Source organism: Paenibacillus arenilitoris (assembly GCF_014705655.1).
In the GTDB taxonomy this organism is placed as follows: Bacteria; Bacillota; Bacilli; order Paenibacillales; family Paenibacillaceae; genus Pristimantibacillus; species Pristimantibacillus arenilitoris.
On record NZ_JACXIY010000034.1, the window covers coordinates 1 to 88436 of the forward strand.

Consider the following 88436-nt stretch of genomic DNA (forward strand, 5'->3'; position numbering starts at 1 on the left):
GCTAGCTACGAGGCGGCTTGGCCCCTACCCCGACCGGACTTTCACCGGCTAGTTGTACCCAGCTTTGCTAGGCGCGCACGGACCCAGATGCCGTTATTTCACGCCAAACGGCCCTCCGCAAAATCGTAACGGACCGTAGCGACCTTATTCCATCAAATCGGAGCGTGAAATAGGCTAATTCGTGCCAATAGCGTCTCTAGTGTCCGTTAGAGCCGTAATTAAGCCCGATTCACGGAAATAAGAGCATCTCGGTCCGTTAAATGGCGCTGAAGCCGGTTACCGGATTTATGAGCAACCCGGTTCGCTCGAGCCGGGTTGCCGTTCGGTCGAGCGGCTTCATCGGCCAACAACCAAAACGTAGCCGTCTTCCCCCGAACAGAGCTGCTCCAACAACAAACTCCCCTCGCGGCGGACAGGTCGAACCTGTGACTGTCGCCGCGAGGGGAGTTTTTTACTCCATATCCCTTCAACCCTTACCCTTCAACCTTCAACCTTCACGCGTCTGCCGCTCTCGAACGATTGCACGGCCGCTTCCGCGATCAGCAGCGCCCGGTAGCCGGCATGCGCATGGATGGGCGGCTGCCGCTTCTCTCGCAGAGCCGCAAGCAGGGCATCGACGTGCTTATCGAACGTACGGTGGAAATCCCGTTCCTCGTCGTTGAAGTAGCCCGCTTCCCAGCTTTCCCCGATTTCGCTGCCGGACGCGTGGAAGGTGTACCGCTTCACCGTATCGTGAATGACGGAACGGCCTTTGGTGCCGTCGAGCTCGACGCGATGCGTGTCCGGGTAGGCGTAAGAGGAATCATAAGTGCCGATCAGGCTGCCTACCGCGCCGCTCGCGAACCGCAGGGCGATCGACAGCGTCCGGTAGCCGCCCCCCGTTTTGTCCGTCATCTCCGCCATGACCGATTCGATCGGCCCGCACAGGTGTTCCAGCATATCGAATCCGTGGCATTGCGTCTCGATCAGGTTCGCGTGCGGATGACCGGCCCCGCCTTCGCCGCCGAACCGCCAGGAGGCGAACGTCAGATCGCCGAGCCGGCCGGCCTGAATCGCTTCATGGGCGAGCTGCACCGGCTTGGCGTAGCGATGATTGAAATTGATGGCGAAGAAGACGTTCCGTTTCGCCGCTTCGTTCATCAGCGCGTTGGCCTCCCGAAGGTCGAAGACGAGCGGCTTCTCCACCAGCAGGGGAACCCCCGCCCGAATGACCTGAAGGGTCGCTTCGAAATGCCCTTGATTCGGCAGGCACAGGCTGACCAAATCCGGCGCTTCCTTCGTCAGCATCTCCTCGATGCTCACGTAAGCCCTCGCGCCGTACTCCGCGGCCCTCTCCCGCGTCTTCTCCGGATTTCTTCCGACGAGCGCGCAGAAGTCGACGTCCGGCCTCGTCGCGAAAATGCGCGCATGCTGCTGTCCCCAGCTTCCCGCGCTATTGAAGCCTGCCGACAGTCCGCGGCGATTCGCCGAACCGCCGGCTCCGACGAGCGCGAGTTTCACTTTGCCCGGCTCGCTCATTGCTCGATGATCACCTTGCCCGTATCGCCCTTGAAGAACAGCTCATACGCCTCCTGAATGCCGTCCGGGCCATAGCGGTGCGTAATGATTTGGCTGAGGTACGGCAAATGCCGCTTGATGAGGCGGTGATTAAGCTCCAGCTCGTCGTATTGAAAATATTCGCTGCCGAGCACTGCGCGTTCCGTCGCGATCAGGTCGCCCGACACCTGCAGATTCAGCTCCTGTCCATGGCCGACGCAGACGAGCACGCCCCGTTGGTTCAAGGCGTCCAGCGCGCTCTGGCGTCCCGCCGTCTTGCCGCTCGTATCGATGGCGATGTCGACGCCGGTAAGGCCGGCCTGCCGGATAGCCTCCTTCACGTTGCCGCCCGCGAGCTGGACGGGAATCGCTCCCATCTTCTCGGCGAGGTCGAGACGGTATTGCACGTAATCCATAACGAAGACCGGCGTCTCTTCGCCGAGCAGCAGCTTCGCCATCGCCAGCACGCCGAGTCCGATCGGACCCGCCCCCGCGACGAGAACCGAGCCGATGTCGCCGTGCACGAGCTGCGCCCGCTTGATCGCGTGCCCGCCCGTCCCCATAATATCGAGGAGCATCGTCGCTTCCGTAAGCGGAATGGACGGATCGACCGCGAAGAACACGTTCTCGTTCACGACCATGTACGGGCCGTAGCCGCCGTCGTGCGAGAAGCCGTAATCCGCCCGTTTGCCGAGGCACTGGTTCGTGAAGCCCAGCTTGCAGCTGCGGCATTCGCCGCAGAAATCCATCAAGAATACGACGCCCGGCGTTCCGACGGCCGTCTTCGCTCCCGGCCCCGCCGCCGCGACGATTCCGGAAGCTTCATGCCCCGGCGTCGTCTTCGTTCCGTCATAAAATTGGCTCCGATCGGAACCGCATAACGCGTTCGCCTTCACTTCCAATAACAATTGGCCCGGGCCCGGCCGAGGCACCGGCTTCTCCCCGTACTCGATCTTCCCCTGTCCCGCGAACAGCGGCACCGTCATCGTTTGCGGCACCTGTTTCACTGTCGTCATTCGTTTCCTTCCTCCCCATGCTTACGTTATGCGACAACATTAATGGTAACATTATCGTTAATGTTAAGGTATCATTATCCTTCGACGGCTGTCAACTCATTTTTGAAGATCCGGCCCTAGGCGTGACTGCGCGTGCTTTCCCGCAAAATAAGCCGGGTTTCGACCGTTTCGTGATACCGGTTCCCGCTCTTCGGATTATTGATTTTGTTCAGCAAAATATCGAGCGCCCTGCGCGACATCTTGCTCTTGGAATTGCTGATCGACGACAAGGAGAACGGAAAGAAGTTCCGCGACTGAATGTTGTCGAAGCCGATGACGGCATAATCTTCCGGCACCCGGTGTCCCATCTTCCGCAGCATGTAGATCGCTTCCCACGCGAACACGTCGTTGAACGCAAAAATAGCGGTGAAGCCGGCGTCCTCCGCCGCAAGGTCCTTCACCGTCTTCCTTGCGTCTCCCGTCAATACCCCGTTCTCCGTAATGAGCTTGCTTACGACCGGGATGCCGCGCTCCTTCAAGGCGTGCTTGTACCCCGCGAGCCGCTCCCTGGCGCTTGAGATGCGCGACGGACCGTTCAGCAGCAGAATCTTCTCGTGGCCGTTCTCGAGCAGATGGCGCGTCGCCAGATAGCCCCCGTTAAAATCGTCGCTGATCACATAATCGAAATCCGTCTCGCCCTCGAAGCGCCGGCCGAGCAGGACGAATGGAACCCCGTTCCGCTGAATGAAACGGATGTTATCCGGGCTGTGCTGCGCCGGGCAAATAATGATGCCGTCGACGTTTTTGCCGATCGCGGTGTAGATGGCCCGCTCCTCCAGCTCGTTGTCTTCTTCCGTATTCAGCACGATAATCGTATAGTTATGCTTCCTTGCGGCCTTCTCGATATCTTTGACCATAATGGCGAAGTGAGGGTTCGCGACGTCGCCGACGATGACGGCGATCGTTCGCGTCAGCCCCGACCGGAGGGAGCCGGCCAAGGAATTGCCGACATAGCCCATTTCCTTCGCGACGCCTTGAATCATCTTCCGCGTCGCTTCGGCGATGTCCTCTTTGTCCTTGAGCGCTCTCGATACCGTATTGACCGACAGCCCGGTCGCTTGCGCGATGTCTTTTAGCGTAATTTTCTTTCCGTCCATTTCCACTCTTCTCCTCGACCAAGATCGATGCCATTTGCTGACAATATCGTTAATGCTGGAAGCATATCATGTTACTTTCCCTCCGTCAATCATGGCCAAACGGCGTGACTCAGCCCCATGCCACCGCACGGCGCAGCGCCTCGGCCACGCCGACGACCGCGTGCGCCGCCACCCTCCTCACCGCTTCGTCGGCGTCCTCCATCGCGAAGCTGTGAGGCGTTGCCCGGAACATCGCGAGGTCGTTATAGGAATCGCCGATGCAGGCCGTCTCCCCGCTTCCGATGCCGAGACGGCTCATTAACGAGCGCAAGGCGGCCCCTTTATGAACGCCCGCCGGCATCACGTCGACCCCGTCCGGATCGGAGAACGAAGCCGTCACGCTCTCCCCGTAGGCGTCCGCCAAATCCCGCAGCAGCCGCTCGAGCCTTCCGACTTCGCCGTATACCGAAAATTTCGTCGCGCGAAACTTCCCGTCGCAGACCGAGTCGCGCAAGCCCCCGTCCTCGATCGGCGGCGTTAGAAACCGCCGGCCGACCCGCTCGGCCGGCTCGTTCATATCCAGGACGAAGTTTCCGTCCGCGGCGCAGACGACCGGCACCAGGCCGGGCGCGTGGACGAAATCGAACAACGACGACGCCAGCGCGCGATCGAAGCGATACGCGTGCAGCAGCTCCCCCGCATCGCTGTATACGGACGCGCCATTTTGGCATATTGCGTAACAGGGCCTCCCAAGCCGCTCCATGACAAGCTTAATTTCGTCATACATTCGTCCGGAGGCGAGACACACGGTCATCCCGCCGTCGATGGCCTGCCTGACGGCCTCGACGTCCCTCGCCTCGATTTCCTTCCGCCTGTTCATCAGCGTGCCGTCGATATCGCTCGCAAACAAACGTATCATAGCCGCATTCCTCCCCTCGCCCTTACCCTTTGACGCCGGACATCACGATACCTTCCACGAAATATTTCTGCCCGAGGAAGAAGACGACAATGGCCGGTAGAACGACCATTGTCGTAGCCGCCATCATTAAGTGCCACTGCGCGTTGTACATCCCCTTGAACAGCTGCAAGCCGAGCGCCAGCGTAAACTTCGCTTCGTCGTTCAAATAAATAAGCGGTCCGAGGAAGTCGTTCCAGCCGTTCAGGAAGGAGAACAGGCCGACGACGATCAAAGCCGGCTTCGCGAGCGGGAACATGATATGGGTGAAGATCCGAATGTAGCCGGCCCCGTCCACCAGCGCCGCTTCGTCGAGATCCTTCGGGATCGTCAGCAGAAACTGCCGGATCAGGAAGACGTTGAACGCCCCGCCGCCGAACCATGCCGGCACGGTCAGCGGCACGATCGTATTGACCGCGCCGAGCGACGACCATCCGAGGAAGACGGGAATGAGCGTGACCGCTCCCGGCAGCATCATGCTGGTCAAGATGATCATGAAGACGACGTTTCGGCCCGGCCACCGAAGCCTGGCGAACGCATAGGCGCACACCGCGCTCGTCAGCACGACGCCTGTGACCTCCAGCACGACGATGAGCGACGTATTCAGAAAGTAGCGCCCGAACGGGAGAACGGTCAGCGCTTCCGAATAGTTGCCGAATTGGAACGGCGAAGGAATCCAGACCGGCGGGGTTTCGTAAATTTGCGACATTTGCATGAGCGAGCTTCGGATCAGCCAGAGGAAGGGGAAGAGGCAGAAGCACGATAGCACGATCAATAAAGCGTACAAAGCAAGCTTCGTTTTTTTCGAGCGGATCATCGTTTCCCCTCCTCGTTCTCGTTGAACACCCACAGGTTCGACGATTTGAACACCAGCAGCGTCATCGCCAAAATAATGACGAACAGCACCCAGGCGATGGCCGACGCGCTTCCCATTCTGAAGTTGTCGAACGCTTCCCGGTATAAATAATAGGAATAGAAGAGCGTGGCGTTATTCGGTCCGCCCTGGGTCATAATGTACGCCTGGCCGAAAATTTGAAACCCGCCGATGAGACCCATGACCGTGTTGAAGAAAATGGTCGGCGTCATGAGCGGAATCGTAACGTACAGCAGCCTGTGCCGGGCCTTGCCCCCGTCCACCTCCACCGCTTCGTACAAGTGCCGCGGAACCCCCTGCAGACCGGCGAGGAAAATGACCGTCGTGCCGCCGATCGTCCACAGGCTCATCAAGACGAGGGAAGGAACGGCCATCCGCTCCGAATAAATCCATTGCGACGTCGGAAGCCCGAGCATCTCCAGAATCTGATTGAACAAGCCGATGTCCGGGTTGAGCAGCCACAAGAACAGCACGGACGAGGCCACGACCGGCACGATCGTCGGAAGATAGAAGATCGTCCGGAAGATCGATCTCCCTTGGATGTTCTGATTGAGCAGCAGCGCCATGAGGAACGAACACACGATCTGCAGAGGCACGCCGAGCAGCACGTAATACGCCGTTACCCCGAGCGATTTATAAAAAAAAGGATCCGTCCCGTCGAACAAATTGCGGTAATTGGCAAGTCCGACGAAATTCATTCGGCTGATCACGTTATAATCGGTAAAGCTGAAAATAAAGCTTGCGATCATCGGCCCCAATACAAAGATCAGGAAGCCGAGGATAACGGGCGAGGCGAGCAGATAGCCGTACAGCGCCTCTTTCTTTCTCCTGTTCTTGAACGACGATGCCGGATTGCCCGCCCGGGCTGCAGCTTCGGTCAAGGACGCCACCTTCTTTCTTCATCGCGTTGGAGCGGCCAATCGGAACGATTAACCGCTCCCGAGTCTACCTACCTGTTATACACGCCTTTCAGGACGGCCTCGACCTTCGGCTTGACGTCGCCGAGCGCCTGCTCCGCCGTCTGCTTGCCTTGCCAGATCAGATCGAACGCCGGCTGCAGCACCGAATTGATTTCCGGCACGTTTCTCACGTAATAGACCGTATTTTGGAAGCCGTTGTTGAAGCCGTTGTTCAGGATCGCGTCGACGTATCCCTCGGGATGCGCCGAATTGCCCTGCGCCCACTTCGCGATCAGCTCCGGATCCTCGTACCACTTCTTCAGAACGGGCATCCACAAGCCGCTCGACTGAAGCTCCAGCGTATTCTCGGGATTCATCATCCATTTAAGCAGCAGCCACGCCTCCTGCGGGTGCTTCGTATCCTTGAAGATGACGATCGGCTCGCCCAGATTCATCGTCTTCATCTGCTTCATGACCGGGAGCACCCCGATGCCGAAGTCGAGCCCCGACGCGCCGAGATCGACGAGCGTCCACTGGCCGTCCATCGAGATCGCGAACTTCTTGCTTTGCAGCCCGGTCGCGCCGCCGGGGAAGGAGGCGGACTGGGTCGGCGTCGGCGCCACGTGGTATTTGTAGATCAGATCCTGCCAACGCTGAATCGCCTCGACCGCCTCCGGCTCCGAGAGCATGAACTGCGTGCCGTCCTCGTTTACGAACTTCCCGCCGTTGCTCTCGACGGCGTTCATGTAAGCCCAAGTCGGCAGACTGATGCCGAACTGCTTGATCTTCCCGGGATCGAAAGCCGGATCGAGCGCGTTGCGGCCGCCGCTGTCAATCGTCAGCCTTTGCGCGACTTCGACGAACTCTTCCCAGGACAGCGCCTCCTCCGCCTTGGTCGGAAGCGGCTCGACGCCCAGCTCCTCGAACATGGCCTTGTTGTAGAAAAGCCCGAACACCTCGAGCGCGCCGTTAATGCCCGCAAGCTTGCCCTCGTCCCACCAATATTGGGTGTTCTCCAAAACGTCCGTCAGCTGGATTTCCGAATCGTTATCGAAGAAGTCCTTTATATTGTATAACCTTCCTTCCTCGGCCCACTTCATCGTATCCTCCCCGTACAGGAGCCCGATGTCGGGCGTCTCGCCGCTTACGGCCATCGTTTGGAGCTTCGTCGTATACTCCTCCGGGATATGCTGCGCCTTGACCGTGATCCAAGGATATTTCTTCATAAATCCTTTAATGGCCGCTTCCTGCACCTTCTTCTCGTTCGGGCTGCCCCAGAAGGTGTATTTGATCGTGACCGGCTCCTGCTTGCCGCTGCCCGCCTCGCTTGCGTTATCCGGCGCGTTCGCGCCCGACCGGCCGTTATTCGCGCCGTTGCCGCTGCATGCGGCGACGACGAGGGCGATGACCGCCAGCATCAAATAAGCTTTTATCGTCTTCATCCCGATTAGCCCCTTTCCTATCTCTTTTATCGATAACATTAACGTTAATGCCAAAGCGATAATGAAAAGTGCTTCCAAGGTAGACAGCACTTTTCACGATATGAGCGTATTCATTCGGTCCCTTAGTTCGAGCCGTCCGGGCCTGCGGGAACTTTGCGGTAGAGGCGGTTCTCCCATCCTTCGAGCCCGCTCGGCTTCTCGTATTGCAGCCAAATGTTCATCGCGCCTCGCGACCGGTTGTTCCAGTACGGATACGGAATGGCGAGAAGCTCGTCGTTATCCGCGTCCTGCGTGCGGACGATGACGGCGCCGTCGAAGAAGTCCTTCACGAACTCCGTCTCGAACGCGGGCCGCTCCGGCAGCTGCCGCTTCAGACCCTTGCCTTTGTTCAGCGACTCCCGGGTATACTGCGCCATGCCGCGCTTGATCGCGTACCGCTCGTTATCCATCGACTCGAGGCAGTAAAGCATCGGTCCCCGCTTGATGGCGACCTTATTCGCATGGGTCGTCACGTTCGGATGGGCTTCGATCAGATCGACGGGCATATCCAGCTCGAGCCGGATGACGTCGCCCGGCGTCCACTGTCTCTCGAGGACGGCATACCCATTGTCGACGCGGTATTCCGCCGCTTCGCCATTCACGCGGATGACGTGCTTCCCGCACCATCCCGGAATGCGCAGCCTCACCTGGAAACGGGCCTCCCGCTCCGGACTGACCGATAGGTCGACCGAGCCGTCCCACGGATACGCGGTCCGCTGCGCCAGCTTGACGCCCATGCCCCCGATCTCCATGCCGGCTTCGCCTTCGATATACAGATTGACGAACGCCCCGCCTTCGTCGCATGCGTAGATGAACGCGGACAGCTCCGGCAGCATCTTCACGATCATCGGCGGGCAGCAAGGGCAGCTGTGCCATTCCCAGCGGTTATGGCCGCCGTTGCTGACGAGCGGATTTTCATAAAAATATTTGTGCCCGTTCATCGAGCGTCCGGCCAGCAAAATGTTATAGACGATATTCTCGAGCGCATCGATATACCGGCCCTCGCCCGTCGCCAAAAACAGGTTCCAGCTAAAATACCCCATCCCCACGGCGGCGCATGTTTCCAGATAGCCGTTGTCCGGCAGTTCGTAGTCGCGCCCGAATTTTTCTTCCTCGTGCACGGCGCCTACCCCTCCGCTAATATGCGATTTCCGGTACGCGATATTGTCCCACAGCTTCTTGGCCGTCTCCAAATAATTCTCCTGCCCGGTCGCCAGATGGAGCGCGGTCAGCCCCGTGTACAGCAGCGTCGCGCGGACGGCGTGGCCCACGGCTTCATCCTGCTCCAAGACCGGTTTGTGATCCTGCGCGTATTCGCCCCAGGCAGGCCGATCCTCGAAGCGGCCGCGATTGCCGATCCAGAACGTGACCAGCTCCAAATAGGCTTGCGCTTCGAAAGGGACGTTCATGGCGCCTGCGAGCTCCGGCTCGTCGACGGCGAGCTGATGCAGCTTCAGCAGCGCCTCTTCCGGCAGCGAATGCGCGGGCACGATGTTCCGCTTCGGCGGAGGACCCATCAGTTCGCTCATATGGTTCGCGAACCTTACGGCGACTACGAGCAGCGTCGTTTTGCCCGTCGCTTTGTAGTGATGGACGCCGGCTTCCACCAGGCAGCCCGCATTATAGACGTCGTGCTGCCAGCGCAGATTGCCCCCGTTATCGCCCCACCGCTGATTCGGCCGGTCGAGCAGCGTGTAGGTGTTTATGTAGCCGTCGCCTACGGCTCTCTGCGCCCGGGCTACTTTCTCGATGATGGCGTCGACCCGCCGGTCGAGCGCTTCGTCGCGGCGAACGGCCAGAATGTCCGATATGCCCCGGATCGTCTCGTAGATCAGGCCGTCGAACCAAGGCTCCCCGGAATGGTAGCCGCCCTTTCCCTCGCTCACGAAATCGAAATTCCGCAGCGCCCCGTCGCTTTCAAACTTGTTCAGCACGTCATGCGCCGTTACGTTCCGAAGCACTTCCAGCTTCGGCGACCAAAATCCGTCGGTTATCGTCGCCGCGCCTACGGGCAGATTCCGAATCCGCTGGTGCTTGAACGTCGTCGTCGAATTCCCGCCCTTGACCGCACCGCTGTTTAGCACGTTAAACACTCCTTTGCCGAATCGTTAAGACGATTAAGAAACCGCTTTCCATAATACCTAATCATAATGACCGATCCTCCCCTTTGTCTCGTTTAACGTAATATTAATGATAACATTAACGTTAATGTAAAAATACCACCGGACAGGCCGTCATGTCAACCGTAAGTTTGAAAGCGTTCAAAAAAAGCCGGACGAACGCAAGGATTCGCTCCCGCGCCCGCCCGGCTTCCTGTTAAGCCGTCGCTGCCGAACGGCAATCAACTGCTGCATGCGCCATCCTTATGTTTTGGCTCAACCGACATGATGCAGCTTATCCGGGTTTCGAATGATGTACACGTTCCGGATCCGGTCTCCCTCTGCATGCAGCATGGCCACCGTATGAACGCCTTCCTTCGAACGGAGCATAACGCCTGGCTGCCCGTTGATCGAGCCAAGCTCGATCAGGGGGATTCCTTCTACAATAGAAGCAGTGCGAAGCGAGCCGAGCAGGAGGTTCGCCACGCGCTCCGGCATGATGATCGGATTGATGGCGGCGGACACTTTGCCTCCCCCGTCGGCGACGAGCACGACGTCTTGATCGAGCATGGACAAGATCCGGTTCAAATCGCCTTGTTTGAGCGCCTCGACGAAGGCGCGCGCCCACTCGCGGTCGTCGCCTTCCGGGCGAACGGCCTCCTCGGACGCGATCCCCATCTTCGATCTCGCGCGGCTGAGCAGCTTCCGGCAGTTCACTTCGCTTTTGTCGATAAGATCGGCGATTTCCTTAAAATCGAAGCCCAGCGCCTCGCGAAGGACGAATACCGTCCGTTCCGCCGGGGATAGCCGCTCAAGGAGCACCAGCGTCGCGTAAGACAAGAGATCGTCCCGAACGACCGCCTCCATCCCGTCATCCTCCGAGCTTAAATACGGCTCCGGCAGCCATTCTCCTACGTACTGCTCCCGCTTCCTGCGTGCCGACTTATACAAATCCTTGCAGCGATTGGCGACCATTTTGCATAAATAGGCCTTCGGCTGGGCCAGCTTCTCGGGCGGAACGTCATACGCCTTCAAAAAAACGTCCTGCACGACATCCTCCGCATCGGATACCGATCCGGTCAGTTGGTAAGCGAGATTAAACAACAGTCCTCTATATTGGTCGTACAATTGTTGCATCGGTATCATTCCTTCCCATTTGTTGTCTTGATCGCTTAAGCATATACGCATTCCATATCTAGACAAGATAAAGCGCCGGGATGTGACAGCTTTATCGATTTGAAGTAAACCGCACCACATTCAGAGTATGAATTGTCACCTGCTGACAAAAAATACATGGAAACTGATTTTTGTGGAGTGGTTTTCATGAATAACTTTAGAAGCAAATATAGAAATCGTTATTATCTTGCCAATGTGACTCCGTTCGGTACAATCCAGCTTCACCAGCGGAATCCGCTTATCATTGCGCTATGGTCCGTAGCGTTTCCTGGATTCGGCCACTTCCTGATACACAAATTTTTCACTGGCTTTGCCTTGTTTTTTTGGGAATTTTATATCAACCAATTAACGCACCTTAATACAGCCATCATGTATTCTTTTAACGGCAATATAACCGAAGCAAAGGCTGTATTAAATGAAAAGTATATATACCTCTATATACCGGTTTATTTATTTGCAATTTGGGACAGTTACCGAACTGCAGTCGATGAAAATAAGCTTTATCTGCTCGCGAAGAGGGAACACGCCCACTACCCGAATTTCTCGGTGAGCCCCTTCGAGATGAACTATTTGGACAAGAAAAAGCCATGGATCGCTCTGGTTTGGGCGATGACCGTCCCAAGTCTCGGACAACTTTATATCCATCGGATCATTTCAGCCATTTTGACGCTGTTAATGACCATGCTTATTGTCATTTATTCGAATATGATCGAAAGCCTCCATTACTTTTTGCTGGGAAATCTCTCTAAAGCGAAAGAAGTTATCGGAGCCCAGTGGTTCCTTTACTTTCCATCGATTTACTTCTTTGGCATGTACGATTCCTACGCAAATGCCGTAGAGCTAACCAAGCTGTTTGACTTGGAACAAACGGAATATTTGAAAAGAAATTATCAATCGCCAAATTTTGTATTGCATAAAGGAGAAAAAATGTAATGGGCGTTCAGTTCTTCTCTACCTTTCAGCATTCGCATTACGTCGAGCTTGCCATAAGCAAATTGAAAGAAAACGATGTCGCCGACATTTACGCTGTTCCGCTCGACAATCGTACGTTGGATATGAAGCTGATCGATACGATGCACGGTACAGACGGAACCTCGTTAGTCGATATTGGGCTTGTACTGGCCATGATGGGCGGGACGATTGGGGTAGCAAGAGGATTTGTTCTCCAATGGGGTCCGGTTTTTTGGGGGCTAATCGGAGCGGCTGGCGGTTTTGCTATCGGTTTTGTATTCGATTTTATCAAGAATCTTATTAAACGAAAAAAGATCAGAACGGCGAAGACCAAACACGGTGAAGTTATATTAATTGTGCAGTGTACAAATGAGCAGTCCCCGTTCGTGGAGCAAACGCTATGGAGTAACTTGGCACTGGGAGTTGCCAAAACACGAATGCAAACCGCCCGATTCGAGGCAGCTGCCGGCGATCCAATTAATCTTCCGCCGCGGGGGTGACACCGCCTCCCCACATTTATCCCCGTCTTATTCATGAAGTTAATAGGCATGCTTCTGCCCTTTCGCTTTAATGTCAATCTTCAGTCTAGACCATTGTCGGGGCTCCGTCACCTGCCGAGGTCTATTCCGAATCGCCGCGTTCTCCGATACAATATAGCCATATTTGTCGGAGGAGCGATCGGCCATGACTTACGAACGGAACGTGCTCATTGAAATCGCCGCCTGGGAGCGGAAGCTGTTCAAGCCGCCCGGATGGCTGGAGAGAACATCGAAGACGATCGGTGCGCGAATTAACAACCTGATTCCGCCCAAGGTGCATGACGTCATCACGGCAACCATCAAATCGATCGTGCGTACGGCGCTGCTCGGCGCGGAATATACGCCCCAGAGACCCGTGCAGCGGAATCTCCAGCCGGAACTCGACGATCAAGAGGCGAAGCGGCTGTTGTCCTTATACCAAAAAATCGCGACTGCCGAAGGGGCGGGCACCGGAGCGGGCGGCATTATGCTTAACCTCGTGGACTTCCCCGCGCTAATCGCGATCAAGATGAAATTTCTGTTTGAACTGGCTCATGTTTACGGATATGACACGAAGCAGTTTTCCGAGCGGGTTTTCGTGCTCAAGGTATTTCAATTGGCGTTCTCCGGGCCCGAACAACGCGCCAAGCTGCTCGGCTTGATTAAGCGTTGGGATGCCGAAAAGGAGCTGTGGTCCGACGAGTATTCCAAAAACATGGATTGGGAGACGTTCCAGAAGGAATACCGCGACGCCATCGACTTTCGGAAATTGCTGCAGATGGTGCCGGGGATTGGAGCGGTGGCTGGCGCTTGGGCGAATTACACCATTCTCGAGGAGCTTGGCGAAGCCGCAATGAACGCTTATCGGCTGCGAAGATTGAACGGGGGCGAATGAATCCGGGGGTCAATCGCCTCCGCCTCCGCTGCCTCCGCCGTCGCAGCCGCCATCGGAGTTTCCGGAGTCGGCATAGGCGACCGAAGATCCGCCGTCTCCCCCGCTTCTGTGGCGCATAGGGCCGGACTTCGGGGCCGTCTTCGCGGAAATGACGCCCCACCCGATCATAATAAAGATGAGAATAACAAACAGGGCAAGCAGCATTCGCATCCACTCCTTTTTGGTTGTAAGGTAAGCGTAACATGCAATTGTTACGTTAACGTAAATTCAGCGCCATAATTGCGTAAATTTTCAGACAATTTTAAAAAAGGCAACCAACCGTTCATTGAACTGCACCCCATTTGTTAGACACGACTAACAATGGATGAGCAGTTCATCATCCGGTCGGCTGCCTTTTCGTATTGGTTCAGGATTCGTTCGCCGCTAGCGATCAGGAGCCTAACGGGATCGGGACAAGCTTCCACTGTACGTTGGCGTTCGTATACGAGCTGCTGGTCAATCGGACGAGCCAGTCCTCTTCCGTCTTCGAATGCAGACGATAACCGTTCGCTTTGTTGTCGATGAACTGCCACGTTCCGTTGTCCCGTAAACGATTAGTCGCGGCCCGCCATAAGCTCGTATTCCGCGCATGCCTGGAGGAAGGCGCCAAGTCCCTTCTGGTCGTTCGTTATAATCGGCTCGCTGATGTAATAAGCGTACGTGCCGTCGCGGCGGGACGAGCCGCCGAGCCCGGCCACTTGGCATGTTTTGTTCAGATTGACCCAGCCTTCCTTCGTCTCCAGCACGAATTCCTCGATCAGACCGTTGTACGCGCGCGCCAGCGTCTCCCGCCATTCGGCGGGCAACACGCCGAGCCGGATGCCTTTGGCTATCGCATACGCGATCATGCTGGAGGCGGAAGCCTCCAAATAATTGCCTTTGCGTCCTCCGGCGTCGACGACTTGATGCCAGACGCCCGACGCCGCATCCTGATAGCTCCTTAACGCCGTTAACGTATCGGTCAAGATACGCGCCAGCTCCGGATAATCCCGATGGTCCGCCGGGAACAGCTCCAGCACGTCGGCCAGCGCCATGACGAACCAGCCGAGCGATCGTCCCCAGAAATTCGGCGACCGGCCGGTCTTGCGATCGCACCATGGCTGCGCCCGCTTCTCGTCCCAGGCATGGTACAGCAAGCCGGTCTTAGGATCCTTCGTATGGCGCTCGCACACGATGAACTGCCGGGCAACGTCCTCCAGCCCGCCATCCGGCTCGTAGGAGAGCAAATATTCCAAATAGAAAGGAGCGCCCATGTACAGGCCGTCCAGCCAGATTTGATAAGGATAGATCTGCTTATGCCAGAACGCTCCCTCCGACGTTCTCGGATGCCGCTTCAGCTGCTCCCTCAGCAGGCCGGCCGCTTTGCGGTATTTGTCCTCGCCCGTCTTCTTGTGAAGGGCGAACAGCAGCTTGCCGCTGTTCAGATGGTCGATATTGAATTCGTCCTGCCGGTATCCGCGGATGGAGCCGTCCTCTTGAACGAACGGGGCCACATTCTCCTCGATGTACCGGAAATACTTCTCGTCCCCCGTCGCCTTCCACAAGCGCTCGAACCCCTTCAGAATGACGCCGTAATCGTAGGACCATCTGCCGTTGTAGCCATGGTCTTCGTACAGCCTGGGCGTTCTCTCCATGATGGAGAGGGCCGTCCTTGCCGCCCACTGCGATTGCTCCAAATGGTATCGCCTCCGTAGATGATGCGCCTTGCGGCCGGTGTAATCTTATTAGCTTCCGAATGCCGCTTTGTAAGCCGCTTCGTATTCGGAGATGATCTGGTCGCCGCCGGACTTTCTCCATTTCGCGACGGCCTCGTTGAAGTCGTCAAGCGTCTCTTCGCCCAGCATGTATTTGTAAGTGGCGTCCGTCACGATCTTCAGCAGCTCCGAGCCTTGCGCCGAGTTCGTCGGCGATTCGAGGGAGTACATCGGATTCAGCTTGGCGTATTTCGTATTTTCTTCAATCAGCTTGGCGGCTTCCGCCCGGAGCGGATCGTTATCGTGAATTTCGTAGCCGAGCTCGCTCGGACGCGAGCTGGAGAACGGCTGCACTTCCTGCTGCCACAGCTCGGTATTCGTGATCGTAACCGCTTTGTTCCCGTCGATCGTATAATGAACGTCTTGAATGCCGTAAGTCATGAGGGCGTACACTTCATCGGACATCAGATCGTTCACGAACTTCAGCACTTGGCGCAGCTCGTTCTCGTCCTTCACTTCCGATTTCGGGAACGAGAGCAGGCCTCCGACGCCGTTCGAGGTGGACCAGATGGCGCGTTCGCTTTCGCTGCCGGTCAAGGTGATGTTGTTGAGCATGATGAGCTCCATGTTATCCTGAACGCCTTTTGCCAGATTGAGCAGGTTTTTGCTGTCGAACAGAGCCCCTACGTAAATGCCGGCTTTGCCTTGGGCGAAGTTCTGCTGCTGATCCGTCTTCGCCGTCACGGCAAAGTCCTGGTTAATGTAACCGCCGTCGTACAGGCCCTTCATGTAATCCATCGTCTTCACGTAGCCTTCGCTCTCGAACTCGGGCAGCACTTTGCCGTCTTCGCTTACGCTCCACACGCTTGGCGTGCCATGGTAGGAGCTCAGCGTCTTGAACGCGCCGAACACGAGATCGCTGCGGTCCATGAAGCCGGTCGTGTCTTTGACCCCATTGCCATCCGGGTCATTCTCCGTAAACGCTTTCGCCACTTCGAACAGCTCGGCGGTCGTCTTCGGCGGCTGCAAGCCCAGCTTGTCGAGCCAATCCTTGCGGACGATGACGCCGTTGCGCGCCACTTGCTTCTGCAGCGGTATGCCGTACAGCTTTCCTTCGATGGAGGCCGATGTGCGGAAGCCCTCCGAAATTTTCGCCAAATTCGGGAACTCGTCCAAATACGGGCTTATTTCCCAGAAGACGCCGGCCTTGAGGGCGTTGCGGACCGATGAATTTTCCATGAGCGTAATCGTCACGATGTCGGCAAGCGAATCGGAGGCCAGAGCCGTGTTCAGCCTCTCTTCCTTGGAAGCGTCCGGAATCCAGGAAAATTCGATCTCCGCTCCCGTATACTCTTCGATTTTGTTCAGAACCGTATCCGTCGGCGGCGTTGCCGTATGCAGGACGTTCAGCCAGCTGATCGTCGGCTTCTCCTGCGGCGCGGCCGACTCGCCCGGATTTGGCGATGCGTTCGAGCCTTGTTCCGAATTCGGGTTCGATCCGCCGCTGCACGCGGCGAGCAGCATCCCGCAGCATGCCATCGTCGCGGCGAGAGTTGTCCAGCTTCTTTTCATTTGCCATTTCCCCTTTGCTTTTTTTATAGGTTGTCCATCTATCTTCCAGCTTCGCCTGAGCGGAAGCAAGAATTCCCGTCGGCGCTTTGGGCGGTTAACGCCATTAATAGACGCCGTCCTCCCCGAATTTTTTGGCGAGCCTGTTCGTGAGCATGACGAGGATCAAGCCGACGAGCCCCTTGAACATTCCGACCGTGGTGCTGAAGCTGAGCTGGCCGTTCTTCAGGCCCGCCGTGTAAATGTACGTGTCGAAAATCTCGCCGACCTCGCGGTTCAAGGAGTTCAGCAGCAGGTACATATGCTCGAAGCCGAGCTCCAGCGTGTTGCCGATTTTGAGGATCAGCAGCGTAATGATGACCGGCCGGATCGCCGGCAGCGTCACATGCCATATTTTGCGCAGCCGGCTTGCGCCGTCCATCTCCGCCGCTTCGTATAGCTGCGGATCGACGACGGTGATGGCCGCCAGGTAGATGATCGTCGACCATCCGGCTTCCTTCCAGATGATCTGGAGAATGTACATCGGCCGCAGCCATTCGGATGATTGCAGGAAGCTGATCTTCCCTCCCCCGAAAGCCGCGATGATTTCGTTCAAGACCCCGCCGTCCACGGTAAGGAACACGTACGAGATGGAGACGATGATGACCCAGGACATAAAGTGCGGGATATAGATCATCGTCTGGATCGCGTTCCGAAACAGCCTGTGCCGGACTTCGTTCAGCATAAGCGCGAGAAGGATCGGAATCGGGAATACGAACAGCAGCTCGAGCCCGAACAAGATGAGCGTATTGCCGAGCAGCATGCCGAACGTCGGCTCCGTGAACAGCCGGACGAAATGCTTGAATCCGACCCATGGGCTGTCCGCGATGCCGAGGTACGGCTGGTAATCCTGAAACGAAATGATGAGGCCGCCCATCGGCAAGTACTTGAAAATAACGAAATAAACGAATCCGGGTATGATCATTAAATATAGCAGCTTGTTCCGCCCTATGCCCTTCAGATGCCGCATCCATTGTTTTTTTGTCCCCGGGCCCGCATGAATCGGAACCGCTGCCGCGTCTGCTTGCTTCACCCTTCAACCTCCTTGATCGCATTTCGTTTGTCTGGACTTAAGCATATCGGCATTTCGTCCATTACGTATATAATCATTAGCTATCGTCGGTCCGGGAACGCTTGATTGATCGGCGGTTTCCGCCGACTCGCCGTTGTTCATGAGCATCATTCACGTTCAGGCTCATACTGGCTTCCGGACCGGATTCGAGGGCGCGGCAGCCCGTTTGCGGGACAGTAGATGATGATTATATACGGAATGGAAACCGCTTGATATGGTGGGACATATACGATCAATGAGGAGGATCACACGTCATGACCCGTACATCGCGCAACAAGGAGTCGCTGGGCGGCAGAACGTTTAACGCTGTCAATTATTCGCTGCTTTCGATTTTCGCGCTCGCCTGTCTATTGCCCTTCGTCAATATTATCGCGAGCTCCTTCGCCTCCACGAAGGAGGTCGTCTCGAAGAAGTTCATTCTGTTCCCGACGACGTTTTCGCTTGATGCCTATACGTTTATCTTTTCGACGCCGACCATCTTCAGAGGTCTGTCCGTGTCGATCGGCACGACGTTCGCCGGCACCGCCGTCAGCATGATTCTGACCGCCTTGATGGCTTACGGCTTGTCGCGGAAATATTTGCTCGGCAGAGGCTTCATTAATTTCATCATCGTCTTCTCGATGCTGTTCAGCGGCGGCATGATCCCGACCTTCCTGGTCGTCAAGGCCGTCGGCTTGATCGATTCCTACTGGTCCTTGATCATTCCGGGCGCGATCAGCGCATTCAACCTGATCATTATGCGGAACTTCTTCCAGGCGCTTCCGGACAGTCTGGAGGAATCGGCGAAGATCGACGGCGCGAACGACCTGCGCATATTGTGGAAGATCATGCTTCCGCTCGCGCTTCCTTCCATCGCCACGCTGTCGCTGTTCTATGCCGTCACGTACTGGAACACGTATACGTCCGCCATCCTTTATTTGACGGACTCCCTGAAGTGGCCGCTCCAAGTGCTGCTGCGCCAGATCGTCATCGTCTCGAGCGGCATGCAGGGAGACACCGCGTCGGTCGACGTCGTGCCTCCGGCGATGACCATCAAGATGGCCGTTATCATGGTCGCGACCGCGCCGATGCTCGCCGCCTATCCCTTCGTGCAGAGGCACTTCACGAAAGGCGCTTTGCTCGGCGCGGTCAAGGGGTAACGGACCGGTCGCGCGGGCAGGCCGAACCGCTGCGGCAAAAAGAAGAAGTTCCGGATGCCCGCCCGAAGGGGGGCGGTCCGGAACTTCTTTTCGCTTTCACTGCTCCGTTTTCATTTTGCGGTAGGCGCCGGGCGTCACATGCTCCTTCTTGCGGAAGGAGCGGATAAAGTTCTGCGGGTTCTGATAACGCAGCCGCTCCGCGATATCCTTGATCGTCATCTCCGTATCCACCAGCCACTTCTTGGCGATCTCCAACCGGTAGTTCATTAAATATTCGCTGAAGGTCGTGCCGTACTCCTTCTTGAAGATGCTGCTCAAGTAGTTCGGGCTGTAATGCAGCCGGTCGCTGATCGTCTCAAGCGATAGGTCCAGATCGTATTCGGAACGGATGATGGCCGCAATCTTGTCCGCAATGGTGCGGAATTGCTGGCTCGTCTTGTCCCGCATGCTTCGAACCATGGGCTGTATCACTTCCATGACCAGAATCCGTTCGATTTCCTCCGGATTTCGGGTTTCCAGCAGCCGGTGATACAGATTGGCGTTGCTTTGCGAGAGCAGCACGTCGCCGCCGATCAACTGCTCCAGCTGAATCAGGTTGTTCACGAACCGGACCAGCGCCACTTCCAGGTCCGCCGGATGCCGGCTGTGCTTCACCATCTCCGCGAGCAGCGGATACAAATAGCGGGACACCTGCCGCTCGTCCCCGAGCCGGATGGCGTCGAACAGCTGCGTCTCCAGCTCGGACGGGTAATGGAACTTCACGGGGCCGGGCAGCATCGTCGATACGTCCTCGTAGAAAATAATCGATTCCTTGCCCAAATTCAGCCTTTGATGAAGCGCGACGAGGCTCGTTTCGCAAGCTTCCCTGCTCTCCATCAAATTGCGGTAAGGATTGCTGATGCCCAGGCTGACGGAAAATCGGAAGTAGTCGCGGGTCGTCTTGATGATGGATTTCCCGTCGTGCAAAATTTGCTTGCGCAGCTCCTGCTCCGTTTCTTTCCCGAACAGCAGAACGGTCGCCTGCGTACGTTCATTCAGCACGACGGGCAGCATTCTGGCGGACGCGGGCAACAGATCCTGCACCGTTCTGCTAACGGTCAGCAGCAGCACGTCCTTGTCCGAGCGGTATTTCTCGTCATAGCTGTCCAACTGGATCAGCATCGTCACGAAACGCGTGTCCGGCCCGACCGGATAGCCGAATCGTTCCACTCCGCGTTCCGCCTCCTCCGGGGTTAGCCGGTTATGCAGCAGGTTCAGTACGTACTGCGTCTCGAGCTGCGGCTTCTCGAGCTCGATCAGCTGCTCCAGCTGCTCCTTCTCCGTGACGATGGAATCGATCGACCGGATAATCCAGTCCACCTCGTCGCGTACCGCAGCGCCGGCGACTTGAGGCAGGCTTTTTTGGATTTTGCGGAACGGCCTGGCCAAATAAAGCGACAAATAATAAGCGACAATGACCATAAGAAGCAGCATGACGATCCCCATGACGACCAGACCGACCAGCGTCGGCTTGAGCGCCTGGCTTACCTTCGACTTGTCCAGCAGCGTCACGTACGTCCAGTTGTTGTAGGACGACTTGGCGTACAGAACGGTCAAACCGCCCGAGATCGACATCTCGCCCGTTGCGGGCAGCCCCGGAACGCCGGCCTGTTCGCTGACCTGCCTGATCTGCTCTTCGGCGAGCACGCCCTTGCCGTCCTCCGCGGCATACAGCAGCTCGCCCTGCTTGCTGATCACGTAAACGGACGTATCCGGCTTGGCCTGCAGCATGTTGTTCAGCGTGTGCATCGGAATGTCGGAGAACGCGATCGCGGTCTTGTTCTTGGAATGGACGGGCAGCGTATGCACGAACCGGATGCCTTCCTCCGTCCGAACCCAGAACAGGCTCCGGCTCAGGTCGTCGACGTACGCCTCTTGCAGCTCGTCCCGTTCACCCTCGGTCAGGCGGGACAAGGAGCCGTTCGAGATCTTCCAGTTCCGCTCCAGACTGATCAGGGAGTATTGCACGCCTTCCATCCCCAAGGTGGCGATGTAGCCAAGCTGCGAATTGAGCTCCCGGTACGTCGCGAATTCCTTCTCGGTCATCGGGCTGGCGATGACATCGCTGAACGATTTGGTCGTGCTGTACGTGCTGAACGCGTATTCGATCGTCTGAATTTTTTGCTCCAGCGTATTCCGGATTTGCAAAATAAGGTTTTGCTGGCTTTCGGCGGCGCTATCGACCACGGATCGTATCGTCGAAAGGTAAATATAGCTGCCAAAACCGATGACCAGTCCCATGCTCAGGACCAGAATCGGAATAAACATGTTGTAAAATGTCTTACTCTTCTTCATCGATTGGCTCCCATGCTCGTTCGGATATCCCTATGCGCGATTCCGGTTTTCTCACACATTATAGCGTTTTCACAAAAAAACTGCATCTCCTAAAGTGCATCGGAATTGGCTTTGGTTTAGAGCCTAAAGCCTATAGCCGGTTCATAAAATCCGCCAGCGCATGGGAAATCCATTTTTTCGGATGCATCACGAGCTGAAGTTCCAGCCCGTTCGAGCGCCGGATCGGTTACAGTTACCTTATCGCTACCTTTTTCGGAGGTGCCCGCATGTTGAAGGTGTCCAGAGAAAATAAAGTTTTAGACTGAAAATTATATTGATTCAACTAGAAGGAGACGACGATAACCGAGGCAGATCAAAAATGTAATTGCGAATTGGTTTTGAATCGTATAAAATGTAGATAACGAAGATCTACAATAGATATATTAATGGGGAGGAGATGAGAACCTTGCAGTTCTCCAAAAGTACAGATTATGCCCTACACGCCTTAGTTCATCTGGGACAATCGGAGCGTTGCAACAACATCGGGATTAAGGAATTATCCGGGACACTTGATGTTTCTGAAAGCTATTTATCTAAAATCATGTCCAAGCTGAGGCAAGATGGAATCGTACGTGCTGTGCCGGGGGTGAACGGTGGTTATGAACTTGCTCGGCCGGCCGATCAGATTACTTTTTTAGATGTGATTCAAGTAATTGAAGGAAGACAGCAGTTATTCGAATGCTCGAATTCGAGATCGCGGCAACATCGGTTGTTAGCGGAAGAAGGGGCTGCACAACAACATCAGGGAAGAAACGAATGTTTGATTGAGAAAGTTATGTATGGTGCTGAAAAGCATCTGCACCAATACTTACGGGACCATACGATTCAGTCGGTATTGGATGAGGCGTTCAAACGTTGTAGTCACAAGTGAACAAGAAGTGTTGAACTTCTTGTGTTTTAATTATGGATATTGTAGGTCTGTGTAAGTTGCGGAACTACTCATTTTTTTGTTTTAATTATGGATATTATAGATACATGGAGGTTTTAATTAAAATGGAAAAAGAACCTATTGATGTGGCAATTATTGGCGGCGGGCCAGCTGGGTTAAACGCCTCTCTAGTGCTTGGCAGAGCAAGAAAAAAAGTGGCGGTAATTGATGCAGGCCGCCCGCGTAACGCTGTGACACGAGAGGTCCATGGGTTTCTTACCCGTGATGGGATCAGTCCCAGTGAGTTTCGGCGAATTGCGATGGAGGAGATCAGCGCCACTGAGCGCGAGGAGCTCCGACGTAATCAAGTTCCTCTTTTGGATTCGCCGATCCGGCGCATCGATTCTAGCGAGGGGATCGTTCGGCAAGTGGTTCTCGAAGACGGAACGATCGTTCCTTGCACAGGGATCTTTTTCAAACCGAATCTGGTTATAGGATCGGACCTGCCACAAACGATCGGGTGCGAGATCACTGAATGGGGAGGGGTCGTTGTCGATGAATTCGGCAAAACGAATATTCCGGGCGTATATAGTGCGGGAGATGCAGCATCGCAAATGCATCAGACTATAGCGGCAGCATCGAGGGGTGCACTTGTCGCTGCGGTCATCACCGGTAATTTAAATGCAGAGGCTTGGGGGAAAAAGGCATGATCGAATTAAATAAAATTAAGCGCGGCCCAATCATGTTCGCTCTGATAATCGGCATGTTTGTCGCCGGTTTGAATGAGACATTAATGGGCAATGCCCTTCCCGAATTTATGAAATCGTTTGGCGTGTCTGCTGCAACAGGTCAGTGGCTTTCTACCGCATATATGCTCGTTGTTGGCGTGCTTGTTCCAGTAACGGCAATCATGCAGCAATGGTTCACAACCCGGCAAATATTTCTGTCGGCGATGAGTTTGTTCCTCGTCGGTACGGTTTCCTCGGCGGTAGCGCCCGAATTCGGCGTGCTGCTAGTCGGGCGTATTATTCAAGCCATGGGAACCGGCATGCTGATGCCGCTTGTAATGAACGTTATTATGACCATTTATCCGCCGGAAAAGCGCGGAGGTGCAATGGGGATGTTTGGGCTCGTCGTCATGTTTGCCCCAGCAATTGGCCCCACTATATCGGGATTAATCATTGACGGACTATCATGGCGCTGGCTGTTTTACCTTGTTATACCGTTTGCGCTGCTCTCCATTATTATAGGAGCTGTTGTCTTGAAGAACGTGTCAGAAGTCACCAAACCAAGAGTGGATCTCCTATCCATCGTGATGTCAACGATCGGCTTCGGCGGAATCGTTTATGGGTTCAGTAATGCTGGAGAACACGGTTGGTCGGAACCAGTTGTCGTCTGGACGATCGCTGCCGGCAGTGTTTCATTGCTACTGTTCGTCTGGAGACAGTTATTGTTAAAGGAACCTGTGATGGATTTACGTGCTTTCCGGTATCCAACATTTGCGCTTATTGTGGTGCTTATGTTTGTGCTAATGATGACATTTTTCTCGTCGGCGATCATGCTTCCGATATTTATGCAAGGCGTGCTCATGATAACGGCATTCAAGTCGGGCCTGATTCTGCTTCCTGGAGGGTTTGTGAACGGGCTCATGGCTCCGATCTCAGGCATGCTGTTTGACAAGTTTGGGCCTCGCATAACGATCATTCCAGGACTGGCCATTGTTGTCATCTCATTGTGGCAATTCACCCGATTCGATGAAGCGACGAGCACGGGTTTCATCGCCGCCGTTCACATCGCACTGATGATTGGTTCCGCGCTAGTCATGATGCCCGCACAGACAGCGGGGCTTAACCAACTGCCAAACCATCTACACCCGCACGGTACAGCGATTTTGAATACACTACAGCAGGTGTCCGGCGCAATCGGCACTGCTCTATACATCAGTATTATGTCGGGCGGACAGAAGCATTACTTGAGCGGAGTGAACGATCCGCAGGCTCCGGCAGAAATTGCTAACGGACTCGCAACGGGCATCAACAATGCGTTCATATTCGGCGGCGTCATCGCCATCGTTGCGCTTGTACTCAGTCTCTTTCTCCGTAAAGGGAAGTCGCCGGAGCTTAAACAGGCGGCAGAACAAGAGGAGTCCATAAATTACAAGGAAAAGTGAGGAATAATCATGAATGACTTTTTCAATGCTTCCATTTGGGAAGATGCATGGAAAAATGATTCTGATACCGTGGTAAACAAGATGAGAAGAGCTGGAATTGATCCTGCCAGATCTTTTGACCATAAAGCCAAAACCTTTAACGAACAATCGTTTAACGAAGAGGGTAGAAAACGAACCCAACGAATCATGAACTGGCTGGAAGGACAAGGAGTTCAATTCGAAAATAATAGCATTTTGGATATTGGCGCCGCATCGGGCGTATTCTCAGTACCTTTTGCAGAGCAAGGGGCTCAAGTAACCGCCGTAGAGACTTCTCCTCCGCAAATAGAATTACTCGAAAAGAACATCTCTAAATTCGCCGAAGACCAGGTGAAGATCATTTCTGAAAAGTTTGAAGATATTGATGTTAAAACAAAAGGCTGGAATCAGGCCTTTGATCTCGTCTTTGTATCGATGTGTCCAGTCATTCATGATTGGCAGAGCGTGGAGAAGGTTCTTCAGTGCGCTCGGAAGTTCTGTTATATCAGTATGCCGATAAATCCTGCGGAGCACAGCCTTGTGAGCGAAGTTTGGCCTCTCATCACGGGTCAGACCTTCCATACGAAACCTATGGAAATGGGATATTTACTTCATTTGTTGTATCTAAAAGGTTATGCTTATGAGTCGCTAATCACGTGGGAAACGAAAACAACAGAGGTCACCAGAGAAGCGGCATTGCAGGAAACAATGACTTGGCTTCGCCATCATCATCTTCCTACAGATGAACATGAGCAGAATCGGAAAATCATAAATGAATATTTAGAGCAAGCCTATTCGTCCGGCAAAGTAGTCATCCGGAAGGGAGGACGTTTTGGCAAGGTACTGATTCGATTACAGGACAGAACATGTATATGGGAGAAATTTGATTTCGGTAAATCGAGTTGGGAGTCCAGAAAAATAGAGATCCCTTTCCGGTCAAGCCATTAAGTCCAGTAAACGGAGATATACCAAGGCTGGGTAAAATATCATGACCACGACTTGGAGCTGGCCGTGCCGCCAGCGGGTTGATCGCTACGCGAGATCGCGCACCAGAAGTGCAGCTGTTTCGCTGCCAGGGCACAAGCGCGGTTCCGGCCGTTCTTGCCGGACGAGTCGCTGGATGTCGCATCTTACGACCGCTAAATCACGAACTTATTGGATCATGACATTCAGGGGGGATCATCAACGGAACGACGGGAGAAGCTCCGACGGTCTCGTGGGTGCCATCGCAAGAGGGCATTATCGAACATTTCAGGCGTGCCGCGCAAACGGGATTGCCCGTGATCGCGTATAAAGTTTCCTCCCGCACGGGCGTGCGCTTAAGCGCGAACGCGGCAGCGGCAATCCTCGCGCTGGACGGGGTTCTGGGAATGAAGGACAGTTCCGGCGGGACCGAGCTGTTCTCGGCGCTGACGCGACTTCGCGTATCGAAGCCCATCCTATGCGGGGAAGACGCGAGCTTTCTCGCGATGCTGCATCTGGGGGCCGCGGGAGGCCTATTAGCATCGGCCAACCTCAGGACGGAGACGATCCTGGAGACGTATCGGCAATTCCGAGACGGCAAGACGGTCCAGGCGGAGAACTCCTTCCATTCGCTGGCTCCTCTAATCGAGCGGTTGTTCCGGGAGTCGAACCCCGCTCCCCTCAAATGGCTGCTCTCGCATCAAGGTACTTTGGCGTCGGAGACACTTCGCCTGCCGCTGATGCCCATATCCGGCGAACTGGGACAGCAACTCGTGAAGGAGCTTTAGCTATCGTGCCGATCACGGGTGTTTACAGGGAATCGCAGCACCGTTTTCAGCTTTGACGGCTCGGTCTTACGGGGATCCGACAAATAAATTTCCCGATGAATTTTGCTGGACCGGATAAATCCCTGTTCCGTACAAAACGCTTCCATCCGGGCAAAGCTTTCCGGTTCTTCGTCGAAGCTTCCAATATGCATCATTTGACAATTCAATCCGTCTTCGACATGCTCAAACCGGATCTTCTCAAGAAACGGATTTGCCCTTTTCCTTTTTGTCTGTTCCAAAAATCGTTCGAAATGTTGCTCGGTTAGAAAATCGGGTTGGCGGATCATAATGGTGTATTTAAAATTGCTTTTGTCCGTCGCGGGCTTTGACCGGTCGAGCAAGTCCCATTCGCCCTCGAGCGGAAAAACCGTATATTCATAGTATCCATCCGGCACATTTTCGCTTTTGTAAGACATTTTCACCGCATAACTCATACTGTACAAAGCTTCCGTCGCCATGGCGAACTCCTCGCCGTTCGGGTCCCCGGAACCGCCGACCGTAAAAAACGGCATCCTCGGCACTTCCACGATTTCCGGCGACGTTTTCGGCCTGTAGAGTTCCTTGTAATCTTTTTTATAATCCACCTTTTTGCCCAAAGCCGACCTCTCCTTTTCACCTATTACCGCTTTAAAAAACATCGAGCGTAGCTTTATCCTAACCGCATCACACTGACACCGTTATGTCAGTGGCATTTGATTTTATTCGGCGCGCGACCTGAAGAACGGCGCCCCAGTGGCGGCGAACCGACTTTTCCGGACGGCGATTGAGACGAATTCGGATTTCGTTGAATAGCTTGTCTCGCTTCCATCCCTCCATAAGGATATGCCCGGAGAAGGTTTCGAGGAGTTTAACGTACGCCTCCGCATCATAAATGCGCTCCCAATCGAAATACCGCAGGTGAACAACCTCAAACAGACCGCTTCTCTCCATCTCATCCCTCTGCTCGCTAAGCTCCCCCGGCCGCGGCCAATCGTTGTCGTCTACCGATTTCCCTTCGCCGAGCTCATAATAAACGGTTTGAATTTCGCGGAAGAAGGGATCTCCCCCGTCCGGAAAAACGTGATCCGCGTTCCAAAATGCCAGGTATCCGCCGGGACGAAGGAGCTGCCATGCCTTCCTGTACCGAACTTCGGGATCCATCCATTTCCAGGCGGTTGCGGCGTATACCAGATCAAACCCGTTCTCCGTCTCCGGCTGCCAGTCCTCGAAGTTCCCATTGATGACGTCAACGTCCATGCCGGCCAGGTTTTGACGGGCGACTGCAGCGAGTTCGGCGCCAAGTTCTATGCACGTGATTTTGAATCCGCGCTTGGCTAGCGGAAGAGTAGCCTTTCCCGTAGCGCAACCCACTTCCAACAAACGATCGCCCGGATTCAAATTTGCTGCATGGATCAAATCGTCGAATAATGAATCCGGGTAATCCGGACGCGCCTGCTGATAAATACTCGCGGCTTGTTCAAATGACTCGCGCAACTTCATGGCATCGTTCTTCACACTCATAATACCTCCTGATCGGTGTTTGCCTTTAAGTATGCACTAACGTTGGCAAGAAATCATCTTCATCACACGATGAACCGAACTGCCGATGAGCGATGCAAAGAAACCTTAAAGCACTTGCCGGATTCCTTGCTTTCCGGATTGAAGGATTCGGATGCCGCGAGTTGAACTTTAGCATTTGCACGAATGTTGTACGATAAAAGGGTAACGGAGTTAATAAGCCCTTTCTACGAGGAGGATGATCACTTGTCAGCAGAAAGCTTCGAAACCGCGATCCCCATTTTACCGAGCAGATCCATTGACGAACAGCTGGATTTCTACCAAGCGTTAGGCTTCGAAGTGACTTATCGTCAAGCTAAGCCGAACCTGTACGCTTGCGTCCGCCATCGGATCGTGGAGCTGCATTTCTTCGTCCTTAAGCAGCTGGACCCGGCGAATTCTTATAGCATGTGCTACGTCCATGTTCCCGACGTGGATGCCGTGTACAAGGAATTCAGCGAGAACTTAAAGAAAAAGTACCGTAAAGTCCTAACCAAAGGACTTCCCCGAATTTCTAAACCGAGCGACCTGATGGAGGACCGCAGATTCAACCTGATCGACCCTGCCGGCAACCGCCTGCTGATCGGAACGAAACATACCGCCATAAAGCTTATCGTAGAGGAAACCTCCAAATTCGCAAGCGCGTTTGAGACCTCATACCGGTTGATGTACGCCAAAGACGAGCCTGCCGATGCAGCCAAAGTGCTGGATCATGTCCTTCCGAAAGCGGAAGAGGCATCGGCAACGCTTCGCTATAGAGCTTACGTACTCCGAGCCGATATCGCCGTCTCTATGGAGGAATGGGCGATTGCGGGTACTTATGTTCAGGAAGCGAATCGGATGACGTTATCCGATACGGAACTCGGCGAGGTGGCGGAGCAATTCGAGAAAGTTAAGGAGCTTAGAGACGCGATCGAAAGGAAGGAGCGATCGTAAATAACATTTCTATGGCGGACAACGCTTTAAAGGCTAATCCTCCGTAAGGGATGACCTTTCCGACAGGCTGCGCATCAGCACGGCTGGCCAAGCAAAAAGGCTGCGGTTGTGCAGCCTTTGCGCCATCGATGAGGCGGCCGGAAGAAACACCTGCTTATGTGCAGGTATTTCAAGGACATGAGCCCCTATCGAGCTTGCCAAACGAAAAAAAGATGTACTACCGCAGGCATTAGCCTCGCAGCACGCATGGAGAGACTAAATTCCTGCACATTTGCAGGCATCGGTATGAACCGCGCTGCCCGAGGGCCGAACATGCGGCGGCTCCCTCATGAACCGCGCTGCCCGAGGCAGTTCATGCGGCGGCTCCGGCATGAGACGCACTGCCGAAGGGCAGCTCACACGGCGGCTTCGGCACGAGACGCTAATCGAGCGAACCTTCCAACTTTCGAAATGGGCGCTTCAGCCCAAATGGCGGTCCCCCAGCGTCAGCGTTCCGAAGCTGGCGCTGCGGTGAAAATCGGGCACGGCGGACTGTACCTCCGCCCAGCTCAAATAATGAGGGGCCGGCGTCCGGTCGCCGCATTTGTAGAAATTGCCTCTCATCGCCGCGCCCGGAACGGCGCGAAAGTCCGGGAACGAGCGTCTTATGAACGCAAACGGAATACGCAGGTCAAGCTTCCAATAGATCCGGCCGCTTGCCGGATCCCGCAAGCCGACTTCGGCACGTATGCCGATCGGGGCGTCAGCGATTTTTTGGCGGTTCTCGCGCGGTTCGCCGACCTCCAGCAGCAGCGTCCCGGCCGCATTCAGCTCAAAGTTGAAGTAACGCGAATCCTTGTCCGGAATCGGCTGGACGAAAAACTCGACGCAGCTGTCCTCGTACACCGGAGCCCCGTCCTCCTTATGCCGGACGACCGGCGATTCCTCGAATACCCGGAATTGCACGTACAGCGCTTCTTCGTCATAAACGCCGCGCACCTCGGTCTCGGGAGGCCGATCAAGCAGCAGCCATTGCCGATTATTCACCGCAACCGGCGGCAGCCGCAGCCACTCCTCGTTTGAAAGCTCCGCAGCCGCCGCGTCATAAGGAAACTCATGATGTTTGTTCATATGGAGAACCGTTACGGTACGGCAACCCATTCGCCGCGCCGGTCCGCCGATTCCCGCTCCGCCGTCACGATCTCGATGCTCTCCTTCGTGCTGGCCGGCGTCGCCGTATCGAGCGGCAAGCCTTGAACGAGCGCTTCCGCAAAATATTTCAGCTGATAATAATAGCCGTGATCCGCCGGCAGCTCGGCCGTGAAGCCTTGGCCTTCATTCGGATGAACGCTCACGACGCCGTCCTCAAACTGGATATTGCCGTGCTCGAAATTGACTTTGTACCCCATCTCGAAGCCGAAATCGCCGTTCAGCGTCCAATCCACGTGAGAGGACACAATTTTGTCGTCCGCAAAGCGGTAATGCGTCGAGACGATATCGTAGCCGCTTCCCGGTATGACGTTCCGGCCGTAGCAGGATACCGCCTCCGGCTTGCCGAACAGCCAGTTGACGACGTCGGTATCGTGCACATGCATATCCAGCAGCGCGCCGCCGCCCTTCTCGTTTTGCAGCACCCAAGGCCCCCAGGAAGGCGTCCCTCCGCCGCGGTAGAAATGAGCGCTCGTGACGCTACCGAATTTGCCGCCCGCAACCAGCTCCCGCAAATAGACGTATGCCGGCCAGAAGCGCAGACATTGCCCGATCATCAGCTGCTTGCCGCTTGCTTCCGCCGCGGCGATCATCGCGTCGCATTCCTCGGCGTTCATCGCCATCGGCTTCTCGCAGAGGACGTGAACGCCGCTGTTCAAGCATTGAACGGCTACGTCGCGGTGCAGGAAGGTCGGCAGCGTAATATCGACGGCATCAAGCCGCTCGCCCTCCAGCATCGCTTGCACCGACGTATATTTGCGGAACCGCCCGTAATCGATCTCGTTGCCCGAGGACGTGTCGATATTGCCGCCGCCGCCTCCTCCGTTCAGCTTGGCCTCGTCGACGTCGCAAAGCGCAACGACGCGAATCGGCGCGCCTTCCCTCTCGAGACGAAGATAATTCTCCAAATGCGTCTTGCCCATGAAGCCAAGCCCGATCAGTCCGATATTCAGCATCAGCGTTCCGTCCTCCCCAATATGGCATCCATCGCCGCCGAAGTGTTGTACACGATTTGTTTCGTATGATAGGTGTAGGGCGGTATCATCTCCGCCGTCACGTAATCGTTGTAACCGATGGCTTCCAGCGCCCGCATAACCGCCGGGTAATCGACGTCTCCCGCGAGCAGGTCGACGAAGCCGTGAAGCCCTCCCGCCTGTCTGCGGTAATCCTTGAAATGAACCTTCTTGATGCGCTTGTTCAAAATGGAAATCCAATGCTCGGGGTAGCCCGCGTAGACGACATTGCCTACATCGAAGTAGGAGCCGACATAGTCGGAGCCGACCGCATCGATGAACCCGCGCATTTCCAGCGGCGACAGCAGAAACTTATTCCACACGTTCTCGATGCCGACCGACACGCTCACCGCTTCCGCTTCCTTCGCCAGCTTCGAGAAGAACGCGAGCGCATTGTCGTATGCCCGGTCATAAGGCACGACCTGCGCATCCGGAATGAAATCGACGCCGACCGCGCCAGGCACGATCAATACGGAATCGACTCCGAGCGCGGCGGCGTGCTCCAGCTGCTTCCTCGCAATATCGAACGCTTTGCCGCTCACCTGCGGGTTCTCGCTCGTCGGCGGGTAGTCCCAGTACAGGCCGCTGGCCAGGCTGGACAGCTCGATGCCGGTATCGTCCGCGAAGCGGCGAACGGCGCGAACTTCCTCGGCCGTGCTCGCAAGGCTCAGCGGTCCGGTTTCGTTCAGCGACAGCTCGATGCCGTCAAAGCCCGCATCCTTGGCCAGTACAATGCTTTCCTCCAGGCTCATGCCTGCCGGGAAAGACCAGATATTGATTCCTTTTTTCACGACGGTCAGCCTCCTTAGCTCGTTATAAAGCTAATTATAGCGACCGTCCCGAGGCTCGCCTTTAGCAAATCGGCCGGACCTTTTGCACAGCTCGAAAAGGATTTATAATGAATGCAAACGAGAAGAAGACGGGGAGAGAGCCGCCCATGGAATTCGCACGCCATACGTTAAAAGAAACGCTTGCGGTGCGCAATCTGATTTCGTTCCATTACTTTGAATTTGCCAAAGGATATGTATTCGAAGGCGAGCAGCATGACTTTTGGGAGTTATTGTACGTGGACAAGGGGTCCGTCGAGGTCAGGGCGGACGACCGCACGCATCAGCTCGAGCAAGGCATGATCATATTCCATAAACCCGGCGAGTTTCATACGGTCGAGGTCGGCCAGCGGCATAAGCCGCCGAACTTATTCGTGCTGTCGTTCGAGTGCGCTTCTCCGTGCATGGCCAGGCTCGAGAACGTTATCGCGCGGCTGGGCACGAATGAACGGAATCTGCTGTCGCTGCTGCTTCAGGAAGGCTTCCACTCCTTCGAGCCTCCCTACGACAATTCGCAAACCCACGAGCTCGTCCGCCGCGACGGCGCTCCGTTCGCCAGCGAGCAGGCGATGCGCAATTACTTGGAGATGCTGCTGATCCGGCTGATCCGGCAGCGGGACGATGCCGATCGCCAAGCCGCGCGCAAGCCCGCCTCGTTCCAAACCGAGAAGGCGGAGCAGCAGACGGCCGAGCGGATTATCGCGTTCATGCGCGAGCACCTGTCCGAGCAGCTTACGCTCGACAGGCTGTGCAAAGAGCTGCATCTCGGGAAAAGCCGACTGAAGGAAATTTTTCAAGCGCAGGCCGGCATCGGGGCGATGGACTATTTCAAGCAGCTGAAGATCGAGGAAGCGAAGACGCTTATTCGCGAGCAGCAGTACAACTTCACGGAAATTGCGGCCATGCTCGGTTACGGCAGCATTCATTATTTCTCGCGCGATTTCAAGAAAGCGACCGGAATGCCGCCGTCGGATTACGCGCGTACCGCCAAAGCCCGCGTCCGGGTGGATCCGGTGTAAAGTCGACTTACGATCTCTTGAATTTTAGCAAACGCATGCTGTTCAGGATCACGATTAACGCGGCGCCCGTATCGCTTATGACGGCGATCCATAGCGTGAGCAGCTCGGGAAAGATGAGAATCAGCGCCGCCGCCTTAATGATCAGGGAAAACCAAATATTTTGTTTAATGATACGCATCGCTTTGCGGCTGAGCTTAACCATATGGGGCAGCTTTGCCAAATTGTCCGCCATGAGCACGATGTCCGCCGTTTCCATCGCCGTATCCGTGCCGGCCCCGCCCATGGCGATGCCGAGATTGGCCGTTGCGAGGGCGGGCGCATCGTTGATGCCGTCTCCGACCATGGCAACGTTATGCCCTTCCGCCTGAAGCTCCTTGATTGCGGCCACTTTCTGCTCGGGCAGGAGATCGGCAAAATAACGGGTGACCCCGGTCTGTGACGCGACCTTTCTCGCCGTGCCTTCGTTATCGCCCGTCAGCATCACCGCTTGATCGATGCCGCCGCGTTTAAGCCCCTCCAAGGCTTGAACCGAAGATTCGCGAACGCGGTCCGCAACGGCGATTACGCCAAGAATCCGTTCCGCGGTACCGACGATGACGATCGTATTCCCTTCTTGCTGAAGGGTCCGAATCTGCGATTCGAGCTCTCCAAGCGAGGAATGGAGCCCCTGGAACAGCTTGGGATTGCCGGCGAAATACGGCTGTCCGCCAATTTCGGCCGTTACCCCTTTGCCCACCAGATTTCGGAAGGATTCGCCCGACGAACGGGGAATATTTCGGTCCTTGGCGTATTCGACCACGGCTTTCGCAATCGGATGAGTGGAATGCTCCTCTAGCGTATAGGCGATGGACAACAGTTCGTCCTGGCTCGCCTCCGTCGCAATGACCTGCGACACCTTCGGCTTGCCTTCGGTTAGCGTGCCGGTTTTATCAAAGGCAATCGCCGATATTCGTCCCGCCGCCTCGAGAAAGGCGCCGCCTTTGATCAATACGCCATTTTTCGCGGCATTGCCGATAGCGGACACGATGGCCACCGGCGTGGAAATGACCAGGGCGCAAGGACAAGCGATGACCAGCAATTCCAAGCCCTTATACAGCCATTCCCCCCATGTTCCAAATCCAAAGAGCGGCGGAAAGACCATGACGGCTATCGCAAAAAGAAATACGACCGGCGTATAGATACGGGCGAATTTATCGACGAACGCCTCTGTCGGCGCTTTTTGCTCCTGCGCTTCTTCAACAAGATGGATAATCTTCGCGATCGTCGTGTCCTCGACCAGCTTCGTGACCGTGATTTCCAACGATCCATGCTCATTGATCGTGCCTGCATATACGGAATCGCCGGCATACTTATCGACCGGAATGGACTCCCCGGTAATCGGCGCTTGGTTCACGCTTGATTCTCCGGCGATTACGGTCCCGTCCAGAGGAATTTTGTCGCCGGGTTTAACGACGATGACGTCACCGACGACAATGTCTTGGGCCGGCTTCCTGACAAGCTGCGAGCCGCGTTGGACATAAGCTTCCGGAGGTGCCAGATCAAGCAGGCTTCGGATGGAATGCCGAGTTTTTTCAATCGAGCGCGCTTGAAGAATATTGCCTAAGGCAAACAGCCACACAACGGTCGCGCCTTCCAACCATTCGCCGATTGCCGCGGCGCCGATAACGGCTGCCGTCATCAGCACGTTCATGTCGAGCGAACGGCTCTTCACGGCATAGAAGGCGCTTCTGGCCGGCTTGTAGCCGCCGATTACGATCGAAACGGAATAGAGGAAATTGAGCAATATCGGGGAAACTCCCGTGTAGGAGCCGAGAAAACCGCACAGAAGAAGAACGCCCGATAAAACAACGGCATTCGTGCCGGACTTGTTCTTTTTCTCGACAGCGCTCCTTCCGCCCGATGCCAAGGACGCTTTATAACCGGCTTTGGATACCTCGCGAATGATTTCTTCTACGGAATTGTCGTGCTCGATGGTCATTCTACCCGAGGCAAAATGTACGCTGACCTGATTGACGGCCGGCAGCGTCTTTAAATGATTTTCGATCGTTAACGCGCAGGAGCCGCAATCCATCCCTTCGACCGTATACGTGCGGGCGTTTTTATTCTGCCGAACCTGTTCCAGCCCGCGGCTCGAGTCCGGTTCGGTTTGGGGCGGATTGCCGATTTCGGTCGAGCAGCAGACATCTTTGGCCGGCGACGGAGCGGCGGTAACTTGCATGAGCTCAATGCTTCTCTTGAACTTGAGCTCCTTAGCGGCCTTCGGTTCCCGCTCGGAAGCGCACGCCTGATCGGAACAGCAAGAATCCTCTTTCTCCTTGCTCATCTTACTTATCCCCCTTAGCTTTTGGCTCAGCAATCCAGCTCATCATTCATGTCGCACGCGGATACCTCTTCCGCGACCTGAGCGAATACGGCCTCCATGACGTCAAGCAGCTGGTCGATCCGTTCATTTCTCAAGCTGTAGTAAATATACTTGCCCTCTTGACGGCTTACGATTATTCCGCAGCCTTTGAGGCACGCCAGATGCTGGGAGATGTTCGACTGATTTCCGTTCAGCTCCGCTACGATTTGCGATACCGTCTTTTCGGACCGCCTGATGCTTTCGAGGATTTGGAGCCTTGTTTTGTCGCCGAATCCGCGAATGAATTTGGCTTTTACTTCTACGCTTGATTTTTCCATTAGGCTGTCCTCCGCCATCGCATTAGTCGTTTCTAATATGTATTATATTAGCACCGCCTAATATGTGTGTCAACAATTCCCGCAATCGAAACAGCGGCCCGTCATTGACTAAAAACTTGAGTCGCAGACTGCCGCTGTTGCTTGAACGATCATAACCGTATTATTGCGGCTGCGAATCGGACAGATGGAGCAGCTCCGGTACGGTGACGAACGAATAGCCTTGCTCGCTGAGCTCGGGGATGATTTGTTTCAACGCTTCAATCGTATTGGACAACTCATGGTCCTTCCCGCCGGAGGAGTGCTGCAGGATGATGCCTCCGGGCCATATTTGCTCGCGTACCAGCTCCAAAATATCCGGCGCCGACAGCCCCGACCAGTCCATCGTATCGACCGACCAATTGACGATCGCGAGCTTCATCTCATACACCAGCTCCTCCTTCTCCTCATCCAATGCCCCGTAAGGGGGACGAAAGAGCGAAGGGCGGACGCCGGCTATCTCCTCCAGCTTCTGTTGCGTATCGTTGATTTGTTTCCGGGCTTCTTCCATTGTGATGTCGTTGAATCGGGGATGCGACCATGAATGATTGCCGATCGCATGGCCTTCGTCCACAATCCGCCGCACCACCTCGGGGTGGGCGGCGGCTTGCGAGCCGAGCATAAAAAACGTGGCTTTAATTTTGTTTTCCTTCAAAATATCGAGTATTCGGGGCGTCACGACGTCATCGGGTCCGTCGTCGAAGGTCAGCGCCGTTCGTTTGCCGTCAGAGGCCTGTCCGTTATAGTAAATTTTGTTTTCAATAGCCGGTTCCTCGGCCTTGCCCGTCTCCTGCGAATTGCCGCCTGCCGGCTCCTCCGCGATTTCAAAGTAACGCTTCAGTCCGTCGACAACGGCTTGCGCCGCGGTCGCTTGTCCCTCGAGGCTTAGCATATCCGCCTCCTGCTCGGCGTTCGTCAAATAACCGATTTCAATGAGCGCGGACGGCATTTCGGTCAAGGAAAGCACTTTGAGCTGCTGCTTCTTCACCCCCCGGTCGCGAAATCCCGTCGCCTCCACAACGTGCCGCTGCATCGTTTCGGCGAGCAGCACGCTGTTCTCGTTCAGGTACAGCGTTTCCGTTCCCGAGACGGAAGAATCTTCATACGTATTGCCGTGGATCGATAGGAACGCGTCCGCCTCCCATTCGTTCGCGAACGCGGCCCGATCCTCCAGTTCGACGAATGTGTCGTCGGATCTTGTTAACAACGGTTCGAACATCGGTTCCGCTTGAAGCAGTTCAAACACTTTCCGGGACAGTGATAACGTATAGTCCCTCTCATAGTCTCCGCTCGCTCCGGTTGCGCCCGGATCATGGCCCCCATGGCCCGCATCGATAATGACCGTGTAGGCTCGCATGCCCGGCGGCGGCTTCGGCGATCCGTCGATTGACGGACCGCTTCCAGCGGCTAATTTCTCCGGAACAATCTCCTCGCCGGAAGAACGGTTGTTCCAGGCGATGATGCTGCCGATCCAGAAGATAAGCAGCAGAAGAACGACAAGGAATCCTCTCGCTAGCGCTTTGCGTTTCGTTAAAGTCGTCATGGCTCCTCCTTATGTGACGGATAAGACAAGTTGTTGTCGCTCCTTCAACTATAAGAAAGGGATGTCACAACGGCTGCAACGAGATGTCAACGGGATGTCAACAAGTTGTAAACAGGAGAACACGGCAGCCCGGAAAGCGGGAACCGTGTTCTCCTGTGAAGCCGGGCCAGATGAACCTTTATTTGAACGCAATAATGAAATTTTGCGCCTCGGCCATTGCCCGATCCAGCCGTTTGGCTCCGCTTAGGAGCAGCTTCCCGTTATTCGGGCTCCAATCAAGCTGAGCGGCGTAGAGGCCTTGATAAATCAACTTTTTGTCCACCACGTTATTCCCATACAGCTTGGCCGCATAGACGGAATCCTCCTGCATGTAAGCGATGTGCTTCCGGTCCCGCGACATCCGGAAAATCCCGATATCCCGAAGCAGCACCGATACGGCGTTATTTCGCCGATCGTACGCATACAGCACCCCGTCCGAGCCCGTAAACGCGATTTGATCCGGATGGACCCATTCGACCAGCCCGTCACCGCCGATAGAGTGCTTGTACTCGCCAACAAATCGATCATCCGCCAATCGGCCGAATTCGAGCGATTCATCCCTGCTCGGCTGCACGGCGACGGCTGCCTTCTGTTCGACGCTAACCGCGGACTGCTTGACGATCACCGCGCTTTCGCCGTCATCCGAAATATGAACCGCCGTTAAATACGCGGAAGGGTCTTCGTCAATGGAGTACTCGTCGATACTTCCATCTTCCGTATCGTAGACGCCCAGCATAAGCGCTCGCTTGTCGGCGTCCCTCATTGTGAAGCACAAATATCGGCCGTTGCCCGACCAAGACAGCTGAGCCCCCTTCGGTTCGAGCCGTTCGACGTCAAGCACCTTATCGTCGCCGCCGGTCAAAGAAGCAAGCTTCAGCGACAGGCCGCCCGGTCCCCCTACCGTGAAGTATGCGACATAGCGGCCGTCCGGCGACAACACGACATTTTCAGGGATGAACAGGTCGCTCGTCTCCCATAACTCCGTCAACGAATCGTACGGAGCGTCGGCGCGATAGAAGCGGGACACATCCTTAAATTCGGCATTTACGGCAAGTACGGCATCGGCGTCTAGCCATCCGATCGAGCGGACCGCATACCGCTGCATGACCGGGTAGATCGTATCCACTTCGAATAAGGAAGGCGCGGCGCTCGGCGCCGGGCCGGGCTCCTCCTCAATTATGATCGTCTTCGTCCTGGGCTCCCCAAGACAGCCCGTCAGCATGAGGCAAGCGACGATAAACAACGTACATGCGGCGCTTCGTCTCCTCATTGTTCCTCCCTCCCATCCTTCATGAACGGAAGATCGATAGACACGTTCGTTGCCCCGCCATCGCTCGTCAACCGGATGCGTCCTTGATGCTCGTCCACGATGCTTTTGCTTATGCTAAGGCCGAGTCCGGCGCTTTCCGATTCCTTGGAAGGATTGCCCGCTCTGTAGTAAGGCTCGAAAATTTTGTCCAAATGCTCCGGACTGATCGGCTCTCCTTGATTGGAAATGACGATTCGGACATGCTCCCCTTCCAGACGGGCAGACGCAGCGATGTCCGAATGCGCTTCCGAATATTTAATCGCATTGTCCAGCAGGTTAATGAAGAGCTGGCGCAGCCGATCCGACCGGCCATGCACGAGCAGCCCGGCTGGCGCAACGCATCGAATCGTCTTTTTGTACCTTTGCGCCTTGATGGTCATCGTATCGCATACTTCCGCCAATAGCTGCGCCGCATCCAGCGTAACGTGCGACTCGTGGCCTTCGGAAGCCTTGGACATTTCGAGCAGCTTCAATACCATGTCATGAAGCCTCTTGCTTTCGTCTACGATGTGATTCATCCCTTTTTCGAATATCGCCGGATCCTTCACGCCGTCCGCTCGGATAATTTCCGCATACCCCATAATCGTCGTCAGCGGCGTCTTCAGCTCATGCGTCACGTTATCGAAAAATCGTTTGCGGTGAACGTACAATTCTTCCAGCCGATCCCGGTCCTTCTCGATAATCGCGAACTGATTGCGAAGCTTCTGCAGCATGCTGCCGAAGTTGACGGCCAGCTTGCCGAGCTCGTCCTTGCGCTTGATCGCGAGACGGACGTTCAGATTGCCGTTCATCACTTCCGTGGAAGCTTGCGTCAGCTTGACGACGGGAACGGTAATATGCCGCGATAAAATGTAGGAGAACAGGAAAGCGGCGGCAAACACAGCCAGCGCGGTCAAAAAAATCGTACGCTGCATATAGCCGCTTTGCTCGTAGAGCGAGCTGAAATCTTTGGCAAATCGAACGATGCCCACTTCGGTGCCGTCGATCACGATCGGATAGGCGTACAGAACGGATGCTTGCCCGCCTTCCAAGGTGATCGTATACGCCGTTTTGCCCTGCAGCGCCTGCAGCAAATCGCCGCCCTCCGCAGGAAAGTCCGCTTGATCGGAAGCATAAAGCTGCTCCCCAGCAAGCGAATAGAGGCCAACGCCGCTCGAGGAAGCGTACTGCAAATTCATCCCCAGCTCTTCGGCCATTTGCTCGAAATAGATCGTATCGTTCTCAAAGTGATGTGTCAGGAACGATTGCCGGATATAGCCGTTGCTGTTGTTTTTCAAATCCTTTAAATTGTTCGTCACGGTCGTTTGGTTGGCGGATTCGATTTGGCGGGTTACCCATTGGTTCAAGATCAGAAAAAAAACGCTGAAAATAACAAAAAAACCGATTAGAAATTTGGCTTTGATCGTGTACAGCATATTAAGTACCCGCTTGCTTATCGAATTTGTAGCCGATGCCGAACACCGTCGTAATCCATTCGCCGGCATCCAGCTTCTTGCGCAGCCGTTGAATATGCGTATCCACCGTCCTCGTATCTCCGGGATAATCGTATCCCCATACATAATCCAGCAGCTCCGCCCGGGTGAAGATTTTGCCTTTGTTGTTATACAGCATCAGGAGAACGTCGTATTCCTTCGGAGTCAGCTCGATCAATCGTCCGCTTTTGCGGACCGTTCTCTCTTCCGTATGAATCTCGATGTCCAGAAAGCGAACAACGGGCTCGTGCTTCTCGGCCGAATCGCCGGCATTCCGGTTCGCTTGCGCGACGCGTCTTAAGATGGTCCGGATCCGGGCAATGACTTCCCGCAAGTCGAACGGCTTGGTGATGTAGTCGTCCGCCCCGAATTCCAGGCCCAATATTTTGTCCGTAATATCGGACTTCGCCGTAATCATCAGGATGGGGATATTGTAAGAAGCCGTTGCCTGCTTGCAAATGTCGAGACCGCTTTGATCCGGCAGCATCCAATCGAGCAGCAGCATATCCGGGCCCCAGCTTTCCATCAGCCGAAGGCCGTCGTGCCCGGTATGCGCCTTCGCCGTATCGTAGCCTTCCCGCTGCAAGCCGTATTCCAGCATATCCGCGATGGCCGGTTCGTCTTCGATGATCAAAATTTTCGTTTTGTTCATATCGTTTCCTTTAAAAGTCATTTTTGTTCTATATTATAACGCATAGCTGTTGCAGGGATGCGGACAAGTTGTCAACAAGTTGCAAACGGCGCGTCAAAAACCCCTTGCGAATCGCAAGGGGAAGTGTTCCTGCCCATGGCGTTGAGACTGATCGTACGGAAGCAAGGTCCCCCCATTCAGGCTCGAATACATGGGATCTTAACGTTCACCGTAGTTCCAAAACCGATCTGACTTTCGATCTCTACCCCATAATCTTCTCCAAACAGCAGCTTTATCCTGTTGTTTATATTGGAGAGGCCGATACTGTTCCCTTCAAAACGTTTGTTTTCAATATCCGAATACTCCCTATTCAGTTTCGCTTTAATACTCTCGAGCTCATCTTTCCTTATTCCTTTTCCAGAATCCGATATTTGAAAACATACATCTCCATTAGCATCTACATGACCGCTCACCCAAAGGGCTCTTCCCGCGTCGCTGCATTCAAGTCCGTGATAGACCGCATTTTCAACAATCGGCTGCAAAATCATTTTAGGTGTTTTCATTCCCAACAGCTTGTCATCAACCTTTACTTCCATTGAAAACTTGTTATCATAACGAATCGCAATAATATTCATATAGGCCTTAATGCATTGCATCTCTTCGCTGATCAAGACAAGCTCCTCTTGTTTAATGCTGTACCGGAAAATCTTGGACATGCATGACGTGATTTGCGCGATTTCCTTGCTCCCGTATTCAAGCCCGATGCTGCTTATGCAATTTAACGTATTATACAGGAAGTGGGGGTTGATTTGACTTTGCAAGGCGGAAAATTCAGCCTGCTTCTGGCTGAGCTCCAATTCATATAATCTTGTCTGCGCATTAAAAACGTCGGTCGCCATCGCTTCCATTTTGTCCATCATGTTATTGATATCATACGCCAACGCGCCGACTTCGTTTGTTGAGCGCACCTTAATCCGGAAGCCCATATCCCTTCCGCCGATTTTCCTCATATCCGCCACAAGCCCCATGACGGGCCGCGTCAAATTGTTGATGAAAAAATAGCCCAATATCATCATGCTGATCGTCAAGCCGATTCCTGCTATAATACTGTTTTTCTTGATCGCATTCATGTCTTCCGTCAATTCATGCACCGGAATAATACTTACGATGCTCCATCCATCCGCCTGATCCAGGGTCGTTTCCTGAACGATGACGTTCTCCCCGTTCAGGTTGGTGTTTACCCCGTCGGTTAAACGTTTCCGGTCTACCGAAAGGATATCCTCGAATAAAATGCCGCGGAAATTCGCATTATTCGAAGCAATGACTTCATGCTCGCTATTTACGATGTACAGATTGGAGTTAGGCGTCAGCTCCGTATTTTCAACGAGCTCTTGCAGCTTTTTCGTATTCACCATAAACGAACCGTAGCCTGTCTTTTGCGAAAAATGAACCCCGCCGATCGATTCAATAATGGGCGCTATATAAAAGAAATGTTCCGTTCCCGTTTTTTCGTTTCTTAATAGGCTTGTAAACCTTCCTTGTCCGGCCGTTTCGTCATTCGCAGCGTATTTTTTCACGAACTCCGCGTACGGATTCAAAAAAAAACATCGCCGCTTGCCGTAGCCGTACTGACTACCCGTCTTCCTTCATTATCGTTAATGACAATGCCGTTCACGTAAGAATTGAAGGATCTCATATAATCCAATAAATCGATGACATAATTGCCGATTTCAATATTCCGCTTATAATCGTCCTCCGTAATGGTGAACTCCTGTATCATTTTATTGTTAACCACGATGTTGGTGCTGACAATGATATCGTTAAATACGGAATCAATTTTTTGACGGGTTTGTTCGATGATTTTATTCCCGTAGTTGGTGGCTCTTTCTTGCGTCAGATGATAAAAGCTGAAATAAAAATAGGACTCCATTGCCGTAAATATAATTACCGTAAACAAAGAGATGAGCAGAATCTGATGCTTGAGCTTCAATCTACTGATTTTCAAATTCGACACTCCGATCGGGCCTTTCTGAATTTGGCGGGCGTGATCCCGCATTCTTTCTTAAATACTTTATTGAAATAATAGTAATCGAAATAGCCCGCTTCCGATGCGATTTCTTCAATGGACAATTCCGTATGCTTCAACAGCTCGCAAGCTTTGTTTATTCGCAATTCCGTGACGTATTCCGAAAAGGTTTTGCCCAGATTTTTTTTGAACAGCTGGCAGCAATAGACTTGGTTGATATAAAATTTCACGGACAGCTCTTTGAGGTACAGCTTGTTCTGAAAATGATTGTCGATATAGTTAACCATCTGGGAAAAATGCGTATTCGTTTCGCTTTCATTGATAGACTGGTCATTCAATTGCTTTAAATAAATAAAAATATCATATAAAAAACTGCATAACGAGTCAAAGTTCTCGAAGCGCTCTTTCAGCTCCGCGTAATTCAGAAATTCAAGATCCATGTCCTTCAATTGTTCGTAATAGCTGCCGACCAACGCGCTGACCGCTTGATTCCAGAAAAAAACGACCTCTCCCATACCTAACCGGTTATGGTTAAAGTAAGGCACGAGCCTCTCCTTCATGTCGTCGATTTGTTCGAAATTTCCCTCCCGAATCATGGAAGATATTTCGTCGATAAAAGGCTTAACCAGGTTAAGCTTCTGCTCATATGGATAGATGCCTTGTTCTCCATGTAAAAATACGTTTGACGCAGCGATATCGGATTCCTTGATAAGCTTTGCTATATTTTTATCGTCTTTAGAGACGCTGCTCATTCCTGCCGATTTAATAGCCGAATGCGTGAGAACGGAATAGTCGAACCCCTCATCCAGTTCCGCTCTTCTCTCGCTTCTGAGAATATAGAGCGTCTTTCTTGACCCCAATTCCACTTCCAACGTATTTTTACTATCGAACGGCTTTAAGTAATCCTTTTCGCCGCGATTCGAACAAATGACGACGACGCGAAAGTAACCGTTCGATGACTCCTCGAAAAAAGGCGTTAACTGCTTTAATTCGCTTTTATCCGTTGAGGTTAACGCCTCCAAAATACGGTCATTACGAATGCTTCTCTTTTTAGAAAAATGCAAGGCCACCTTTTCAATCAACGGGTCCGCCATCTCGATATCGATCGGCTTCAGGCAATAATCCAACGCGCCGTGCCTTAAAGCCTCCTGTGCGTAAGCAAACTCGGAGAAACCGCTTACAATTATGAAGGCAACGTCCAAATCTCTTGCTTTGGTCATCTTGATCAGATCAAGGCCGGAAATTTCAGGCATTCTTATATCGGTAAAAACGAGATTGGGGCGCTCTTCGCATATGAATTCAAACGCCTCATGGCTGCTTGTAAATTGGCCGATAATTTCGAACCCGTACTTCTTCCAGCTGAACGCGTTCCGTATGCCTTTGATCGCCCACGGTTCATCATCTACAATAATAACCCTATACATAAAGCACCCCCTGATGGCTCTTCACGTCGCCTGGCATTGGCGCAATAACCGCTCCGCTCAAATCATAGAAGCCGATGAACGGCGTCAACGGCTTGTATGATTGCTGATACGGCTTTTTTTATTTATTGGCTTCTTGCATGGCCCGGTAGATCTGCACGCTTTCGTCCATCACCGCTTGCCCGCCCGCTGCCATATATTCCTGAACCAGCGAATCGTATAGCCCGTCGAATTCCGAAGGCTTGCATACGATCAGCTTATCCGTCATCTGTTTGTTCAAATCGCCAAGCGTTTTGCCGAACTTGATATTGGCTTCGTTCGGCGTATCGAAGAAGAAGCCGGTATACGAGTCCGTCGTGTTGATTTTGTAGGATTGCTCCGCAATCTCTTCGAGCCCCGGAGCCGTTGCAGCCAATGCCTTGATGTTCTTCTCTTGATCGCCAAGCTCCACGCCGTTAACAACCAACGTATAATCAAGATTCAGGGCGCTCGTTTGCATATTGTCCCCTGTTTGGTTAATAACCTGCGGAATACCGTTCACCATCTTGTGATTGACCCCTTCCTCGCCGTACTGCAGGAAGAACAACACTTCAGGATTGGACATCCAGTTCAAGTATTTCATGGCCAGTTCCGCGTTTTTACTGCTTTTAGGGATAAACACGTTGATGCCGTTTTCGTTATACGCGATTTTCTTGTACTTCCCTTCGTCGTTCTTGAATGCGTCAATGGGAACGAAGACGGCCTCCGGCACGTTTGCTCTTAACGGCTCGCTTATGTTTTGTCTGAGCGGATAATCCCAGTTTGCGCTGAAGAATCCGACTTTGCCGTTCGTAACGTCGGCATCCGCTTGCTGCGCGGTTTTGTCCAGCGCAAAATCCGGGCTGATTAATCCTTCATTATAGAGCTTGTTAAGGAACTTTAGCGCTTCCTTGTTTCCAGGTTTCAGCCAGTTCGGCATCGTGACGAATTCTTCTTCCGATTGCTCCTCCCAGAACGACTCCGATAAATTTCCGTAGCCATAGTTCATGCCGGTCGCTGCCACTCCCCAAGGAATGACGCCATCTACTCCGCCGGGATTTTTATCTCGGAATGCGATTAAAGCTTCATACAGTTCTTCTCTCGTAGTCGGAACCGGCAAGCCCAGCTTATCCAGCCAATCCTTTCTGATGAACGATCCGATCCATGCCAGCGAAGTACGCTTGGCAGGTATCGCCATTAGTTTCCCGTTGTAACGGCCGTAAGTAAGCACGGTTTCGCCAAGATAGTTTTTCAAATCCTGGCCGTGCTCCTCCAACAAATCATCGAGCTGCATAATGCCGTTTGATTTGGCGTATCTCGATACGGTTGCGCCGTCGTAAGTAAACGAAATATCGGGCGCCTCGCCTGCAGCCATTAAGACATTGAGCTTATCAATTTCCTGCGATCTTGGCACGGGAACGAATTTTACGATCGCATTGTTCGCTTTCCCGAAATTTTCGTTGATATATCTCGTCCATGTATTATCGTTCAAATCCGGCTGGCCCTGAATGCCCCGGTCAAAAATTTCGACCGTCAGCGTAACCGGATCGCCCGAAGGCGCAGCCCCTGGCGTCGACGATTCTCCCGTTGCCGGGCTTTCCTTCGGATCGTTCGTATTTTGGCCGCTGCATGCCGCTAACGCGCTTGTCAATAGCGTCAAAGCCATGAATGAAACCAACGTTTTCTTCGTTTTAATTATAAACCTCTCCCTTTTCGATTCATACTTATCCGCATTAAAGCCTTGTCCTTCTCATAAAGCCTCATCATTGAACAATATCGCATGTTACCAAGAAGAGCATCCCCCCTTTCAGTAAACGGGCCCGCGATTAACCTTTAATAGCCCCCAGCATTAATCCGTCAACAAAATACTTTTGAAGCTTGGGGTAAACGACCAGGATCGGAACGGTCGCAAAGACGACACTCGCGGCTTTCAAGGCCTCGGGCACGATTGTGACGCCAAAGCTGCCTTCGCCTTGCTGCTGGTTATCTAACTGCTGGCTCTCCGTAATGATTTGGTACAGCTTTAATTGGATCGGGTACAGGTTCTTGTCCGTTATATAAAATAGCGCGTCCTGGAAACCGTTCCACCTGTCAACCGCGTAAAAGAGGCTTAAGGTTGCTATAGCGGGCATCGATAGCGGAAGGACGATTCGCGCTAATATTCCCAGATCGCTGCAGCCGTCTATAGACGCCGATTCTTCCAGGCTTTCCGGAAGCGAGGAGAAAAAGGTTTTTAGGATGATCAGATAGAACACGCTCATCGCGCCGGGCAAGATCAAGCTCCAGATCGAATTCATCAATCCCAGATTTTTCACCAGAATATAGTCGGGGATTATGCCTCCGCTAAAGTACATCGTAAAAATCATGATCGTTAAAATAAAGCTTCTTCCCTTTAACCGCTTCTTTGTAAGCGGATACGCGGCGCAAATCGTAAAGAACATGCAGCTGAGCGTGAATATCGTCGTAAGCACGATCGTGAACCCGAGAGAATAGATCATATCCATATCGCTTAAAATCGTCCGATACGTTTCCAGCGTGAATTCTACCGGCCAAAGAGAGACCTTCTGCGAGATGATCGCATTATTCGAACTGAAGGAAAGCGCTATGATATACAAGAACGGAACAAGACAAGAAAGCGCAACGACGCTAATGATTGCTATGATTAAAGTATCCGCGTAACTCGTTTTTCCTCTTCTGCTCAACAAAACCCACGCTCCTCACCAAATTCCTTGCCCGACGATTTTCTTGGAAATATAGTTTGCCGCCACCAGAAACACTAACCCTACGACCGATTGAAATAATCCGACCGCCGTGGCCTGCGAGAAATCGCCCGCCCCGATCCCGATCCGATAGACATAGGTGCTGATGACATCGGAGTACTCGCTTACCAGGGAATTCCCCAGAACATACGGCCGATCGAACCCGATCGAAACCATCCTGCCGATTTGCAAAATAAGCAAAATCATAATGGTTGGCCGAATGCCCGGCAGCGTAATATGCCAAATTTTTCGAAGCCTGCTGGCCCCGTCGATATCCGCAGCCTCATACAGCTCCTTGTTAATTCCGACTAATGCCGCTAAATAGATGATAGTGCCCCAACCTACGCTTTGCCACACCCCGACCAGCACGTACATGACAATCCAGTTTTCCTTCCGGGAAAGGAACTCGATTTTAGAAAGGCCGAGGCCGGCCAGAAGGCTGTTCGCCAGGCCTCCCGTAGAAAACAAAAGATAGACCATGCCTCCGATAATGACCCAAGACAAGAAATGCGGTAAGTATAAAATCGACTGCGCGACTTTTTTAAATCGTGCATGCCAGATTTCATTCAACAAAATAGCCAGTATGATCGGCGCCGGGAACCCTATCGCCAAATCCAGCAAGTTTAAGACGAGCGTATTTTTAAGCGCGCGGTAAAAACTGTTTTGTTCAAAAATAAATTTGAAGACGTCTAGCCCAACCCACTCGCTGCCGCCGATTCCCTGAAAAAGGTTATAATCCTGAAAAGCCATCAATACGCCATAGATCGGGGCATATCTAAATATCGCTAAATACGCCAATGGCAACAGTAAAAGTAAATACAGTAGAAAATCTTTTTTCAAGTAATACATGAAATTGTTCTTTCTGTTCAGCTGGATCCTGTTATTTGGACTGTTTATAACCGCTTTCATTTTAATCATCCTCAATTAAAGGGTTTTGACGAAATATCCGTCCGCAGGGCGGCTTGCGCTTATAAGGCCAAGGAGGTATCTCGTGTAAGTAATTGTACGCTCGAGACTCCGTTATAAAAATGTACTTTCTTAAAATAATTTTTGTAATAACTTAAGTCAGTACTAGCACCGCCCTATAAGCCCAACCACAAAAAAGACAGAATGATCGCCCGATCATCCTGTCTTTCTTTTGCTTCCTATTTGACTTAAAACCCGGGTGGCCGACTTACCGGTGCATGCTTGCCTTCTCGGACCACTCCCGTTCCCAGCGCGCCTCGATCCCCTCACGCCAGCGCAGCGCCTTCGACGAAAGCTCCTCTACCAGCTCGGGATGCGCGGCGCGCTCATTCACCCGCTCTCCCGGATCGGCGGCCACATTGGCCAGGTGTACGTCATCCCCGGCGGGCGCGCCTTCCTCCAGCTGGCCGTTCAGCACGAGCTTCCAATCGCCGCGGCGGACCGCCGTCTGCTTGCCCAGCTCCCAGTACAGCTCGCGTTCCGGCAGCGCTTCTCCCCGAGAGAGCAGAGGCAGCAGATCCACGCCGTCGCATTCCCGGCCTTCCATGCCGCCCCCCGCCGCGCGGAGAATCGTAGGCAGGACGTCGACGGCACAGCACGGCTCGGAAATCGTCTGGCCCGCGGGTATCTTCGCCGGCCAGTTCCAAATGCCCGGCACGCGTATCCCGCCTTCGTACAGACTGAATTTGTGGCCCTTCAGCATGCCGGCCGAACCGCCGTAGTACGGATCCTCCGTACCGTCGAGCCAGTTGCGCGACTCGCGCGACGGGCCGTTGTCGCTCTGGTAGAAGATGCACGTGTTGTCCCGCACTCCTTGCCGCTCCAGCTCCGCCACGATCTCGCCGACCCCGTCGTCGACGGCGCTGAGCATCGCCGCCATTATGCGGCGGTCCCAAGGCAGATGCGCGAAGCGATCCGTGTACTTGCTCGGGGCATGCATCGGATAATGCGGCGCGTTGTAGGCCACGTACAGGAAGAACGGCTGATCCTCGTTTGCGATGGCCCGAATATGCCCTACCGCACGCCGCGTCACCAGATCGGTGAAGTATTCCCCGTCCTCATGCACTTCCCGTCCGTTATGCCAGAGGTCGTGAAGCGGGTTATGCGGGCTGCCCCAATAAAAAATATGCGAATAATAGTCGATGCAGCCGGCCATGAAACCGAACGTTTCGTCGAAGCCATGCTGCTCCGGGCGGCAATCGTCCCGAACGCCGAGATGCCATTTGCCGAACAGGCCGGTCGAATAACCGAGCTTCTTCAGCTCCGAAGACAGCGTGGGGACCTTCGTCATCAACCCGCTGGTCTGCCTTCTGCCGCCCAGAATCGAGCGCACGCCGGCGTTGCCCGGATATCTGCCGCTCAGCAGGGATGCCCGGGACGGCGAGCAGACGGCGCTGGCCGCGTACCAGTCGGTGAACCGGGCGCCGCCGGCCGCCAAGCGGTCGATATGCGGCGTCCTCACATCCGTTGATCCCATGCATGACAAGTCTCCATAGCCCTGATCATCCGTCATAAACACGATGACGTTCGGCCTTCTTTCCTTCATACCGCGCACTCTCCTTCTTTAAGTCAATCGCTAACCGCTATAGCGTTCGTACGCTTGCCGATAAGCGTCCATATACTGCTCGAGCCCCATGCGTCCCAACGTTTGAATGTAATTGTCCCACTCGGAGAAGGAAGCGGCGCCCGTAATGAACCGCACCGTCATTTCATTGACGTAGGTGGTCAAGTCGTTGCCGATCGATGCCAGCAGAGCCGATTCTTCATCGGTGTGCGTGAAGGCCGGCCACACTTCATCCGGGAAATAGTCGCTTACTTTCTCCGTGCCTGCCAGAGCCGAAGGGTAGCTGGCGCCGCCTTTGGAGAACTTCTCGGTCTGCATCGTCGGCTGACCCGAGCCCGGCCAAGCGAGATATTGACCCACGGCTTCGTCCAGCGTTAAGCCGTTCGGATTTTTGGTGATCTCCTCGACATACTCGTACTGATCGTTGCCAACCGTTCGGAAAGTCTCGCCCTCCACGCCCATGAAGAACAGCTTCATCCCTTCCTCGGAATACCAATAATCGGCCCATTTCATCGTTTCTTCCGGATACGGATTGACGCTCGTAATGACAAATGCGCCCGAGACGCGCATCGTCGGGTTGACGCCGGCGATGAGCTGATCCCCGTGAGGCCCGACGAGCGCGTTCATCCCGGCAAAATCGTCCTTCGTCGTCTGACCGATCGGCACCGGATTGACAAAGACGAAGCTGCCCACCGTGTCCGCCTCGCCTTTGGCCGTCATCTTCGCGTTGTTCATCGTAAAGATCTCTTCGTCGAGCAGCTTCTCTTTGTAGAGTCGCGCCATGAACGCCAGCAGCTCCTTATACCGGGCGTCCGCCGGGATGAACCGAAGCGATTGCTTCTCTTCGTCCATATCGACGTACGGGTGGGCGCTGCCGCGATTGCCGAGGCCCCAGAATCCGCGAAGCGCGTGCGAAATCGAATCGATGCTAGGCGCGGTCAAAGGCACCTCATCCATCTGGCCGTTGCCGTTCGCGTCCTTGTCCCTGAACGCTTTCAGCAGCTCGTAGAACTCCTCCGTCGTAGTCGGCTCGGCGGCACCGATTTTGTTCATCCACTTCTCGTTCAGAAACAGCTTGGACCCGTAATTCGCCGACGGAAAATCGTTAATGAACGGGAGCGAATAAATATTGCCGTCCGGCTGCGTAATGCCTTCCTTGACCTCCGGATACTGCTCGAAGATCCTCTTCAAGTTCGGCGCGTGCTCCTCGATCAGATCGTTAAGCGGGATGAAGACGCCGTCCGCTCCGTATTTCACCAGATCGGAGTTCTGCAATTGCGCGCGGAAGATCGCATCCGGCACGTCCCCGCTGGCCAGCAAAATATTCCGCTTCTCCACGAAGCTGGTATCCGGCACCTGTTCCCAATTGACGTGGATGCCCGATTTCGCTTCATATTCCTTCCACACCATCATATTATCAAAATCCGCATAAACCGGCGATACGGAAGTAAGCATCCGCAGCGAAATCGGACGGTCGCCGCCCTCTCCGTCGTTGCTTGCCTCCGGATTGCCCGAATCGGAAGCGCATGCCGTCATGGCCAGCACCATCGCTGCCGCGGTCGCGCCGGAGACGATTAACTTGAGCTTTTTCATCGTTCTGCCCCCCTGTTTATTCATTGATCCCGCATCTTATCCTTTGATCGCCCCGATCATCACGCCTTGAACAAAGTAGCGCTGCAAGAGCGGATAGAGCGCCAGTACGGGCAAGCTCGTCACGACGATGAGCGCATACTTGATGCTCTCGCCCATCAGCTGCTGCTGAACCGCCGATTCGTCGGCCAGGTTCATCATATCCTGCATCTGGCTGTTGATGAGAATGTCCCGCATGATGAGCTGTAGCGGGTATTTGCTTTGATCGGAGAGATAGATCAGGCCGTTGAAGAACGAATTCCAGTGAAACACGCCGTAAAATAACGTCATCACCGCCATGATCGGCAGCGATAACGGCAAGACAACGGACCAAAGCGTACGAATCTGCGAGCTGCCGTCGATAACCGCCGCTTCGTGAAGCTCCTGGGGGATATTCTCGAAAAACGTCCGCATGACGATCAAATGAAAGACGGATATCGCGCCCGGCAGCACCATGGCCCAATACGTATTGATAATGCCGATCGATTTGACCACCATATAAGTCGGGATCAGACCGCCGTTGAAAAACATCGTCATCAAAATAACGAGCATGATGACTTTGCGTCCTTGGAGGTTCGGCCGGGACAGCGGGTAAGCCCCCATCGTCGTCATCGCCAGATTGATGAGCGTCCCCGTCGAGGCGTAAAGCAGCGTATTCATGAATCCGCCCAGCACCTCGCCGTCCCGGAACACGCGGGCGTAAGCCTGTAACGTCATGTCTTTCGGAAAGAGCAATACCTCGCCGCGGATGACCAATAACGGATTGCTGATCGATGCGCTGAGCACGAATACGAGCGGGTAAAGCACGACGATCAGGATCAGGCTCAAAATGACGGTGTTGAGCGTATCGAAGATTTTATCGTTCCTGGTCTTATGAATCATCTTTTCTGCCCTCCCTTCCTACCACAGGCTGTTCCCGCTGACCCTGCGCGCGGTCAGATTGACGGCGACCAGCAGAATAAGATTGACGATCGAGTTGAACAGTCCCACCGCGGCGGCGAAGCTGTATTGCGCGCCCAGGATGCCGCTGCGGTACACGTACGTGGCGAACACGTCCGATGAGGCGATGTTCAAGTCGTTCTGCATAAGAAAGATTTTCTCGAAGCCGACATTCATGATCGAGCCGATATTCAGAATCAGAAGAATGACGATCGTGGACGAGATGCCCGGCAGATTAATATGCCAGATGCGCTGCAGCCGGCTCGCCCCGTCGATAGCCGCCGCCTCGTGCATCTGCGGATCGATGGCGGTAAGCGCCGCGATGTAGATGATCGAGCTCCATCCGGCATTCTGCCACACATGCGAGCCGACAAACAGCGTTTTGAACCACCCGGGCTCGGTCATGAACGAGATCCTCTCGAAGCCCATAAACGAAAGCAAGTGGTTGACGACACCGGTCGTCGGCGACAGAAAGGTCGCGAGCATGCCGACCATCACGACGACCGACAGAAAGTGGGGCGCATACGTGACCGTCTGCACCGCTTTTTTGAATCGTTTGCCGCCGACCTCATGAATCATGAGCGCCAGGATGATCGGCACGGGAAACGCCACGGCAAGCTCATACAAGCTGATCCCGATCGTATTCAGCAGCAGCCGCATGAAGTAAAAAGAATGGAAAAACCGCTCGAAATGCTCGAACCCGACCCATTCGCTCCCCAAAATCCCTTTCATCGCCGAAAACCGCTTGAACGCGATCTGGACCCCGTACATCGGCCAATAATGAAAGACGCCGAAGAATAGAAGAACGGGAACCAACATGAGGTAGAGCTGGAAGTTCGGGATGACTTTCTTCAACTGGATTCCTCCTCTCTTATCGCCCTTCCCGCGGCAATGTTCTTATCGGAGCGGCCATGTGCTTCGCTCATCCGCCTGCCGTTTCCTAAGCCTACCCGCCGGCTTCCCGCCCTGTAAACAAGCAGCTCTGAGAGGGCGTGCAAATTTTGACCTGCCGTACCGTGCTTATTTTTTATTGCCGTGCAATGCTTTCCCCGCGCCGGGAGAGCGCCCGCGGACGGCTTACCCGAGTCTGCTGATGCTCCTGTATTTGATCGGAGACACGCCTTCCTGCTTTCTGAATTTGCGGCGGAAATTAGCCTCGTCCACGTATCCCGAACGCTCGATGACTTCGCCGATTTTGAGATCGGTCGTGCGCAGCAATTCCTTTGCTTTATCCATCCGCAGCTTGTCGATGTATTGCATCAAGGAGAACCCCGTATGATTTTTGAAGAAGCGCGTCGCGTAGGATGGCGACAGCCCCGCCTCGTCGGCAACCGTCTCCAGCGACACCCCGCAGTCCGTATAACGCTGATGGACCCATTGCATCAACTGCTCGAGCAGGGCCGAATGCTTGCTTTCCTTGCTGTTCTCCGCATATTCGCACAAGCTTGCGCATAGGTTGGTCAACTGGCGTTCAATATCGTTTAACTGCTCGTTTGCCGACTGCCAGAATTGCCGCAGCGCTTCCTTCTCCTGCCGAATCCACTCCTCGTCCGCATCGCCCAGGCTTCGCGCGATCTCCATTCCTATACGCTTCCATACTTCTCTGGAGGAGCGCGGAACGACGCATTGCTCCCTCATCGCGGAAGCGATCTCGCCGATCGCCTGCGCCGCCTCGGCGGAATGGCCTTCCTTGATCGCGAGCAGCAAGCGATTCTCGCTAGGAAACGGATGGTGATAAGGGCGATCCGCCAGCGGCTTAACGGATGCGTAGGTCATCACATGGCCCGGGCCCTCGTAATAACGATATTGCGCCGCTTCCTCCGCTTCTTTCAACGATTGCCCCACCTTTGAACGGTCATCGACTACCGAGCCGATCCCGGCGGTGACCGAATAACGAAAATAGCGGGCGTATACATCGATAATTTGCCCTGCGAGCACCTCAAGCTCATGCTGCACGCCATGACCGGGTTCGAGGTTGAGCACAAGAGCGACCGAGCCGGGCTCGGACAATTGCAGCGTATAGCGCCCGCCCAGCCGTTCCGCCAATTCCTCGGCAATATTCATCAAGGCGAAGATTTGCGCTTCCAGCTGCGACTGCGAATTCATGCGCATCAGCCGGGATGAATTGTCAATCCGGAGCAGCATAACGGCGTAGGAAGGGTGAAGAAGCAAAAAGCGCGGATCGTCGAGCATCTGCGCCGTTTCCTTCCGCTTGCTTTCTTCTCCTCGTATCATCGAGAGCACATACTGCTCCTTCAGCAGCCGGCTGCCTTGCTTCATCCGGGAATAGAGAGAGCTGTTCTCCCTCGTCAATTCGTGGAAGGCTTTGGCCACGATCGAATATTCATCGCTAGTCGCCCTTGCAGACGTAGGCGGCTCATCCCCGGCACGGACACGGAAGAGCCCCGGCGCAGGCGCCGCCGTCATCCGCAAGGGAGCTCCTTCGGATTTCACCGTACTCGCGAGCAAGCGCCACGGCCGGTAATTTTGTCTGGCGAACATATAGGAAAGAAGCAGGCCGAATACAAAAATGCCCAGCACGGAAAGGACATACAGCCTTGTGATCGACCGGGTTTCCTTCAGGAACTGCCCTTTGGGCATAACCAGCACGTACGTCCAGCCGTTCGCTTCCGAAGTGAAGCGAAGCCGGGAAACCGAGGACGCATCCGGCTGCTTCCCGTCTACGGCATTCGCATCGTTCGTCACCAATTCGAGCCATTGCTCCTGACGGCCGGGCGGGCGGCCGAATCCCGTGGACGTAATGAGACGATTGTCCCGATCCAGCATATAGAAATACCCGTCATACCCTTGCAGCACCCGGTGAATCATCGACGTGAAATGCTGTTCCCGAATGACGAAGGTCGCAAATCGCAGCTCTTCGCCGCGCGATCCCGGAAACGGGTACGCATACAACAAAAAAGGACTGACCGAGCCATAAGCATGGGTCCGGCGGGATACGATAAGCGGCTCCTTGCTGTCCTTCACATGTTCTTCAATCATTGCCGCATAAGGCTGCCCGAACGCGTACGATTGCAGAAAAGAAGCATAATCGTACGTGCCGTTGGAGCTGATCGTTTGTATCGCTTCCTCGCCGCCGTAGCCGACGGCCATATCGTAAATAAAAGAAGAGCTGGTCGCGTACATGCGCATCTGCTTCAAAGCTTGATAGCTTTCGTATCCGCCCTGGGCGAGCGCGTACGGATTCAGCTGCGGATTCATCGGGATCTGCAGGGCGATGCGTTCCATCTCCTGCAAGTAGGCTTCCGACTTCAGCTTGACCTCGGCCAATATGGAAGCACTTACGGAATCGGCGTTGCGTTGCAGCAAATCGGATAGTCGGCCATAAGCCAGACTTCCTGCCGCCAATAGGATGATAAGCATTAACAGCATGTAGGAAATCAAATACTTGTAAAACCGACTCGACAGCTTCGTCTTCATAGATGGCCCCCTCTTTCCGGCTATTTTCGTCTCTCCAAGCAAACAAGCCCATTCAGATTATCCAACATCTTACCATACAATGCCGAACGGATGACCGTGCTAATTTTGCCAGGGGGTGCTTTTTGGGGTTATAAAGGACATTTACGGGGATAGCAACGAAAAAAGCCGACACTGATGAAGGATCAGCGTCAGCTTATAGCTCAAGCGTTACAGCCACCAAATCAGCGGCACGCAAAAAAGAGGCGTAATCGACAGCGCCATTGTATGTGCCATTCGCGGGATTCGCAGCCTCCAATCTTTTCCCTCTAAACTAAACGCCCATGTCCCGCAAACGGATAGTCGATCGTAATGCGTCCCGCCTGGCAATCGCCAATGCCGCTGTACAGATCGGCCTTGCCGTCCGGACGCATCACGATGCCCGAAGCAAAGACGCAGTCGACCAAATACGGCATCTTGGCCGGCCCCGGCGGGTAGCAGGAACGGCTTCCAATGAGATGAAGGTCCGAGGACTCCCGGGTGATGGGATCGAAGACGAAGGCCATGTTCAAATACACCCTCAATTCCCCGCCGTTCTCGTCCTTATCCCGGTAGCTAATGTGGCCGATAATGCCGATCTTGCCGCTATCCAGCAGATATGCCTGGTTGACGCCTCCCCATTCGCCTTCCCCGAAGATGCCGTGAATGTATGGCGCTTTCTCGATGACGTCCGCCGTCAGCTCATCCAGGCTGTCAATGACCGTGAAGCCGATCATCGATTCGCTTCCGTATTTGCTTCTCATCTCCGCGCCGCGCGGACGCGAGAAGACGCCGATCTTGCCGTCCGGAAGCGGAACAAGGCGGATATCCTTCATTTTGTTAGGACCGGTCGTGAAGTAGTACAAATCGTGGAGGTCGGTGCCCCGGTAGAAATAGCCGAAAAACGTGCTGTATTTGCCGCGCTCATATTGCACATGCGTCCCGCCCATGACAAGCTCGTCGCCGATCTCGGTAATGTACGGGTCCTCCAGCGTGTAGATCATGCTGTCCTTCACCACGGTCCATTCATCCCGTCCCGTCTCCTCGAACAGGCGGACCCAAGAGCGGGCCCACTCTTCGCGGCGCTCCACCCGCCCGAACAAATAGCGCTTCCCGTCCCGCATGAACGGAATCGAAATATTGTAGACATCGAAACCGTCCACGCCGTGAAAGACTAGCGTCGCGCTTTCATAGATCTTTTTTGCCGCTTCGAATTCAAGTCTTCGTTTCTTCAGGGTCACCATTCTCCACGCCTTCCTTTTGATTATTTCTGAGCGTCCAGGTATTCCTGGAATTGCTTCTGATATTCCGCCACGACCTTATCCAGACCGGCCTTCCGCATCTTCTCGAGCGCAGCCGGGAACGCTTTGTCGTATTCTTGAACGCCCATATAAATCGGAGTGATGCTCGCCGAAGCTTCCGACAAAATGTTGGTATACTCGGTTCTTACGTTCGTCGGGTCGAAAACAAAGTTCGCCGCGATGCTGTTGACCGCATTCGGATTTGGCTCGAACAACACTTTGTTGTTGTCGGGAATGCTGCTCTCCAGGTCGAAACGCATGAAGTTGACGTTGCCGTTCTGCGAATCGGAGCCTCTGTATCTCGAGTTGTTGTTGTTCTCCGGATCCCGGATCGGCTTAAAGCCCTTCTCGCCGTCCTCGGTATAGTGCGTGCCCTCGATTCCATATAGTGCCAGATCGTAATTCTCTTGACTGGCCAGCATCCAATCCATGAATTTGACCGCCGCTTCCGGATGCTTGCTGTTCACCGGCACGGCATTTCCGTTCTTGAAGGTGAGCGGGCGCAAATATTGCTTCTCCGGGTTGAACCATACGACGCCGATATCGTCTACCGTAGCTTCCGGATTGTACTTCTTGAGTCCGTTCAAGCTTCCTCCGGTTCCGAGGCGGACGAACCATTCTCCGCTTTCCATCTGCGCGTCGACCTGCTCCTGCTTCATGACCAGAATATCGGGATTGGTAAGTCCCTTCGTATACAGCTCGCGCATGAAGGAGGCGTCCTTCTTGAACTCCTCGGTCTCGATCCAGGACTTGGCCTCGCCGTTCTGATTCACGTAGAAGAACTTATCCCTGACCGTGAACGGGAACGTATCGTATGTCCGGTGCAGGATGGACGTATGCAGGGAGATCGGGTCGAAGTCCGCCCGCGTGCCCAGATACGGCTTGTTGCTTCCCTTCCAGTTCTTCATGACCGTCTCCCAGGCGCCGATCAATTCGGCCGGAGTCGTCGGCTCTTCGAGATTGTTCTCGCGGAGAATGTCGCGGCGAATGTTGAACTGGCCTTCGCTCGCCATTTCCACCCAATAAGAAGGAACGGCATAATACTTGCCATCGATTTTGGCCCCGTCGAAAATATCGTCCGGAATATGCTTCTTCAGATTTTCTCCGTACGTTTCGATCGCATCCGAGATGTCCGCCAACGCGCCGCGATTATAGTAGCTGGAGAACGGCGTGCGGTCCTGCATGACGTGGAACAGGTCGAATTCTTCGCCCGTGGACAGCATCAGGTTCAGCTTCTGATCCCACGCGTCCCACGGAATATAGACTTTCTCCACCTCGACGCCGACGCCGTCCGCGGCCAGCTTCTCGTTAACCTTCCGGAACACTTCCTTGTAATCCTTCGGCTCCGTGCCGGGAACCAAATATTTGATTTTGACCGTCTCGGCGGACTTGTCGTTATGGACGGAAGCGTTGTTTCCTTCATCCGCCGTTCCATCCGAATTCGAGTCCTTGCCGCATCCAATCAATGTCGTTAGGGCGAGTACCGCGGCTAATAAAAAGGCGTAACTCTTTTTCATAATAAATCATGACCTCCTTATATATGGCTTTTATTTATGTTAACCCCGAAGGGATGACATCAGCCTTTGACCGAACCGATGACCAGGCCTTTCACGAAGTACTTCTGCAAATACGGATAGAGGAAGACGATCGGCCCGATCGTCACGATCGCCGTCGCCATCTTGACCGATTCCGAAGGAAGCGTCATTTCGCTTGTTCCGGCCAGCATCGTCATCTCGTTCAGCATGCTGATCTCCGATTGCAGCTGCAGCAGCATGAATTGAAGCGGGTACAAATCCTTGCTGTCGATAAGCATGATCGCGTTCCACCAGTTGTTCCAGTAATCCAGCCCGTAGAAGAGCGCGATCGTCGCCAGAACGGGCATGCACAGCGGCAGATAGATCCGGAACGCAATCGTAATATCATTGGCGCCGTCGATGGTCGCCGACTCTCTCAGCGAATCGGGTACGCCGTTCATGAAGTTGCGCACCAGAAACAGGTTGAACGGGCTGAACAGAAGCGACGGAATAATGAGCGCCAGAATGTTGTCGGTCAGACCGAGCGCGCGGTTCATCAAATACCAAGGTACGATCCCGGCGGAAAAGATCATCGTAATGAAAAAATAGAGCGCCAGCAGGTTACGGTGCTTCACCTGTTTGTTCGCCAGCGTATAGCCGGCCATGGAGGTCACCAAAACCGCCAGAAGCGTGCCGACGATCGTGACGAAGATGGAAATGCCATAACTCTGCATCACCTGGGAGCCGCCCGTAAAAATCAGTTTATACGCATACAAGGAAAATTTCTCGGGAAAAAGACTGTAGCCGTTCTTCAATACGGCGTCCTCGTCCGTGATCGAGATCATCAGCACGAGCAGCATCGGAACAAGGCAAACCGCCGAATAAATCGCGATCAGGGTATACATGACCGTCTTGCCGAGGGAAAACTTCTTCATTACGATTCCTCCTGAAACCTTGCTTCGGCAGGCTTATGCCGGGGCGGGATTTTAATACAAAGCGCCGTCTCTGAAAAATTTGCGCGTAATCGCATTCGTGCCGAAGACGAGAATGAATCCGACGACGGATTGGAACAGCCCGACGGCCATCGCTTCGGAAGGATCGCCGATCTGACGCAGCGAGCGGAACACATACGTATCGATGATGTCCGTGGTCGAATACAAGGTGCCGTTGTCGCCGACCAAGGCATAGATCATGCCGAAATCGCCGTACATGATTTTGCCGATCGAGAGCAGCGTCAGAATGATGACCGTTGGCATCATGAGAGGAAGAGTGATGCGCATGCACATCTGCCATCGGCCCGCCCCATCGATCTCGGCCGCCTCATACAGCGTTTCGTCGATGCCGGTAATGGTCGCCAAATAAATGACGGCGCTCATCCCCGCTCCCTTCCATACATGCATCAGCGTGAGGATCGCGGGCCACACCTCCGGCTCCGTGTACCAGTTGACGGAGGCGATGCCGAGCTTATTCAGCCATTGGTTGACAAGTCCCATGTCCATCGAGAAGAACGCGTACAACACGTAGCTGACCACGATCCAGGAAATAAAATGAGGGAACAGCATGAACGATTGGCTGACCTTCACGAAGAGCTTCTTGCGCAGCTCGTTCAACACGAGTGAAATCGCGAGAGCCATCAGCGTGCCAAAGACAATGAATAGCAAATTCAGGAAAATGGTATTAAAGGTGACGGTCAACGCCTTGTAGGAGCGGAAAAAAAACTCGAAGTTCTGAAACCCCACCCATTCGCTATTGAATATGCCCTTTGTATAATTGAAGCGTTGAAAAGCAATGACCATATACGGATAGGTCATATACCCGAAGATAAAAGTGTATACCATCGCCGGAAGGACCAGCAGGTAAGACGTTCCGTTCTTGCGGATGTCCGAGAACATGCCGAATGCCAGTCGCTGTCTCTTTTCCAAATTCTTATCCTCCTTAAAGTTTTGCGAGCATTGCTTCACGAATCGGCTTCGAGCAAAACTCGCTTCGAAAGCATAGGCTTAGTTTTGTGAGCGCTGCTTCCTGTATCGGCTTCGTACAAAACTCGCTTCGAAAGCATAGGCTTAGTTTTGCGAGCATTGCTTCCCAAATCGGCTTCGAGCAAAACTCGCTTCGGAAGCATGGGCTTAGCGAACATGTCTTGGCTGCGTTGCCGCTTGCCTTAACTCTATATCAGCGGGCAGGCGCTGCCAATTTTAAATACCGGATTTCGCTTTCGCGATTCGATTAAAGGGCTTTCAAATATCCGAACTGCTTTTCGTTTTTAAGGAATGGCGTATCTTTTTAAGCGGCTTTATTCTATATTGAAGAAATGACACCAGCTGCATCGGAGGAATCCACATGCGCATCACCATGAATCGGCTAGTTCGGTATAAGGCATTCCAGAAGCTCACGATTTCCTATTTTCTGCTCATTCTTCTCACGGTCAGTCTGCTGTCCACCTATCTCTTTTATTTTTTCTCCAAGAGCGCGATCAAAGAAATCGATCGCAATTCCAAAGCGATGCTGTCCCAAATCAGCTACGCATCCGACGTCGTCTATAACCAAGCGATGACGATCGGCAATTCCCTGCTTACGCAGCCGGAGATTACGTCCTTCCTGAATGACACGGAGGAGGATAAGACGAGGAATTACCATGTCTTTCATCAATTGACCCAGATACAAAGCGCGTATCCGTACATCTACAGCATCGGGATCTATCGGCCGTCCACGAACACGGTAGTCGATACGGCGGGGCTGCCGTTCGATTCCTCGCTCTACGCGATCAGCGCCAAGCAATATATGGAGTTTTACCCGCGGAGTCTGACCGTTCCCAACCGAAATAACGATGCCCCGATGCAGTTCCTGACCTTTCTGCTGTACCCGAACTATTCGCTGCGATCCGCGAGCAACCCGCTCATCTACATCAACGTGGAGGAGCAGTCCATCCTGACGACGATCCGCAAAATCGGCAAATCGGACTCGGCCAACAACGTGTTCGTCATCAACAAGGAGGGCAAGGTGCTGTCTCACACGGATTCGAATCTGTTTCTGGACGATTTGTCCGGCACGCCGTACGTGCAGCGGATTTTGAGCCAGGAGGAGACGGAGAACAGCTTCACGGCAACGATTCATAACGAGAAGCATCTGATTGCCTATGTGAAGTCCGAGGAAATGGACTGGTATTTTGTAAGCGTTACCCCTTACTCCGGTCTGATCTCCAACATCGATCATCTTCGCAACGTTACGCTGCTTGTGACGGGAGGGATCGTGCTGATCGGGCTGCTTGCGTCCATTTTTCTGAGCAAAAGCATTTATAGGCCGTTCTCGGCCTTGTTCGAGAAGATCATACAGAATCCAGCCGATCTAAAGTCTCCGTTCGTCGATGAATATCAGGTCATGGCGGAAATGTTCACTTCGCTGGAGGAGAGAGAGAAGTCGATGCAATTCGTGATCAACCGCTCATCGCGAACGATCCGGGAGCATTACCTGCATTCGCTGCTCAGAAGCCACTCGCCCGATACCTCCGTGCCCGAAGAACTCGTTCGGAACATCGACGAGGAGCTTGCAGCGTCTTATTTCTGCGTGATCGTGTTCAAAATCGATGATCCGGAGCCGGCAAGAGGGGGAACGGAAGGCGGACAGAAGCCGCTGCTGCGCTTCGCCCTGGGCAATATCGCCAAGGAGATGCTGGAGCCTCTCGGGGCATGCGATTACCTGATTACGGGGGAAAATGAAGCGGCGGCCATCTGCCAATATGCGTCGAACGAGCGGCCGGAGGAGCTTAAGCCCGCCCTCCGCAACGTACAGAGCTTCCTGAAGCGATACTTCAAGCTGACGGTCTCGATCGGGGTCGGCGACATCAGCTATGGCCGAAAAAACATCTCATTCTCCTATATCTCGGCCCAGCAGTATGTGAAGTATCGATTGATCTATGGCAAAGAGTCGATTCTGGATGCCCAGACGACCCGGCCGCATATTATGACAACGATCAGCTATCCGGCCGATAGCGAGAAGAAGCTGATCGAAGCCGTTCAATCCGGCAAACCGGACGCCATTCGGGAAACCACCGAACAGTTTATCGATCAAATTTCATTCGGCTCGGTCAACCAGGCGATTACGTACAGCAATCAATTAATGCTCTCCCTGCTCAAGCATTTTGATTATTTGCGGCATCTTCCGGACTCTAATTTCACGGAATATCTGGACGCGGTTACCGAGATCGAGGCGGCCGAGAACCTGGAGGAAATCGAGAGCCTCTTCATCCGATACTGCGCCAATATTTGCAGCCTGATCGAGGAGAAAAACCATTGGATGAACGCGCAGAAGCATAACATCGTCATCGAGAAGGTGCAAATCTATATGCAGGAGCATTACGCCGAACCGAATTTATCCCTTGAGCTTGTATCCAATATCGCCGGGTTGTCCCCAAGCTATCTGGGGAAGCTGTTCAAGGGATCGACCGGACAATCATTCAGTGAATATCTGAATCATATCCGACTGGAGAAGGCCAAGGCTCTCCTGACTTCGACCAACGAGACCGCCGCCAAAATCAGCGAATCGGTCGGGATGTACAATGCGGCTTACTTTTCCACGCTGTTCAAGAAAAAGTACGGCCTGTCTCCGTCGGCCTTTCGGGAGCAGGAGGCGGTGATGAGTAAGGAGGAGCGTAAGCGGAGCGGCTTCGTCGAAGTGGATTGTCGGCAAGCTGCGATTGCGCAACAGAGCCCAGAATAATAATTAAATGAGTAAGACGAAAATAGCCGAGGAAAAACAGGTAGGTGCCTGCTTCTCGCTCGGCTCGTAAATTGACTATTATTTAGGCTTTACGATGTCATTGAATGATGTTTACACAACTACTGTACAATGAATTAACGTATTAGACTGGAGTTGTTGATTTTACGCAGTTTTGAAAATCGTCAGCTTATGAGAAATAAGAATTCGACTCTACATAGACTTAATGAGAATAAAGTATTAGATAGATTGATTTAAACTGATATCTTTGTGAAAAATGGCGAATGCCTATAATATTTCATATAACTTTCTAATTTACTCATTGATTTCTCTTTATTTTCATCAAATTGCACATTACTAGTCAATAACCTACTTGATATTCTCTCCAAATCATCACAAGGCAATAAAGAATCAATTTCCATCCTTTCTCGTAATGTGAGATCAGGAATATCTATTTTATGAGGTTCATTAATGTCTCTCAAAAAGTACTCCCAATTATTTAACCCAGTTCGTTCTATAAAAGAATCCTCTTGATTATGTTCTAAAATAACACCTGTAAAAGTTAACATTTGATGGTTGGAATCAGCATAAACAAAGGAATTAACAGGAAAGAATCTTCTATTAGTCTTCCCATCTAATATCTGTTTTGATGAATATTCAATGATTTGATTTATCGCAATCGGTAACCCGGTGTTTGTCATCATGTCCGCATTAATTGTCTGCGGCATGATTCCTGACATTCTACTTTTGAGTTTATTAAATCTATCTTGATACATTTTTTCTTTATCAATTGTAGTTCGCGGCCTAACTTCCGTTTGATTCACTAAGGCATTAGGGTTTGCATTTAAGGTGATTTTTACCACATCATATACTTGAAGTTTAGATAGCAACGCTTGGAACTCCCTTATTTGCGTTCCAATTTGCCGTGGATCGGCATAATCGAGCCATACGATACTATTTCTTTCTGGGAAGAAATCAGAAATAAACTCACCACTAGATTGATTGCATAGTTCAATACAAGCTAACGGCCTATTAAATTTTTGTCGCTTATGGATGTACGTATCCTGCTCTAAACATTTAAGATCGTTAATACCTAAAAGTGAATGCACAATCTTAAAATCCTCCATATGTACGGCGCCGAAACCAATGTAACTATAATTTTGAACAGGTTGATATGCATTCAACTTCGTCAAGAACTCAATAAAAATAGAGCGATCAATTGATTTATTCCACCTTAAGTGATATGGCACCCATGCTCCGCTCATTCTTCATCAATACTCCTTAATATCTGATCAAAGCAAGCATTACCTACATCAGCTGGAGAAGTATTTGGATCCTCAAAAAGATATTCCGCAACTTTTTTAATTTCTGACAATTCACGAATAAATCTAATTTGTCTACGTGGATTTTCCACACTCGGTTTTGGTAAATTTGGAATAAATCTTTTTTCTGTACTATTATTATTTACTAATATCGGTTTCCACTTCTCTTCAGGGATATAACTTGGTATTTCAAGTACATTAATCGGCTTTGCTCGATCAGAAGTTTCTCGTTCTTTATCAGGGTCCTTTTTCCACACATTTGTGTAACTTGTAAAAATCTTCGTGCCTTCTCTCATATAATTTTTCACTTGCAGATATAGTACCGATGATGCTTCCAAGCCCCTTTTAGTAGTGGTTAGAGGTAACTTTTCCGCTTTATTTGATTTGAAAATTACAACCCCTGATATTCCAATAAACTGGTTATGAAATGCAGGGACATTCGCTTCTCCCCACCCAGTTAATATTGTCTTGTCTTTATATACTACTACTCTATCGTTACAAATAATTGTCCAACCAGAATCATCTTTGGTTCTTTTTATATCTTGGTCTTCTTCTAACTCATCTTCACTCGGTGTAGGTCGATAAAAACCAACTTCCAGTAATACACTTACATCATCAATAACCCCGCTATATACATAAGGTGAAATCCCAGTCTCCTGCTCTGTATCAAAAAGCAATTCAATTGGCATGGGTTTAACTAACACATCATTAATACTAATTTGAAAACCCTTTTTTATAATAAAACTATATTGACTTGCAATATTCTCAAACAATTGATCGATAAAGTTCGATCTCTCTTGCGAGAAAGAATTCGCAATATTTTCATATAGCTCTGTGACTGTAATTGTTGTACCAGGTTCACCGTCTGGAGTTGGAACATGTGTTAAAGGCAACTCCCATTCTGCATCATCCTCTAGCCATGTTGGTGTTATTGAAACTTCAAACGCTTTCTCTGATGTGTTAGAAGTTACATTACAATTTCTACCTATTTTAAAAATTGCTCTCTTCATACCAATTCCGTACATACCAACCGTAGGTAAATCCTTGTCTCGATCGTCACTTCTCCCCATCCTAAATGCATACTTCTCAGCTATATCAATAGGAATCCCACCGCAGTTATCCTTAATTGAGAATTGATGAGGATCAATTGTTAGTTCGGCTTTGTATCCTGAATATGGCATTTGGCCTTCTTCAGTCAACCCCATTTCTTTTCGCTTTCTCAAAACGCCATCAACACAGTTATCCAACAAATCTAATATTGCATCGGATAACTCAATGTCTCTTGTTAACATGTTTACAAAGAAAGCCTTTGCAGGAAACGCTGATATTTTTTGAACATCGCTCATTTTATCACATCCTTAAACTGTAAATAGCACTTCTCTAATTCGATTAAGTATATGTTCTGAAACGATAGGAGACACGCTATTTCCTATCTGTCTAAAGCTATGCCATTTGGTTTTGTGAAACTGAAACCAGTCCGGGAATCCTTGTAATCTTGCTGCTTCCCTTGGAGTAATCACTCTGTTCTCAGTCGGATGTATAGGCCTTACAGCTTGATACGACCCCTTGTCTTTTGCCGTACCTGCTCGAAGTGTTGGACAAAAACCATTTTGTCTTAATCTAGGAGCTTTAGAAACTTTATCAGTTTGACCTTCCTTTACACGTTCAAACCGTTTTATAACTTCTTTTGTGTGTTTTGTTCCCGTCATTCCAGATATTTCCGAATTAATAAGAAAACGTTCAATGGAGTCTGTATCTCCTATCCCTTCTGGTATGTGGCTAGAAATTAATTCACTGTAGGAGTTCTGTACCTTCTCAGTATAACTCCAATGGCCTTCATTAAAACTAACTTCCTTTGACAATCCCAATAGTGCATCCTTGACAAAAAAAGGTTTTTCCGACTTAAGGTTGAAATCAAATTTACTGACAAGAGATTTATAATTGTTTCTAATACCGATAAAAAAAACACGAGTGCGAGTGGTCGGAGCGCCTACATCTTTTGCACTAATCGTCACTGGTTGTAAAATTGTATAGTCGTTCTTAAGTAGCAAAAATGCTTGTTCCCTAATTTTATCATACTTGGAATCAAGTATGCCAAGAACATTTTCTGCTACAAAAAAGTCTGGTTGTAATTCGCTGACTAATCGGAAATAATGTATAAATAAAGAGTTCCGTGGATCGTCAACGTCTCTTCTTCCCATTGAACTGAATCCCTGGCATGGAGGACCGCCAATTATTCCAACTGGATCCCCAAGGTTTAATTTTAACTCACGCTTAAGATCTTCTCCTGTGATTCCAGAGACATCGCATTCTAAATGAACACTCTTAGGGAAGTTAATCTCATGAGTCTTAATGGCTATCGGATCAAGTTCCACTGCGCCCGCTAAAGAAAACCCCGCTTTAGCAGCCCCAAGGCTCATTCCCCCGACGCCAGCGAATAAATCAATTACTTTCAATGACAATTCCACCTTAACTTTTTCTTTTATCGTAGCACTAGCATCAAAGTTTGTCGATCGTCAAATTCTTTAGACAGTAAGGAGAGGAGTAATTATGAGCGATCACGTTTCTAAAGAAAAAAGGTCGGAAATAATGCGCTCTGTAAAATCCACTCATACTAAGCTTGAGGATCGTATCACAAAAGATTTGTGGCAGTATGGACTGCGATTTAGAAAAAACACCAAAAGTTTACCGGGAAAGCCCGACATCTCATTAAAGAAGAAAAAGAAAGTTGTTTTTATCGATTCATGCTTTTGGCATGGTTGTCCCGATCATTTCAGATTACCCAAAACGAACAAAGAGTTCTGGGAAACCAAAATTAAAAGAAATATTAAGCGAGACAAAGAAATATCAAGCCTGTATTTATCTAAGAATTGGGAGATACTCCGAGTTTGGGAACATGATATCAAATTCAATTATCCTGATGTCCTCGAGAAAATCATTAACTTTCTCAGATAATGATTTCATCAAATCAATGATCAGGGAATTATGAACTTCAATTAATTTTTACAAATAGTCTATGCATCCAGTCAATAACACTACCTCTTTGGTAATGCTTACTTTTTCGAATGAAGAGGCGCCTCTAACATCATATCGTCATTCTTAAATTGAGATGTTAACCTTAAGCGTCTATCTCCAAAGGCAGATTCCTGCGCTTTTTATAATGATGAAAAGAATTCAATCTCATTGACTGGATGCGTAAAACCTGCAAATCACCTACTTTTCTCTTGCATCACCTGCCTATGCCTCCCCCTCACCTACTCATTGTGAAAAACCGAGGAGAACAGGAATTGATCCCGCTTCTCGCTCGGCTCGTAAGATGACTATTTAGGCTTTAAGATAACTTTGTGTGATGTTTACACCACGACACTATAGCCAAGCTCTTGCCTACTCCACCGTCACGCTCTTCGCCAAATTCCTCGGTTTATCCACATCATGCTCCAGCGCCAGCGACGCGTAGTAGGAGATCAGCTGCAGAGGCACGACCGACAGGGCCGGCGACAGGAGCGGCAGCGTCTTCGGAATGACGAATAGCTCGTCGACCGATTTACCCGCCTCTTCCTCGAAGCCTTCGTTGGCCACGCCGAGCACGTGAGCGCCGCGAGCCTTCACTTCTTTAATGTTGCTAAGCGTCTTCTCGTACAGCTCCTCTTGTGTAACAAGAGCGATTACAGGGATGCTTTCCTCGATCAGCGCGAGCGTCCCGTGCTTCAGTTCGCCAGCCGCGTAAGCTTCGGAATGGATATACGAAATTTCCTTCAGCTTCAGCGAGCCTTCCTGCGCGACGGCGTAGTCGATGCCGCGGCCGATGAAGAACAGATGCTTATGATGCGAGATCGACTCCGCGACCTTCTTGAGCACGTCGGACTTCGCCAGAATGCTCTCCACCTGGTCCGGCAGCTGGTGCATGGCGGCGATCACTTCCGCGACGGCGGAAGCATTCTGCGTGCCAAGCGTGCTGGCGAGATGCAGTCCGAACAGGTAGAACGCGATCAGCTGCGACGTGTAAGCTTTGGTCGAGGCGACGGCGATTTCAAGGCCGGCCCACGTAATGAGCACGAAGTCCGCTTCGCGCGCGACCGAGCTGCCGACAACGTTCGTGATGGCCAATACTTTCGCGCCGTTACGCTGCGCTTCGCGAAGCGCAGCGAGCGTGTCGGCCGTCTCGCCCGACTGGCTCACGACGATGACGAGCGTATCCGGCGTAATGATCGGCGAACGGTAACGGTACTCGGACGCGACGTCCGTCTCTACCGGGATGCGGGCGAGCGTCTCGATGACCGTCTTGCCGACAAGACCGGCATGGAATGCCGTACCGCAAGCGACGATCTGCACTTTGCGGATCGACTTGATATAATCGGACGACATGCCGAGCTCTTTCAGATCCACAGACTTGCCGTCTTCCGACACACGGCTCATCATCGTGTCGCGATAGGCCTTCGGCTGTTCATGGATCTCCTTCAGCATGAAGTGATCAAATCCGGCTTTCTCCGCCGTCACGAGATCCCAATCGACATGAAATATTTCCTTGGAAATAGTTTCGCCTTCTGTCGTCATCACTTCGACAGCATCGCGTGTCAATACGGCCATTTCGCCGTCGTTCAGGATGTAAACGTCGCGCGTATGCTCCAGGATCGCCGGAATATCCGAGCCGATAAAGTTCTCGCCGTCGCCGATACCGATAACGAGCGGGCTAGCGTAACGCACCGCGACGAGACGATCCGGCTCGTGCTCCGTCAACACGCCAAGCGCGAACGCCCCGCGCATGCGCTTCACGGCGCGCTGCACCGCTTCGACGATGTTGCCGTTGTACTCGTCGGCCACAAGATGCGAGATAACCTCCGTATCCGTCTCCGATACGAACAAGTGGCCTCTTGCAATCAACTCTTCTTTCAAGTTCAAATAATTTTCGACAATGCCGTTATGCACAACGGAAAACTTCGCGGAATTGTCGGTATGCGGATGCGAATTGAGGTCGGACGGCTTGCCGTGCGTCGCCCAGCGGGTATGCCCGATGCCGACGGTGCCTTCAAGCGGCTCCTCGCTCAGCAGTCCTTCCAAATTCGCCAACCGTCCCTTGGATTTCGTAATTTCCAGCCCGTTCTTCGTGAAGACCGCAATACCGGCGGAGTCGTAACCCCGGTACTCCAGCTTCTTCAACCCTTCGAGCAAAATGTTCTGCGAACCGCGATTGCCAATATATCCTACTATTCCACACATAATTCAATAAGCCTCCGATAAGGTAGATTTCCCGTCCAGACCGGATGCCAAGCCATGTGCGGCAGGGCCAATATGAAGTTGTCACACCATAATCCGATTGATGCGGAAAAAGGTAACCCTTCTGCCCGACCCCACCTCGCAGGCGGCATCTTGGACATACGGGAGCAATGATCAATTAATGAATCCAATCATCGGCAGCCCGCCGCACGTTTGTAGGACCGGTCGCCCGGTCTTTTTGCGTTACGGCTTTCGGTTGGCTTGCCATCTACCGGAAGGTCCCCGCCGAATGCTTCGAACACCTTCACCTCGTCAGCTTCCCGTATGAATGTCCGATTCTTCACATGTTGCCACGTTCGGAACCAAATCATTCATCACGCAAGCTCTGGCGCTTAACTTGCTTAAATAACCTCTATCCTCGCTCTCCTTCTTGAATCATACTTTCTATCATATTCATTTTCACTGGGCAGTGCAACCTGTTGCTCAAAAATACATGTTCGCCCACCCCATATTCGACATAAAAAGCCTGTCGGCTCCACGAACCGACAGGCTTTCGACATAAAATGAAAAATCGTTAACCTAGTTCTTTTTTCACGACATCGGCGATTTGCGCGACGTAAGCCTCAACCTGCTCCTTGTCCGGACCTTCCGCCATGACGCGGATAAGCGATTCCGTTCCCGATGGACGAACGAGCACGCGGCCGTTGTCGCCGAGCTCCGCCTCAATCTGCTTCACCGCCGCTTCGATCGCCTGATTGCCTTGGTACAGGCTCTTGTCCGCCACGCGGACATTGACGAGCTTCTGCGGGTATTTACGCATGAGCCCCTTGAGCTCGCTCAGCTTCTTGCCCGAAGCCGCCAGCGTGTCAACGAGCTGCAACGCGGTCAGAATGCCGTCTCCCGTCGTAATATGATCGAGGAAAATAACGTGCCCGGACTGCTCGCCGCCCAGATTATAGCCGCCGCGGCGCATTTCCTCCATGACGTAACGGTCGCCGACCGCGGTTTGCGCCGTTTTCAGGCCGATTTGCTGCGCGCCCTTGAAGAAACCGATATTCGCCATGACCGTCGTAACGATCGTGTCATGCTTCAGCTTGCCTGCCCGCTTCATCGCGTCGCCGATGATGCATAGGATAAAGTCCCCGTCGACTTCCTCGCCGTTCTCGTCGATGGCGATCAGCCGGTCCGCGTCCCCGTCGAACGACAGCCCGAGATCCGCGCCATGCCTCACGACCTGCTCGCGCAAATATTCGGGATGCGTCGAACCGACGCCCGCGTTGATGTTCAGACCGTCCGGCTCCGCTCCTACCGTTATAATGTCCGCTCCCAACTCGCGGAATACGGCGGGCGCCAGCTCGTAAGCGGCGCCGTTCGCGCAGTCGAGCACGATTTTGAGGCCGCTGAAGCCGCCGTTGATCGTCGTTTTCAAATAATCGAGGTAGCGCCGCTTCGCGCCCTCGTCGCTCGTCACGGCGCCGATGTCGCCGCCTTCCGGACGAGGCAGCTCATCCTTCTCGGCATCGATCAGCTTCTCGATCTCGAGCTCCGTCTCGTCGGACAATTTGAAGCCGTCGCCCGCGAAATATTTAATGCCGTTATCTTCCACCGGATTGTGCGACGCCGAAATCATGACGCCCGCATCCGCGTTAAGCTCGCGCGTCAAATACGCGACAGCCGGCGTCGATACGACGCCCAGCCGAACGACGCTCGCGCCGATCGACAACAAACCGGCGATAAGCGCCGATTCCAGCATCGGCCCGGAGATGCGCGTATCGAGGCCGATGACGACCTTCGGCTTGCTAGCCGTTCTCGTTAATACATAGCCGCCGCAGCGGCCGATTTTATAAGCAAGCTCCGGCGTGAGCTCCCGATTGGCCACTCCGCGCACGCCGTCTGTTCCGAAATATTTCCCCATATTGAAATAGCTCCTTTGTCGATTGCTGCGTATTTTTTCTATTAGACCCGCTTCATCATTTAAGTATTCGTATTCGATCCGGTGTCGCTTGGTTCTTCATTCCCGGCGCCTCCCTCGCCGGGAACCGGCGTCTCCTCCGGCACGTCCGAAGGCGTGCCCGTCACCGGCTCCGAATCCTCGTCCTGTCCGGAATCCGCCGCGGCATCGTCGACGATCTCCATCGATACACTAAGCGTTCCGGCGTCTCCGATGACGATCTGCACGTAAGCCGGGACGTCTACCTGCAGCGGCACGTCGTATACGCCCGGCTTCAGCCCGTCGACATTCACGATAATTCGGATGTCCGCCGCCGTCAGCTTCGAAATAACGGATTCCGCGCCGCTAACCGTGAGGCTGAATTTCCCGTCCGCGGGGACGAGGAACTTTGCCGTCTGACCGTCCGCTTCGCCTTCGACCGTGACCGGAATGGCCGTCATCGTCCGCGTCACGACCGGAGCAACGACGACTTCCACGTCGATCTCCGCCGGCTCGATGATTTTAACGCCATCAATGAGCTGCGTCTTCACTTGAAAGGTTCCCGATTCCTCCACCTTGGACAGATCCAGGACGGCGCCGTCGTAGACCTGCACGCCTTCGAGCGATTTCGTATCCCCGTACACGGTCACTTCGGCGATCGAAGGCTTCACCGATACGAGACTGAGTCCGTCCGGCAAGGTTCCCGTATATCGGACGTGAAGCGGCACCGATTTGAACGGCGGCGTCACCCTCGCTTCGACATGCACCGTCTCCGGCGATACGACCGCGTTCGTCATCTCCACGCCTTCGGTATCGTAGACGACGACCTTCGCTCTCTTATTCGAGACGGTCTTATCCTCGCCGTCCACGTTAATCTCCGTCGATACAAGGCCGACGCGGCTCATATCGTCCTTCGGCAGCGTCACTTGAACCTCGCCCGTAGGCTCGACCAGCGTCGGCGTTCCCGCAACGAAGCCGTCCGCCGGCTTGCCGGTGACGTCGATCTGAAGCTCGAACGGCTTCGTCAATATTTCCTCAAGCTGTACCGTCACCGTCCGCGGCGACATCTCCACCAGCTCGATTCCTTTCGGCATATCCAAGGTCAGAGGCAGTTCCTGTATGCCCGGCTTCGCGTCCTTCAGGTCTACCGTTACCGGATAGTCCTCGATCGACGCCGCGGCGAGCAGATCCGATATCCGGCCCTGCACGACGATCCGCACCACCGTCGGCTCCATCGCCGTCAAAGCGTACTTCTCCGCGTCATAGCCTTGCGGGATAATTTTGGCCGCTTCTATAATTTTCGTATCGATGCTTGTCGTCATAACCGTCTGGGGCGTCGATTCGGGGTCGATGTGGACGACCGCCCACAGCAATAAGCCGAGAATGACCGAAATAATTTTGAGCGCAGTCGGATGACTCAGCCATTTATCCATCACGGCCTCCTTTCCGCTTAAAGAACGACACCAACGATAGCCGTTCCTTTTGTTGCCCGTTTGTCTTCACCTTCGGCGTCAGTTCGTCATACAGCTTCGAGATCAGCGATTCCTCGTTAATGTCCCGCACGATCATGCCGCCGAGCGAGAGCGACACTTGCCCGGTCTCCTCCGACACCGTTACGGATACGGCGTCCGTCACTTCGCTTACGCCGATCGCCGCGCGATGGCGGGTTCCGAGCTCCTTGCTGATAAAAGGATTTTCCGACAGCGGCAAGTAGCAGCCCGCAGCCATAATTTGATTGCCCCGGATGATGACCGCGCCGTCATGCAGCGGCGTATTCGGGGTGAAAATGTTGATGAGCAGCTCCGACGTGATTTTCGATTCCATCTGTATGCCCGATTCGACCAATTCGCTGAGCCCGGTGCTGCGCTCGAAGACGATCAGCGCTCCGATCTTCCGCTCCGACATGAACCGCACCGCCTTGATGACGCCGTCGACCTGCTCGCTGACGATATCCCGCTCCAACGAGTACGAGCGCGCGAACAGCTTGCCGCGGCCGAGCTGCTCCAGCACCCTCCTCAGCTCCGGCTGGAAGATGATCAGCACCGTTACGATCCCGAAGGTGAAGATTTGATTCATGAGCCATTTCAGCGTATACAGATTGAACCAGGTGCTCAGCCCCCATACGCCGACCAGCACGAAGATCCCTTTGAGCAACTGCACGGCCCGCGTGCCTCGCACGAGCAGAATCATTTTATAAATAATAAAGCTTACGATGGCTACGTCGATAATGTCCTTCACATAATCATGCCAGGTTAAATCCGTGAAATAACTCATTTGCCAACCCCCAACAACCCGTATGCCAATTATCTATTATCGGATTTCAACTTTATTATTTTCTAGATGAGCGCCTCGAAACCCTTTTTTCATAAAAAAATAAAAAAAAACGCCTCCCCGTCCGAGGGAGGCCGCTTGCCTTAACGGGCAGTGCCGCCGAAAGTCTCCGTTACTTTGTACCAGAACCAGTCCAGCGCCTGGTCGATCGTCCGGCTCTGGCCGGCAATATAGCCCGTGGAAGCCAGGTTCAGCTTGCCGTCGATAACGGTTACGTTGCCGGCCACTTCGCCCTTCACGTCGGCCGTGCCGTTCTCGACCGTCAGGTTGCCCGTCAAATGAGCCCCTTCCGGCACGATGACCGTATTGCCCTCTATAATAACCTGCTGAAGATCCTCGCCGGCTACGACCAGCTTGTTATCCTCTTCCCACATGGTAAAGAAGCTCCCCAGCATAACGAGAGCGAACACGGCGGCCGCGGTAACGCCCGGGTACCGGTAAATAAACCGCACGAATCGGTTCCGTTCCTTGCTCTTCTGCTTCGGCAGCTGCTGCATGATTCTCTGCGTCAGCTGCTCCGATGCCTTCTTGTCATACTCCGCGGTAGGCTTAATCGCTTCTAAAGTGTGGAACGCCGCGGCGTCCGTCTTCTGGAGCTGTTCAAACCGACTGCGACAAGCCGGACATGAGGCCAAATGCGTCTTCAATGCAGCGATGTCTTCTCGCGGCAGCTCGCCGTCCAAATAGTCATGGATCCATACGATGGCGACGTTGCAATTCATGGCAGCCAGTCCTTTCTTTCCTTTGCTCGCGCAATAGTTCTAATCTCGCTATTAGGATACGTTGAACGCGAGAGGGATGTTTCACTTTTTTTGAGGATAGTTTTTCCATCTACAGCTTGTGCTCCAGCTTCTTGCGCAGAAACTCCCGCCCCCGGTGCACGCGGGTCTTGATCGTCGTCACCGGCATGTCCAGCACCTCGCCGATCTCCTGCAGCGACAAGTCCTGCATGTACCGCAGCGTCATGACCGTCTTGTACTTCGGAGGCAGCGACGCGATCGCCGCATGAATGATGCGCTGCGTATCCGATAGCAGCACCTCCGACTCCGGCGTCCGGTTATCGCTCGGAATCATCGAATAGCCGTCCAGTCCCTCGTGGTCGCTCGACTCCGCGTCAAGCGAATAGGTCGGCTTCCGCTTGCGCAGCCGGTCAATGCACAGGTTGGTCGCGATCCGGTAGATCCATGTCGAAAACTTTAACGTCTCGTCATAGCGATCCAGGTTTTTGTATACGCGAAGAAACGTATCCTGCACGACGTCCTCCGCTTCCTGCCGGTTGTTCAGCATTCGGTATGCCATATGAAAAAGCTTGTCCTGGTACAAGTCGACAAGCTCCGCAAACGCCCGCTGATCGCCCTTGAGCGCCAGCTTCGCAAGGCGCGGTTCCAATACATTCACCTTGACTCCTCCAAACCTTCCTTTCGTTTCACAGACCGCCATGAAACGTTCTCTGCAATGGCGATTTCGGCGAGGTCCGATCGCAATTGACCCGTTTTAATCATAATATGTAACCGCCGTCGCGAGGCCGAATCTCTTAACCCTAAAACATTCTAAAAAAAATCGTAATCCACCTGAACCGAAAAAGCAAGACCATTGCGAAACAAGCTTCCGATAGCTGTAAGGCCGAATTATCGAAGCGGCCCTCCCATTTCGCGAAAAACAAACCATTCTGCCAATTATATACGTTTGGCGCGAGCGGGGCAATCGACTCCGGGCCAGTCCGCCCTTGGACGAAAGGCTAGCCCCATAAAAAACACGACCCGGCCGCCTTCCGGCTTCCGGATCGTATGTCCCGCTTCGCTTACAGCGTATTCGTCTTCAGCTGTTCCAGCACCTTCGCAATCGTCGTCGTCGGAATCGCGAAGCCGATTCCCTGCGCTTCGGCATTGACCGCCGTGTTGATGCCGATGACTTCGCCCTCCTCGTTCAGCAGCGGTCCGCCCGAGTTGCCCGGGTTGATCGACGCGTCCGTCTGGAGCAGATGCTCGTACTGATGCTCGCCCTGTTCATCGGCGATCGTGATCGGACGCTCCTTCGCGCTTAGCACGCCCATCGTCAGCGTCTGGTCGAAGCCGTACGGGTTGCCGATCGCGATGACCCAATCGCCGATTTGCGTCTCGTCCGAGCTGCCGAGCTCAAGCGACGGGAATGCCTTGCCGTCCGGACTTTCCACCTTCAGCACCGCAAGATCCAGCTCGTAGCTCGAGCCCATGACGGCAGCGGTAAGCGGCTCGTCATACCCTTGAACCGTCACCTTCACTTCCTTCGCATCCGCAATGACATGCTCATTCGTCAGAATGTAGCCGTCGCTCTCGAAGAAAAATCCCGTCCCCGAACCGGTCAGCGCAAGCTCCGCGCTTTCCTGCTGCTCCTCTTGCTGCGGCGATTGTCCGCCTCTGCCGTATTCGCCTCCGAAAAACTGGCGGAACGCCGGATCGTCGAACATCGATTCCGAACGGGCGGGCTCCGCGTACGTCTCGATCTTCACGACGGCCGGGCTGGCCGCTTCATAGATCGTTGCGATATCGTCGCTCGTGCCAAGCGAAGCCGTCGTCAGCCCCGCGTCCTCGGTCTGGGCGCCGCTCGCGATGCTCGTGCCGGCGTCCTCGTTCGCCGCCGCGCCGCCGCTGAAGAGGTTGTTTTTGTCCGCCATGTAGGAGAAGCCTCCGATAACGACGGCCCCGATCAGGAACGAAGCAAGCATCGTACGGGCCGAATTGCCGCTCAGCTTCGGGCGTCTGCCGCCGCCCATCGACGGCTTCATCATGTCCATGTGCATGCCGAGCTCCTTTTCGTACGACGCTCTCATATCGTTCGTCGTTTTGCCGGATTCATAGATGTACGTTGTCGAACCGTTCGTCGAAGCATTTCCCGTATTAGCAGCGTTATTGGCGTTATGGTGATTGTCGTTCATGCCGATCATCCTCTCATGTCTCGTGTCTTCCGTCTATGTCTCTATCATGAAGGATGTTCCTTAAACGAAACTTAAGCGGATTTAAAAGGAACATAAGAAAATAGGCAAATCGCAGCTATCCGCGGTCTTTCGTCGAACGGCAAAAAGACCAGCCGCGGCGTTAATCGCCATGGCTGGCCTTCGATCGGACGGTTGCTGCCCGTTAGCCCGTATTCCTGAGGCCTGCTGCAATTCCGTTGATCGTGAGCAGCACCTCGCGGAGCAGCTCGGGATCGTCCTCGTCCTTGTCGCGCAGCGCGCGAAGCTCGCTTAAGAGCTGCACTTGCATGTAGCTGAGCGGATCGACGTACGGATTGCGCAGACGGATCGATTCCTGGATTACCGGCACGTTATCCAAAATTTCCGTTTGACCCGTAATGCTCAAAATATATTCGCCCGTCAGCTTGTATTCCTGCTCGATTTGCTGGAAGATGCGGTCGCGGATCGTCTTGTCCTTGATCATGTCCGCGTATTCCTTCGCGATCAGCAGGTCGGCTTTCGCCAGCGCCATCTGCAGGTTGTCGATCAGCGAACGGAAGAACGGGAATTGCTCATACATCGTGCGGAGCTTCTCCAGCTTGCCCGCGTCGTCGCCCGCGTACTGCTTGAACGCCGTTCCCGCCGCGTACCATGCCGGAAGCAGGTAACGGCTCTGCGTCCACGCGAATACCCATGGGATGGCGCGCAGGTCTTCGAACCGATCGCTGTTCTTCCGCTTCGACGGACGGGAGCCGATGTTCAGCTCGCCGACTTCCGGCAGCGGCGTCGACTCCTTGAAATACGTCAAGAAGTCCGGGTCGCGGAAAATAAGGTCCTGATACTTCTCGAGCGCCGTCTCCGAGATCGAGCGCGCGATGTCGTCCCACTCCGCCTCGGCCTGCGGCGCCTGCTCCGGATATTTCGCCAGACGGGCGGCCGTTATCAGAGCCCAAGTCGCTTGCTCAAGGCTGCGATACGCGATTCCTTGCATCGAATAGCGCGAGGAGAGCACCTCACCCTGCTCGGTAATTTTGATGCCGCCTCCGATCGTGTGAGGAGGCTGCGCGAGAATGCTGCGGTTCAGCGGCATGCCGCCGCGTCCGAGCGCCCCGCCGCGCCCGTGGAAGAACTTCAGCTTCACGTCGTACGCCTTGCCCGCGGCCGTAATTTCGTTCAGCGCCACGCGCAGCTCCCAGTTCGCCGTTACGACCCCGCCGTCCTTATTGCTGTCGGAATAGCCGAGCATAATTTCGTGCAGGTTGCCTCTCGCTTCGACCGCTTGCCGGTAAATCGGCAGGTCGAACAGCTCCTTCATGATCGCCGGCGCCGCATGCAGGTCGTCGATCGTCTCGAACAGCGGCACCGACTGCAGCGTGCAGCGGACCGTGCCGTCCGCTTCCTTGCGGAACAAGCCGACTTCCTTCGCGAACACCATAACCTCGAGCATGTCGCTCGCAGCCTGCGTCATGCTGATGAGATAGCTCGTGATGCAGTTGACGCCGAACTCCTGCTGCGCCTTATAGATCGTATGGTAGACGTCCAAGCATTCGCGCGTCGATTCCGAATAATCCAGATGCCCCGACGTAAGTGGGCGAGGATCGTTCAGCAGACGGTGAAGCAGGTCCGTTTTCTCCTCTTCGGAGAGCGACGCGTAATCCGCGGCGATGTTCATTTTGGCCAAAATCTCGGCCATCGCGTTCTCGTGCTCCTGGCTGTGCTGACGAACGTCGAGCGTCATCAGATGGAAGCCGAACAGCTCCACCTGGCGCACAAGCTTCGCCAGAGCGGTATTCGCCACGTAATCCGCGTAGTGGTGGCGCAGGCTCCGGTCGATGACCAGCAAATCCTCGCGCAGCTCGTTCGGATGGTTGTAGCGCATCGGAGAGCCTTTGAGCGACTCGTTGCGCGTATTGGCGAGCTTCTCCAGCATGAAGCCCAGCTTGATGCGGTACGGCTCCTTCGCGTTTCGCCACGGGTCCACGCATTTCAGCTCGACATGCTCGCGGTCCGAACGGATCGATTCCTTCAGCTCCTCGGTCACCTCGACCAGGTTCGTGCTGAAGCTGAGAAGGCCCATCAGCTCGCCGAGACTTTCCTCGTACTTGCGGATCGCCAGCTGGCGATGGAGCGTAAGCGTCTCCCAAGTCACCTTCGCTTTGACGGACGGGTTGCCGTCGCGGTCTCCGCCGATCCACGAGCCGAAGCGCAGGTAGTCCGGCACATGCCATTGCTCATCCGGATAATATTTGCTTAGGCAGCGCTCGAGCTCCTCGTATACGCTTGGCAGCACGTCGAACAGCGTTTCATCGAAATAATAGAGGCCGTTGCGCACTTCGTCGATGACGGTCGGCTTGCGGTCCCGCAGCTCGTCCGTCTGCCACAGAATAAGCACTTCGTTCATCAGCTTATCGCGCAGCTTCTCCCGCTCGCGGTAAGTCAACGTCGGGTTGTCCAGCTCCATCACGTCGCTTGCGATCCGCTTATGGATATCAAGCACGGCGCGTCTGGTCGCCTCGGTCGGATGCGCCGTCATGACGAGCTCCAGCGAAATGCCGCCCATAATGTCCCGCACGTCCTCGACGCCGATGCCGCGTTCCTTCAAATCCTGAACCGCGCTTTCGATCGACCCGCGCTGCACCGTTTCTCCGGCGGATACTTCATAGTCGCGTTTCCTTCTAATCCGGTGATTTTGCTCGGCAATGTTGACAAGCTGAAAATAAATCGCGAACGCCCTGATGACTTGGTGTCTGATTTCCGGGCTTAGGGACGACACGGTTTCTTTGAATTGCTCAAATAGCTCCGGTACGAATTCCGCGCGAAGCGCTTTGCTTTGCTCGCGGATTCCCTCAACGATGTCAAGAAGCTCGCGCCCGCCTTGATGAACGAGCACTTCGCCGAGAATGTTGCCCAGAAAGCGCACGTCTCGTCGCAGCAGGTTGTTCGCTTGCGGCCGGTTAGTCGTCAAAGTAGATGCTGGTTGATCCGACATACTGTTCCTCCTTAAAGTTTTGCGTACGCAAAAACTGTCTTCGTAAGCGTAAGCTTAGTTTGCGAATGCAAACATTCTTCGTAAGCATGGATTTCGTTTGCGAAAGCTTACGTCGTAAGCGCTCACGTACTTTCTTAACGTTTTTTGACTTCTACCATCATACTACAAAATGCTACAGGGTTGAAGCCCCGAGCGAAATCTGGCAAAATGGACCTCCCCTTTTTCCGGAACGCCAACCGTTCATTTCTCTAATAAGGAAAGCGGATCGGAGAAATACTTTTACGGATGAGACAGGAGGTGACCGACAACCATGAGCACGAAGTCCAAAGCCGATAAAACCAACCCCAAGCATGCTCCGTCGCGATCCAGCAGCCCGAGCGATCAAGGAAGAACCGGCGTACAAAAAAAATCGAAGTAGCGATGACATCACGAAAGGCTTCCCGAAAGGGGCGCCTTATTTTATTGTTCAAAGCGACCCTTTAACAAAACTCAATGCATTGAGTTAACGGCGAAAGGTAAACATAAGCGGAAAATGGTTTCGAACGGAGGGTTATCGTTGGATACGACAATGACAAGTGGATCTGTGCAGTTCACCATTGGCGAAAATGACACAAACGACAAACTAACGTCGGCGGAACAAGCGAAATTGTGGGCGGCTTATATTGGCAATAGCATGTGCAGATGCGTCTTGCATTATATGCTGAATCATGTTGAAGATCAGGATATCAAGAAAGTCCTCGAGAACGGTCTTAACATAACCGAACAATTAGTGAAGACCATCCAAGGGATATATACCCAAGAGGAATACCCCATTCCAATAGGATTTTCGGAAGAGGATGTCAATGTTGCCGCGCCAAGGTTGTTCATTGACGAGTTCTATCTTCATTACTTGAAATATGTAGGGAAAGCGGGAGTAAGTTTATATGCGATTGCCGTTCCGTTGGTTACCAGGCCGGATATTCGGGCACTATTTACGCAATGTCTCGATTTTACGGCTAAATTTTTGAATGAGGTGAACGAAGCCATAATAAACAAAGGATTTATGTCAAGGCCTTCCTTCATCGCTTATCCCGACAAGGTGGAATTCATCAAGAAACAAAATTATCTAAACGGTTTCTTCGGAGAAGTAAGACCGCTTCAAGCATTGGAGATTACGCATCTTTACGATAACATCGAAAATAACGCGACGAGCAAAGCGGTTTTAATCGGCTTCAGCCAAGTCGCCAAATCGGAACAGGTTAGAAGCTATTTTGTTAGAGGGAAGGAAATAGCCGCCAAGCATTACGATATTTTCAGTAATATGCTTGCAAAAGAACAATTATCGTCCCCCCCGATTTTTGATCCTATGGTCACAACCTCAACCGTTGCTCCGTTTTCAGATAAATTAATGATGTTCCATAAGCTGGACATGTTTGCCATGAGAATAAGAGGATACGGGAATGCTTTGTCGATGTGCGCCAGACATGACTTTGCAGAGAAGCTGGCGCGTCTTTCCATTGAAGTCGGAAATTTCGTCGAAGATGGAGCCAATATTATGATCGATCACGGATGGTTGGAACAGCCGCCTCAAGCCGTGGACCGCGAAGAATTGGTAACCAAATGATGGGGTTGATTCTGGCTTCGCCATGCCCCAGCGGATCCTCCGACTGCCGGCTAGCAGGATAACTCGCGCTTTGAGCGAAGGAATTCTCTCCCATCCAGCTCCATAACGCAAAAAAAGAACCTTATCAGGTTCTTGTCGTTTCGTTATGGAGCGGGTGATGGGAATACTCAACTTTCCGGGCCCAACGCCATTGACCGGCTTCTTCCCTTCGGAAAGTTGACGCTCGGCCTTGCCGGCTTTGCTTCGCATCAGCCTTAACAGCCGGTCGAACCCACGCTTCCTAGCGTGAGGGATTTCTCTCCCACCTGACTCCATAACGCAAAAAAAGAACCTTATCCGGTTCTTGTCGTTTCGTTATGGAGCGGGTGATGGGAATACTCAACTTTCCGGGCCCAACGCCATTGACCGGCTTCTTCCCTTCGGAAAGTTGACGCTCGGCCTTGCCGGCTTGCTTCGCATCAGCCTTAACGGCCGGTCGAACCCACGCTTCCTAGCGTGAGGGATTTCTCTCCCATCCAGCTCCATAACACAAAAAAGAACCTTATCAGGTTCTTGTCATTTCGTTATGGAGCGGGTGATGGGAATACTCAACTTTTCGGGGCCGAACGCCATTGACCGGCTTCTTCCCTTCGGAAAAGTTGACGCTCGGCCTTGCCGGCTTTGCTTCGCATCAGCCTTAACAGCCGGTCGAACCCACGCTTCCTAGCGTGAGGGATTTCTCTCCCATCCAGCTCCATAACGCAAAAAAAGAACCTTATCAGGTTCTTGTCGTTTCGTTATGGAGCGGGTGATGGGAATCGAACCCACGCTATTAGCTTGGAAGGCTAAAGTTCTACCATTGAACTACACCCGCGTATGAAGTTGAAAAAATGGTCGGGACGACACGATTTGAACATGCGACCCCCTGGTCCCAAACCAGGTGCTCTACCAAGCTGAGCTACGTCCCGAGAAGTAAATAAGCAACATCAATTGAAGTAAAAATGGCGTGCCCTAAGAGATTCGAACTCCTGACCTTTTGATTCGTAGTCAAACGCTCTATCCAGCTGAGCTAAGGGCACACATTATGGAGCGGAAGACGGGAATCGAACCCGCGACCCTCGCCTTGGCAAGGCGATGCTCTACCGCTGAGCCACTTCCGCATATCATTTTCGCCTGCAGCTCGTGATGCTTGTTGTTGCGGCGACAAGTAATAATATATCACCTCTGAAATTAAAATGCAACTGTTTTTCGAAAAAAACATGAAAAAAAACCGAAATTCCGAAAATATTTTACTACGCCTGGACTTTTCAATTCTGCTACCGCCGCTATTAGCGGCAAAGAGCCGCATCCCGACTAAGGACGCGGCTGATTTAAGTAAATGACGCTATGCCCCGGCTGCTGCCAGACTGCCCTCCTGCTTATGTCCGATCATGGTCACTTTGTCGGCGGCCGGCTGTCCGGCAAGCGCGAACGGGAGGCAGAGCGGGACGCCCGTGCGGGGATCCGCGACGATATCCGCCTCGATATTAAACACCTCGCGCATAATTTCCGGCGTAATGACCTCGATTGGCGAGCCTTCGCCTACGACGGAGCCTTTCTTGATCGCGATCATATGATGCGCGTAACGTGCGGCATGGTTCAAATCGTGAACGACCATGACGACCGTACGGTTGTTCACCTCGTTCAGCTTCTGGAGCAAATGGAGCACTTCCAGCTGATGAGCCATATCCAGGAACGTCGTCGGTTCGTCCAGGAACAAAATATCCGTCTCCTGCGCCAGCGCCATCGCGATCCATGCGCGCTGCCGTTGTCCGCCCGACAGCTGATCCACGGGGCGGTCGGCGAATTCCATCATGCCGGTCGCTTCGATTGCCCACTGCACGATTTGCCGGTCGTCCTTGCTCATGGAGCCGAAGCCCTTCTGGTATGGGAACCTTCCGTACGATACAAGCTCCGACACGGTCAGCCCGTCCGGCGCGGTCGGATTTTGCGGCAGGATCGCCAGCTGCTTCGCCACGTCCTTCGTCGATTGCTTATGAATGGATTTACCGTCCAACAGCACGCTGCCCCCGGCGGGATTCATGATGCGGGCCATCGTCTTCAGAATGGTCGATTTGCCGGAGCCATTCGATCCCACAAGCGCCGTTATCTTTCCTTGCGGAATGGCAATGTTCAAATTTTGGACAATCAGACGGTCATCATAAGCAATGTCAAGACTCGAAGTCGTAAGGCGAATCATTGGACATGCACGCTCCTTCCGCTGCTCGCAGGCAGACACCAAACTGGATAATTAATCTATTCTATTTCAATTCGTTCCCAAAAAAATGATAACGATTATCATTGACTACTTAATGATAATGTTTCTCACAAGTATTGTCAATGGCTAGTTGCTGCAAATTGCAGACGAATGCAGGACGGCAGCCGCCGGCAACCGGATCGCGCGCACAAAAAGCCGTCCCGCCCGCATACGAACACGCTGCGGACAGGCGGCTATCGTCTTTTGTCCCGTTAATCTTACGGCACGCTAATGGCTTCCCCTATTAAACGATCCGTCACACGCTCTCCGTTCTTTGATTCCAATCGACTCTGTAGTCGTACATCCACGAATGCGTCTTGCTCTTCGCCGACTTCAGGAAGAGAGGGAGCATCCTATCCCGGAAAAACACCTGCACCGGGTTCGTTGCATGCTTCCGCTGGCCGATGCTTCTCGCGTACTGCACGATCTTCTCCACTCTCTCCTTCCTCAGCTCCTGAAACCGCTCGAACGCCTTCGGTGAATACGGGATGTCCCTTAAGCATTTCGCCAGCACGACCGCATCCTCAAGAGCGAGCGAAGCTCCCTGGCCTGCGCTTGGCGAGGTCGCGTGAACCGCGTCGCCGATGAGCACGACCGATCCTTTGTGCCAAAGCGGCTGCTTCGGGATATCGTAAATCGGAAATACGCCGATTCCTCCCTTTGTCGCCTGAACGATTCGCGGCACGGGGTCCGCGTCGATCTCGTGCAAATGATTGATCCTGCTCCGCCATTCGGCTTGCGGAATGAGCATCAGCTCCCTGCGGGTAGGCAAACCGCCCATGTTCATATTTCCGAACCAGTACGTTTCCGTATCGTTCTCCACATAGCCGAAAAAAGCTCTTTTGCCGAAGACGAGCGTTTGAAGCTCCGACTTGCCCGTTATCGTTTTGGCCGGGGAAAATCCCCCGTAGCTTATCAATCCCGTATAGGAAGGCTTAGGCGCATCGGGGAGGATGAGCGAACGGACCTTCGAATGAATGCCGTCGCAGCCGACGAGAAGCTTCCCCGTTTCCGAAGAGCCGTCTTCGAAGAAGGCTGTGACGGAATGGCCCGACTTGTTCTCGATATCCTTCAGCCGCTTGCCGTACAATATCGAGATGCCTTGTCGTTCGGCTTCGTCCCGAAGCACTTTATGAAGATATCCCCTCTTCAACGTGTAGCCTTGCACCGGTCCGTTCGCATCGCCCAACTCGCCAAGCATCCGCCCTTTGCCGTTCAACATGCGCATCCCTCTCATCGGAATGCCTTCCTGCGCAACCGCGCGGTCGATGCCAAGCTCCTTCAGGACGTTTAGGCCGTTGCTGGCCAAATTCAGGAACAATCCCTCGAATTCGTCCCATTGCCTATCCGCTTCGAAGATGACGGGGACGAACCCCGCTCTTTTCAAAAACAGCGCCAAGGCGGGCCCGGCTATCCCGCAGCCGATGACGAGGACCCTTTTATCGTTATCCCGCTCACTCATTGCTTTTCCCTCCCATTGTTTTCGATATTCCATGTATTATAGTTTATTTAAACTATATTATTTAGACCAAACGATGTCAACTACAAATTTATCGCATTCGTGATTCGGTTGACGCCGGGAAAACAAGCCTATATAGTTTATGTAGACTATTACATGAACCGAAAAAGGGGTTGCGGATCATGCCAAAACAAAAATTAACGAACCCGCTGGCGTTAGCCATCCTATCCCTGCTGCAAGAGAGGCCGATGCATCCTTACGAAGCAGGAGCCACCATGAAGCAGCGCGGCATGAACGACGTCATCAAATTAAATACAGGATCCCTCTACGCGATCATCGAGACGTTATTGAAAAAAGGGCTCATCCAGCCTGTCGGAACCGAGCGGGAAGGCAAGCATCCGGAACGAACGATCTACGAGCCTACGCCTGCCGGCACGGCCGTCTTATTCGACTGGATTCGTTCCCTCGTTCGAACGCCTGCCAAGGAATACCCCCAATTCGCCGCGGGCCTCGCCTTCCTCGGTCATCTATCCCCGGAGGAGGCCGTGGTTTTGCTTGAGGAAAGGTGCGGCAAGCTGTCCGAATTAACGGCCAAAATGCGTACCGAGCTTCGGCAGAACGCCGAGCACGGGCTTGACCGGCTATTCGTCGTCGAGCAGGAATACGCGCTTGCGCTGAACGAGGCGGAGCTGCGGTGGGTGGACGCCTTGATCGGGGATATCCGGGGCGAGGTGCTCACGAAACGGATGAACGATAAGCTCGTTTGGGCCATCACCTATCAAGAACAGTAATAACCCAGCGCAATTAATTTTTATATTTGAAAAAAGACATGCAGCCGGTACCCAGTTACCGAACGCATGTCTTTTTCCTTTATTGTTGATATAGCCGGGCTAGGTCCGCCAAATGCGCTTTCATCGCATCGACCAGCTTCTTCGGTTCGACGATGACCGCATCCTTCCCGTAACCGAGCGCTCTTCGCAAAGCCGCTTCCTCCGAATAAAAACGGGCTATGACTTTAATGGTCCCGTCCTCCAAAGCCGTAATCTGCTCCGGCTCGAATTCATCCCTTACTTTCGTTTTCATCGATTGGTTGAAATGAAGCGTTGCCTCGATCCGCGGCTCGTGCTCCTGCGGCCATTTGACCGGCGAATCCTCCAGCACCAGCGGACGGCGAGAGAATCCTTCCTGCAGACGCTCAAGCCGGTTGATCCGCGACAACCGAAACACCCTCACATCCAGCCGCGTGAGACAATACCCCCATACGTACCAAGCATTGCCTTTCAAATAGATCCCCATCGGCTCGATCCGCCTGCCCGTTTCCTGACCGTAATAATCCATGTAGTCGAAAGCGACAAGCCTGCTTTCCTTAATGGACCCGTGCAGAAGGCGAATTTTTTCCTTGTCCGCCGGCTTTGAAAGCCACTGCAAGTCCATGTTCAGCGTGCCGCCCTCTTCTGCCTTCCCCGCCGGTATCAAGGAGCCGATCCGATCCAACAAGCCGGCGATGTCCTGATCGTTCGAGACAGATTGCATGCCGCGCAGGGCATTATATATCGACGAGAAATCGTCCAGCGAGAGACTCTGCCGCTCCAACCGGTAGCCCTCCATAATTTCGTAGCCCCCGTCGAGCCCCGCGAACGATGCGATCGGGATGCCCGCGGCATTGATCGCCTCCATGTCCCGGTAGACCGTACGAAGCGATACCTCGAACCGTTCGGCCAGCTCCGCCGCTCCGATTCTTTTTTTGTTAAGCAGCGCCATCGTAATCGCCAACAGTCGATCCAGCTTCATGAGCTTTACCTCCAAACTTGTTCCTCATGAACAGTATACCACTTTCTGCTGACAGCCTGCTGTCAGCGGCTATCGTTTATTCTGTCCTTGTTAGATCAATCTGCCTTAAAAAAAGGAGAATCATGAACCATGACAACCGTGCTGTTTATTAAAGCCAATGACCGTCCTTCGGAGCAAGCGGTCAGCGTCCGCATGTATGAAACGTTTCTTCAAGCCTACAAAGAGAAAAACCCGAACGATGCGATCGTCGAGCTGGATTTGTTCCGTATGGATCTTCCCTATCACGGGAACGCCGCTTTAAGCGCAGCTTACAAGCTTGGCGAAGGGTACGAGCTCACAATCGAGGAACGCGCATGGATTGATCGCATCAAGCGGCATCAAGCCCAGTTCATCGAAGCGGACAAAATCGTAATCGCTTTTCCGCTTTGGAACATGACCGTGCCGGCCCCGCTGATCACTTATGTATCGTACTTGACCGAAGCCGGCGTAACGTTTTCTTTCACGGAGCACGGTCCGGTAGGGCTTATCGGGGATAAAAAAGCAGCGCTTCTCAACGCGCGCGGCGGCGACTATTCCGGCGGAACGGCAGCCGCCTCCGAAATGTGCCTAATCTTTATGAAAAACACGTTAGCCTTCTGGGGGATCGCCGAGCCGCTTACGGTCGTTATCGAAGGCCATCAGCAGTACCGGGACCGCTCGGCAACGATCATCGAAACCGGCCTTGCCGAAACCGCTCGCTTGGCGGCTGCCTTCTAAGGCGGCCTCCGGCCTCTTTTAAAAATAAACAACAAAAAACCCTTGTTCGCCAAGGGTTTTCTCATGTTATGGTGCGCGTAGAGGGACTTGAACCCCCACGGTCTCCCGCTAGATCCTAAGTCTAGTGCGTCTGCCAATTCCGCCATACGCGCTTGGGTGATGCGTGACATTCTGTTATATGGTGCGCGTAGAGGGACTTGAACCCCCACGGTCTCCCGCCAGATCCTAAGTCTGGTGCGTCTGCCAATTCCGCCATACGCGCACGAATATAAAAAAAAATGGTGAGTCATGTAGGACTCGAACCTACGACACCCTGATTAAAAGTCAGGTGCTCTACCAACTGAGCTAATGACTCATAATAAAAAATGGCTGGGGATCTAGGATTCGAACCTAGGCATGACGGAGTCAAAGTCCGTTGCCTTACCGCTTGGCTAATCCCCAACAGCGATATGGTGGAGGATGACGGGATCGAACCGCCGACCCTCTGCTTGTAAGGCAGATGCTCTCCCAGCTGAGCTAATCCTCCGAATCATGGTGACCCGTAGGGGATTCGAACCCCTGTTACCTCCGTGAAAGGGAGGTGTCTTAACCCCTTGACCAACGGGCCGAAAAAAGATGTTGCTTGGCTTTGCGATTGAAAGAAAATGGAGCTCTCAACCGGGATCGAACCGGTGACCTCATCCTTACCATGGATGCACTCTACCTACTGAGCTATGAGAGCGTAAATGGCTCCCCGAACAGGACTCGAACCTGTGACAACTCGATTAACAGTCGAGTGCTCTACCAACTGAGCTATCAGGGAACGGCTTCACCTGCATAAGAGGTACGGTTGAAAACCAAGGCATTGCGCCCTGAAAACTGGATACGAAAGATAATCTGTAGAGCCTTTAGTTTGTATTTTGGCCCCCCGCAAAGTATTCGGAATCTGCTCCGAAGCCTAAGCTTCACTTTGTGGGGTACATAAGCATATGCTTACGATGCCAGATTTTCCTGTCGGAAAACTTGTAGGATAAGCCC

At 53.3% G+C, this 88436-nt stretch carries 70 protein-coding genes and 12 tRNA genes; 16 read left to right on the top strand and 66 right to left on the bottom strand.

What is annotated here, in order from left to right:
• Positions 1-480: 480 nt before the first annotated feature.
• The 9 genes from IDH41_RS24070 to sigJ all read right to left on the bottom strand — a co-directional run bounded on the left by IDH41_RS24070 (position 481) and on the right by sigJ (position 11112).
• Entirely contained in the window at positions 481-1518 is a 1038-nt protein-coding gene (locus IDH41_RS24070) for a Gfo/Idh/MocA family protein (protein WP_190865683.1), read from the bottom strand.
• Entirely contained in the window at positions 1515-2552 is a 1038-nt protein-coding gene (locus IDH41_RS24075) for a zinc-dependent alcohol dehydrogenase family protein (protein WP_190865685.1), read from the bottom strand. The genes IDH41_RS24070 and IDH41_RS24075 overlap by 4 nt, the downstream gene beginning before the upstream one ends.
• Before the next feature lie 116 nt (positions 2553-2668).
• Complete coding sequence (locus IDH41_RS24080; protein ID WP_190865687.1) at positions 2669-3688, bottom strand: LacI family DNA-binding transcriptional regulator; 1020 nt, start codon at positions 3686-3688, stop codon at positions 2669-2671.
• A gap of 109 nt (positions 3689-3797) precedes the next feature.
• A complete protein-coding gene (locus IDH41_RS24085) occupies positions 3798-4586 on the bottom strand; it encodes an HAD family hydrolase (protein ID WP_190865690.1) in 789 nt (262 codons plus the stop codon).
• 22 nt (positions 4587-4608) lie between these two features.
• Positions 4609-5439 carry a carbohydrate ABC transporter permease gene (locus IDH41_RS24090; RefSeq protein ID WP_190865691.1) on the bottom strand — a complete coding sequence of 277 codons (831 nt, stop codon included), beginning with the start codon at positions 5437-5439 and terminating at the stop codon, positions 4609-4611.
• On the bottom strand, positions 5436-6377 hold the full coding sequence (locus IDH41_RS24095; protein ID WP_397328505.1) for a carbohydrate ABC transporter permease: 942 nt from the start codon (positions 6375-6377) through the stop codon (positions 5436-5438). The genes IDH41_RS24090 and IDH41_RS24095 overlap by 4 nt, the downstream gene beginning before the upstream one ends.
• Positions 6378-6445: 68 nt before the next feature.
• Complete coding sequence (locus IDH41_RS24100) at positions 6446-7837, bottom strand: ABC transporter substrate-binding protein (protein ID WP_190865693.1); 1392 nt, start codon at positions 7835-7837, stop codon at positions 6446-6448.
• A gap of 122 nt (positions 7838-7959) precedes the next feature.
• Positions 7960-9960: a glycoside hydrolase family 127 protein gene (locus tag IDH41_RS24105; protein WP_190865695.1), complete on the bottom strand. Its 2001-nt coding sequence runs from the start codon at positions 9958-9960 to the stop codon at positions 7960-7962.
• 291 nt (positions 9961-10251) lie between these two features.
• On the bottom strand, positions 10252-11112 hold the full coding sequence (sigJ, locus tag IDH41_RS24110) for an RNA polymerase sigma factor SigJ (RefSeq protein ID WP_190865697.1): 861 nt from the start codon (positions 11110-11112) through the stop codon (positions 10252-10254).
• A gap of 186 nt (positions 11113-11298) precedes the next feature.
• On the opposite strand from sigJ, the gene IDH41_RS24115 reads away from it, so the two are divergent.
• From IDH41_RS24115 to IDH41_RS24125, 3 genes are all read left to right on the top strand, one after another.
• Positions 11299-12084 (top strand): hypothetical protein, encoded by a 786-nt coding sequence (locus tag IDH41_RS24115; protein WP_190865699.1) that lies wholly within the window; start codon positions 11299-11301, stop codon positions 12082-12084.
• Positions 12084-12602 (top strand): hypothetical protein, encoded by a 519-nt coding sequence (locus IDH41_RS24120; protein WP_190865701.1) that lies wholly within the window; start codon positions 12084-12086, stop codon positions 12600-12602. Before IDH41_RS24115 ends, IDH41_RS24120 begins: the two co-directional genes overlap by 1 nt.
• Before the next feature lie 184 nt (positions 12603-12786).
• Entirely contained in the window at positions 12787-13515 is a 729-nt protein-coding gene (locus tag IDH41_RS24125; RefSeq protein ID WP_190865703.1) for an EcsC family protein, read from the top strand.
• Positions 13516-13524: 9 nt separating this feature from the next.
• Here IDH41_RS24125 and IDH41_RS24130 read toward each other — a convergent pair whose 3' ends face one another.
• From IDH41_RS24130 to IDH41_RS24145, 4 genes are all read right to left on the bottom strand, one after another.
• Positions 13525-13719, bottom strand: a complete 195-nt coding sequence (locus IDH41_RS24130; RefSeq protein ID WP_190865704.1) for a hypothetical protein — start codon at positions 13717-13719, stop codon at positions 13525-13527.
• A gap of 389 nt (positions 13720-14108) precedes the next feature.
• A complete protein-coding gene (locus tag IDH41_RS24135) occupies positions 14109-15230 on the bottom strand; it encodes a glycoside hydrolase family 88/105 protein (RefSeq protein ID WP_223830022.1) in 1122 nt (373 codons plus the stop codon).
• A gap of 48 nt (positions 15231-15278) precedes the next feature.
• The gene (locus IDH41_RS24140; protein WP_223830023.1) at positions 15279-16820 is read right to left on the bottom strand and encodes an extracellular solute-binding protein; all 1542 of its coding nucleotides are present in this window, start codon (positions 16818-16820) and stop codon (positions 15279-15281) included.
• A 103-nt stretch (positions 16821-16923) separates the two neighbouring features.
• Complete coding sequence (locus tag IDH41_RS24145; protein WP_190865803.1) at positions 16924-17826, bottom strand: ABC transporter permease; 903 nt, start codon at positions 17824-17826, stop codon at positions 16924-16926.
• A 356-nt stretch (positions 17827-18182) separates the two neighbouring features.
• On the opposite strand from IDH41_RS24145, the gene IDH41_RS24150 reads away from it, so the two are divergent.
• Positions 18183-19067 (top strand): carbohydrate ABC transporter permease, encoded by an 885-nt coding sequence (locus IDH41_RS24150; RefSeq protein ID WP_190865706.1) that lies wholly within the window; start codon positions 18183-18185, stop codon positions 19065-19067.
• Positions 19068-19163: 96 nt separating this feature from the next.
• Here the strand turns inward: IDH41_RS24150 and IDH41_RS24155 are convergent, their stop codons facing one another.
• Entirely contained in the window at positions 19164-21401 is a 2238-nt protein-coding gene (locus IDH41_RS24155; protein WP_190865708.1) for a helix-turn-helix domain-containing protein, read from the bottom strand.
• Between the two features lie 445 nt (positions 21402-21846).
• Here IDH41_RS24155 and IDH41_RS24160 point away from each other — a divergent pair, with 445 nt between their 5' ends.
• The 5 genes from IDH41_RS24160 to IDH41_RS24180 all read left to right on the top strand — a co-directional run bounded on the left by IDH41_RS24160 (position 21847) and on the right by IDH41_RS24180 (position 26247).
• Positions 21847-22311, top strand: coding sequence for an RrF2 family transcriptional regulator (locus tag IDH41_RS24160; protein WP_190865710.1), 465 nt, complete (start codon positions 21847-21849; stop codon positions 22309-22311).
• 122 nt (positions 22312-22433) lie between these two features.
• On the top strand, positions 22434-23018 hold the full coding sequence (locus IDH41_RS24165) for an NAD(P)/FAD-dependent oxidoreductase (RefSeq protein WP_190865805.1): 585 nt from the start codon (positions 22434-22436) through the stop codon (positions 23016-23018).
• The gene (locus tag IDH41_RS24170) at positions 23015-24478 is read left to right on the top strand and encodes an MDR family MFS transporter (RefSeq protein ID WP_190865712.1); all 1464 of its coding nucleotides are present in this window, start codon (positions 23015-23017) and stop codon (positions 24476-24478) included. The genes IDH41_RS24165 and IDH41_RS24170 overlap by 4 nt, the downstream gene beginning before the upstream one ends.
• Positions 24479-24487: 9 nt before the next feature.
• Positions 24488-25444 carry a class I SAM-dependent methyltransferase gene (locus IDH41_RS24175; RefSeq protein ID WP_190865714.1) on the top strand — a complete coding sequence of 319 codons (957 nt, stop codon included), beginning with the start codon at positions 24488-24490 and terminating at the stop codon, positions 25442-25444.
• A 272-nt stretch (positions 25445-25716) separates the two neighbouring features.
• Positions 25717-26247 carry a dihydrodipicolinate synthase family protein gene (locus IDH41_RS24180; RefSeq protein WP_317890811.1) on the top strand — a complete coding sequence of 177 codons (531 nt, stop codon included), beginning with the start codon at positions 25717-25719 and terminating at the stop codon, positions 26245-26247.
• Here IDH41_RS24180 and IDH41_RS24185 read toward each other — a convergent pair.
• Positions 26244-26882: a GyrI-like domain-containing protein gene (locus tag IDH41_RS24185; protein WP_223830024.1), complete on the bottom strand. Its 639-nt coding sequence runs from the start codon at positions 26880-26882 to the stop codon at positions 26244-26246. The genes IDH41_RS24180 and IDH41_RS24185 overlap by 4 nt on opposite strands.
• A 67-nt stretch (positions 26883-26949) precedes the next feature.
• On the bottom strand, positions 26950-27786 hold the full coding sequence (locus IDH41_RS24190) for a class I SAM-dependent methyltransferase (RefSeq protein ID WP_190865718.1): 837 nt from the start codon (positions 27784-27786) through the stop codon (positions 26950-26952).
• A gap of 243 nt (positions 27787-28029) precedes the next feature.
• On the opposite strand from IDH41_RS24190, the gene IDH41_RS24195 reads away from it, so the two are divergent.
• The gene (locus IDH41_RS24195; protein WP_190865720.1) at positions 28030-28758 is read left to right on the top strand and encodes a bleomycin resistance protein; all 729 of its coding nucleotides are present in this window, start codon (positions 28030-28032) and stop codon (positions 28756-28758) included.
• 459 nt (positions 28759-29217) lie between these two features.
• Here IDH41_RS24195 and IDH41_RS24200 read toward each other — a convergent pair whose 3' ends face one another.
• Genes IDH41_RS24200 through IDH41_RS24210 form a run of 3 tightly spaced genes read right to left on the bottom strand, consistent with a single transcriptional unit; the run spans position 29218 to position 31750 of the window.
• The gene (locus tag IDH41_RS24200) at positions 29218-29868 is read right to left on the bottom strand and encodes a carbohydrate-binding family 9-like protein (protein ID WP_190865722.1); all 651 of its coding nucleotides are present in this window, start codon (positions 29866-29868) and stop codon (positions 29218-29220) included.
• 11 nt (positions 29869-29879) lie between these two features.
• Positions 29880-30902 (bottom strand): Gfo/Idh/MocA family protein, encoded by a 1023-nt coding sequence (locus IDH41_RS24205; RefSeq protein ID WP_190865724.1) that lies wholly within the window; start codon positions 30900-30902, stop codon positions 29880-29882.
• Positions 30902-31750, bottom strand: a complete 849-nt coding sequence (locus tag IDH41_RS24210) for a sugar phosphate isomerase/epimerase family protein (RefSeq protein WP_190865725.1) — start codon at positions 31748-31750, stop codon at positions 30902-30904. The genes IDH41_RS24205 and IDH41_RS24210 overlap by 1 nt, the downstream gene beginning before the upstream one ends.
• Before the next feature lie 146 nt (positions 31751-31896).
• On the opposite strand from IDH41_RS24210, the gene IDH41_RS24215 reads away from it, so the two are divergent.
• A complete protein-coding gene (locus IDH41_RS24215) occupies positions 31897-32805 on the top strand; it encodes an AraC family transcriptional regulator (protein ID WP_190865727.1) in 909 nt (302 codons plus the stop codon).
• Between the two features lie 7 nt (positions 32806-32812).
• On the opposite strand, the gene IDH41_RS24220 is transcribed toward IDH41_RS24215, so the two are convergent.
• From IDH41_RS24220 to IDH41_RS24315, 21 genes are all read right to left on the bottom strand, one after another.
• Positions 32813-35128, bottom strand: coding sequence for a heavy metal translocating P-type ATPase (locus IDH41_RS24220; RefSeq protein WP_190865729.1), 2316 nt, complete (start codon positions 35126-35128; stop codon positions 32813-32815).
• A gap of 26 nt (positions 35129-35154) precedes the next feature.
• Positions 35155-35484 (bottom strand): ArsR/SmtB family transcription factor, encoded by a 330-nt coding sequence (locus IDH41_RS24225; RefSeq protein ID WP_190865731.1) that lies wholly within the window; start codon positions 35482-35484, stop codon positions 35155-35157.
• Positions 35485-35644: 160 nt separating this feature from the next.
• Positions 35645-37063, bottom strand: coding sequence for an N-acetylmuramoyl-L-alanine amidase (locus IDH41_RS24230; RefSeq protein ID WP_190865733.1), 1419 nt, complete (start codon positions 37061-37063; stop codon positions 35645-35647).
• A 178-nt stretch (positions 37064-37241) separates the two neighbouring features.
• Positions 37242-38372, bottom strand: a complete 1131-nt coding sequence (locus IDH41_RS24235; protein WP_190865736.1) for a beta-propeller domain-containing protein — start codon at positions 38370-38372, stop codon at positions 37242-37244.
• On the bottom strand, positions 38369-39826 hold the full coding sequence (locus IDH41_RS24240) for a sensor histidine kinase (protein ID WP_190865738.1): 1458 nt from the start codon (positions 39824-39826) through the stop codon (positions 38369-38371). The genes IDH41_RS24235 and IDH41_RS24240 overlap by 4 nt, the downstream gene beginning before the upstream one ends.
• 1 nt (position 39827) lies before the next feature.
• Positions 39828-40535, bottom strand: a complete 708-nt coding sequence (locus tag IDH41_RS24245) for a response regulator transcription factor (RefSeq protein ID WP_190865740.1) — start codon at positions 40533-40535, stop codon at positions 39828-39830.
• Between the two features lie 176 nt (positions 40536-40711).
• The gene (locus tag IDH41_RS24250) at positions 40712-42091 is read right to left on the bottom strand and encodes a sensor histidine kinase (RefSeq protein ID WP_317890812.1); all 1380 of its coding nucleotides are present in this window, start codon (positions 42089-42091) and stop codon (positions 40712-40714) included.
• 17 nt (positions 42092-42108) lie between these two features.
• On the bottom strand, positions 42109-42519 hold the full coding sequence (locus tag IDH41_RS31545; protein ID WP_223830026.1) for a hypothetical protein: 411 nt from the start codon (positions 42517-42519) through the stop codon (positions 42109-42111).
• Positions 42516-43964: a response regulator transcription factor gene (locus IDH41_RS24255; RefSeq protein WP_190865742.1), complete on the bottom strand. Its 1449-nt coding sequence runs from the start codon at positions 43962-43964 to the stop codon at positions 42516-42518. The genes IDH41_RS31545 and IDH41_RS24255 overlap by 4 nt, the downstream gene beginning before the upstream one ends.
• A gap of 118 nt (positions 43965-44082) precedes the next feature.
• Complete coding sequence (locus tag IDH41_RS24260; RefSeq protein ID WP_190865744.1) at positions 44083-45645, bottom strand: extracellular solute-binding protein; 1563 nt, start codon at positions 45643-45645, stop codon at positions 44083-44085.
• Positions 45646-45805: 160 nt separating this feature from the next.
• Positions 45806-46681 carry a carbohydrate ABC transporter permease gene (locus IDH41_RS24265; protein WP_190865746.1) on the bottom strand — a complete coding sequence of 292 codons (876 nt, stop codon included), beginning with the start codon at positions 46679-46681 and terminating at the stop codon, positions 45806-45808.
• Between the two features lie 15 nt (positions 46682-46696).
• The gene (locus tag IDH41_RS24270; RefSeq protein ID WP_223830027.1) at positions 46697-47587 is read right to left on the bottom strand and encodes an ABC transporter permease; all 891 of its coding nucleotides are present in this window, start codon (positions 47585-47587) and stop codon (positions 46697-46699) included.
• A gap of 325 nt (positions 47588-47912) precedes the next feature.
• Positions 47913-49250: a sulfatase-like hydrolase/transferase gene (locus IDH41_RS24275; RefSeq protein WP_190865750.1), complete on the bottom strand. Its 1338-nt coding sequence runs from the start codon at positions 49248-49250 to the stop codon at positions 47913-47915.
• A 30-nt stretch (positions 49251-49280) separates the two neighbouring features.
• Complete coding sequence (locus tag IDH41_RS24280) at positions 49281-50861, bottom strand: extracellular solute-binding protein (RefSeq protein WP_190865752.1); 1581 nt, start codon at positions 50859-50861, stop codon at positions 49281-49283.
• A 36-nt stretch (positions 50862-50897) separates the two neighbouring features.
• Complete coding sequence (locus tag IDH41_RS24285; protein ID WP_190865754.1) at positions 50898-51779, bottom strand: carbohydrate ABC transporter permease; 882 nt, start codon at positions 51777-51779, stop codon at positions 50898-50900.
• Between the two features lie 18 nt (positions 51780-51797).
• Entirely contained in the window at positions 51798-52655 is an 858-nt protein-coding gene (locus IDH41_RS24290; protein WP_190865807.1) for an ABC transporter permease, read from the bottom strand.
• A gap of 258 nt (positions 52656-52913) precedes the next feature.
• Positions 52914-55274: a helix-turn-helix domain-containing protein gene (locus IDH41_RS24295; RefSeq protein WP_190865756.1), complete on the bottom strand. Its 2361-nt coding sequence runs from the start codon at positions 55272-55274 to the stop codon at positions 52914-52916.
• 305 nt (positions 55275-55579) lie between these two features.
• On the bottom strand, positions 55580-56533 hold the full coding sequence (locus tag IDH41_RS24300) for an MTP-1 family protein (RefSeq protein WP_223830028.1): 954 nt from the start codon (positions 56531-56533) through the stop codon (positions 55580-55582).
• 20 nt (positions 56534-56553) lie between these two features.
• The gene (locus IDH41_RS24305; RefSeq protein ID WP_190865758.1) at positions 56554-58107 is read right to left on the bottom strand and encodes an extracellular solute-binding protein; all 1554 of its coding nucleotides are present in this window, start codon (positions 58105-58107) and stop codon (positions 56554-56556) included.
• A 59-nt stretch (positions 58108-58166) separates the two neighbouring features.
• Positions 58167-59039 (bottom strand): carbohydrate ABC transporter permease, encoded by an 873-nt coding sequence (locus IDH41_RS24310; protein WP_190865760.1) that lies wholly within the window; start codon positions 59037-59039, stop codon positions 58167-58169.
• 51 nt (positions 59040-59090) lie between these two features.
• A complete protein-coding gene (locus tag IDH41_RS24315) occupies positions 59091-60026 on the bottom strand; it encodes an ABC transporter permease (RefSeq protein ID WP_397328517.1) in 936 nt (311 codons plus the stop codon).
• 418 nt (positions 60027-60444) lie between these two features.
• On the opposite strand from IDH41_RS24315, the gene IDH41_RS24320 reads away from it, so the two are divergent.
• Positions 60445-62820 (top strand): helix-turn-helix domain-containing protein, encoded by a 2376-nt coding sequence (locus IDH41_RS24320; RefSeq protein WP_190865762.1) that lies wholly within the window; start codon positions 60445-60447, stop codon positions 62818-62820.
• Between the two features lie 251 nt (positions 62821-63071).
• Here the strand turns inward: IDH41_RS24320 and IDH41_RS24325 are convergent, their stop codons facing one another.
• From IDH41_RS24325 to IDH41_RS24335, 3 genes are read right to left on the bottom strand one after another with little or no spacing between them, the layout of a single operon-like run.
• Positions 63072-64082 (bottom strand): O-methyltransferase, encoded by a 1011-nt coding sequence (locus IDH41_RS24325; protein ID WP_190865764.1) that lies wholly within the window; start codon positions 64080-64082, stop codon positions 63072-63074.
• Positions 64079-65485, bottom strand: coding sequence for an ATP-binding protein (locus IDH41_RS24330; RefSeq protein ID WP_190865765.1), 1407 nt, complete (start codon positions 65483-65485; stop codon positions 64079-64081). The genes IDH41_RS24325 and IDH41_RS24330 overlap by 4 nt, the downstream gene beginning before the upstream one ends.
• Positions 65486-65497: 12 nt before the next feature.
• A complete protein-coding gene (locus IDH41_RS24335; protein WP_190865768.1) occupies positions 65498-66595 on the bottom strand; it encodes a DNA cytosine methyltransferase in 1098 nt (365 codons plus the stop codon).
• A gap of 94 nt (positions 66596-66689) precedes the next feature.
• Here IDH41_RS24335 and IDH41_RS24340 point away from each other — a divergent pair, with 94 nt between their 5' ends.
• Entirely contained in the window at positions 66690-67094 is a 405-nt protein-coding gene (locus IDH41_RS24340; RefSeq protein ID WP_190865770.1) for a very short patch repair endonuclease, read from the top strand.
• Positions 67095-67523: 429 nt separating this feature from the next.
• On the opposite strand, the gene glmS is transcribed toward IDH41_RS24340, so the two are convergent.
• The 8 genes from glmS to ppc all read right to left on the bottom strand — a co-directional run bounded on the left by glmS (position 67524) and on the right by ppc (position 79535).
• Positions 67524-69356: a glutamine--fructose-6-phosphate transaminase (isomerizing) gene (glmS, locus tag IDH41_RS24345; RefSeq protein ID WP_190865772.1), complete on the bottom strand. Its 1833-nt coding sequence runs from the start codon at positions 69354-69356 to the stop codon at positions 67524-67526.
• Positions 69357-69927: 571 nt separating this feature from the next.
• The gene (glmM, locus tag IDH41_RS24350; protein WP_190865774.1) at positions 69928-71268 is read right to left on the bottom strand and encodes a phosphoglucosamine mutase; all 1341 of its coding nucleotides are present in this window, start codon (positions 71266-71268) and stop codon (positions 69928-69930) included.
• A 59-nt stretch (positions 71269-71327) separates the two neighbouring features.
• Positions 71328-72716 (bottom strand): CdaR family protein, encoded by a 1389-nt coding sequence (locus tag IDH41_RS24355; RefSeq protein WP_190865776.1) that lies wholly within the window; start codon positions 72714-72716, stop codon positions 71328-71330.
• Positions 72709-73557 (bottom strand): diadenylate cyclase CdaA, encoded by an 849-nt coding sequence (gene cdaA, locus IDH41_RS24360; protein WP_190865778.1) that lies wholly within the window; start codon positions 73555-73557, stop codon positions 72709-72711. The genes IDH41_RS24355 and cdaA overlap by 8 nt, the downstream gene beginning before the upstream one ends.
• A 140-nt stretch (positions 73558-73697) precedes the next feature.
• On the bottom strand, positions 73698-74336 hold the full coding sequence (locus IDH41_RS24365; RefSeq protein WP_190865780.1) for a zf-HC2 domain-containing protein: 639 nt from the start codon (positions 74334-74336) through the stop codon (positions 73698-73700).
• Positions 74337-74445: 109 nt separating this feature from the next.
• Entirely contained in the window at positions 74446-75012 is a 567-nt protein-coding gene (sigW, locus tag IDH41_RS24370) for an RNA polymerase sigma factor SigW (protein ID WP_190865782.1), read from the bottom strand.
• 403 nt (positions 75013-75415) lie between these two features.
• A complete protein-coding gene (locus IDH41_RS24375; RefSeq protein WP_223830030.1) occupies positions 75416-76528 on the bottom strand; it encodes a S1C family serine protease in 1113 nt (370 codons plus the stop codon).
• Positions 76529-76730: 202 nt separating this feature from the next.
• Positions 76731-79535 carry a phosphoenolpyruvate carboxylase gene (ppc, locus tag IDH41_RS24380; protein WP_190865785.1) on the bottom strand — a complete coding sequence of 935 codons (2805 nt, stop codon included), beginning with the start codon at positions 79533-79535 and terminating at the stop codon, positions 76731-76733.
• 556 nt (positions 79536-80091) lie between these two features.
• Between ppc and IDH41_RS24385 the strand changes: the two genes are divergently transcribed.
• Positions 80092-81138: a DUF3231 family protein gene (locus IDH41_RS24385; protein ID WP_223830031.1), complete on the top strand. Its 1047-nt coding sequence runs from the start codon at positions 80092-80094 to the stop codon at positions 81136-81138.
• Between the two features lie 779 nt (positions 81139-81917).
• Here the strand turns inward: IDH41_RS24385 and IDH41_RS24390 are convergent.
• From IDH41_RS24390 to IDH41_RS24415, 6 genes are all read right to left on the bottom strand, one after another.
• Positions 81918-81991: transfer RNA gene (locus tag IDH41_RS24390), tRNA-Gly, on the bottom strand.
• Positions 81992-82008: 17 nt separating this feature from the next.
• Positions 82009-82085: transfer RNA gene (locus IDH41_RS24395), tRNA-Pro, on the bottom strand.
• A gap of 34 nt (positions 82086-82119) precedes the next feature.
• Positions 82120-82196: transfer RNA gene (locus IDH41_RS24400), tRNA-Arg, on the bottom strand.
• Between the two features lie 6 nt (positions 82197-82202).
• Positions 82203-82277 (bottom strand) — tRNA-Gly (locus tag IDH41_RS24405).
• 224 nt (positions 82278-82501) lie between these two features.
• On the bottom strand, positions 82502-83356 hold the full coding sequence (locus IDH41_RS24410; RefSeq protein ID WP_190865787.1) for an ABC transporter ATP-binding protein: 855 nt from the start codon (positions 83354-83356) through the stop codon (positions 82502-82504).
• A gap of 313 nt (positions 83357-83669) precedes the next feature.
• Positions 83670-84875 (bottom strand): FAD-dependent oxidoreductase, encoded by a 1206-nt coding sequence (locus tag IDH41_RS24415; RefSeq protein WP_190865789.1) that lies wholly within the window; start codon positions 84873-84875, stop codon positions 83670-83672.
• A gap of 179 nt (positions 84876-85054) precedes the next feature.
• Between IDH41_RS24415 and IDH41_RS24420 the strand changes: the two genes are divergently transcribed.
• Positions 85055-85663, top strand: a complete 609-nt coding sequence (locus IDH41_RS24420; RefSeq protein WP_190865791.1) for a PadR family transcriptional regulator — start codon at positions 85055-85057, stop codon at positions 85661-85663.
• Positions 85664-85742: 79 nt separating this feature from the next.
• On the opposite strand, the gene IDH41_RS24425 is transcribed toward IDH41_RS24420, so the two are convergent.
• Positions 85743-86663, bottom strand: a complete 921-nt coding sequence (locus tag IDH41_RS24425; RefSeq protein ID WP_190865793.1) for a helix-turn-helix transcriptional regulator — start codon at positions 86661-86663, stop codon at positions 85743-85745.
• 129 nt (positions 86664-86792) lie between these two features.
• Between IDH41_RS24425 and IDH41_RS24430 the strand changes: the two genes are divergently transcribed.
• Positions 86793-87419 carry an FMN-dependent NADH-azoreductase gene (locus IDH41_RS24430; RefSeq protein ID WP_190865795.1) on the top strand — a complete coding sequence of 209 codons (627 nt, stop codon included), beginning with the start codon at positions 86793-86795 and terminating at the stop codon, positions 87417-87419.
• A 69-nt stretch (positions 87420-87488) separates the two neighbouring features.
• On the opposite strand, the gene IDH41_RS24435 is transcribed toward IDH41_RS24430, so the two are convergent.
• From IDH41_RS24435 to IDH41_RS24470, 8 genes are all read right to left on the bottom strand, one after another.
• A tRNA-Leu gene (locus IDH41_RS24435) sits at positions 87489-87571 on the bottom strand.
• Positions 87572-87598: 27 nt separating this feature from the next.
• Positions 87599-87681, bottom strand: a tRNA-Leu gene (locus IDH41_RS24440).
• Between the two features lie 17 nt (positions 87682-87698).
• Positions 87699-87774: transfer RNA gene (locus IDH41_RS24445), tRNA-Lys, on the bottom strand.
• An 11-nt stretch (positions 87775-87785) separates the two neighbouring features.
• Positions 87786-87860: transfer RNA gene (locus IDH41_RS24450), tRNA-Gln, on the bottom strand.
• 9 nt (positions 87861-87869) lie between these two features.
• Positions 87870-87945 (bottom strand) — tRNA-Val (locus IDH41_RS24455).
• A gap of 6 nt (positions 87946-87951) precedes the next feature.
• Positions 87952-88026 (bottom strand) — tRNA-Glu (locus IDH41_RS24460).
• A 38-nt stretch (positions 88027-88064) separates the two neighbouring features.
• Positions 88065-88140: transfer RNA gene (locus tag IDH41_RS24465), tRNA-Thr, on the bottom strand.
• A gap of 5 nt (positions 88141-88145) precedes the next feature.
• A tRNA-Asn gene (locus tag IDH41_RS24470) sits at positions 88146-88221 on the bottom strand.
• Positions 88222-88436 lie beyond the last annotated feature (215 nt).

Bases quoted from the DNA above. Each gene is read 5' to 3' on its own strand.
- IDH41_RS24070 (WP_190865683.1), bottom strand. From the start codon at position 1,518: ATGAGCGAGCCGGGCAAAGTGAAACTCGCGCTCGTCGGAGCCGGCGGT.
- IDH41_RS24075 (WP_190865685.1), bottom strand. From the start codon at position 2,552: ATGACGACAGTGAAACAGGTGCCGCAAACGATGACGGTGCCGCTGTTC.
- IDH41_RS24080 (WP_190865687.1), bottom strand. From the start codon at position 3,688: ATGGACGGAAAGAAAATTACGCTAAAAGACATCGCGCAAGCGACCGGG.
- IDH41_RS24085 (WP_190865690.1), bottom strand. From the start codon at position 4,586: ATGATACGTTTGTTTGCGAGCGATATCGACGGCACGCTGATGAACAGG.
- IDH41_RS24090 (WP_190865691.1), bottom strand. From the start codon at position 5,439: ATGATCCGCTCGAAAAAAACGAAGCTTGCTTTGTACGCTTTATTGATC.
- IDH41_RS24100 (WP_190865693.1), bottom strand. From the start codon at position 7,837: ATGAAGACGATAAAAGCTTATTTGATGCTGGCGGTCATCGCCCTCGTC.
- sigJ (WP_190865697.1), bottom strand. From the start codon at position 11,112: ATGCAACAATTGTACGACCAATATAGAGGACTGTTGTTTAATCTCGCT.
- IDH41_RS24115 (WP_190865699.1), top strand. From the start codon at position 11,299: ATGAATAACTTTAGAAGCAAATATAGAAATCGTTATTATCTTGCCAAT.
- IDH41_RS24120 (WP_190865701.1), top strand. From the start codon at position 12,084: ATGGGCGTTCAGTTCTTCTCTACCTTTCAGCATTCGCATTACGTCGAG.
- IDH41_RS24125 (WP_190865703.1), top strand. From the start codon at position 12,787: ATGACTTACGAACGGAACGTGCTCATTGAAATCGCCGCCTGGGAGCGG.
- IDH41_RS24130 (WP_190865704.1), bottom strand. From the start codon at position 13,719: ATGCTGCTTGCCCTGTTTGTTATTCTCATCTTTATTATGATCGGGTGG.
- IDH41_RS24140 (WP_223830023.1), bottom strand. From the start codon at position 16,820: ATGAAAAGAAGCTGGACAACTCTCGCCGCGACGATGGCATGCTGCGGG.
- IDH41_RS24145 (WP_190865803.1), bottom strand. From the start codon at position 17,826: ATGCGGCATCTGAAGGGCATAGGGCGGAACAAGCTGCTATATTTAATG.
- IDH41_RS24150 (WP_190865706.1), top strand. From the start codon at position 18,183: ATGACCCGTACATCGCGCAACAAGGAGTCGCTGGGCGGCAGAACGTTT.
- IDH41_RS24155 (WP_190865708.1), bottom strand. From the start codon at position 21,401: ATGAAGAAGAGTAAGACATTTTACAACATGTTTATTCCGATTCTGGTC.
- IDH41_RS24165 (WP_190865805.1), top strand. From the start codon at position 22,434: ATGGAAAAAGAACCTATTGATGTGGCAATTATTGGCGGCGGGCCAGCT.
- IDH41_RS24170 (WP_190865712.1), top strand. From the start codon at position 23,015: ATGATCGAATTAAATAAAATTAAGCGCGGCCCAATCATGTTCGCTCTG.
- IDH41_RS24175 (WP_190865714.1), top strand. From the start codon at position 24,488: ATGAATGACTTTTTCAATGCTTCCATTTGGGAAGATGCATGGAAAAAT.
- IDH41_RS24190 (WP_190865718.1), bottom strand. From the start codon at position 27,786: ATGAGTGTGAAGAACGATGCCATGAAGTTGCGCGAGTCATTTGAACAA.
- IDH41_RS24200 (WP_190865722.1), bottom strand. From the start codon at position 29,868: ATGAACAAACATCATGAGTTTCCTTATGACGCGGCGGCTGCGGAGCTT.
- IDH41_RS24205 (WP_190865724.1), bottom strand. From the start codon at position 30,902: ATGCTGAATATCGGACTGATCGGGCTTGGCTTCATGGGCAAGACGCAT.
- IDH41_RS24215 (WP_190865727.1), top strand. From the start codon at position 31,897: ATGGAATTCGCACGCCATACGTTAAAAGAAACGCTTGCGGTGCGCAAT.
- IDH41_RS24220 (WP_190865729.1), bottom strand. From the start codon at position 35,128: ATGAGCAAGGAGAAAGAGGATTCTTGCTGTTCCGATCAGGCGTGCGCT.
- IDH41_RS24225 (WP_190865731.1), bottom strand. From the start codon at position 35,484: ATGGAAAAATCAAGCGTAGAAGTAAAAGCCAAATTCATTCGCGGATTC.
- IDH41_RS24230 (WP_190865733.1), bottom strand. From the start codon at position 37,063: ATGACGACTTTAACGAAACGCAAAGCGCTAGCGAGAGGATTCCTTGTC.
- IDH41_RS24235 (WP_190865736.1), bottom strand. From the start codon at position 38,372: ATGAGGAGACGAAGCGCCGCATGTACGTTGTTTATCGTCGCTTGCCTC.
- IDH41_RS24240 (WP_190865738.1), bottom strand. From the start codon at position 39,826: ATGCTGTACACGATCAAAGCCAAATTTCTAATCGGTTTTTTTGTTATT.
- IDH41_RS24245 (WP_190865740.1), bottom strand. From the start codon at position 40,535: ATGAACAAAACGAAAATTTTGATCATCGAAGACGAACCGGCCATCGCG.
- IDH41_RS24255 (WP_190865742.1), bottom strand. From the start codon at position 43,964: ATGTATAGGGTTATTATTGTAGATGATGAACCGTGGGCGATCAAAGGC.
- IDH41_RS24260 (WP_190865744.1), bottom strand. From the start codon at position 45,645: ATGGCTTTGACGCTATTGACAAGCGCGTTAGCGGCATGCAGCGGCCAA.
- IDH41_RS24270 (WP_223830027.1), bottom strand. From the start codon at position 47,587: ATGTATTACTTGAAAAAAGATTTTCTACTGTATTTACTTTTACTGTTG.
- IDH41_RS24275 (WP_190865750.1), bottom strand. From the start codon at position 49,250: ATGAAGGAAAGAAGGCCGAACGTCATCGTGTTTATGACGGATGATCAG.
- IDH41_RS24280 (WP_190865752.1), bottom strand. From the start codon at position 50,861: ATGAAAAAGCTCAAGTTAATCGTCTCCGGCGCGACCGCGGCAGCGATG.
- IDH41_RS24285 (WP_190865754.1), bottom strand. From the start codon at position 51,779: ATGATTCATAAGACCAGGAACGATAAAATCTTCGATACGCTCAACACC.
- IDH41_RS24290 (WP_190865807.1), bottom strand. From the start codon at position 52,655: ATGTTGGTTCCCGTTCTTCTATTCTTCGGCGTCTTTCATTATTGGCCG.
- IDH41_RS24295 (WP_190865756.1), bottom strand. From the start codon at position 55,274: ATGAAGACGAAGCTGTCGAGTCGGTTTTACAAGTATTTGATTTCCTAC.
- IDH41_RS24300 (WP_223830028.1), bottom strand. From the start codon at position 56,533: ATGGTGACCCTGAAGAAACGAAGACTTGAATTCGAAGCGGCAAAAAAG.
- IDH41_RS24305 (WP_190865758.1), bottom strand. From the start codon at position 58,107: ATGAAAAAGAGTTACGCCTTTTTATTAGCCGCGGTACTCGCCCTAACG.
- IDH41_RS24310 (WP_190865760.1), bottom strand. From the start codon at position 59,039: ATGAAGAAGTTTTCCCTCGGCAAGACGGTCATGTATACCCTGATCGCG.
- IDH41_RS24320 (WP_190865762.1), top strand. From the start codon at position 60,445: ATGCGCATCACCATGAATCGGCTAGTTCGGTATAAGGCATTCCAGAAG.
- IDH41_RS24325 (WP_190865764.1), bottom strand. From the start codon at position 64,082: ATGAGCGGAGCATGGGTGCCATATCACTTAAGGTGGAATAAATCAATT.
- IDH41_RS24330 (WP_190865765.1), bottom strand. From the start codon at position 65,485: ATGAGCGATGTTCAAAAAATATCAGCGTTTCCTGCAAAGGCTTTCTTT.
- IDH41_RS24340 (WP_190865770.1), top strand. From the start codon at position 66,690: ATGAGCGATCACGTTTCTAAAGAAAAAAGGTCGGAAATAATGCGCTCT.
- glmS (WP_190865772.1), bottom strand. From the start codon at position 69,356: ATGTGTGGAATAGTAGGATATATTGGCAATCGCGGTTCGCAGAACATT.
- glmM (WP_190865774.1), bottom strand. From the start codon at position 71,268: ATGGGGAAATATTTCGGAACAGACGGCGTGCGCGGAGTGGCCAATCGG.
- IDH41_RS24355 (WP_190865776.1), bottom strand. From the start codon at position 72,716: ATGGATAAATGGCTGAGTCATCCGACTGCGCTCAAAATTATTTCGGTC.
- cdaA (WP_190865778.1), bottom strand. From the start codon at position 73,557: ATGAGTTATTTCACGGATTTAACCTGGCATGATTATGTGAAGGACATT.
- IDH41_RS24365 (WP_190865780.1), bottom strand. From the start codon at position 74,336: ATGAATTGCAACGTCGCCATCGTATGGATCCATGACTATTTGGACGGC.
- IDH41_RS24375 (WP_223830030.1), bottom strand. From the start codon at position 76,528: ATGAACGACAATCACCATAACGCCAATAACGCTGCTAATACGGGAAAT.
- ppc (WP_190865785.1), bottom strand. From the start codon at position 79,535: ATGTCGGATCAACCAGCATCTACTTTGACGACTAACCGGCCGCAAGCG.
- IDH41_RS24410 (WP_190865787.1), bottom strand. From the start codon at position 83,356: ATGATTCGCCTTACGACTTCGAGTCTTGACATTGCTTATGATGACCGT.
- IDH41_RS24415 (WP_190865789.1), bottom strand. From the start codon at position 84,875: ATGAGTGAGCGGGATAACGATAAAAGGGTCCTCGTCATCGGCTGCGGG.
- IDH41_RS24420 (WP_190865791.1), top strand. From the start codon at position 85,055: ATGCCAAAACAAAAATTAACGAACCCGCTGGCGTTAGCCATCCTATCC.
- IDH41_RS24425 (WP_190865793.1), bottom strand. From the start codon at position 86,663: ATGAAGCTGGATCGACTGTTGGCGATTACGATGGCGCTGCTTAACAAA.
- IDH41_RS24430 (WP_190865795.1), top strand. From the start codon at position 86,793: ATGACAACCGTGCTGTTTATTAAAGCCAATGACCGTCCTTCGGAGCAA.